Here is an 84,636-nt window from a genome sequence, read left to right on the forward strand (position 1 = left end):
TGTTGGCGGCGTTGTGACGATCCAAGGCGGGGCTGGTGGGGCCACTAGTGGTGCGGGTGGTGGCGTCCAAATCTTTGCTGGCTCGGCTACCTCCGGTCCAGGCAATGGCGGTAACATCGATATCACTGCCGGGACCGGTGCTGGTGCTGCAGCCGGTGGGACGATAACTTTAACCGGCGGTACCATCAGCAGCTTTAGTGGGGGCAAGATAACAATAAGTGGCGGTAATAACGGTGCAGGGTTTCTGACCCTACAGGGCGGCAATAGTACGGGCGCTGGGCTGCCCAACGGGGGTAACGTCTTAATTCAGGGCGGTACGAACGATGCTGGTCTCGGCACACCGGGTCGTGTCATCGTGCGCCCGCAAGCTAGCAATGATGCCGTATCGATCTTCGTGGTCGAAAACACCAACCAAGCTAACTTAATCAATGTTGATAGTTCAACCACGGCTAACCTGATCTTAAACCCCGATTTTGAGAATACTACCACCGGTTGGGCGCTCAAGGGTAGCGCAACCATTGCCAGGGATACTTCGAATCGGGTTCAGGGCAATTCCTCTTTAGCCATAACTACGACCGCCGCAGCTAATGACGGTGCCAAATACACTGGTTTTCAGTTGGCAGGTTCAACCACCTATACTTTCCACTTCTTTGCCAAACTCTCGACCGGCAGCATGACGACCTTTAAGGCTGGACGCTCTGATAATGGCTCGACGGATACAGATTGTTTAACCGCCCAAACCGTGACAACAACCTGGACGCGCTTTGAGTGCACCTTTACTACCGGTACCGTTTCCGGCACCCGCTATGTTTACGTCAAACAATCCGATGCTGTGGCCAGGACCATTTACATCGATGCCGTTCAGCTGGAGCAATCATCATCAGCTACGTCCTTTAGCCCCGGCGGCGCCTTGCAATTGCTTGGCCTGATCGATTCGCCGGTGCGCATCAAACCGTTGGAAGACAGCTCGCGGGTCTTCAACATCCAAAACTCGGCTGGAGCTAACATCTTTAACGTTGATACCACCAGCTCTATCGTCACTCTGGGCCAAAGTGCCAACAGCAATGCCGTCCAAGTGGGATCGAATAACTCCGGGAGCCTGCTTGTGACACCCAGCGCTAACGCTTCGGCCGGTGTGTCTATTACTGGGACCAGAGGCAAATTGGTGGTTGGCGATGGTACCCTGGATACTGGCGTAGCCCTAACGGTCGAGTTGGGTTCGAGCACCGCCGACGCCCTAGACATTCAAAATTCCTCGAACGTCAACTTCTTAACCGTTAGTAATACTGGAGCGGTCCTATCTAAAAACACTAGTAACTCAGCATCGGCCTTTGTGATCCAGAATTCGACTGGCACACCCCTCTTTACCGCTGACACTAGCGCCATGACTGTGACTGTCGCTGCCCTAACGGTTACTGGCGATATCACCGTCAACGGCCACATCGTTAGTGGTGGGACTGCGCCGACAGCTTCGGCTGGAGCGGCGGCTTGTACTTCGCCCGGTAGTCCTTCAGTTAGCGGCACTGACGTAGCTGGCACCGTTACCATTCAAGTTGGCACCAGCTGTTCCGGGGTGACGCTGCCAGGCACCGTTGTGACAGTCAACTTCCATACCACTTATGGCAGCGCTCCTCGAGTGGTCCTAACCCCGGCCAATACTGCCTCGGCTGCTATCCAGTACTTTAATGGCACAACTGGTGCCACTAGCTTCACAATCGATACTAATACTGCTCCAACTGATAGCGGCACCTACATCTATAACTATCTAGTGATTAAATAACCTCAACCTGATAACAGGAGCACCACCTTTTCTTACAGGAGTCAACAGGTTGACAAGAGGTGAACCATTAGCTTAATCTGGAGATATTAACTAAACAGGGAATAACACTGTGGCAGCATATCAACACACGAACTCGAAAGGTCAGCTGTATTACCTGCACATGCGCGACGTTACCCTAAAGGGTGGCCGCGTGCAGCGGATTTACTTCTTTGCTCGAGCTGAGGGCGAAGGTGCCTGCGAGGATCTACCGGCAGGTTACATGGTTATCGAGAACGCCAGAACCGGTCTGCCGATTCTGAAGAAGTCCGATCGCTAAAAGACAAACGGTATAAGCAAAAAACGCCCCTCGGGGCGTTTTTTGATTTTATTAATGATTTTCTACTAACTTCTCTCCCCAGCCCATTTTTTGTGTAAGCTCTCTCTTCTTACTCCCATTACGACTACTAACCTAGTCGATACAAAAAAATGGGCTGGGGAGTTTATCTTTTGTTTCAAATTGAGCAGATTGCTCAGTCTATATCTCCCCTTACTTAGTCCTTCGCAATCCGCTGCATAGAAAAAGATAATGGTCGTTCGGCCTAAGCAAACTGTCTCCCCAAGGTCTTACTAGATCTTTTAAGATCCAATTAACTAGCCAGTTTGAGAGGCCGAACGACAAAGACGCAGGGCAGGGGGTATGGGAGGAGGAAGAGTTGGAGCGGGAGAATTGAGTTGGTGAAATAGCATCCTTTAAATTACCCAGTTGACCGCCATAGGCCTGACGGGTAATAATAGTATCATCACATCAACCAAAAGAAGGGAAACCAAAGATATGGACGATATGCCCAAGACTGACGACGACGCGGCAACCACTGGTGCTCCAGCTGGCGACGACACTGCTAGCGATGACACTACTACCGCTGCACCTATGGGTGGCGACGACGCTGCTGGCGATGACGCTGGCGACGACGCTGAGAAGCCCGAAGCAGCCTAAGAAGGTTGACGTAAATAAAAAGGCCCTCATCCGTGAAGGTCTTTTTATTATGCCAAAAATATCCATTTATAAGTAAAGACCCCGCCGGCCCCCAGCTCGAATTGTCGGCTGAAGGCTAGCGGGGCTGGTGGGCTAACTAGTCCACGGGACACCGTTCTCGGCCTCCTCGGCGGCAGCTTCGCCGATTCGGTATCCCAATAGGTACTGGGGGTTATCGCCGATTTTCGGGCGGCCGCTGCGACCATCGTCGTTGCCGGCCTCCCAGGCCGTCATTGCGGCGGTGAAATCTGGGTCGTCGACCAAAAACGGGCACTTCGTGTCGTGCGCACCTTTGGTAAAGTGGCACAGTCGGCAACGGTCCATCACGCCTCCTTAGTGGCTATTCACCAACGCGATACCGAAGATGATCCCGATCGAGATCGCGGCGAGCATGAACAAGATGAACTGAGCCAGCGATTTCTTCTCGCTCTCGCCGTCGGACCAGTCGACTCCAAACAAGATCATTGCGCCTCCTAATGAGTCGACTCTGCCGGGACCGGCTCGAGCTTTATCTTGAGCTCCTCGGCCAACTTTCTGGCTCGGCGGGGGTGTTCCTTGGCGTAGACCCGCAGCTCCATAACCGCTTCTTCCAGCAGGAGCCTGTCCAGCTCAGGATCGACTCCCGGTCCGGACTGGAGCGATGCAACGTACTCATTCTGGCAAAGCGTGATGTAGCTGCGGATGCTGGCCTCAGTCTGCCTGAGCGCCCTTGGTCTATAGAGGAGCATTATGACCACCCCTTGAGTGTGTGGGAAGTTGCGGAACTAGATCGAACGCTTCAACGCTTACTCCAATGCGGAGCCGACCTCTGTCATCGGTGCAGCGCCACAGGTAGTTACCCGTGTCTGGATCCTTAACAGCCGATGTTGCCGCACCACCACAGCGCTGCAAAGATGCTGTGGTATCGTGTCGGTCCATGAACGAACACTGCATGAACAGCTTCGAGACCTCGATCAGCGGCAATCCGGTGACTAGGTCGATGCGAAGCTCCCGGCTGAGCCGCTGCGCCCACTCCGGGTTGTTTGCTATCACATCCCGACGTTCGGCCAAGGTTTTTTGGAGATGAAAGCGCTCGAACCCTTCGTCGGCTTCGGGTCGCTGACAATTTGCCACCCGTTCTCTGATTTCAGCTTCGGCGTCCGAGCGCCGGGCGATTTCCAGATCCGTGGCCATCTGCGTCCTTTCGCTAGATTGGTCAGGTGCGTCTTACGAATGTTTATCAAAATATAACAAAACTCATGATAAGTCAATTAATAATTGGCCAAAAAAGCAAGGCGCCCCTCGGACGCCTCGCTCCGGCAGCTGCCGGATTAGCAAGGCGCCCAAAGGGCGGTGGAGGTTTAGAGGGCCTCCTGTCCTCGTTCGGCATTGACCTCGTCGAGTAAGGCGAAGGCATCGGCCCTGACCACATCGTCGTCGATCAGCGCCGTCACGTAGCGCCGGAGGTTCATATAGACAGCACTCTTGACGACTGGAGGCATGCCGTTGCAATAGTCCTCGATGGCCAGCGCGACCATGTTGACAACCCCCATGCCATTGAGCTCACGACCGGCGCTCCTGAGAATGAGCGGGTAGAAACGTTCAACAGCGTGCGGATCGTCCATGACACCGGTGAGCCGCTGCAGCATGTCGTCGCGCTCGGGCAGTCGGATGGTTTTCAGGTCGGTTGGCACTTGGATCTCCTTTTTCGGGTCAGTGCGGTCTAGCACTTCAGCTCGCCTGCCGCGACCTCCAAGAGATTTCCTCAAGAATGAACGCGGCGATCAAACAAATGCACCAGACCAGTGTTATGACCTGGTTTTGAGGCGTCACGGTTCTGGCGGTTGGTGGAAGGTGAGCCATCGTCAGGTAGACGAAGGCTGCTCCCGTCCCCAAAGCGCTGACCAGAACCACCGACAAGTAAAGCACGTGGGTAATGCGATGCTGCATTAGTGCCATCCTTTCGTAGTTGCTCGAGAGTTACCCTCAGTTCTCTGAGCCCATCGATATCATGGCATCACCGATCCAGTACAAGCAACGCCACCACCAGTGGGTGGGTCGAGCGCCCTCGCGCAAGTAAACGGCCTCCGATCCGTTTGAGGGGGAACCATCGCGATTGAGAGCAGGCCCCAGAGTGACGTTGTCAGCGCCGTAGCGCCGGCAAAGTCGATGGATGAATTCGCCGCTCGAGCGCTCGGTGTCGAGTCGAACTATCGGGTAGTTACCCAAGAATTTGAATCCGGGGATGGCCCGAATGGCGTCGATGTCGGGGTGAGCAGGAGGGAGATCGTAATCCATTCTGTGTCCTTCTGTCGAAAGCGCGGACAAGGTGTGAATATTTCAAAGAATGAACAAAATAGTATCATAATTATTGCGGTAAGTCAATTACTTGGTGGACTTGGTCGAATCTCGATGGAACCATATCAAGAGCGAGCTAATCGAGTGGTATCGGGTTCTCAAGGACAGCCCTGGGCTGAGTACTACCAGCTTGGCAGTGAACTCCTAAAATGCGAACGCCCCTGAGCGCTCGCATTCTTAGTGCGAGCACCCAAAGGGCGTGAGGACCAGAGGGTTTTATGCCTCCAGAAGTGCTTCGATCAGTGTGCCTTCCTTGAATTCCCCGTCAGGGTATTCGTAGTGCACGGCGGTGTTCCAGTCTCCGACCACGCTTGCCAAACGGCGTTCGATCAGTCGGAAGTCATCGCCCCAGGTGTTGTCGGGCCACCAATTGGCTTCGACGTGGTAGCAACTGCGGAGGCTGTCCCAACCCACTTCGGGCTGGTAGCTACCGCCTGTCTGGCGGAGGGCTTGGACGACCCGAAGGTCAGGCGTTGTGTGGCCAAAGATGTCGACCACAATGGTGGCTCGGTCTGGGCCGAGGTCGGGAGTTGGGGTGAACTTGCCTTCGATCTTCATCATGGTGATTCGGCTTCCTGTTCGAGAGCAATGATTCAAATGATAGCATAATTAGTTGTATCTGTCAATACTTACGTTAACCTGTAGGTTCAAAATCAAGTTAGGCTCGAGGCAAAGTCATAAAGTTTTACAGGTTAGAAAACTCGTTTTATTTATGGTGGGCCCGGTTGGATTTGAACCAACGACCAATCGGTTATGAGCCGACTGCTCTGACCGCTGAGCTACGGGCCCGCACCCAAACTGTCCTTATGAGTATAACAAAACCAATAGATTGACTTGCCAGGTCAGTCTTGTAACCTTTATGGTAGCTTGACATTCTTTTACGACGCGGAGGCCGGAATGCCTAAACTAGAAATTCTCGGCAATCTGCTCCAACTCATGTTCCTATCTGCTCTTGGTCTAGCGATCTTTGCTATTCCAACTATCGTGGGATTTTCAAGTGGGCATGGGTTTTGGGGTCGAGTCGGAGGCGGGACTATCGGATTTGCGATCGGTGCCTTTCTCCTGGTCGTATACCTGGGCATGCTCGACGAAGCCGAGACCTGGTAGAAATGTTCGAACATCCACACGCCAGAACTAATTCTGGCCCGAACTTGAGGAGTATGTGATGGCCGATAGCAAGAAACAGGCCAAGCGGATTGCTAAAAAGGGCAAGGAGCTGGATTATGAGGCTATGGCCCTCGAAAGCCTCCAGCGCTCGTGGGAGCTCGACGACAAAGAATGCATGGCTCTAGCCCTGGCCGATGCCAATGCTTGGGCCACTTTGCATCTGGCTCGAGTCACCCGGAGAGCCGCCAAACGAGTTCATTAGGCCCACGGAAAGGATTCACGTCCAACCGTGGGTCTTTTTCGTAATTAATATATCAATCTGTATGACGAGCGGCCCGATGCGTAATCGAGCCGCTGAAGCGTTATTTATAAATGTGAGTTATGGGCCAGAGACACCTCCTGGGTTGATTCAGCCAGCCGTGATGGCCGGGTGGCTATCTTTAACCTGAAGCAGTTCTGCTTCCAGGGAGTAGGTTTCGATCGGGCAGTCGTAGCGGAAGATCAACTCGATCGCCTTTGCCTGGCTGAGACGATGCATATTGCTAGTGCCGCACTTGGAGCAACCAAAGCGGTAGCAGCAGGCCTTATTTCCATCGAGAAAGACGACGGTGACGTTCTCGGCAAATTCACTGGTTTGGCCGCACTTTCGGCAGTTGAGTCCGATGATGGTCTTCATCCCACACCTCATTTCAACGAGCGCTTGAGCTTATTATACTCCCGGAGGAGCCACGGTCAAACTTGATTTTCTCGGGTAAATGCTAGCTTTTTGATGTATATATAAATCAGGCAAAGCCCTAAACTGGCGCCGTAAAATAACCAAACGCCCCGAAACCAGCCAGTTTGCAGATTGGAGCCAAGTTTGAGACTGTGGATAAAAATTAGAATCATGGCGGCATCGGTGGCGAGCACGAATACCCACCAATAGGGCTTGGTTTTGAGCCAGCGCCTGAGTTCGTAGGCTAGCAGTATAGCCCAACCCGTCATACCCAAAATAACGGCAGTTTTTAGAGCCTTGCCAACGTATAAAAATTCGCTGCCGGGAGGCAGGCCCAAGCCATCACGCCACAAGGCCCAGCTGAGCAGGCCCGGGTGCAGTAATATTAGGGCCAGAACCACCAAACTGGTCAGATCAAAATAGCGTTTCAGTACCTGGTGATCGAGTTTTAAAACTTGTCGAGCCACACTAGCGACATAGTGCGACCACATCAGGCTAAAGGCCAGCAATCCAAACAGGGGGAACAGGCTGTAAGCGTTGATGGCAGTCAGATCCCAGCGCAAGCCACTGCCCCAGGCCACAAAGGCCAGAATGACTACAGACGCGCTCAGAGTCCAGGCGAAAGCAACGAGTTTCTGGCTTTTGTCTAGGGGCTGCATAACACTAGTATAATGCCCGGAGCAGAATTAAAGCATAAAAGTCTTGACAGGTGTGAATGGGGGAGCATAATTTAGGCATCGACTGGTTCGGTTTGTGATGAGGCAGATCACGCGAAGAGTTCAACTGCCTTAATCAGCATCAGACCGGGCTGGCGTGCAAGGGAGCTGCGAGCTCCGACCAGCAAGCGGCGCGCGAGAAGCGCCATGACGACACCGATGCGCTCGAACCCGAGGCATCAAGGCCCGATGGACGTCTGAAAGGACGGCTAGCCATGAGACGAGAACTTCAGCCCCACGGGGCCTTCATGCGCGAGATCGTCGACCCTCAAGCGACGAGCATCCATCCGCCGTCGACCACCGCCGGCCAGAAGAAGCCCGGCGGCGCCACGTAGGAGGCCCGGCGGGCCAAAACTACGTGGCATCCAGCTCATCCCGACCGGATCGGGGGTGCGCGGTTCGTCCCTGTTCGCGCGCACTCCCCTCCGGGAAACAGCGAGCAAAGCTCTCCGGGTGTGGGGTGGGACTCACGGGCTTACAAGCTTACGGGCCTGACGCCCGCCTCCTACCCCCCCCGGTCGCACCCAAAACCCGTTTGAGACAAAACTCAGGCGGGTTTTCGCTTTTTGTGGGTAAGCATTAAAGGGTTGACAAAAGGGGACAAGAGAGTATAATACTTACATCACTGGTTGGGGTGAGTAATCCAGGAGGTGCTACAACGTCCGTCACGGATTGGAGCTTCTACGCTCAAGCGCCCAAGCGACAAAACCCACGCCAGCGAAACCGATGCGCTCACCCAGGTGGGGCATCAGCGACCGTCGAACGTCTGAAAGGACACCCGTCACCATGACACGAATGCAGACGCCCTTCGGGGCAACCGAGGCCGCAAGGGCCACATTGGTTTCCAAGATGCGCGACGACATCCACCCGACGACGACGCGACCGGCCACCTCGACCGGCTGATCGGCGCCGCGATCGCGCAGTGAGCTAGCCCAGCTCAGTCTCACTGCCAAGTACTCCGGGCCCTCCTCGGAGTAACCAGGGTACGGGTGGGGAGCCACAAACTCCCCACCCGCCCAGGTCCACCCACTCAAACGGTTTTTACCAAACCCACTGAGTGGGTTTTCGATTTATAGGCTAAAATAGGGGTATGCGTAAGTACTTTACCCGCGCCAATCTTGGCATCGTCATCGGTATCCTAGCTAGCCTTTATTTATTAGTAATTCTAGTCGGCGTTATTAAACGTAACCACGACTTGCAGACCCAGATAAATGGTTTGAATACCCAAATTACTAAACTTAATGACGAAAAAGACCAGCTCAGCTACCAGATTCAGTATTATCAAACCGATGCTTTTAAAGAAAAGCAGGCTCGAGCCAAGTTGGGGCTGGCTAGCCCAGGGGAGAGCGTAATTATTTTGCCCAGAACCGACCAATCAGCCAGCGACCAAACAACACAAGCGGCTACTCAAAAGCCAAAATCACACATTGCCCAGTGGTTTGATTTCTTGTTTGGGTCCTAAACGCTACAGGTTGACAGCCAAACACTAATCTGTTAGATTGTTATTTACGCCGCGGGGTGGAGCAGTCTGGTAGCTCGTTGGGCTCATAACCCAAAGGTCGTTGGTTCAAATCCAACCCCCGCTACCAAGTGAAATCAACATTCCAACTTTCGTGACCCTCCACCGGTGGGTCACTTCAGTTTCCATGTGCTTTCACTTTTAGCTCGCGCAAACAGTCTGGTGACTTGGTTTGCACTCGCTTAATAGTTCCTAATTGGGCATTTTTGTTTTAACTTGCTTAAACCAGGGTTTACGCTTATGCTAAGCCAATGGATGCAAAATTGATCAGCAATGTCCGCCGCATGGTAATGATGCTAGTGGTGATGTTTGTGGCCGGTATGGCTCTAAACGTCCTCGGCGGTGCAGACAGCGACGTTGCCGGTTTCAAAAAAGTTGCGGTAATTGCGGTTGGGCTTATCCACGTGATTGTGGGCATTGGACTGGTTCTCGTTTCGATCCAGCTCTTTCGTGCCTCCGCCAAAATCAACGACAGCTATATTAAGGCCAAGCTCAAATACGGCATGTACGACATCATGTTTGCCTTTGGCTTCGGCATCCTGACAGTGGCCGTCACCAAATTGACCGATCTGTTCTCGTTCTTAATGGCCCTAAGTTTTCTGGCCGGTTTTATTACCTACGGTTCGCTTTATCTGAAACTTGGCACTAAAGAGCCCAACTAGTCTAGACCAACAGTTTAATACATCGTATAATTACTCGGCTAATCCCGCATTGGAAACCAGGCGCCAGCCGTTTACAATGCGGTAAGGAGCAGCGATGTGAAGGCTAGAGCTGTGCGAGAAATCGTCGCAGCGTCAGCCGGAAGTGCCGCTGCGACGCGGCTGCGTAGCTCAGTGGTAGAGCAGAGGACTCATAAGCCTTTGGTCGTAGGTTCAAATCCTACCGCAGCCACCAACAAATGCCGACTGCGAAAGTAGTCGGCATTTGTTGTCTATGATAGTTGGATTTGAACCGTGCGGCGACGGCCGAGGTTCAAAGACTATAACGACGAACACGCACAGAAGCTGGCTTCGAGCATGTGAGGAAGTTATACAAAGTACCGCAGCCACCAACAAACGCTGATCATCCAAGTGTTCGGCGTTTGTTATTTGATGATTGGATTTGAACCGACCCAAGTAGGTTCAGCTAGCTCGCCAACCTATATTCAAGCTTCGCTTAGTAATAAAAGGCGAGCAGGTGGCGAAGCCACCATCCTACCGCAGCCACCAAAGAATGGTCCCAACGATGTTAGGGCCATTCTTTATATTTACTGTTTTGAATTGACTGTTCTTAAGTTTTATGCTACAGTTGCTTTAATTCGCAAGAAGTTCCTTCACTAGTGCTCAGGAGGCATAAGTGATTTTGACAGACGAAATCGCAGCCAGATACGTCGGCGGCCAGATTGAGGTTCATAACCAAATAAAGGCCCGCCTCTATCGAGGCGAGATCGGCACTATCGCCGTAGAAGGTGAGGGCAGTTACGCCACGCTCAGCGTCAGACTCAACTGGATGGCCAAGGGCGAGGGCTTCCCGCCATTTCCCGCCCGTTGGGTGCCCGACGACCACACTACGTACGGCGCGAGCCTGATGACCTACTCCGTCTCCGACATCGGCGACGGATGCCTCGCACTCAACTCCGCCATCGTGGGGGAGATCGTGGTCTTGTTCCCGCCGGATGGCAGCAAGCTCGATCAGTCCAAGGTCGAGGGCCTGAACGCAGACGAGGTGCAAGAGCGCCGCATCCGCAACGCCGCCCTGGACTTGCTCTACAAGGACCGTGATCTCGACGACACGAAGTTCACGCCCCCGGGTGTCATAGGCCACGGTATTGCTCGGTGATTTCAGCTTTCTCAATACGCCCTTTGGGTGCTTCGCAGATGCGACGCACCCGAGGGGTTTTCTAATAACCGAAACGCAGCCACCAAATGCATTTATATTGCTACAATATAAGTATGAAGTCGGCACTTGCGGTCAAACTTCCCACCACCGGGCGCTACATTGTAGCCGTCTCGGGTGGACTTGATTCGGTAGCGTTATTACACTTATTAGTTAGTCAACCGGAAAGTGATCTGCAACTTCGGGTGGCACATGTAAATCATGGCCTAAGATCAACGGCCGAGCGCGATGAGCGCTTGGTGCGCGATCTAGCTCGCTTATATGGCTTGCCGATTGATGTCGCTCACTTAGAGCTGGGCCAAGCCAGCGAAGCCGAAGCTCGGAGCAAACGATACGACTTTTTGTTTGAGCAGGCCAAAAAGTATCGTGCTAAAGCCATTATTACCGCGCATCACGGCGATGATCAGATCGAAACCAGCTTGTTGAACACTTTACGGGGCAGCGGCCGAATAGGGCAGGCCGCCAGCCTGAATCGCGCTCGAGTCCTAAGACCTCTGATTGATTTATCCAAAAGTGAGCTGAGAGACTATGCCAAAAGTCGCGGTTTGGTTTGGCACGAAGACGAAACTAATCAAGACCGAGCCATCACTCGGAACTTCTTGCGTCATGAAATGCTAGCCGAACTGGATCAAGATCTGAGTCGCCAGCACACTCAACTATTGGCTGAACACGCCAAGTTAAACGCTCAGATTGATCAAAGACTGGCCAAACTGTATTACCAATTTAGAGTTCCTGCTGGCGTTGATCTGCCGCGGGCCTGGCTGGCGGCTCAATCCTGGGCCGAACTAGAGGCTTTCATTCACTTTGTATTGATCAAGCTGGCACCGGAGCGCGAATTTACTCGGCGACAAATCCAGTCTTTGGTCCAATTGGCGAAAATCGCGCCGGCTGGCAGTCAATTCCACGCCTCTGCGTCATTGATGCTACAGATCAGGTATGATACAGTTGCAATTGTCTTAGGTAGTGAGGCGGCCGCCCCGGTTTTGGCAGTCAGTCTAGCACCTGAGACCTCACAAGTATTCGGCCGTTTTCGCTTGAGTTTTGGGACGCAGCGAGCTCCCGACCAGTCATCAATCGATCTGCCACTAGGGCTCTACCGTGTCCGCAGTTATCAACCGGGAGATTGGATTAAACAGGCGACTGGCCGGCGTAAATTGCACGATATCTTCATCGATAAAAAAGTGCCTCGCGGTGAACGGTTAAGATGGCCCATTATTACGGATAGCGGCGGCCAAATCCTGTGGCTCCCCAAATTGGCCGTTGATCACCAAATCAGACCGAATGCAAATGCCGCCTACAATCTAATTGCCGAGGAAGTATGAAGAAAAACGCCCGCAAATTTTGGTTTTTAATGGTTGCACTCCTGGCAGTGGCGGTCTTGCTGGTAGTTTCAGTTTCGCCAGTTAAAACCGAAAATGTCTCGCTGTCTCAGGTTATTGATGAGGCCAACTCTGGCAAAGTCGACAAAATCGAAGTCGACGGCGATAAGCTGACTGTAGTTCTAAAAGATGCTGCCGCTCCCAAGCAGGTGGCTTATAAAGAAGATTCGGCCAACCTGACCGATTACGGCATTGATTATCACAAAGTCACAATCGACACCAAAAATCCGACTACCAGCGGCGGCCGGATTCTCGACCTGGCTGTAACCATACTGCCAGTGCTCTTAATCATTGGCTTTTTCTACTTCATGATGCGCCAAGCTCAAGGTTCCAGCAATCAGGCCATGAGCTTCGGTAAAAGTAAGGCCAGATTGTTTGGTAACGAAAAGACTAAGGTCTCGTTCAAAGACGTGGCTGGATCTGAGGAGGCCAAACAGGAATTAAGTGAAGTTGTTGAATTCTTGAAATACCCAGGTAAATTTGAGGCTTTGGGGGCCAAAATCCCCAAGGGCGTCCTGCTGTTTGGCCCGCCCGGAACCGGTAAAACTTTGCTGGCTCGAGCTGTAGCCGGTGAAGCTGGCGTACCATTCTTTAGCATATCTGGTTCCGAATTTGTCGAAATGTTCGTGGGTGTTGGCGCCAGCCGTGTCCGTGACCTCTTTATGAAGGCCAAAAAGAATGCCCCTTGCATCATCTTTATCGACGAAATTGACGCTGTTGGGCGCCAGCGCGGTACCGGCATGGGCGGCGGTCACGACGAGCGCGAGCAAACCCTGAATCAAATTTTGGTCGAGATGGACGGCTTCGAACAAGGCACCAATGTGATTGTAATGGCCGCCACCAACCGGCCCGACGTTCTGGATCCAGCCCTACTTCGACCCGGGCGCTTCGATCGCCGGGTCACGCTGGATGCGCCAGATTTGAAGAACCGCGAAGAAATCTTGGCCGTCCATTCGGTTGGCAAACCGTTCGAGAAAGAGGTCAACATGAATCAGATTGCCAAAAAGACTCCGGGTTTTTCAGGAGCTGATTTATCCAACGTCATGAATGAGGCCGCCATTTTGGCCGCCCGCCATAATCAAAAGAAAGTTACCCAAGCCGACCTCAATGCCGCGGTCGAGAAAGTCATGCTGGGACCAGAGCGGCGGGGCAAAGTTATGAGTGCTAGAGAAAAAGAAATCACCGCCTATCACGAGGCCGGGCATGCCATTGTGTCGCACGTTTTGCCGAATTGTCACCCGGTGCACAAGATTTCGATCGTCTCGCGGGGTCACGCCGGCGGCTTCACCTGGAGTTTGCCCGATGAAGAAAAGTCACTTAACAGTGTGGCCGATTTCAAGGATGATTTGGCCATGATGTTGGGCGGACGTATGGCCGAAAAAGTTATTTTTGACGAGGTCACCACCGGGGCCTCCAACGATCTCCAAAACGCCACCAATTTGGCTAGAAGGATGGTGATGGATTACGGCATGAGTACCAAATTAAAGAACCGTGTCTTTGGCACTCATACTGATGCCATTTTCTTAGGTCGCGAGTTGGGCGAAGGCAAGAATTACTCCGAAGAAGTTGCTAAGGTGATCGATGACGAAGTGGCACTGCTGATCGATGAGGCGGCTGCCCGCGCCGAAGAGGTTATCAAAACCCATCGCCCTGATATGGATAAAATTGCGGCCAGGTTGCTAGTGGAAGAAACCATCGAAGGCGAACAGTTCGAAGATCTAGTTGGGCCAAAGAAACGGGTTGAAGTCGAAAGTGTTTTACCAAAAGAAGATAAGTCGGCCAAAGGTGAGGCTGGGCAAGCGGCTGTCGGCGAGCCAGCCGGGGCTTAACTTCCAGCTGGGCAATACAGTAGATTGCGAGTCAGAGGTAGTGGGAGCCAAGTCGCTCGGCTACTGATATAATTACCAGAGCATGAAGCAACTGATTAGTAAGTTCAATCGCCGCAATAGCTTCAGTGGGGCAGCCACCCTGATCGGCTTTTTTTATTTGGCCAGCCGTTTTTTAGGTTTGGTCCGCGACCGATTGCTGGCTTCCCACTTTGGTATTGGCGCCATGCCCGACGCCTATGCCGCCGCCTTTCGTATACCTGACCTAATTTTTACCTTGATGGTCTCAGGTGCCTTTGCCGTGGCTTTCATCCCAATTTTTACCGAATTTTGGGTCAAAAAAGAACGCGAGCAGGCTTGGCATTTAACCAACTCGCTGCTTAATATTTTAGCTGTTGCCACTATTGTGATTTGTGCCTTAATTTTCATTTTCGTTGGTCCAATCTCTTCGGCCATTGCCCCGGGGTTTGACCCATATCGGCACCAGGTCCTGGTTAATCTGACCCGAATTATGCTCTGGACCCCAGTCTTCTTCGCCATCTCCAGTGTTATGGGCTCTGTCCAACAATCCTTTAACCGTTTCCTGTTTTTTGCCATTTCAGGCATTTTTTATAATCTGGGAATAATTTTCGGTATTATTTTCTTAAGTGAACGCTTCTCGATTTACGGCGTAGCTATCGGTGTCGTGATCGGGGCAGCCAGCCAAGCCTTAATTCAGATTTTGGGTATGTTCGGCCTAGGCTACCGCTATCATTGGCGTTTTCGCCTGCGCGATCTTGGTGTGGTCCGCGTCATTCGCCTGATGATTCCTAGAGCTTTGGATCAAGGCATCGATCAGATCAATTACACCGTCCAGACCATCATCGGTTCACAATTGGCCACTGGCTCTCTGACAGCTTTTTACTATGCCAACAACCTTCGGAATGTGCCGCTAGTTATTTTCGGAACCTCGATTGCAACGGCGGCTTTCCCAGATTTAGCAGCCCGGGCCGCCCGCAACGACATCAAAGGTCTAGTCGACAAGCTTGATGAAAACACCCGCTTGATCCTGTTCTTTGTAGTTCCAGCCGCGGCTGTCGCCATTCTGTTGCGTGGCTATATCGTGCGCTTGCTGTTCGGATTTGGTAACCAAACTACGGCCAATACCTTGGGCTGGTTTGCTGCCACCATTATTTTTCAATCGCTGTTTTTCCTGGTGGCTAGGTTTTATTACGCCCTTCAAGACACCAAGACTCCGCTTTATCTGAGTATTTTCACGATTGGCCTAAACATTGTTTTGAGTCTGATATTATCCCCGCACTATGGTGTGGTTGGTTTGGCCATGGCTCAATCGATCGTATCGGCTCTAGAAACCACCGTTCTCTACCTCTTACTAATGCGCAAATTACCCACAATTGGTCTGGGCCGAATCATGAATGGCGCCCTAAAAATCGGCGTGGCCAGTCTGATTATGGGCAGTTTAATTTATTTGTCGCTGAATTATTTGCTGCCGCTCAATGTGGGCGACCGTGGCCTATTTGTAGTGGCGCCTAAATTCTTGGCTCTATTGGCCATCGGTACGGTTGGCTACTTGCTGCCTTGTTATCTAATGCGACTGGAAGAAGCCCATGCCTTCACTAGTCGTTTCTTTAATTACTTGCGTCCGACCAACCAAATTGTGAATTAGACTGGTATACCTAGGTATCTGTGTGCAAACCTAACAGCCATCACAAAATAAGGCTATAATTAGGCGCATGTCGCAAACCCCTCTTACCAAAATCCGTAACTTTTGCATTATTGCTCACATTGATCACGGCAAATCAACTCTGGCCGATCGCCTGCTGGAACTAACCGGCACAGTTGAGGCGCGCCAAATGCAAGAGCAGCTGCTGGACTCAATGGAGCTCGAACGCGAAAAGGGGATTACCATCAAACTCCAGCCGGTTCAAATGAGTTGGCGGGATCAAATCCTGAACCTGATCGATACTCCCGGTCATGTTGATTTTAGCTATGAAGTTTCGCGCTCACTAGCAGCATGCGAGGGGGCCGTTTTGGTGGTTGATGCGGCCCAAGGGATCCAAGCCCAAACCCTGGCCAATGTCTATTTGGCCATTGAGGCTGGGCTTACTATTATCCCAGTTATTAACAAAATCGACTTGCCGGCGGCCGAACCGGATCGTGTGGCAGGGGAGTTGTCCAAACTACTGGGGATTGAACCGGACTCAGTTTTGAGAGTATCGGCCAAGCAGGGGACGGGTGTGGAGGCTTTGCTCGATCGAATCGTGGCTGAAGTGCCGCCACCCAAAGGGGAGATCGATCAACCGCTCAGAGCACTGATCTTCGATTCACTTTATGACCCCTATCGCGGCGTGGTGCTATATTTACGGGTGGTCGATGGCAGTCTTGATGCCAATACTTCAATTAGCCTGATGGGCTCTAAACAAGCCGGTTCAGCAATCGATGTGGGTATCTTTAAACCTCAACAAACCCCCGTAGCCAACTTGGGCACCGGCCAAATTGGTTACGCCGTAACCAATTTTCGTTCTGTTAGCGAGGCCAGAGTCGGGGACACTATGACCACGGCCTCTACCCCAGCCACCGATCCCCTACCTGGATATCGTCAGATCAAACCCTTCGTTTACGCTGGCATTTTTGCGAGTTCGCAAGAACAATATCCGGCCTTAAGAGACGCTTTAACTAAACTGCAACTCAACGACGCGGCGCTAAGTTTTACGCCCGAAAACTCGCAGATTCTAGGCTTTGGTTTTCGGGTTGGTTTTTTGGGGCTACTGCATTTGGAAATTGTGACCGAACGCTTGGAGCGCGAATACGGCCTAGAAATCGTGGCCACAAATCCCTCAACCGACTACCAAATCTTACTTAAAACTGGCAGCAAAAATACGGTTCGATCAGCCGCCGAATTACCCGATCCGTCGCAGATCGAAGCGATCCAAGAGCCTTGGATTAAGGGTGAAATTGTCGTGCCGGAAACCTACGTTGGTGGCATCATCGGTTTAATTAATCAGATCCGCGGGCACCAAACCAATTTGAACTATCTCGATCAAAGTCTGGCCGTAATCGATTTCGAAGCGCCGTTAGCCAACGTCTTAACCGATTTCTACGATTCGCTCAAAAGCCTGACCAGTGGCTATGGCTCCTTTAGTTATGAATTGTCTGATTATCGGATTGAAGATTTGGTCCGCTTAGATATTTTGGTTGGCGGCCAATTGGTTGATAGCTTGAGTGGTATCGTTCACCGCGATGAGTCTTATCGGATTGGTAAAGCCATGGTCGATAAGCTCAAAGAAGTCATTCCCCGCCAGCTCTTCGAAGTCAGCTTGCAGGCCGCCATCGGTGGTAAAATCATTGCTCGCGAAGACATCAAAGCTTTGGGTAAAAACGTCACTGCTAAACTTTATGGCGGCGACGTCACCCGCAAAAATAAACTCTTAGACAAACAAAAGGCTGGCAAGAAAAAGATGAAACGCATTGGTAAAGTCGATATTCCGGCCGAGGCCTTTATGGTGCTGGTCAAGCGGGGCTAGGACAATCGCTGTAAAATGGCTGATTCATCTATATCTGCCCGCCCAAGTTCCCTGGCCTGATCGGCAGATTTTTTGATTAGAAAATCGGTATCGTGCCATTCAAGCACGCTGCTACTTTCGGGATCATTGCTATCACGCAGACCGGCATCAAGTTTAATCAATTGGCAACGAAAATAGAGAGTAGTTTTTTCGATTTCGCGACCGTTTTCGCTAAATTTGGCAACGATCGGGCCTAGATATTCTGCAATATTAACTTCCGCACCCATTTCTTCCAAGCAACCACGTTGGACTGCGGCCTCGAGCGCTTCATTTGGTTCCACGGTTTCGCGCATTAATAAATACAGATCGTGGAAGACGGGGCCAAAATGTTTAGTTTCGAGGTGATGGTGACAGAGCACCTGGCCTTTGTCATTAACTATTATGGCGCCAACTGAAAGATGATGGTGGTTTTCGGCACTGTGTCGGTAAATATTTGTCATAATAGCCGCAGCTTATCCTGTGCGATGATAATTTCACCCTGGAAAAGTTTGCGGGCGCTGTCAGTAATAACCTCATCAGTTTCTGCCCCGTCATACAAGTGCGAGAACACCAGTTTTTTAACCCCAGCCTTAGCGGCTATTTGGGCGCCCTCTTGCGGTGCCATATGGCCTGGCACCAAGCCCTTTTCGGCGTATTGCTTGGTTGAGAATGAGGCTTCGATAATGGCAATATCGGCGTTCGTGGCCAATTCAACCAGGTTCTCGCTCAGACCAGAATCGCCTGAATACATAACAACTTGACCCTCAGCCTCTAACCTTACTGCGATGGCCTTCATAAACTGCTCCATGTGCGGCACCAACTTGGTCATCACTTTAACGCCGCTCAAATCAAATTCGTCGTCACCATGTTCGTGGACACTCAGCGGATAGGTGATGGCTCGATCGGGGTAAAACAGCTGCATTAAGGTATCAAAGTCGGCTTTTAAACCAGGGTAGCCGTGGATTTCAAAGGGGGCTTTACGTTCTGGGATTAGACCGCGCAGGCCGGCTTGGTGAACGGAAATCAAATTAGATATAAGATCTCCAATGTGATCTGGGTGCCGGTGGCTGATGATTAAAAAATCAATATCTGCCAACGTCAGTCCGAGTTCTTTTAGACGTAGCGAACTATGGATACCAATATCGAGTAGGAGTTTTTTATCGTCTGTCTCAACGAGATATGACGAGCCATATCGGTTGGGCGTTACCAAATTGGTGCCGGTACCTACGGCCGTTACCTTCATTTGGCGAGGGCCTCAAAGTCCTCTAGAATCTGCATGGCGTGTTGGTCTGGTTTGACTTTCTCGTAAGTTTTTACGATTTCGCCCTTGGGATTTATCAAATAAGTGTTGCGCAAAGTGCCTTCGAATTCGCGACCCATAAACTTCTTGAGACCCCAAGATTTGTAGGCTTTGATGGTCGTAAGCTCTGGGTCAGCTAGCAGGGTAAAGTTGAGCTGATACTTATCCACGAACTTTTTGTGGCTAGCGACTGTATCTTTACTAACGCCTGCGACTTCCAGCCCGGCCTCGACTAAAGCCTGTCGGCCATCACGAAAACTGCAAGCTTCTTTGGTGCACCCCGGTGTGTCATCCTTGGGGTAAAAATATAATACTAGCCACTTACCGCGGTAGTCGGCTAGAGAATGGTTTTTGCCGTCTTGGTCAGGTAGATTGAAATCGGGCGCTTTCATGAATCTATTATATTCGATGTTCTAGAATTGAGATAACGCGAAGCGAAAGACATCCGTCTGAACTATTTCGAAACCCATCTTCAGATAAAGTTGTGCGGCCTCCGGACGGGCTTTTGAGTTGCAGGTCAGCTCAATATAATCCGCCGATTCCGACTTGGCAAAATCCACTGCGGCTTGAACTAGTGCCATGGCTGCACCTTGGCCGCGATTATTAGAATCAACCACAACGTCATCAATAAACGCTCGTTTTCTAACCGGGTGGCGCCAAACATGGACAGTGGTTGTACCGATATAGTTTCCATCTTTTGCCATGGCCATGAATAGTGCAGTATGTTCCTCGGCAATTATTTGTCGCAACTCCTCTTGGCCCAAGTGCGGAAAGATAGCTGTTTTAGGAGCGGAGTTGGTGAGCTGTTTGCACAGGGACTGCATGGCAAGAGTCAGCCTCTCATTAACCTCATCGGCTTTGATGATCCGTTTTATTTCCATCCCACGCATTATAGCTTAACCTACCTACTTGCCTAAGCCTATCAGGAACGGTAGCATAAGGATAATATTAGGGGCGAAAAGTGGCAAACAAACCGACTAAATTCATTTTTGTGACAGGTGGTGTACTTTCCGGTTTGGGAAAGGGTATAACTGCCGCCTCAATCGGTAACATTCTCAAAGCCCGCGGTTTGAGCGTCAACATTCAGAAGTGCGATCCTTATCTAAATGTTGATGCCGGCACCTTAAACCCGCGCGAACATGGCGAGTGTTTTGTGACACATGATGGAGCTGAAACTGATTTGGATCTTGGCCACTACGAACGTTTTTTGGACCAGGAACTTAATCAGGCCAGTTCGCTAATGGCTGGACGAGTCCTTTTGCGGGTCATTCAGGACGAACGGGCGGGCAAATACGAGGGCGATGACGTTCAGATAATCCCCCATTTGACAGCAGCCATCCAGCGCTACATCCGCGAAGCTGGCGAGGGCTTTGATGTTCACATTGTCGAAATCGGCGGCACGGTTGGCGACTATGAAAGTTTAAGTTTTATTGAAGCGATTCGTGAACTTGGCATTGTGGTTGGCCAAGCCAACAGCCTTTACGTGCACGTAGTCTACCTGCCCTTCCTCGGCGCCAGCCAAGAAACCAAGACCAAGCCAGCCCAAAATTCAGTCCGAGAGTTGCGCGGTCTGGGCATTGCTCCGGATATCTTAGTCGCTCGCAGCGAAAAAACAGCTGCCAATGGCGCTAAACGTAAACTTAGCCTCTACAGCGGTGTGCCAGAGGACGCTATTGCCTTATTACCTAACGCATCATCGATCTATGAGGTCCCATTAACGCTCGAAGATACCGGTATTGCCAAAGTCATATGCCGACGCCTGGGGCTCGAGGTCAAAAAACCGAACTTGGACGCTTGGCGGGACGTGGTTGACCGGACTAAATCAGCTAAAAAGCAGCTTCTAAATGTTGGGGTTGTGGCAAAGTATATGGATAATCAGGACACCTATATGTCAGTTTTTGAGGCTTTGCGCTCAGCCGCCTACGCCGGTGATTTCGACATTCACATCAAATGGATTGATGCTGAGAAATTGGAAAAATCTCGAGACGTTGGCAAAGTCTTAGGCGGCGTCCAAGGTCTAGTTGTACCAGGAGGTTTTGGCGTCAGGGGGCTCGAGGGCAAAATTAAGGCTGCTCAATACGCCCTGACACACGATCTGCCCTACTTAGGGCTTTGCCTAGGACTCCAGATGGGCATTGTGGCGGCAGCTCGCAACGGGGGACTGGCTCTAGCGACGTCAAAAGAACTTGATCCGCACAGTCCCGATCTGGTTATCAGTACAATGTCGGATCAGGAAGGCAAAGAAAATACTGGTGGCACTATGCGGCTGGGGAACTACCCTTGCGTACTAACAAAAGGGACCAAGTCAGCCAAACTTTACGGAGTGGGTATGGTCGAGGAGCGCCATCGCCACCGTTATGAATGTAATAATGACTACCGGGATCAATATGAGTCCTGGGGAATTCGCGTAGCTGGAACTTCACCTGACGGAAAATTGGTCGAGATGATTGAGGCTAACAATCACCCTTTTTTTGTAGCCAGTCAGTTTCACCCCGAATTTAAATCCCGCCCTGGTCGTCCCCACCCATTATTTAAAGGCTTTATTGAAAGTTTGAAGTAATTACGCTCTTTTAGCACTCTTGACGTGAGAGTGCTAAATTATTACAATAATGGTATCTGGCACTTTACCCCTGCAAGTGCCAAAATAAGCCAATGACTCCAAGACAAGCCCAAATTTTAGCATCTATCGTCGAAACTTACGCCCAAACAGCCGAACCGGTTGGTTCGCTGGCACTCAGTCAACAAATGACTTATTCGCCAGCCACTATTCGAGCCGAGATGATGGCCTTGGAGCAAACCGGCCTGATAACCCATCCCCATACCTCGGCCGGTCGAGTGCCGACCGATCAGGGTTATCGGCATTACGTTAACAATTTAGGCACCCCAGCCACTAACCGGCGAATCGAATATGCTTTAACCAAGCGCATTTCTGGCGCCGGTCCGGCCGATGAAGCCATCAAAACGGCTGCCAGCTCGCTATCTGAGCTAACCCATAATCTGGGGCTAGCAACTCTCTCGCAAGGCGTCTTCACGGCCGGCCTGACCCAGCTATTTTCCCAGCCGGAATTCAGCGATCACTTGGCCGCTCGCCAAACCTATGAGGTCAGCCGCCTGCTAGACAGTTTGGATCAATGGTTGGTGGAAGCTGCTCCAACTGGGCGCGTTAGCGTCTACATTGGGGCCGAAAATCCGATTGGCAAATCCAGCGGCTGCTCACTGATCGTTTCCCGCTTTAGTTCACCTTACAGCGATCGTAGCTACATCGGTGTGCTGGGACCAACGCGGCAAAACTATAACCAAGTTATTGGGCTGGTTGATTACGCCAGCCGCATATTGGAGGAAGAATTAGTATGACGGCCGAAAAAAAGACAGCCAGAAAACCAAAACCGATCGGGTCCGATCAAGCTCTGGAGGAGCTCAAATCTGATTTGCAGCGGGTCCAGGCCGACTTTGTTAATTTTCGTCGTCGAATTGAAGGCGAGCGGGGAGAATTAATGGAATCCGCCAAGGTCATGGTGGTCGAGGAATTGCTACCTCTGTTCGATAACCTCGATCGCGCCCTCGCCCACGCTCCGGCTGAACTGGCGGGCAACGCTTGGGTGCAAGGCGTGGAACAAGTAGCTAAGCAGGTCACAGAAACTCTAGCGAACTTGGGTGTCGAGGTTTTTGGGGCGGTGGACGATCATTTTGACCCCAAACTGCACGAAGCCATTGCCCACGAGGGCGAGGGCGAAGCAATTATCGAAGTATTTCAAAAGGGCTATCGCAGCGGTGAGCGCGTTATCCGGCCGGCGATGGTCAAGGTCGGACACTTAAAGAAGGAAGGCAAGTCATGACTATAGAACGTAATGGTGGTGAACCAGAATCTGACCAACAAGCTGCCGAGCGCTTAGCAGCTGAACTGGACATGCATAGTGCTGACACCGGAGAGATTGCTGACATATCGAAGATTTCAAGAGCTACTTGGGAAGGTCGATCCGCGACTGACATCATCGCCGAGTATGGAGGGCTTGAGGGAGTTGAACGTCAGATTGGGTCGGATGCAGCTAGGGAGCTCGAAGAACGCGCTGTAAGAGAAGAAAAGGACGATATTGAAAGTCAAGAGAAAGGAGACAACTAATGGGTAAAATTATCGGAATCGATTTAGGTACAACTAACTCGGCCATGGCCGTTATGGAAGGCGGGCAACCGACCGTCGTTCCCAACGCCGAGGGTGGCCGCACTACGCCATCGGTGGTAGCAGTTAACAAAAATGGCGAACGCTTGGTGGGTCAAGTGGCTAAACGCCAAGCTGTTATCAATAGTGAAAACACCATCTTTAGCGTTAAGCGTCTAATCGGACGCAAGTTCGAAGACGATGAGGTTCAGCGCGATATCAAGCTGATGCCTTACAAGATTGAAAAGGGCAATGGTGGCGTCAAAGTCAAAATGGGAGATAAGAGCTACAGCCCAGAGGAAGTTTCGGCCATGATCCTAGCCAAGCTGAAGGCCGATGCCGAGGCTTTCACTGGCGGCCCAGTAACGGAAGCCGTTATCACTGTACCCGCCTACTTTAACGATGCTCAACGCCAGGCCACCAAAGACGCTGGCAAGATCGCTGGTCTTGAGGTCAAACGCATTATCAACGAGCCGACCGCGGCCGCTTTGGCCTACGGCCTCGATAAAAAGAAAGAAGAAAAGATTGTGGTTTACGATCTAGGTGGCGGTACCTTCGACGTATCCGTGTTGGAATTGGGCGATGGCGTCTTTGAAGTTAAAAGTACCAACGGTGACACCCATTTGGGTGGCGACGACTTTGACCTCGTCATCATGAACCACTTGGTGGATGAGCACAAGAAAGAGCAGGGCATTGATCTCAAAAATGACAAGGCCGCCCTGCAACGACTCAAAGAAGCCGCCGAGAAGGCCAAAATCGAACTGAGTTCCACCACCGAGAGCGAAATCAATCTACCGTTCATTACGGCCGATGCTTCCGGTCCTAAGCATTTTACCCACAACCTAACGCGAGCCAAATTGGAGCAACTGGTCGGTGATCTGATCGAAAAAACTGCTAAACCTTGCCAGTCAGCGCTAAAGGATGCCGGTCTTAAGGCTAGCGACATCAACGAAGTCATCTTGGTTGGCGGTATGACTCGCATGCCGGCGGTTCAGGCCAAGGTTCAAGAACTCTTCGGCAAGGAACCCCTCAAGGGTGTTAACCCGGATGAGGTGGTGGCCATTGGTGCGGCCGTGCAAGGCGGTGTGCTGGCTGGCGACGTCAAAGACGTGCTATTGCTGGATGTAACTCCTCTGTCATTGGGGCTAGAAACCCTGGGCGGTGTATCGACCAAGCTGATTGAGCGCAACACCACTATTCCGACTTCTAAGAGTCAGGTATTCTCAACCGCCGCCGATTCGCAAACGTCCGTTGAAATTAACGTATTGCAAGGTGAGCGCGAATTTGCCAAAGACAACAAAAGTCTAGGCCGCTTCATTCTGGATGGCATCCCCCCGGCACCACGCGGCATACCGCAGGTCGAAGTGACTTTCAATATTGACGCTAACGGCATCGTTAACGTCAGTGCTAAAGATAAAGGCACTGGCAAGGAGCAACACATTACCATTCAGCAAAGCGGCAACTTGAGCGAGGATGAAATTAAGCGCATGCAAGCTGAGGCTGAGGCTCACGCTGATGAAGACAAGCAAAAGAAAGAGCAAATTGAGGCCAAGAATCAGCTTGATGGCATGATCTACACAGCCGAAAAAACCCTCAAAGACGCCGGCGATAAAGCATCAGATGAAGATAAAAAGGCGCTGGAAGAAGCCATCACCGAGGCCAAGACCAAGCTGGAGAGCGAAGACAAGGACGAGCTGGACAAGGCTGCTAGCGACCTGAGCGAAAAGATGCAAAAAGTTGGCGCCGCTATGTATGCGGCTGACGCCCCTGGAACCGATGGTGCCCCGGAAGAAGTCGAAGCTACCGAGAAAGACGGTGAACCGGTTGAGGGTGAGGTGGTCGAGCCCGACGCTGCCTCCGGGCCAAGCGAAAGTGAAAATCCGAAAGAAGAAAAATAAGAGGTGAGGCATGACTAAGCTAAGCGACAAAATAAGAAAAGAACTTAGCTTAGTCGAGTCTCCGTCCGAGATGCCAATTAAGATTATTGCCGTCGATGGACATGGCGGTTCGGGAAAATCAACTTTGGCTGGACAACTATCTCAAGAACTAGGGGCGACAGTTGCGCAGGTGGATGACTTTGCATCATTCGACAACCCATCTGACTGGACAGAAAAATTCGTTGAATCTGTTATTAAGCCAATTAAAGCTGGAGCTAAGAGCCTAAGCTATTCTCGCAGCAAATGGTGGCCGGATCACGACCCTCAGCCAGTTGAAGGACAACTTGTTACCCCAATCATGATCCTTGATGGTGTTAGGTCAAACCGAAAAGAGCTTAGACCTTATTTAGCGTATTCTATTTGGGTTGAAACCCCCGAAGACCTATGTTTGGCGCGAGGCATAGAGCGAGACAAAAAACAGGGTACCGAGGAAGATATCAAAAAGATTTGGCAAGATTGGCTTAAAGATGAAAATGCCTATATTCAGCGAGATCAACCGAAAGAGAACTCAGATATAATTGTTGATGGTACAGAGGGTTACTAATGGCAACGACTAAAAAAGATTATTACGAAGTTCTGGGCGTGGCCAAAACGGCATCTGATGAGGAAATCAAAAAAGCCTATCGCAAGCTGGCCATGGAGCATCATCCGGATAAGCATGGCGGCAGCGATGCCAAGTTCAAAGAGGTGGGCGAGGCTTACGAAGTCCTAAAAGATCCGCAGAAGCGTCAGGCTTACGATCAGTTTGGACATGCCGATGCTCAGGGCAATCCTTTTGGTGGTGGCGCTGGCGGAGCTGGCTTTGACCCCAACAACTTTGACTTTAGTAACATGGGCGGCGTTGGCGATATCTTCGATATGTTCTTCCGCGGAGGCGCTGGCGGCCGAGCCCGCCCCCAAAGTGGCCGTGACCTTCAAGTTACCTTAACGCTCGATTTCAAAGAGGCCGTCTTTGGTGCCACTCGCGAAATCCAATTGGACCTAGACGACACCTGTGATCGTTGCGCCGGCAAAATGGCCGAACCGGGCAGCGGGCTTAAGCAATGCCCGACTTGCGATGGCAGTGGCGTGGTAACCAAAGTTCAAAGCACCATTTTGGGCAGTTTCCAACAGCAAAGCATTTGTGGCACCTGCGAGGGGCTGGGTGAAGTACCAGAAAAGCCCTGCACCAAATGCCATGGCAGTGGGGTGGTGCACAAGGCCAGAAAGATCACTATCAAAATCCCGGCTGGGGTCGATAATGATGCAACTATTCGCATGAGCGGCCAAGGTGCTGCCACTCGAGGCGGTCGCAAAGGTGATCTTTATGTTCAGATTTTAGTTCGCAGTAGCAATCAATTTACCCGCAGCGGCCACAATATTTTGAGCCAAGCTACCATCGGCATGGCTGATGCTGCTTTGGGCACCGAGGTGCCGGTGGAGACGGTTGATGGCCCAGTTAAATTGAAAGTTCCAGCCGGCACACAAAGCGGCAAAGTTATTAAATTGAGCGATCGGGGTGTGCCGCTAGTTAATAGCTCGCGCCGGGGCGATCACTTAGTGACGGTTAACGTCATAACGCCAACTAAGTTAACCCAGCATCAAAAACAGCTATTGGAAGAGTTCGCCAAAGATGACGGTAAAAAACATTTTTGGAATAAATAGATATTCTACTTCTATCATTTCTCTCCCCACCAATTTTTTATGTAAGCTCACTCTTCTTACCCCCATTACGACTACTAACTATGTCGATACAAAAAAATTGGTGGGGTGGGTTTCTTTTCTAGATCATCTAGAGCAGATTGCTCATGGGTATACTCCTACTATCTATTTCTTCGCAATCTGCTGTACGGAAAAAGATAATGGTCGTTCGGCCTAAGCAAACTGTCTCCCTAAGGTCTTACTAGACCTTTTATTAATCCAATCATCTAGCCAGTTTGAGAGGCCGAACGACAAAGACGCAGGGCAGAGGGTATGGGAGGAGAAGGAGTTGGAGCGAGTGAATGGGTTGGGATATTAAACTTCGTCGGGTTTGGTCTGGGCCGATTCCAGGGCTTCATGAGCCTGCATGATTTGATCAGCCAGGGTCTGCGGAGAGGGCACTTGTTTAAAAGAAAAATTCTCCTCTTCCCCCGCCGTCTCAATTTCGATATCACCGTAACTGAGCAGGTTAGCCAATATGCCTTTTTGGCGGCAGGAGACGTCTTGCAATTTGATCAGACTAAATTGCGAGACACTATGGTCGAACAGGCCCCGTCTGGTGTATTGCATTATATGGTGGTTAGTCAACACAATCCGATTTTGGCGATAAATCCAGATTGCCAGGAGTGCAATTCCGATGATTAAGACCCAGTAAATAAAAGTCAGCGCGCTAATGCCGGCAACTGGGATGTACTGGTTCACTGTGTCGGTGTGGCCCGCATAATAGCTGCTAGCCGCAACGAATACCAAGGCTAGAATCAAAGTCGAAAACATCACCGGCGCTACATTAATCCAATGTTTGTGCCGCTGGGCCAAGATTGTTTCAGTGACGGGCGCTGGTTGGTTTGGATTGGGCATGGCTAACCTCCGAATATGTTCTTATTATACGGCGTGCACCGACGTCACTCCAGAGCTGAACGAGGTTCATCCGACCTTCGGCTGTTGGTTGATCATTGTAAAAATGTGGGACGCCAGCTTTATCGTAATAAAGCTCGGGAATATCCCCCATTTTAAGCCAAGCATCTATGCTAGTCTGGGAAGTTTTTACGACTGCTGTTGTAATCAGCTTTTGGAGCTTGGCGGGCCACCCATCGCCCTTGGCCTTGTTAAGTTGACGCTGCAATCCAGCTATCGCTAGCGCTGTTTGCTTCGCCCAAATTACCCGACCGTGATACCCAAGCGTGGTGTAGCCATCGCCGGCACCGACAATAGTAGGACCAGAATCGGTGTAGAAATAATTGGGATCAAGTAGACGCAGGGCAAATGATTCAACTTGCGCGTGAGTCGGGACTCCATAGAACAAATCGTAGGCCTCGTCGAGGTGATTTACCTCCAAGCGTTGATAGCGCAGATTTGGGCCCGGCTGAACATCATATAAAGCCAAGGCGAAGGCAGTGGTACCATCTTGGTTTGAGAATCCATACCAACCACGGGGCCGCTGCCATTTAGTAATTAGCTCAGCTACCTGAGCACGATCTACACTCAGGGTTTTGGCGTGCTGGTGGATAAGGTCCAGCGCCTTGGGGTAGAGCACTACGTTGACATCATACGGAGCAATCGGGAATCCGACGCCTCTAAAGGCCTCACTACTATCGCGCCAATCGCCGACAATAAAGCGCTGATCGGTCCGCGGCTTGATTAAATTAGGGACTTTTTTAAAGGTAATTAAATCATTGCGCCTGGCCTGGTCAACAATGAAGCCGGCAACCCGTTTGAGTTTGGCCAGATCAGCTGGGCTAATCGTCTTTGCACCAAGACTACCTAGCGCCAAGAGGTAACGCGGTTCAATGTCGATCATATTGCGAGTGGTGTAGTTAGCCACAATTTTATCGACTGTTGCCCTCATTTGGTGGGTTACCAAGTTGGATTGGTTCAGCAGCATAGCTAGGTCATTAGAAACCTCTTTGGACTCATGCTCCTTTTGACTCTTAAATTCGCCGGTGATGTTTTCGTGCCAGCCCTCCCCCTTGGCATTAATGAATTCAAAAACCTGGTGATACATGTAGCTTAGGGCTTCTGGAGTTAAGTCGGCTTGGCCCAGCTCAGCCGATTCCATCCAATCGCGAGTAATGATAGTCCCAAAACCATAGCCACTGGTTTTGTTGTTCCGAACTAGGTGGGTGATCTCGAGGGCAGTGCGGTCGAGTAATTGGTCAACCTGGTGACTAAGAGATTCGCCCAAGAACTCCGTTTGGATAGGTGCACTTGCGACCACTTGGTTAATTTTTGGAACCGGTAAGCTATCGGTGATCGTTCTAAGCCGAAAACTGATTGCCGAGGCCGGGCTGTCCAAATAATAACCCCGCTTAGACTTGTGCCGATGGACTTCGGTGTTTGCGTCGAAGACAGTTTCAGTACCATACCAATGATCATCATAGCTACGCCGATACTCGATTTTGTAGCCCTCAGGCGTTAATTCAACACCAATGTAGTGGGGGGCCAGATCATTCGGAAAACGATTATAAACTTTGGCGTAGGTCGGCAACGGATGATGCTCACGTTCTGTAATATCACGCAACCGGCGAATGTGACCCATCACGGGGTCGTGCAAAAATAGTTTGGAAGCTAAAATTTCGCCTTCTATTACCAACTGACCATCGTCAACAAAAACACTTTTGATATTGAGTTGATCTCGGTAAAGATCCACGGAGCCGTAGTGTAAGTGGTTATTGGGACCGACAATTCGTAGTTGACCCAGGCTATCAAAATCAACGTAGTAGGCGCCCTCAATCCAGATGTTCGCCGCTAGTTTCATCACCTCTCCATTAGCTACAGCAACTTGGCTTGATCAGACCTTTCGATTGGGTCGGCGCCCATGTGCGTATAGGCTTTGGTGGTTACGCGCCGACCCCGGTTGGTCCGCTCCAGTAGCCCGATTTGCAAGAGATAGGGCTCGTAGACGTCTTCAATGGTCGAGCGTTCCTCTGAACAAATTGCTGCCAGCGTCTCAACTCCGACCGGCCCACCGCCGTAGTTTTCGATAATGGCCGCTAGCAAGCGGCGGTCGGCGTTATCCAAACCGAGTTCGTCGATTTCGAGCAAATCAAGGGCTTGGCGAGCAATGGGGGCTGAGATGGCGTCGACTTTTTTGACTTGAGAATAATCTCGAACTCGTTTGAGCAGACGATTAGCAATACGGGGCGTTAGGCGCGATCGCTCAGCAATTTCGGCTGCTGCTGCATCGTCCAATTTTACACCTAAGATACGAGCCGAGCGGCGCAAGATTTGAACAATTTCGTCCGGGGCGTAGTAATCCAAGCGATGAACCATACCGAAGCGATCACGCAGCGGTGCAGACAGCGATCCGGCCCGGGTGGTGGCACCAATGATGGTGAAGTTAGGCAAATCCAGGCGAATTGATTTAGCGCTGGGACCCTTGCCCAACATTATATCCAAGCCAAAATCTTCCATGGCCGGATACAGAATTTCTTCGACGTTGCGAGGCAAGCGATGAATTTCATCGATAAAGAGGACATCTCCATCGCTCAAATTGGTCAAAAGGGCTGCCAGATCCCCGGCCCTTTCGATGGCCGGACCTGAAGTCACCCGAATATTGGCCCCCAGTTCGCGCGCAATCACTCCAGCTAAGGTGGTTTTGCCCAACCCCGGCGGTCCGTAGAGTAAAATGTGGTCGACAGTTTCCCCTCGCCCTTTGGCGGCTGTAATTGCTACGTGCAAATTGTCCTTAATGCCACTTTGACCAACATATTCATCAAAAGCCCTCGGCCTCAGAGTCTCTTCGATCTGCTCGTCTTCCGGACTATTATCGTGGGCGCTTAAGCGTTCGATCATTTGGCCAACCCTTTCAAGGCCGCTTTGACGCGTTCAGCGGGGTCCACTACCTCGGTGGGAACTTTAGCAGCCGCTTCGGCCGACTGAGAACTAGAATAACCCAGACCCACCAGAGCTTGATAGGTTTCATCCTGAGCTTGAGCAGCTGGGGCATTAATTTTGCCTTTGAGTTCTAGGGTGATGCGTTGGGCCGTTTTGTTACCAATGCCACTGACGCCGCGTAATATATCCGGGTTGCCAGTAGCGATGGCCTGGTTAAGCTTGGTTGGGGTAGCGGCTTGCAAAACTGCCAAGGCAACTTTTGGCCCAATGCCGCTAATAGTTAGGAGTTTGCTAAAAAATTGGCGATCCTCGGCCTGGCCGAAACCATAGAGAGTTTGTTGATCCTCGCGAATGTATTGGTGGGTAATAAAGGTTACCTCGTCGCCGATTTTTTGGTTAGCGAGATCACGCGCTAGAGCCAATACTTCGTAGCCGACACCGCCAGCCTCGACGATGGCGCTATCAAAAGTCTTCTCGACTAGCTTCCCCCGAATGCGCGCGATCATATGGTAATTGTACAGGTTTAACCAGGTGAATCAAAACCGCCGTCGGATGATTTTAGGGCGTTTGGACGCTTTGGGCGGCCGCAATGGCGCAGGCCAATGCGTCGGCCGCATCATCTGGCCTTGGGAGTTCGGACAAGCTTAGCAGGGTCTGGACCATTTCTTGAATTTGGCGCTTGGTAGCTTTGCCATAGCCAGTGACAGCTTGCTTAACCTGCAAGGGCGTGAATTCAACCACCGGGATACTAGCCTCAGCGGCGGCCAGTAAGACCACCCCGCGAGCCTGACCGACGCTAATAGCGGTACTGGAATTGCGAGCAAAGTAGAGTAATTCGACGGCCATTTGATCGGGTTTGTATTCGCCCACCACTTGGCTGATTTCGCGCTTGATGGTTAGCAGGCGATCGGGCATATCGGCCGCCGCTGGGGTGGTGATGACACCCCCACCAATGAATTTAAGTTTTTGGCCTTGGCTATCAATGATGCCAAAGCCGGTTGTGGCTGTGCCCGGATCGATGCCCAAGATTCTCACTGCTCGGCCAGCTCAAGTTCGCCTGCCACCTCGAAGTTGGCGTAAGTTTCGGTAACGTCATCCAAATCATCCAACGTTTCCATGATGGCAATCAGCTGGTTCAAGATTTTACGGTCGCTGATAGTGACGCTGGTGCGCGGAATGTAGGCCAGCTCAGCCGAATCAATCGGTCGGTTCTGCGCCGCTAGAGCTGAGCGCACCTGATCAAGTTTGGCGGCTGGAGTGTAAACATAGAGCTTGCCATCTTCTTCGTTCATATCATCGGCGCCGGCATCGATGGCGGCTAGCTCAGCCTCATCGCCAGTTTGATTTAAGACGATTTGCCCCTTTTGCTCAAACTGAAAAGCCACCGCGCCAGCCTCGGCCAAGCGCCCGCCATGTTTGGTAAAAGCGCTGCGGACTTCGGAAGCGGCTCGATTACGATTATCGGTTGCGACCTCCACCAAAATGGCCACGGCTCCTGGGCCGTAACCTTCGTAGAGAATTTCCTCAACTTGGGCCCCACCTAATTCGCCGGTGCCTTTTTTGATGGCTCGCTCAATGTTGGCCTGAGGCATATTGGCCGAGCGGGCCTTGCCCATGACTAGTCGCAGCTTAAAGTTCACTACTGGATCGCCACCGCCTTGCTTGGCCGCAATAGTGATGGCATTGGCGAGCTTAGTAAAAGCCGCGCCCCGTTTGGCATCGGCCGCCGCTTTTTGGTGTTTTATACTATGCCATTTGCTGTGTCCGGACATGATCTGCTTCCCTGTTAATATCATTATACCAGGTTGGAGGTGTAGGACGCTTGGGCCAAATCGCAGCTAGCCAACCAATGATTAAGCCGTACCATGCAATCATGAAACCGATCGAAACTTGAACAGTGAGCGGGTGTAATTTTGATCCAGTTTCAATCACTCCAACGATGAAGCGCAAAAGCAAGATGGCGGGCCAAGCCAACCAGCCGCCCACCAGTGGCACGGCCAGGCCTGCCAACCCAGCCACGAAGCTGGCTAGCATGGCAATTGGTACCAACGGCATGACGATCAGATTGGTCAGTGGTGCAATTGGCGTAAAAGTCCCGAAACTATGTAAAATCAGGGGCAAAGTTAAAAGATAGGCAGCTAGAGCTTCCAACGCAATCATGCCTAGGGGGTGATTAGATAGGCCTAAGCGTTCCCCCAATATCGGGGCCACGATCAAAATGCCAGCAAAAGCCGCGAATGATAGCTGCCAGCCTAGATCACTATAGAGGGCATGCGGATTCAGGCCAGCCGTCAAGGCTGCCACTAAGGCGATAAGTAAAACGGGTTTGATGGTCCGGCCATAGTATCCGGCTGCTAGTACCAGAATTGAAACGGCTCCGGCGCGGACGATTGAGGCACTGGCGCCAGCTACGGCCACAAAGCCGCCAATTAGCCATAAGCTCAAGGCTAATACAAAGAATTTACTGGAATTTCGAAAAACTCGCCGCACACCATCAACCAAAATCGTCAGATTGTAGCCGCTAACCGCCACTAGGTGACTAAGGCCCACAGCCGCTAATTGGGCTTGCAAAGTTTTGGGGATTAAAGCTCGAGCACCGATTAATAAACCGAGGGCGAATGAGGCCAGAGGCTCAGGAATCATGGCCCGCTCGGCGGCAAAAAACCTTAGTCGCCAACGTTCTAACCAGCTGATATGGTCACTAATAATTTGGGTTTGAGGGAAGCTAAACTCAGCTTGATTGGCACCGATTGAAGGTTTTAATTTTCCAACCAAGGCAATTTGATAGCCACGTCGGATGGGCAAGCGGTGAGTAAAAACAGCGATGTTCGTGCGATAGGGCCGATCGTCCAGCCGGCTGGTCGCCAGACTGAAGCTCAATTGGTTCTGATCATTCAGGGCCGGATCGTCTCTGACTACACCTTCGAGGCGAACACTTTGACCAAAATGGCTGGCGAGTATTTGATCGCTCCAGCGCACCTGCCCAGCCCGCCACAGACCCAGCGTTAGCGCCATAATGATTATTGCCAGATTACGCCAACGACTACGCCCGAGTACCAAGGTGATTGCAAAAAGGCCAACCACAAGTGCACCCGAGACAAACATCGGACGCCCAATCACCAACCCAATTAAGAAGGCTAAGCTGGCTGCAGTTATGAGAGTAGTTTGATGAATAGTCGTTTTCATGGAGGCTAGTTTTTACCCTCCGATTGAGATTATTTTAGCAGACAAGTATTAAAGTGAAAGGGCCGACCACCTAAGTGATCGGCCCGAGGCTTGCTAGAGCCGTTGGCGGCTGCCAAATTGTCGCCCGACTGTGGCTTCGACGTAAATCTGGCGGTTGGGGTAGCGGCGTTTGGCCCAGGCCAGACAGTTTTGCAAGTACTGCGCTCTCCTGTCTTTGGCCGCCTCATTGTCGTCTCGTCCCCAGTCTCTGTCATCGTCCGCCGGCAAGCACTCGACGATGTTGATGACAATTTGGTAATGGTAGACCATTAGGGGCTCTCGGCGTTTCATGGCATGACTCCTTGGTTAGAATGTCATGCCCCTTACTCCGTTCGCTCGCTTCCAGTGGCCCGTGAAGGATTCGAACCTCCGGCCTCACGCTTTTCAAGCGCGCGATCTCACCAACTGATCTAACGGGCCGAGTTTTTAACGACTTCGTCGAGATTGATCTTGCCGCTCAAAATGTCCAATAGGACCTGCGGATACAGCTCGCGCTCTTGGACTTTGATTCGCTCCCAGAGCGTCTCAACGTCGTCGCCGTCTTCGACTGGGACTCTAACCTGCCCCAGTATATAGCTTTCGTCGTCGAGCACTTCAGTAGCGATGTGGACGGTCGAGCCGGTTTCGCTGACTCGAGCAGCCAGAGCATCGCGAACAGCATATTCGCCTTTGAACGCTGGTAGGAGGGCCGGGTGGATGTTCAAAATCCGCTTGTCGTAGTCCTCGAATATGACGTCGTGGAGGATGGTAAAAAACCCAGCCATAGCCACAAGCTTGATGCCGTTCTCCTGTAAGGCTGCGGCGACCGCGCGGGTAAAGCCCTCGCGGTCCCAACCCTCACCGATTTTGGGCTTGTAGCCAAACTCCCTACGATCAATCAGCACTGCTGGGATACCGGCAGCTTGGGCGATTTCCAGCGCCTTGCACTGCTTATCGGCTAGCACCAGACTGATCGGGACTTTGTGCTCAATCATCGATGCCAAGATGGTGCCACTACCTGAAGCTAGGACTGCAATCTTCATCACGCGTACTCCTCTTTCGCCCTCATTCAAGCGAACGGGCTTAATTATCAAACAGAACATACTTTCTGGCAACCGTAAGTAAAAAGACCCCTTTGAGGTATTTTGTGTTGATGCGTTTAGTTTCTTAAACCGATAAATATCAACAACACAGCCATAACCATGAACAGCCAACGAATTATTGAGCCAAGCCCATTGAAACCAATCTCATAAGGAAATATCGTCAAATCCCACAACTTCCAACCATAATCGGGGTCGCCAGATGCATATCTGATTAAGTCGTGAATAGTAATTGCAAAGATAATAATAATTCCGATTACTACCATTGCTTAAGTATACAATAGAGTTATGAGCGAAGAATCAATCTTGACTCTCCACCCCCAGGGCAAGAGCGGGCGCAATATTAGTAAGTCTAAATACGATACTATGAAGGCGGCCATAACTTCCGTGCTCCACGATCAGCGTCTAACTCAAAACCAACTCATGGCAAGAGTCGAGCTAAAGCTGAGGGGTACGTTTGAAGGCAATATTTCTTGGTACGCCGAAACGGTCAAGCTTGATCTGGAGGCGCGGAATGTTATTAAACGCACCAGCGACCAGCCGCAAAAGTATTATTTAGCTAACTAGGTTTCCAATCTAATAAATCTAATGCAGGGCCCAGAGGGACATCGTCCGCCAGCTGGCGGACTCATCCTTCGTCGCTTACTCGGTGCAAGCACCTGCGTGAGCTCCTCGTAATCGAACCCAGCCCTACGGGCTACCTGGGTTCTCGTCTCACGCCCCAACGAAAAAGCCCCAGCTTACGCTGAGGCACTTTCGTTGGAGGGCCCAGTGGGACTCGAACCCACGACGCAGAGCTTAAAAGGCTCTCGCTCTGACCAACTGAGCTATGGGCCCACGTCCAAATTGTACTTCAGCTTCCGCGAGTCAATAAACTCACTCCAGCTTTCGAACAATTTCTCCTTTTGCCTTATCAAACAGCTTCGCTTGGTTTGATTTCGGCTTTTTAGGTGTGGGATCAGGTCTAGAACCAACAAACTATACCCCGAATCTGTTGATTGGTCAATCTAGCGACGTTTGGCTTGGCGAGATTTTTGGTAGGCCAAAATAACCCAAGCCACCACACTCAGTGCTGTTACGGCCGCCGAAAGTGGCAGATTCAAACTAACATCAGTGACAACAAAGATAATTAAAATGACAATGGTCACTAGGCTAGTAATTAGCGCCGGTTTTTGACGACCCCGGATGGTGGGGATTAGTGATAGAGAAAGTATGGTGATACCCGCTACGAAAATTAAATCTTGCCACTTCATTAATGCTTCTCGCCCCGACTTTGAGCGATAAAGGCCTCGGCAATAATGAAGATTGGTACGATTGCCACCAGCCACAGTCGGTAAGTGTAGAGTTCAAAAGCTAGAGTCGAATTATCGGTGATGTGAGCAAGTGTGGCGCCCTCGAGCTGACCAAGGCCCATACTGATGATTAGCCCGGCCGTTAAGACCGCTAGAATCACGGTTACACTCATGCCAGCATGAGCCCCGCGGCTGCGGTGGCGGCGACTGACTTCCAGGAGCACAATTGGAGCAATAAAGAGAGCCAGGCGAATAGCGCCGATGTTAATGTTATCGTGCCCGTGCTTCGATAAATAATCTTGGATTCCGCTGCCAAGCTGGCTGGCTAGCACAATGCCAACGTAAGTACTCATGGCCAAATTGCGGACTTTGGCGTGCCCGGCCATTAGGCCATATACCACCACCGCTGCGATGATCAAAATAATTACCAGCGTGGCACTAAAATCAATTGCGGGGATATTCATAGCCATGGTTTTCAGGTTTAAGTATAGCGCTTATGGTGCCTGATTTCGAGCCTCCTACTCGTTTAACAAATCAATTACTAGAGCCGCCGTCCACGAAAAGCCCTCAATGCCGTAGGGTTTGCCATCCAGCGGGGAGAAATATTCGCTAAAACCGGATTTCTCGACCAAGGCGAGAGTTTTGGCTCGCAGTTCGCTGGCCAAATCGTCATAGCCGTAGCGCCTGAGCCCCTGAATGATCAGCCAGTTAGTGTTGACCCACGTCGGCCCCTGCCAATAGCGCTTCTGGCTAAACCCTGGCCAATCCAGGGCGGCCGTTGGCACTGGAAATTGTGGCCAATAACGTTTGGGATCCTGGAGAAGTTCGACCAACTTTGCTGCTTGTGCCTTGGTCGCCACACCAGCAATCAGAGGGAAGAAAGTGTTGATAGAGGGTGATTTAATCAGCTGGCCAGTGGTGTAGTCGCGAGAATAAAACTCCTGGCCGTCCCAGAGTTGCTGGATGGCTCGCTTGGTCCGAGTGGCAGCGGTTGCTAGTTCGTGAGGCAATTTAGCATCAATTAATCCGGCTAAGCGGCCGAGTGATTCGTTCGATACAACCAGCAGACAATTGGTGGTCAAACTCTCCACTGCGATGGTCGGGTGTTTAAGAATTTTTTTGCCATCATAGCCTTTGCGCCGCAGTTTGGCTGCCAGCACGACGGAACGGGCGGCATCATGGAGATCAAGCCGCTCTTCGGTCGGCACAATTCGGGTATCAGGCCTCAGGCGATTGACGACCGATTTTAAACCTAGCTTTAGGCCAATATTAAGATACAGAGGCAGACGCACTCGTTGAAGCATTTCGGTCCAGGGGGGTGTATTATCCAGCCCGTTTTCCCACAAGTGTACTAGTACCACCAAGCCCGTGCCTTTAGGATCGCGCTCCCGATACCACCACTGGTGATAGGCCACTAGCGCCGGATAAACTTGGCGGATGAACTCCTCGCGCAGGGCCGAACCCAAATGTTCCGCCACGATTTCGGCTGCCATGGCAATGACTGGTGGTTGGGTGATGCCCGATGTCAAAACCTGGCGGGGGGCAAATTTGGAGCGATTGGAGCGCCAGAATTTTTGATCCAACCAGTAATCTTCGCTAGCGCCAAAAACCACATGTGGAATCATGCCGTTACCCCACTGGCTACGCAACAGTGTTTGAATTTCTTGGGCCGCCCGTACCGGATCGTAATGGGCCAAGCCAATGGCGATGAAGGCCGAATCCCACAGCCATTGGTGGGGGTAGAGTTTAGTCGAAGGCACCGTATAGTCACCTTGATCGTTGGCCGCCAACACTCGTTTGGCAGCTTGTTCGAGTTGGATTAGCTTCACCTACCTATTATAGTGCTTATGGCAAACTTCAAATAAATCTTCTTCCATCAACCGATTTTACCCAGCCCATTTTTTGTGTAAGCTCACTCTTATTACTCCCACAACTAGTACTAACTAAGTCGATACAAAAAAATGGGCTGGGGAGCCTATCTTTTGGATCATCTTGAGCAGATTGCTCATCGGTATACTCCCACTATCTATTTCTTCGCAATCTGCTGTCTAGAAAAAGGTAATAGTCGTTCGAGCCGAAAGACTGTACGTCCTATTAGCGAGCGACATAAACTGGCGAGCCAGTCTTAAGGCCGAACGACAAAATTCGCAGGGCAGGGGATATGGGGGTAAGAAGAGTGAGCTTACACAAAAAATTGGTGGGGAAAAGCGTATTAAAAACCTGTTGAGGGAGTTTTTTAAGGCGAGAAGGGATCGCTTTTACCGATATTGGTAAGATCAATCGGTGGGTTGAGCTGCTGGAGGTGATTGATAGTATCGATGGTCTTTTTATCAAAATTGATCTTGGTTTGATCGAGCTTAGCCCGCTGGTCTGCCAGATAAGCTTGATCTGGCTCTAGAGACACCAACCGACTAATCAAGAGCCCAGCATAGCCAACCAGCACAATTACAGCTGCCACTATGAAGAGGCCTTTAAATTTCAGCGCTATGGCAGAGACTTTTTTGATTACGGCTTTAAAATTAATTTTTAGTTTCATGGCTTGACGTAAACATTTAGCGTAATGCTAAAGGTTAATCCTTTGTTATTGTCGGCTCGGGTAATTGATAGGGCCGAAACGTTACTGTAGCGGCCGAGGTTTTCGACTGAGGCCAAGAAGGCTTGGAGTTGATCGTAACTACCGGATAGCTGGAAGTTTATCGGCAGCGCTAGGACATCGCCGCTGCGAACGGTTTGACTGGTAGAAGTCGGTAAGCCATTGTTGGCTTGGAAACTGGCGCTCGGCAATTTCATGCCGGCGTTGGCGGCTAATTGTTGGATTTGCAAAACCACCTCGGACTGGTTCTTGTCCGTTGGTAGAGCGACATTGAGTTTAGCCAGCGCCGGTTGTAATTCTTGGAACTGCTTCTTCAAATCACTGAGTTGATCAAGGTGTTCTTGAGCCAGCGTGGCATCAGCCGCGGTTCGGGCTAGAGCACCGGTTTGGGTGCGGATCTTTTTGATACCCATATAAAAGCCGCCACCCAGAACTATGGTCAGTACCAAGCACAGACCTAGCAGGATAAAGAAGAACTTCTTGGGTTTCACCTGGACGCTCCTGGTTTGAAGGCCACTGTCACGTTAACTTTATAGACCCCATCTGCTGGATTCGAGATATCGTCAATCGAGGCATCTTTGATCCGGCTCGACGTTACCAAGGCATCACGAAAGCTGACGGCCGAAGAGTAAGAATTGGCAGTGGCGGCAATTTTAACAGCCTGCTTGGAATCCCCCGTCAAACTAATCGAATTGATGAAGACGCCCCGCGGCGTGTGGGCCGCCAAGTCAGCTAGCAGACTGGAAAAGCGAGCCTGATCTCCCACCAAAGTTTTAAAGGCCTTCAAGCGGCTGTTGGCCGCTTGAGCCTGCGATTCTAGATCTTTATAGCCATTAATTTGGCTTTGCTTAGCCGCAATGTCTTTTTCGTAAGACTGTTTTTGATGGCTAATATAGACTTCAGCCCCGGCGAATTCGGCTCCGACTATCAGAATCACCAAGCTTAGCAACCAAACGTAGCGGACCACAGTGCGGTTGCGTTTGGCGTAGCTGGTTTCGGCTTTGACTGTTGGCGGCAGCAGGTTGATCATGGCATGACCTCGAGTAAAGCCAGGCCGATGGCAGTGGCGTACATGGGCGCTTCCAGGGGATCTGGGCTTTTGACGTGTTTAATGCCCAGATTTTGCCAGGGGTTCGCTACCGTTAGTGGGACACCCAGGCTTTTGGTTAAATAATCAGTTAGACCCGGCATGTTAGCACTACCGCCGCTGACGACCACCGAGCTAATTTGCTGCTTGCCGGTGGTGCGATCTTGGTAGTACTTCATGGCTTTCTTCATTTCGCTGATCAAACTTTTTAACAATGGATCCAAAGCTTCCATGACCTTGGATTGCAACCCACTCGTGCCAATGCCAAACTTGTATTTGATTTCATTAGCTTGTTCGGTGGTTATGCCCAAGTTTTTGACTAGAGCGGCCGTGACTTGATCGCCACCAACCGGAATCGTCCCAGTAAAGCGAATAACTTGATCGTAAACCGCCAGATCAGCCGAGATCGAGCCAAAGTCCAAAATCAAACTAGGGCCTTGAGCGTTGCTGGCCGCCATGACCGAGCGCGTGATCGACATTAAACTAATTTCGACAGCGGCAATACCCAGACCTAGGGCCGTAATCAGTTTGACGTAGGAATCAACAATGGCTCTGGGCGCTGCCACCATCAAAATATCGGTGTGGGGTTCGCCTTTTTCGGGCTTATTAATGCCAATAATCTCATAATCCATGTACAAATCGGTTGGCGGCACCGGAATCGACTGCTCGGCTTCCAGGCGAATGGCCTCTTCCAAGTCCTTCTTGTCCATGATCGGTAGTTGCAGGGTCCTAGTAAAAACTTTGGCCACTGGCAGGGCCGTGGCCACTTTTTTGGCACTAAACTTCGATCCGCTGCTGGTAAGCACAGGGGCGATTTGTTTGGCCAAACTTTCGGGATCAACCACAATGCCCTCCACGACTGATTCGGCCGTGAAGTTGACATGACCATAGGCCACCACATCAACACCCTTGTTGCCATGGCGAACCTGAACTAACTTGGCATTATGACTACCAATGTCGAGACCCATTAGGGAGCTCTTGCGGTAGACCAGGGGAGTTTGCAACCTCACCTCTCTCGTAGCATTAGCAGTTTAATTATAGCACGAGCGCTTTGACTTTCTAGGGTAATAAATATTGACAATATACTAGTAAAAAGGTTTAATTAATCGGTAATTTGACACCGCCGCAGTTAGTCGGTAAAACCCTGGCAATCAGCCAAAAAGGGTACACTGGCGGCCCAACGAAAGGCAGACCAATGCCTGGTTCCATTCACTCCATGTCGGTCGGCAAGCTCGAAAGGTTCCTTGAAACCTTAGATGCCGCCGGTGTGGCCGAAGATGATGTCGACAATCTTCTGGCTGGCAACCGTGTCGGTCGCAAACTGACCAACTGGTGGGTGGATCAGTTAAAGAAGCGGCGAGCCGACGAACCAATCGCTGCGTTGAAAATCAACTATAGTCAGTCCTTGGCCAAGATGATCGCGGCGGGTGAATTCGATCGCGTTTCTCCGGGGATTACCGAAGAGAGCTTCCCCATTGCGCCAGGTCCTGAGCGAGTTGAAGCCACTCGGCTGCAGTTCGAGACTTCCTGTACAACAGGCTACGTCTTGACCGAGATGGAGCGTAGGCTACTGCGGCCAGCGACATTGCCGGAGCTGCTGGCCTTTGCGAGGTCGGGTCATCAAAGCGTACTGCCGACCATCGCTCTTGGGGCAGCACACAGACCAAATCCAGTTAGCTACAGCTTCGTCTGCAGCCTGATGTTCGACGAGACAGGCAGTCATCTCCTGCTTGAGGCGGACAAAAATGACTGGGATCCCGGAGTGTTGTTTCTGGCCATTCGTAAGTACTCGTAGAAGGAATACACTGTGCCCGCTCATTCGTGAGCGGGCACTTTACTTTTATAACCAAAAAACGGCCCTCGGGCCGTTTTTTGTGAGTCAAACTAAACTAGTTGGTGCTGGTGACTTCGTAGGTGTTGGTCGTACCAGCTTTAATCTGCGAGTCCTTGGTGTTTTCCAAGGTTGCATCGAGGACGTAGCTAGTACAAGCGCCAGCGGCACAACCCGATGGGACCGGGGTGTAAACGTAGGCGGGGTTACCGGACTTAGGATCTGCCGGCATACTGGGGATATAGGCCGTCACCAAATGGGCGCTTAGACCAGCGTAGTCTCCAGCTGGATAGGCATTGTTGTCATTGTAGTAGGTTTCGAGGGCGTTTTTGACCGCGCGCATATCACTCTTACGCTGAGCGTCGCGGGCTCGCTTCGGACCACTGGCCAGACCTGGCACGATGATCAACGCCAAAATACCAATAATGACGATTACGATCAGAAGTTCGAGCAGGGTGAAACCTTGCTGCCTTCTTAACAATTTACGCATGTGAGTGCTCACCTCCTTTATATTATGGCGATTCAGCAGTTAAGCTGTAATCACAGTAATAATAAAGCGCCTATGCTTAGAAGTCAATCACTAAACTTGGTTATTCAGCTGCGAAATTGGGCCGAAGACCGATAGCACGATGAAGCCGATCATGACGCCTAGGGCGATAATTAAAACTGGTTCGATGATGGAAGCAATGCTTGAGATGACGGTATCAACTTCGCGTTCGTAAAAATCGGCCACTTTAACTAAAATTTCATCTAATTTACCGGTTTCTTCGCCAACCAGCGTCATTTGCGCCACAATCGGGGGAAAGAGTTCCGAGTTTTTGAGCGGCTCGGAAATTGATTTACCGTTGCGGATGGCCCGGGCCATTTCATCCAAGGCATCACTGAAAAGGCTGTTTTTGAGGGCCGATTTGGTGGCGGTTAGAGCTTCCATGACATTAATTCCGGAAGACAGTAGCGAACCAAAGGTTCGAGCGAACCTGGCCACGTTGACTTTAATAATAATGGGCCCAACGATCGGCGCTTTGGTTAGGACCCGATCGACAATGCGTTTGCCCCGAGCAGTCGCATGAAAGCGGATGAAGGTTACCACTATGGCCACCATTATGATAATTAATATGTACCAGAAGTGAGTCATAAAGTTGCTTATTCCCAACAAGATTCGGGTGTAAATTGGCAACTGGCCGCCTAAGTCTTTGAAGATGACCGACAGTTTCGGAACGATGACGGTCATCAAAAAGAAGAAGGCAAATACGGCCACGGTCGAAATAACACCAGGATAAATCATGGCGCCGCGGACTTTGCCGACGATTTCGGCGTCTTTTTCTTGCTGCGTGGCTAAGCGCTCGAGGACCTCATCCAAAATACCACCAGTTTCGCCGGCCCGGACCATGTTGATGTAAACGTAGCTAAAAACGTCGGGGTGCTGGGCCAGGGCATCAGCTAGAGTCCCGCCGCTTTCCACCCGCTTAGTGGCATCGCGCAAAGCCTCTTGCAGGCGTTTGGATTCGGAAGCCTCCTCGCTCAATATCGTCAGCGCCTTGACGATCGGGACACCGGCATTGACCATGGTGGCCAACTGGCGCGAAAAGATGACTTTGTCTTTGAGCTTGACCTTGCGGCCTTTTTTAAACAGGCCAAAGCCGCCGCCCTCCTTTTGCTCTTTGACTAAGACCGGCACCAAGTTTTGTTGCGACAGGCTAGCGAGCGCCGCCGCTCGGTCGGTGGCTGTAAGAGTCCCTTGTTGCATGGAGCCAGTTTTAGTCCTGGCAGTGTAGCTAAACTGTGCCATTATTCTTTGGTGACCCTTAGGATCTCCTCGATTGTAGTTAGCCCGCGAACGGCTTTGGTAAAGCCATCTTGCTGCATCGTTTTCATACCAGCCTTGATGCCAGCGGTTTGAATATCTTCGCTGGTTGCGCGCGTCACAATCATTTTTTGGACTATGGCATCAATTTCTAGGACTTCGTAGATGCCGATGCGGCCGTTATAACCTGTCGGGCCGCACTGATCACAGCCAGGTCCCGGTTTGAAGAGAATAAATTGATCTTTGCTGAGCGTTTTGGGATCGATTTTGGGTGCGGCTTGGGCTACAGCCGCCGGTTTATTAACATCCGAAGGGCGGTTAATAATGTTGGGGTCGGTCGTAATTTTATCGAGAATTGAATCGTCTTTGGTGATTTTATGTAAGGGTTTTACGACTCGCTCATTCATACCGGCTTTGGCAGGTTCTACGGTTGCCGGTTTTGGTTCCGGTGCCGCCGGCGCTGCCTGGGGTAAGACGGCCGCGGCCAGAGCTTGATCGACCTGAAAAGTCTTGCGGATATCGGTCATCTCCTCGGCCGAGGGCAAATACTGAACGCGACAAACATTACACAACCGGCGCACCAGACGCTGGCCAATAACGGTGTTAACGGTGGAGGCGATTAGGAATGGTTCAATCCCCATATCGAGCAAGCGCGGCAGGGTGGTGGCGGCATTGTTGGTGTGCAGGGTTGAGAGCACAATGTGGCCGGTTAGGGCAGCCTGCACCGCCAAATCGGCTGTTTCTTTATCGCGAATCTCGCCGACCATGATGATATTGGGGTCTTGGCGCAGCAGGGCTCTAAGCCCATTGGCAAAAGTCATGCCGGCTTTGGGGTTAACTTGGGTTTGATTAACGCCTTGGATGCGATATTCCACCGGATCTTCGACCGTTGAAATGTTGATGCCAGGTGTATTAAGCAAGCTCAAAATACTATACAGCGTCGTCGATTTACCCGAACCGGTCGGGCCGGTCACTAGGGTCATGCCATGGGGTTTCTTCAGGTTGCGGTTAATGACTTCCAGCGATCGCCCCTCGAAGCCTAATTCTTCCAGCGTTTGGGCCTTGGTTGATTCATCGAGCAAGCGCATGACGACTTTTTCGCCATCCATTACCGGTAGGGTCGAAACTCTAAGGGCCACTGATTTGGAACCCAAGGAAAATTTGAAACGACCATCCTGGGGGATACGATGTTCGTCAATTTTAAGGTTAGCTAGAATTTTGATACGAGAAACCACGGCGTTCAAAATCGGTTTGGGAAGGGTCATACTTTCTTGCAAAACCCCATCGATGCGGTAGCGGACTTGGACCAAATTTTCGCGCGGTTCGATGTGAACATCCGAGGCCCGAGCTTTGATGCCGTATTCCAAAATGATGTTCACGGTTTTGGCAATTGGCGCATCCTCGGCTAAATCCTTGGCACTAACCTCTTGATCCTTGCTTTCCTCTTCCGATGAATCGTGAATGGCTTTGGTAATTTCGCTATCGATGTTGCCCTTGTACTGATCGATCAAGGCCAAAATGTCGGAGCTAGCGGCGGCGTGCACTTTGACGGGGTGACCGAGCTGCTTTTCGATGAAATCAATGGCTTGGAAATCTTCCGGGTCGGCCATGGCCAAATCCAGCTCACCCTTTTTATCGCCAAACAAGACGACCTGATATTTGCGGGCAATCCGTTCAGGGATTTTGGTCAGAGTGCTTTTGGGCAGCTTGACGTTGGCCAGATCCACGAACGGTACATCGATGCTAGTGGCATAGAGCTTTACCAAGTCTTTTTCGCTAATAATTTTGCGCTTCAAGACGGTTTGAAGCAGGGTTTCGCCCGATTCTTCGGTGAATTTTTCGGCGTCTTTGAGCGAGACCGGCTTGACCTTATCGGAAGCCAGCAGCAGTTTCTTGAGCTCCTTATCCGCGATCTGCATATACCGAAATTATAGCATAAGGGTAATCCCGGATTGAAAATGTAACGACCCCGTCTGACGACGAGGTCGCAAGAGTCGTCTTACTCGACAACCACTTGATCAAGCAGGGTCACTCTGGTCCAGCAGCCGCTGCCATCGAACTCGATTTTGATTCTGCCTTGCCGCTGCATTTCCGACAATCGGTAACGCAAGTCGTCGGCCGGGATATCGACGAGCGGTTCGAGTTCTTTGACCAGCACGTCACCTTCGGGCACAAACTGGTGGCCTGGGCAGCTCGCCAGGAATTCGGCGATATCCTTTTGCTTCTGCTCGTTCCGGACCCGTGTTTCGAACGAATTCGGCCAGGTCGAAGGCTTGCGCGGGGCGGCGGGTTCGGCTTTGGCAGGCTCTGGCTTTGGTGGAGGGAAAACTAAATCCGGCATCAAGGTGTAGATCCCAAGACGGTGTCGACCCCCGGATGTTAGTCGGTACCAAGAGTGTCTGCCGTTTGGCACACCTTGGATTAGATCGACCTCGACTAGGTAGTCAATCGACCTATTTACGTCCACTAGGTCCAAGCCAAGTCTCTGATGGGCGAAGGTGGCAAATGGCATAGGCGGGATTTCCAGCTCATCCATCTGTGAGTCTTTGATCAAAAACAAAACCAGATTCTGGGTCCGGCTGAGTTGCATTAAAAACTCCTGCGGTAAGGTAGGTGCGAAGTGGCCTGATTCTAGCCCAGAGGGATTTAAAAAACAAGGTCTTGACGTTCGGTTTCTGTTTGGCTAATGTTGAATTGAGGGTACAAATAGGTAAGGGGGATTTTATGAAACGTATCAGTGCCCTTTCGGCCGCCGTAATTGTTTGCCTGAGCATTAGCCAGTTTGTGCGGGCTGAAGCGACCAATCACATTGTTATTAGCGAACTTCAAACTGGCTCGTCCGCCAGCGCTAGCCAAGAATTTATTGAACTCTACAATCCGACCAATCAAGCCATCTCGGTTGAAGGCTGGCAGTTGCAATATCGTCCAGCTGGAGCCACCAGCAGTTGGACTAATCGGACCAGCAGCGGGCTTCACGGCTCGATTGCAGCCAACGGCTATTATCTAATTGCGGCCACAACTTATCTCGCCAGTGCCGATGCGGCTTTTTCGTCCGGGATGGCCCAAAGCGGTGGTTCAGTTAGGATCGTCGATGGCACCGGACAAGTTATCGACGTTCTCGGTTGGGGGACGGCTGTTGAATTTGAAGGATCGCCAGCGGCAGCCCCGGCGGCTGGCCAAAGTTTGGAACGCCAGCCGGGTGAGGCCAACCCCAGCGGCGGAAATGGGATTGATAGTGATAACAACCAGGCTGATTTCGCCATTCGGCAAAACCCCGAGCCACAGTCAACTGTTAGTGCTATCGAAGTCCCGGGCGATCCAATAACAACACCGGTTACAAACCCGGGATCATCAACCGATACTGGCTCGACCCCAGCCAGCTCGCCTAGCTCGGTTCTGGGCCAACCCAAAATCAATGAGCTCTTCATCGATCCAGCCGCACCTTTGACAGACCTGCACGATGAATTCATTGAGCTCTATAATCCCACCCCTAGTCCAATTGATTTAACGGGCTACGTCCTCAAAACCGGGGCAGATTTTCATGACACCTACACTATCCCCAGTGGCAGTTTGGCGGTCGGCGGATATATAGCGCTCTATTCGACCCAAACCCACTTGAGTCTAACCAATACTGGCGGGGCAGCCGAATTGCTCGATGCGAGTGGCGGTGTGGTTGACCAAACTGATGTTTATGATGGTTCATTGACCGGCCTGAGCTTTTCAAGATTTGGCGATGATTGGCGCTGGAGCACCGCACTTACGCCTGGTGCTGCTAACATTTACGCGGCCGTGCCCAATGCCACCTTGGCTTCGGCCTCTAGCTCAGCTCGAACTTCCAGTCGGCGAGCGGCTAGTTCGAGATCGGCGGCTTCCAAAGTTAAGGCCGTTAAAGCCACCAAAGCTCCCAAGGTCGCTGGGCTGTTGGCCGACCAACACACTGCCGGGTTGGCCAGTCGGTGGTTGATCATTGGGCTGGCTACCCTTACTATTGGGTACGCAATCTATGAATTCCGCTACGACTTACAAAACCACTACACACGGGCCAAGCGAAACTATCGCACTTGGCGAGAAGCTCGGCGCCCGCCTTCAGGGCGGTGAGGTTATTGAGTTAGCTAGTGATCTGGGCGGTGGCAAAACCACCATGGCTCAGGGCATTGCGAAAGGTTTGGGGTATGACGGTGATATCGTCAGTCCAACCTTTACTATTAGCCGCGTTTATCAATTGTCCCATGGTCGCGAGTTACAGCACTATGATTTCTACCGATTGGAACCAGATGACATCACTGCCCAAGAACTGGCCGAAGCTGCGGGTGATGAATCTAAAATTGTCATGATCGAATGGGCCGGACATGTTGGAGCCAATCTGCCAAAAGATCGGCTCAGCGTCAGCCTAATTGCGCTCAGCGAAACCGATCGCGAAATTACTTTTTCTGGCAGTGGCCGCTATGCCAAAATCATCAAGGACTTGAAGGCATGATCTTAATTCTCAAAACGGCCGGTATGGAATGCGAAATTGGTTTGCTTGATGAAACTGGCCAAAAAATCACTGGCGAAATTTGGCAATCGGGCCGCGAATTATCCGAAGGATTACTGACGCACATTCTAGAGATCATTAAACAAAACCAGGCCAGCATTGATGACCTCAGCGGCATCATAGTTTTCGAAGGCCCCGGGTCATTCACCAGCCTTCGCATCGGCCTAAGTGTTGCTAACACCATGGCTTATTCGCAAAACCTTCCGATCGTCGGATCAACTGGGAAGAATTGGATTACGGCTGGTTTCACCAAACTCAAATCAGCCAAACCAGGCGATTACGTTATGCCAGCCTACGGCGCCGAGGCGAATATTACAAAGCCGAGGAAGTGAGTTCAATGCACCTATTTTCGCTCGACAAAAAATCGGAACTTCCGGATAATTAAATCATGAGTCCGGAAGCAGAAAATCCTGGAGATGAAAGGAGATCATCTGCCTGGCAGCAGGTTGGTCGGGAGTTTTATCGTCAAAACCAAGAATTGCTATCAACCCAGCAAACTCGCCCTCTTGTTGGGAATGATGAACCAGGGGTAGCTGAAGCTATCTATGAAGACCCAAAACTAAGGGAATATACCAAATACCCAGGTACTATCGCCGAATTTAGTAATCGGCTGGGTCAACCCTGCTCCGTAGAAAAACGTCAAGCGGTCTCCCCAGATTTAATCGATGCATTAGAGTTTAGTGTCTATAGCGATTCCGATGCAGAAGGCGCTGGTGATTGGATCGATGCCTATTTGATCAGTCCAAGCGGCCAAATCCTTGCCGCCGAACACCGTCTAGCAACGTCTGATAATGCCGATTATGAATTTAGCCCAATTCCAATTCATCTTGAAGAACTACTTTTTAAAATCCAAACTGAGTTTAGGCCGTCGCCGGAATCAACAGCCCAAAAAGACGATTGACCCACTTGAAAGTTTGGACGTAAACTAGAGCTACAGTCACACGTTGATTAATTCCTTATCGGTCCGCTGTTAGTATCATTTGGCTGTTCAACTACGGTATTTCAACTTTATCTCAATCATTCCCCTAATGGCGGTCTATTTCGGAACGGAAAGCAGGTTAATATATGCTACCCCTATTTGTGGTAGCGGCGCTGGCTGCTGGTGGAGCAACCGGCTACGCTACGAATATCGCTATCAATAAAAACAAAAGCAATACGGCTGATAGCAAAGCCAAAAAAATTCTAGACGAAGCTCAGGCCAAAGCCAAAGAAACCACCCTCGAGGCCAAGACCGATGCTATTAAAATTGCCGAAGCCGCCAAGCGGGAAGAAAGCGAACGTCGCAAGCAATTGATCGAAACTGAAAATCGGTTGAGCTCGCGCGAAACCACGTTAGATAAAAAGCTGGAGGAACTCGACCGCCGGGCCGAAGGCTTGCGCCAACGCGAAACCGACATCGAGGAACTCAAAGATGAGATCCGGACGATTCGGACTAAACAGCAGGAGAATTTGGAAAAAATTGCCAAACTCAAGCGCGAAGAGGCTAGAGACAAGTTGATGCAGATGACGGAGCGCGATATCAAGGCCGACTTGGTTGGCTTGGTCGATAAATTAAGAGGCGAAGCACAGGCTGAAGCCGATGATAACGCTCGGGTCATCGTGACCACCGCCATGGAGCGCATTGCTGGTGATCTGACTTCGGAGCGGACGGTGACGGCCGTGGAACTTCCCAGCGAGGAAATGAAGGGCCGCGTTATTGGCAAAGAGGGCCGCAACATTCAGGCCTTTGAGCGAGCCACTGGCGTTGATGTCATCATCGATGAAACGCCCGGTGCCATTATTCTTTCTAGCTTTGATCCGCTGCGCCGCCAAGTTGCGCGCATTGCGCTGGAAAAATTGCTCCAAGATGGGCGGATCCATCCGGCTCGGATCGAAGAAGTCGTTCAAAAGGCCGAAGCCGAAGTCGATAAGATAGTCAAAGAGGCCGGCGAAAAGGCTTTGAAGGAAACCGGTGTAGTCGGTGTACCGCCAGAACTAGTTCAATTACTCGGTCAGCTCAAATTTAGAACTTCGTTTAGCCAAAATGTCCTGCAACATTCTATCGAGATGTCGCAACTGGCTGGCATTATTGCCACAGAAGTTGGAGCCGATGTGCGTATAACCAAAACAGCCGCCCTGTTGCACGATATCGGCAAGGCTTTGACGCATGAAATTGAAGGCAAGCATCACCACATCTCTGGCACCATGATCCGCAAATACGGAATGGATGAAGTTATTGCCCACGCCGCCGAGGCCCACCATGATGATATCGATGCCACTACGCCCGAGGCCATGATTGTCCGGGTGGTTGATGCCATTTCGGCTGGTCGCCCCGGTGCCCGCGGCGATACGCTCGAAAACTATGCCAAGCGTATGACGGAGCTGGAAAACTTGGCCAATACCTTCCCTGGCATCAACAAAAGCTATGCCGTTTCGGCTGGGCGCGAAATCCGCATTATCGTGACCCCTGAGGAAATCGACGATCTCCAAGCTATCAAACTAGCTCGCGACATCGCCACCAAGATCGAAGCCACTCTGAAGTATCCTGGTACCATCAAAGTCAATGTCATCCGTGAAACTAGAGCCACCGAGTTCGCCAAATAAGAGCTTGGATATTTGTGCATTCGGCTAGAATCGGCCTGAGATAGCAGTTTTTTATGTATTTTCAAGGCTTGTATTAAAACCAGCTCGGGATTACACTACAAAATCGTAATAGGAGCACAATAAAGCTATGACAAAGCACGAATTGATTGATAACCTCTCACGCGAAACTGGTATGACTAAGCGTCAGGTAGAGGATGTGGTCGCCAAGTTAACAGGCATTATTAGCCGGACTATCAAGGGTGGCGAAAAGGTCTCCATTACTGGTTTTGGTACCTTTGATTTAGGCAAACGGGCCGCACGCCGAGGTGTTAATCCGCAGACTGGGGGCGAAATTCGCATTCCGGAGATGCCAATGCCTCGCTTTCGGGCTGGCAAACGTCTAAAAGAAATAGTGCGTTAAGACTAAACAACTCTCACAAAAACACCCGTCAAATCCGGCGGGTTTTTTGTATTGTCAAACAATTATGTTAGGCGTAAGCTAGCGATGAGCACTTTGAGTGGGGAAAAAGAATAGCCAGTAAGTTGCTTCAAAGTTCAACGTCTGACTCTAGTGAGTTGGAGGTGCCCTATGTGGCAGGACCGAAATCGCAAGCCAATCTGGCAAATGTCTCCTGAGGAGCGCCGGGCTGAGGCCCATCGACGCGAGGAAGTCAGGTCAAGCCCGGCGACCGCTCATCGATTCACTTCAGTCGTTTTGAGTGACATCGATGCCGCACTGAGCGAATCGAAGGTGGTGACTGCGCTCGAGTTCTAATCACCCCGAGTCATAATCAGCCGGCAGGCCAAACAACGAAACAGGGCGAGGACTTGATTGTCCTCGCCCTTAAGCGTTCTCGTTTTTGTTTTCGGCGCCGTTAGTTCGATTCGTGTCTGGTTGCTTGCACCATCGGAAGAACCGCTCGGCCTGGAATGACTCGGTAGAACCTGGTTAGCTCGGAGATACTCACCCACCGCCCGAGCCCAGATTGACCAAGCTCAAGCAGTACAATGGTGTGATCTTTCTCGCGCCGGAAATCCGCCAGTCGGTAGACCCTGCTGTCGTGGAGTCTCTGAACCAAGCAATTGATCCCGAAGCCCAGTCCAGCAGCTTCAGTAACTGGCATTTCACGCACGTCGAAGACGGTGCGTCGATCTAGCCAATCCCGATCGTGGAGTAGTGGGTCGTGCACGAGCAACGAGATTGTCATTGCTTGCTCCAGTCATTGATGAGAACTTGAAACCGCTTATGCAGTCTCATAACTCCACTATCCCACTAATTATTTATTTGTCAATACATAAAGCTATTTTAGCTAGCTGGCCCAGCCACAAAGGTTAGGGCATGGCCGCGGTGGCCAGCTCGGCCAGTCCGGCCGATGCGATGAATGTAGTCCTCATAGGTGGTTGGTTGATCGAAGTTGATAACGTGGCTGACTTGTGGGATATCGAGCCCCCGCGCGGCCACATCCGTTGCCACTAAGATAGAGGTGCGACCATCCTTAAAGGCCTGTAAGGCTCGTTGGCGCTGAGGCTGAGATTTATTACCGTGAATGGCTTCAGCCTTAAAGCCCTGCCCGGCCAGATTATCAGCTAGACGTTGAACGCTCCATTTGGTTTGGCCAAATATCAAGACTTTATCGAAATCTGGTTGGGCCAAAAGGCCTTGTAGAATCCGAATCTTTTCGTCCTTAGACCCAGCCCGAATAATATTTTGCTCCACGTGGTCACTTGTTTCGCTGGTGCGAACCGAAATAACCACTGGATCAACCAGCATCTGATCGATCAAACGGCGGATGTCGGCTGGAATAGTAGCGCTAAAGCAATACGACTGCCGTTTGGCTGGCAAGCGGTCCAGCAAGAATCGAATATCATGGATAAAGCCCATATCGAGCATCCTATCGGCTTCATCCAGCACCAAGATGCCCACGCTACCCAGCTTTAGGGCGTGCTGATTGTAGAGATCCTTTAAGCGGCCGGGCGTACCAACCACGACTTGCGGCCCCTGCCTCAATTGGCTAACTTGCCGATTGATACCTGCACCACCAACTATCAAGGCCGAATAGAGCCTGAGTCCCCGAGCAAAGGCCCTAAATTCCTCATCGATTTGAATGGCTAGTTCACGGGTTGGCGCAATAATCAAAGCGGTTTGGTTCGGTTGATGCTTGAGGGCCTGGATAATTGGCAACACAAAGGCCGCCGTTTTGCCGGTACCGGTGTTGGCAATGCCAATAATATCGCGCCCGGCTAGCGCCGGTTTGATGGCACCGTCTTGAATTGGGGTTGGGATGCTAAAACCGCGTTCGGCAATGGTGCGCTCAAGCTCTGGCATTAAACCAAAGTCATTAAAGGTGTGGGTGGGCACAAACTCCGCTTGGTCGGCCGGCTGGGCGGCTTGGTTGATAAAGCGTTGGGGGTCAATATATTGTCCGGCGCGTTGAGGCCGGTTGTTGCCGCCATGGCGGGAGTTGCGAAAAACCTTGTTGCCCCGCTGGCTAACGGGTTTAGCGAATGAACTTTTGCTCATGAATACCTTTCTATTAGATCTAGCTGATGAACGGCGAGATCTAGTAGATATACTCGGTATTCACCCAAAGTTGCTATACAAGAATTAACTATAACATACAAGATCATCTTTGTCTATAAGTCTTTTAGTGTGATGTGCCTACTTTTTGACCTAACCCAGTGCTAAACTACTAATTATGACTCAAGTAAAGCTATATTCTTGGAACGTTAATGGTATAAGAGCGGTTATTCGCAAAGAATCGCTGACCGAGTTCTTTGCCCGTCACCAACCTGATATTTTATGCTTGCAGGAAACAAAGGTTGGCAAGGATGCGGTTGAAGTTGAAACCCCTGGTTATGAGCAATACTGGAACTCAGCCGCCAAACCCGGTTATTCTGGCACCGCTATCTTTTCTAAAACCAAGCCCCTCAAAGTTACCAATGGATTCCCCGAAGGTTTTGCTAGCAAATACAACTTTGTCGATCATGAGACCCGTGATGCGGCCGGTGAAGGTCGAGTAATCGCGGCCGAATTTGATAAATTTTACGTCGTCACCGTCTACACCCCGAATGCCAAGGACGATTTGAGTCGAATCCCCCTGCGCCATGAGCATTGGGACCCAGCCTTTTTGGCCTACTGCCAAGAGCTCGAAAAAACCAAGCCGGTGGTTTTTTGCGGTGACCTGAACGTCGCTCATACCCCCGATGACTTAGCTAGACCCAAGGAAAACGAGGGCAAAAAAGGCTTTACGGCTGAGGAGCGTGAGGGTTTTGACAAGTTTGAAGCAGCGGGCTTTATTGATACCTTTCGGCTCTTTACACAGGGCAACGGTTTCTACACCTGGTGGAGCGCCTGGGGTGGTGCCCGTGAACGTAATGTCGGCTGGCGGATCGATTACTTTATGGCTTCCAAACAACTCAAAGACAAAGTGATAGAAGCCGATATCCACCCCGACATTATGGGATCCGACCATTGCCCGATCAGCGTAACCCTGGATCTTTAAGGAGGAAATCATGAAACTCAAAGGCGCATCCGGCTATTCCTACTACGTTAGTGATCTGGATAAGACGGCGGACTTTTACACTAAGCTTGGGTTACAAATTAAGGAACGCACCGATAATCGCATCGTCATCTACCTCAACTGGTATCGCATCGACTTAGTCAAAGCTGGTCCCGAAGATTACGCCGAATTTCGTGACGAGGCTGATAAGGGCGACAAGGGCGCCGGAGTCTTCCTCTACTTTAATGTTGATGACGTTGATGCAACTTATAAGGAGCTGGCCGATGCCGGTATCAAACCGGCCACCGAACCGGCCGACCAGCCCTGGGGTAACCGCGAATTCGTGATATTGGATCCGGATGGTTATAAACTTGTCATATTCAAACGCAAAGCCGCTAAGAATCCGTTGAATTAATAAGCAAACGCCCGCCGACCTCATAGATCGACATGGCGTCTACTAAAGTCAGCGGGCTACCCCTTAATCGGCTTCCAGTGTGAGGGAGCTCTCCCATCGATCATGCTGAGAGCTTCTTTGAGCACCTTTTGATCATCGATGAGCACTCGCAAGTATTTCTTAACCCCCAGCTTTTTTACCCGTCTCATTGGAGTGATGCCGAATGGGTTGAGAAACCCGGAGCATGCCAGACCCAGGGCAAATGCGATCTCCTGTCCATTGAACTCTCGTCCGGCCCACCCGAGAACGACTGGGTAGAGACGCTCGACTCGTGCACTGTCGTCTGAGACACTCAGCAATCGCTCGAGCATTTCATCGCGATCAGGAAGCGTAACCTTTTGATCGGACATTATTCCTCCAGAGCAGGGGATGAACGCCGCAACCTTACCATATGTAGCCAACTTAGTCAATCTGGTCCAACACGTAATCGTTCTTGAGTTAAAATGATTTCAGTGCTCGAATTTAGAAACCTAGGTAAAGATGTTCCTATAGCCCCCTTTACGACTTATCAAATTGGTGGGCCAGCTGACTATTTCATCACCGCAAATTCGAAATCTGAGTTGGCTGAAGCCGTTTCATCCGCTCGCAATGAAAATATGCCGTATTTTATCCTCGGAACGGGAGCTAACATCCTGGTTGGAGATAAAGGCTTTCGTGGGCTGGTTATTCACAATCAGGCTAAGTCTTTTCATTTTGATGATAACTTGCTGATTGCCGAAAGCGGCTGCGTTATAACCGATTTGATAACGGAATCGGTTAAAAAAGGACTTTCCGGTTTGGAACATTTTGCGGGAATTCCGAGTAGCGTTGGTGGGGCAATTTGGCAAAATCTTCATTTTCTGGCGCCTGACCGCAAGAGCACTATCTTTATTGGTCAGTTTATTAAATCTGCTGATATTCTTGACCGAACAGGCGAAGTCCATACAGTCGGCAACGATTTCTTTCAGTTTGGGTATGATGACAGCATTCTTCACCACCAAGAAATCGCGGTGCTTGATGTAACTTTTGCCCTGGACTCAAAACCCTCCACACAAATCGAAGAACGGGTTATAGCCAACTTAGCTTGGCGAAGCAAAAAACAGCCTCAACTAAGCGAATATCCGTCATGCGGTTCAGTTTTCAAAAAAATCGAAGGCGTAGGGGCCGGGCGGTTAATTGATAAGGCCGGACTTAAGAACAAACAAATCGGTGGGGCCGCAGTCTCTAGTAAACACACCAATTACATAGTCAATAAAGCCAATGCCACAGCCGCTGATGTTCGCAAATTAATCTCGATCGTCCAAAGTGAAGTGAAGCGGGATAGCGGTTATAACCTGGAGCCGGAGATTAGCTTCATAGGCGAATTTTAGTACTTATAAATTTGGGGCGAGTGATGGGGCTCCCGCCAGCCGGCGGATAAACTTCTCGCCCCCTTCTTTACATCAAAAAATGCCGATGACACTGGGTCACCAGCATTTTTTGGGGCGAGTGATGGGGCTCGAACCCACGACCTACTGGACCACAACCAGTCGCTCTAACCTACTGAGCTACACCCGCCGCACGAAAACAAATTATAACAGAAATTATGGCGGATGGCGAATAATATATGAGGTTAAATGCTTGACAAATTGTATATATAATCCTATGATTCGCCAATCACCACTCGGTGAGGAAATCGTGGGGTACTCGACAAGTAGAGGGGGTCAGCTATGAATCAAAAAGCGCGGCTGGCTTCGTACATCGAGGCCGCCATCATCATGACGAACATCGTCGATCCGGTGGGTGAGTGCGGCAGCTGTGGCGAAAGGGTTGATGCTTGGATGCGCCAACACGTCAACTTGTACGGACAGCCGATTCCAACGATTTGCGTGGTCGAGTTCAAGTACTTGGCAGCATTCTTTGGTCCTGGTGTTCTGGAGGGAAGCAAGGAAGCCGCCAGAACTCTCAGCTGCACCTATGGCTTGCCCTTTGTTGGCTGGGTTACTGGGAACGTCCCGAATCGACGTGGTTCGCCACATTGTCGACAGATCTACAGGCCGTGGGGTCCAGCTGAATGGGACTAGGCCCCAACTGTGCGCAGCCGCTAACGTGGCTGCGCACAAACTTTTTTAAATCGCTTGAGCACAAATTGGGCAGACCTCGGTTTCTTCAAAACCGGATTCCCAAGTCCGAAAAGCTTTGCCCATCGGCATGAATTGCAAAAATAGTCTAAGATCGGCTAATCGCCGTAAAACCCACCCTAGGTAACCGTAGATGCTGAGTTTACCCCATTGAACAGCCGCCCAATTTGGCCCGACCGGTATGGCGCTGATCGGTTTTTTGGCTTGGTAAGGCTGCGTATGGCCCTTAGTTATGAGTTCGGTCACATAATTGGCATCGTGGAGGGCAGTTTGGGCTATCCCGCAGTAGGGCGTATCGGCGTTATCGCCGATGACGTAAACGTGGGGCAGCGCCATCAAATGCTCATCGACTGCCACCCGCCCACCCTTACCAAATTTAAAGGTTTGGCCTTGAGAAGCGAAAAACGGATTATTAGTAACACCGGCTGTCCAAGCCACGATGTGCGAGCTGATGTGCCCGCGGGGCAAGTCGAGTTGATCAACTTCCTCGCTCATGACCCGAGTATTTAGATGTACGTCGATTCCCAAGTGTTTCAAGTGGGCACTTACTCGGCGGGCATAGGCTTCGGGTAATGCCGGCAACAGTCTGGGGCCAGCTTCAATCACATCGATGGCATAGGCTTTGTTTAAGTGATGGGACTTGCGAATATGCTTGATGTAGGCCGAGAGTTCACCAGCCAGTTCAACCCCCGTCGGTCCGCCGCCGATAACAACATAATTATGCTCGGCCCTTTGGCCACTGACTAAATCTTCATGAAGCTTGCGTTTAAATTCTAAGGCCTCTTGAATACTCTTAATGCCGTATGAATATTCAGCTAAACCTTTGATACCCATATAGTTAGTTACGCTACCCAGAGCCAAAATCATCTCATCGTAGGGGTAGACCGAACCACTGGCGCCGATAACTTTTTGGCCCGAAATATCTAGTTCAGTGACCTCATCACAAACTACCTCGATGTTTTGGTCTGACTCAAAAAAGTCGGCTAGAGAAATAGCTGATTCAAACGGCGATCGGCCGGTGGCTGCGCGATACAGAGCCGGGTGGTATTCGAAGTAGTTGTTTTTAGAGATTAACTTAACGCTGTAGTCGGCCTGGCCAGCCAGATTAATAGCGGCCCGCACACCCCCAAAGCCACCCCCAACAATTACGATCCGCTTCACGCTCTGGCTTTAACGAAGGCCAGCAATGCCAGTAGCAGCATGACGCCGGCTCCAATCAAAGCCACACAGGCGGCATAGGCCGAAACCATTCCAAAGACGGAGAAGGCATAGGCTGTTAGTAAGCTGGAGCGGAGCATATCACCTTGGAAGAGGACGTTTTTTAAGGCAGCCAGTTTGGCATCGGTCGGGGCGGCTTGAGCGGCCGAGGAAACCTCGGCATAGGTTTTACCGCCGCTAGCTTTCATCATGTGTTCCCAAATGAATTCATCGGCGTAGGCTTTGGCCTTGGGTCCGGTATCAACGGCCTGGCCACCGTAGCGTTGCAAACCAGGGAATTCACTGGCACTTAAACCGGCACTGCCTGCCGCTGGGAAGGTAATTTTTTCTTGGACCAACTGTGAGCGGACTCTGGAAGTAGCGAAGTTATAACCCAAGCGAGCGAATCCGGCGCCAACCACCAACACCAGAGCTAAGACAACCCCGATTGAACCAAGGACGCTATAAAACTCTTTTTGCGAAATATTTTTTGCCATGACTAAGCCTTTTGATTAAATCCTAACATCATTTTAACATAAGCTCTATCCGCTAGTTCCCCATTTGGCTGCCAGTATCGAAAGATCGAGAATATTCACAACGCCATCACCGTTCAAATCGCCTTGAGCAGCAGTCGCACCAGTCCGGCCATAATTCGCCGCAAAGATCGAAAGATCAAGAATGTTTACAATACCGTCATGATTAATGTCAGCCGGACCACCCCCGCCCCCGCTAGAGGTAAAGTTGGGACCTTTGGCGTTGCCGGTGTTGAGGTAATCGTGACCAAACATGTTCCAAGAGTTGCTGGTGCTCGATACACCAGGAATCTCCCACATGAATAGATGCAAATTCCTGGGCACTCCATACCCATCAGGCTGCCAGTCGCCGACGCCTAACTCTACTTTGCCGTTGTTATCCAGGTCGTTGACTGCTAACGGCGCTTCAAAGTCGTTAATGATGGCACCATTGGCGGAATCAATAAAGGATCGCTGCCATAGGACGCTCGATAAATCACCGACATTGATAATGCCTTGGTAAGGTGCAGCAAAGACCACCTTACCACTAGTACCAACACCAGCCACCGAGACGTTAGGTCTGGATTGTAGATCCGTGGTGATGGGGTAGAGTTGTCCGGCACCATTAATGATACTGACATTGCGCAAGCCAACTGCTACATCGTCCTTACCGTCGCCATTATAGTCAAAGACGATCGGAGAGGTTTGGACAGGCTGGGATTGATTGATGAGGTTGTGGTTAATTGCAAGGGCTGGCGGCCAACCAGGTATCAAAGTACCGTCTTTTTTAACAGCGTAAACCGCAGCCAAATAAGTACTGTTGGAATTTGATTGGCCGACCGCAACCACATCTTTTACACCATCACTATTTAAATCACCGATTGCGACTGCGGAGTAAAACTGCATGGCTTGGCCGTTAAACAGCGGCGGGGTAAAAGGCCAACCGGGTAGTACAGTGCCAGTATTATCAAAGGCATATAACTGGCCTTTGAAGCCAAAGATTATTTCGGGCTTACCATCACCATCCAGGTCAACCACTGTTGGCCGGGGCGAACTGATGGGAACGTCGGGAGTACTAAATGGCAGAACCTTGGGGAACCCAGGAGCGGAAGTGCCATCAAGGTGCTTGGCGTAGATATAGTTGTAACCGTCAAGAGTTGTGAAAGAGATGAGTTCCTTTTTACCGTCACCATCAAGATCTGCCACCACTGGCGTCATATCGCTAAGATCAGCATCGGCAATCCTAACGTAAGGCGTAAAACCAGGATAGGCCGTGCCGTCATTTTTATAGACTCGGGTCACAGCGCAGGGGTAGCAAATGTCTTGATCGAAGTTGGTTTCAGTGGTAATTATTTCTGGTTTGCCATCACCATCGATATCAACAATTGACGGCGCTTGGGTAGTATAATTGTAGTCCGGTCCGATAGTTATCGGGAACCCGGGCAAGCTGGTGCCATCACGGTGAAAGGCGTAAAGTTTATTACTCGAACTGGTAACAACTACATCCAGCACCCCATCGCCATCGACATCACTATAAGTAACAGTCGAAATACAGTTGGCACAGTCGGGCGATGCCGGCAGCGCTTTGGGCCAACCGACAACCACATCATTATCGGTGTCCAGTTGGCTGACTGTACTGGTTGTAGCTCCGTTGCTAGCATTAACAGTTAGCCTGAGCAGATATTTTTGCCCTAGCACAAGCGTCGAGGTATTCCAGGTCCCGAGCTGGCCATTGGTAACAGCTAGGGTACCACTATTGGTTAAAGTAATGCCGCTAATGGACCAGGCAGTTGGATTGCTAACTGGAGCCCATTCGAGTTTATAGTTGGCAAATTGCAAACCGTTTTTGGTTACAGCCGTACCGGTTATTGGCGCCACCGTGGCTGGTTTTACCAAGGTAAAGGGCGAATCAATCGCAATATCAAAGTTATCAATCGTGACATCAAAAATTTGGGCATAATCAATTTTGCCAGCCGAGTTTGTGGCTGCCAGTCGAAAAGTATAGGCGCCATCTGGTATATGGGTACTATCAAAAGTGGCTAGCGTGGTTGTAGCGGTCGGCTGGGTAGTCGAGGTCACAAGCGTAGACCAGGAGGATGGTTCACGACCTAAGCCGTATTCGATTTTGTAGTTACTAAAGCCGCTACCCCCGACAGATCCTGTGATGGTGGCAGCGCTGCCAAAAATAGTGGCCCGGCTAGAAGGGGTGGCAATAATCGGAGTCAGTGGGTGGGTGGTTGCCAGCGCCATGGAGCCGGCGGCGTTAATGCGGCCATAACCGAACGAATCATCCTTGCCCGCCGTGCCGATGTCGTCAGCCCCCTGGCGGATAATTTGCTTAAGTTCATCAACATTTAGAGCCGGATTCTTAGCTAGCAGCAGGGCTGCTTGTCCTGCCACGTGGGGTGAGGCCATGGAAGTACCACGAGCAATGGCGTAATTACCGCTAGGGTCACTGGCTAGTGGCGGGAAAACGCTACCAGACTGAGACGATCGCGTGGACAATATAAAGTCATCGGTGCCGCCCCAGGCCGCCGCATCACCACCTGGGGCTGCCACGTCGATCTTGGCTCCCTTGTTGGAAAAACCAGCCTTTTGGTCGTTGGCACCACTGGCGGCTACGGCTACAGCATAATCGGCGCTGGCTGGGTTAAAGTCCAGTGAATCGGTGTTGGAGTTGCCAGCAGCCGCTACGAACAAAGTGCCTTTGTCGTGTTCGTACTTGACGGCATCGTCCATCATTTGGGAGGTGCCACCACCACCGTAGCTATTGTTGGTCACGCGGGCGCCCATGTCGGCCGCATACTGGATACCCGTTGCAATCACGTCAGCATAACCACTCCCAGTTGCATCAAGAATTTTAACGGCCATGATTTTGCTTCTCCAGTTGACGCCGACGACGCCAATACCGTTGTTACCAGCAGCACCAATGGTGCCGGCCGTGTGGGTGCCGTGGCCGTGGTCGTCCATGGGGTCGCCATCGTTATTAATAAAGTCCCAGCCGTAATAATCGTCAACATAGCCGTTACCATCGTCATCAATGCCGTTACCAGGGATTTCGGCGGTATTAACCCACATATTGCTAGCCAAGTCGGGGTTATTGCGATCCACACCAGTATCAATGCTGGCCACCACGATGCCAGTTGAGCCAGTGGTTTGGTCCCAGGCGCTAGCGGCATTAATTTTCTTAAGCCCCCATAAATCACTGGGCGTGCCCCATAAACTACTGGAACTGTAATAGGGATCGTTGGGGATTAGTTGGGCGTGATTAACAAAATTGGGTTCAGCTACCTCAATTGCGCCACTGGCCTCAAGCTGCTTTTTGGCAATTACAAACCTTTGCTTGCCCCGGTCCTTACTGTTACCGCCGGCATTATAGGTCCGGCCAGGGCTAGTTGGATCGCTGGCTAGAGTAATTTTATACCAACGAAATAATGGACTAGCCGGATTGGAGTTTTTAGAGGGGCTAGCCACTCGGCTAAATTTGGTGGCCTTTAGTTTCCGATTGACGGCGTTCAAACCAGCGTTGCCGGTGTCATTGGGATTGCCAGTATGTTTGGCTCTGGCTGCCGCGGCTGGGGTAAGTCGCACCAAGACCTCATTACTGGCGGCATCAACTTCGGCACCACTAGTGGCTGCCGGTGGTCCGGGGCGCCCACTACCGCGCGAAAACAAGACCCAAAAAATTCCACCAACCGCTAAAATGCCCGCAATAACAAAGACAGTCGATCGGGAAAACTTTGGTCTACGGAGCTTGTTTACCAATTTAATAAGTTTTTTCCGCCTCATAAAGCTTGCGCTTATATTATGGGTACATAATCAGGTTCGGTCAATCTGTGGCTTGGGTTGGCTAAAATCCGTGGCGAATGTGGGCTAGGGAATAATCCCACTTGGCATCAACTTTTTTGTGGGGATTGAAGATATCGTCGGGATCAAAGATTTTTTTTGCCTCGCGGAAGATATTCATCATCTCGGGACCATACATTTCTTCCAAGAATGGTCCTCGAACCAGGCCATCGTTGTGCTCGCCCGACAGGGATCCACCGAAACCTAGCACCAAATGATTAACTTGTTTCATTAACTCCGGAATTTTAGCCCGCTCGCGAGGATCGGCTAGGTCCATTAGCGGGATTATGTGAAAGTTGCCGTCACCAACATGGCCGGCGATGGTGTAGACGATGTCGGCAGCATCAAGCAGTTTTTGAAGTTTAGGTAAAAACTCTGGTAATTTGGCTGGCGGCACCACTAAATCATCGATGAAGGGCGCGGTGTGCTTGTCTTTGACGTTATGGCGCAATAAGTTGAAACTTTCTCGCCTAATTAGCCAGTAACGCTTGGCTTTGCCGGCCGTTTCGGCTCGCTCGGTTAAGACATTTAATTCGGCTTGATGTAAGCGTTGTTCCAGATCAACCACTTTGGCCCGAACTTCATCTTCGCTATCGCCTTCGAACTCGGCTAACGCTACCAACTTAGGTATTCCTCGTCGCAGCATCCACAGATCCGGGATAAATTGGAATGCCAGCTTGATGGTGGCGGCAATTCCCAGGATTTTCCAAAAGCTGAAAAAGAACCGGATGGCTAGTATCAAAGAATGATCATCAAAGACTTCGAAACTATCGGGTTTGGTTGGAAGCGTGGTGGTAATTAATGAACCCAGTGGTTCTAGATCTTTCAAATAAATAATCAACATGCCGCTGAAAGGTTTGGCCTCAACCAGGCCAAATTCAATTTCGGTAATTAGACCCAAAGTTCCTTGCGAGCCTACAAACAGTTTAGACAGATCAAAAGTCTCTTTATCCCAAACATCCCAGAGGTTGTAGCCGGTCGAATTTTTACTAACTTTAGGTTTGGCAGCCTTAATTTGATCGTAATTTTTTTCAATTAGTTTATAAACCTTGTGGTAAACTTCACCTTCGAAATCACGCTGTTGGAGCTTTTGATTTAGCTCCGCTTGATTCAGGGGCTTCAGAGTGTAGGACTGACCATCAGACAATATGACTTTAAGTCGACGTATATAATCAATAGTTTTGCCATAACGTAAAGTCTTTTCGCCGCCGGCATTATTAGCCGCCATACCGCCAACTGTGCAAATTTCGCGGCTGGCTGGGTAGGATGGCATCAGCAGACCGTGGGCCAGAGTGCGTTTTTCGAACTTGCGATAAAAAACACCTGGTTGGGTCGAGATGTGATGACCGTCAATTTTGCCCAGGTGGTGCATGTATTTGTTGACGTCCAATATAATCGAATCATTGATGGCGCCACCACTCATATCGGTGCCGCCGCTGCGGGCCGTGATTGATAAAAAGGGCAGATCGGCCTTGCGTTGCCGAACAAAATTCACGACCTTCGAGATATCATGTTCGTTTTTGGGGAAAACGACTAACTGCGGTCGAAGTTCAAACATACTGGCATCATGAGAGTACTTTTTCAAAGTCCGAGCCGAAGATGATACCTTTCCTTGTTTTCGGCCCCGCAGTTCTCGTTGTAATTCTTTGGTCCACCTCATTTGGCTGGCTCACCAAAATTCGGTGGTGGCACCACTAAGTAAGAAATTAAGAGCCCAAAAATAGCTGAAACCACAATAGCACCGGTCCACATATGCACGCTCCACCAAACGGATTTGGTGGCAAAGATAACTATGAAGTAAGTTGCCGCAAAAACGGCGCCAAGAGTAGTCGCGTAGATTCGTAATCCTAAGATGCTGCGGCCGCTGCTTTGCCATCGTTCCAATAGAACATCGGCTGCTAGCCCAGTCAGTAAGGCTGCCGGTACCACCTCAAAGCTACCTCGCATCAAGGCCAAAACCAAAGCGTTTAAAGTCAAAGCCACCGTAAACAAGCCAGAGCGAGCAATGCCGCGCCGCATTACTAGAAGGGCCAGCCCGACCAAAATTGAAACCTGCAACATAAAACCCAGAATACCTAGGGCCTGGCCTTGGTTAACATCCAACGGAGCCACGGTCAGAACCTGTTCGACGTAGGGGTGAGCCCATTGGGTCACTAGCGTAAAAGCCGACAGCAGATAGGTAAAACCCAGGATGCCCGGCCAAGCACGAGCCTGTTCAACATCAAGTTCGATACCCCGGCGCCAAGCCGACATAAACGGGGCGCTAACCAATATGGTCAGGCCAATCATGATACCAATGTGGGTCGGGCTAAAGGCGGCTTCCAGCTGGTGTTCGATGCCAAAGAGGGTGTGCCAAATAGCATCGCCAGCTCCAGCGATTAAAAACAAAATCGTCGCCCAAAAGGCCGTTTGGTAGCCAGCTGGCATACAGCGCTTAAAACTAAAACCAGCTCGGTGATTGCGCCAAGCGGTAAAAAAGACCAGGGCCGCTAAACCCATAAATCCGGAATAGAGAACCCCGTGCGGTACGTTAATGAATGACTCTAGTTCGGGATGATGAGTGTGGCTCCAAGCATCAAAGTAGAGACCGCCCAAAAACCAGGCGCACAATAAGACATAAACCCCCTCAAAAAACGGCGTCACGGCTGGGACTTTAGAACTGGCGGCCATTAAGCCATATTATAACACTAATGCTTAGCTCCAACTCTGGCCAAGGTGTTAGAATAGTGCTAAAGCTTTACAAATATGCAAAAGGAAGGTTAATATGAGTCATTCCCACAACCCTGAACAGGAGCCGACCGTGAGCACCGGATTTTCTGGTAACCATCTGGAAGGTGAGCTCGCTCAGGCGAGCTCGGTTGACATCTACAGCGATGATCTACTTCGACCAATTCCGGTCGATCAAGGCGAAAAAGTGTCCGGCTGGAAGGAAGTTCCTCTTCACGAAAACCACGAGCCGCTGGTCCCGCTGGGACCGTTCACCGATCGTGACGACATCTTCACCAGTTCGGTCTACTACGGCGAACACAGCAATTCACCCTATGCCCACCCTGACAATCAGCTGGAAGGCGCCTTGGTGACGATGTTCGCCCGCGCCGAAGTGGCAGACAGGCTCCGCAGCGCTCAGCAGCTGCTGCCGGAGGGCCACCACTTGATCGTGCTGGATAGCTATCGGACGCTAGATGTTCAGCAGGCCCTCTACGACCACTACTTCAATGCCCTCAAGGCCATTCACCCAGATTGGGACGAACAGTCTTTGAGCGCTGAGACCCAGCGCTATGTGTCGCTGCCTTCGCAGGACCAGACTAGGCCGTCGCCACACAACACTGGGGGCTCTGTTGACTTGGCCATTTACAGGCTGCCGGCTGAGGCCGACCAGCGGGTAGCGGATATCGATCTGCGTTTGTTGGAACTGCGCGAGCAGGCTCCCAAGGATCCCAGCCCGGCGGAAGAAGCCAGCGACCCCATCTTGCGCGAACTCTATTTGCTCGAGATGGAAAAGATTGGACTAGTTCGCCGGCAGGCCGAGTTCCTGAACTTTGGCACTCAGTTCGACCACGGTGGCATCGAAGCCCAGCTTGACTACTTCGAATGGTTGGCGGGCGGCCGAGCTCTGCGTCCCAGCGAAGTTGAAAGCTTGGCCGAGGGCAAGCTCAGCCAAGAGATGGCCGACTTCATACAGAGCGGATTAGCTCGACCGCTGACCGCCCAGGAAACCGAAGCCAGAGACAACCGGCGGATGCTCTACAATGCCATGATCGGCGCGGGCATGCAGCCATATCTCGATGAGTGGTGGCACTACAATTCCCCCAAGTCGCAGATGGGCGCCAAAGTTGCTGGGCTAGATCACGCCGAATACGGTGGCGTCGAGCTGGACGAGCCCCAACTCAAGCATGAAAAGATGCGGGCAGCTCATCGCTCGGGCTTGGTTCGGATCCAAGAGCGCATGCTTCAGGGGTTGGACAACTACCACTTGGCTGGCAAACTCGATCTGACGGACCCGACCTACCAAGAACTGATCCGCCTCAACGAGCGGGCTTTGAGTCAAACTGGTGATCCCCGTCTGACTTATCTGCCCAAGGCCGTCATCATCGAGCCCCAGTCCGAGGCTGCTTAACTAGAGCCGTTTGTTTAGCGATCCATAAGAGTCGCATGCAAGCGGCTCTTATGCTTTTTGTAAACGCCTTTGATAAACTGATCGCCCGATTGCAAAGAGGATGCTAGCCAAAACAACCAAGAAACCCAAGCCTCCGCTAGCGGTTTTGCCAATCAGAATTGCAAGTCCCAAGGTCGGCACCAGCCAGATAAAGAAGCTCCTGGCCCGAATGTGCAATCGGAGATATTCCGCACCAAGATAGTAGTAGGGGAAGACGGTTAGAACTAGGAAGGTGCTGGAGAGCAGGCCGAAAATTAATACCACGGCCAAGCCTTGCCAAAATGGACTAGCTAGCGCCAAAGGAATTAACGATACTACAGCCGTTAAACTGGTGGCAATCAGCGGGCGGAAGCGCTCTTCCAGGGCGGCCACAGCCGCATCAATCGGATGCATGCCACTGCGTTTGGCTTGGTTCGCAAAATCCGTCAGCAAAATGGTGTTTTTAATACTTAAACCGAGTAAGGCGAAGAAACCCAGCAAGGCGAAGAAGCTGATGGCATTATTAGTTAGGTTGAGTCCAAACATGATGCCAAAGAGACTAAAGGGTATGGCCATAAAGATCAGCAGTGGTTGCAAGAACGATTGGAACTGGAAGGCCAGCAAAACGTAGATAACCATCAATAGGATTGGGAAGGCGAGTAGCAGCGTGTTAAATGAATTTTGGTTTTCCGATTCTTGACCCAGATCAAAGCTTAGAGCATCGGACGACAGGCCAAATTGCTGTAATTTAGCGCTATTAAATTCGTTTTTCACAGCCGTTTGAGCCAAATTGACTAGGGTGGTAGTGTCACTACCATCAAAGCTGGTCGAAACCGTAATGACTGGCTTGCCTTGGTTGCGCAAAAACTGGTTGGGGTTTGAAACTGTCACATTGGTAAAGTGAGCGGTTTTGCCGCTGGGGCGTTTCAACTCGGCCGAATTCAGGTAGGCGGCTAATTTCGCGGCTGCGGCAAAGGCCGCTGGGCGGTTGGTGGCATCAAGCTGGACCACAAAAGCCGCTGAGGGCGGGCCCAAATCGATTTGGGCCACGGCGACTTTGGCGCCCTTGAACTCAGTATCAAAGCGATCTTGCAAAGCTTTAACAATTTGGGGTGAGGTAATAGCCCGCTTATTGTAAGAAATAATTTGAACTTGCAGGCTGGCCATCTGGGGGCTGCCGCTATTGTAGTAGGAGGCATTCACAAAATTAGGCCCAATTACATCGGCTGCCAATTTATCGGCCTGATCGGCGATGGCCGCGGCTTGCTCGATGCTAGTATCGGTCGGGTAGTTCAGACTCAGAGCCACGCCATTAGTATCTTTGGTCGGTGGGAAAATGTTAAAGACGACGTTTTTGGCAATGAAAATGCCAGCCGCAATAAACAAAAAGCCAACCACAATGGCCGTAATACCGACGAAGAAGAGGCGCTTGATCGAACGCCTAGCCCATAGCATCGGCCGAGCAATGAAAGCAGCAAAGCGAGCCTCAAAACCAGCTGCCACTTCCTTTACGCCATGTGACCCCATTTGTTTTTTACCGAGCAAAAGGAATCGGGCAAAGAAGGGGATAAAGATTAGCGCTACGATCAAACTAATAATCAGTGAGGCAATAATGGTGACAGGGATGGCTTTGATAAAGCTTCCCAAAATACCGCCGACGAATAGCAGGGGCGCGAAGCTTAGTGCAGCCGTGGCGGTTGCTGCCACCATGGCTCGGCTAATTTTGCCGGTAGCTTGTTTGACGGCTTCTCGTCGATCGGTCATTTTGCGCCTAGCCGCATCGATGGCCTCAACCATAATAATGGTGTCATCAACAATTAGGGCCAGGCCCAAAATCAGGGCAAACAAAGTGATGACGTTTAGAGTGTAGCCAATCACATAGAGGAAACCGAGCGAGGCTAGGACCACCGTGACCATCGAAATAACAGTGATAATCGAGGCTCGAATGGCAATCACGATCGAACCAACCACCAGTACTGCAATCAGACCTTCCAGTAAAACTCGCTGCAATTCGCTTAAATTATCGCGGATGCTGGGTGCTAGGCTGGCGCTAACTTCGGCCGAGTAACCCTGAAATTGAGGTTGTTTTTGGAGTTCAACCACAGCTGCTCGAACTTGTTTATCAAGTTTTAGAACGTCGACATGATCGGCTCCGGCCACGCCAATGATGACAGAGTTATAGAACTTGGTGTCTCCACCGGTGCGGATCCCAAAGCGATCAAAACTGTGTTGAACCGAAACGGCTTGGCCGGTGGCTGGATCTTGAACATTCTCAAACGGGCTTTTTACGAACACCGTTTTGACATTTGAAAGCTTGCGGTCGTTTAGCCACTGAGCGGCGGCCTCAGCCTTGGCCGCTAAATCGGCTGTGCTAGTCGAACTATTGGTGGCGTAGAAAGAAATAGCTTCATCAATTTGTTGCGTATCGCCGCCGGTGGCTCCAAAGAATGGCACGTCGTAGCGAATTTGAGCGCTGGGCGGCAAGTTAGCATTGCTTTTAACGGCTTGTTCTAAGTCTTTGGCGGCCTTTTTGGCATCAACATTTTCTTTATACTGGATGACGACGTTAAAGAAATTGTCGGAACTCTGGGATTGGACTTTATCGACATCGGCTTGCTTGGTGGCAATATCGGTGATCGGTTTAGTAACCTGATTATCGACAGCCGCCGGATCGTTGGCAAAATAGGTGCCAGAGACGATTGCCAGTGGGATATTAACACTTGGGAAACCTTCGCGCCTCAGCAGCGTCGTGTAACTAGTTGCACCAAAAATAATTAAGACCAACCACAGCAGGCCCGTAATTTTGGGTCGGTCGAAGAAAAAGGTTGTCAGCCTGGGTAGTAACTTTGTTTTAGAGGGGTCAGACGATTGTTTCGGCATTGGGTGATTGATCCTTAATCATTCCATCGTAACAAAACAAGCTACTTGCTGGAATGATATTTTTGCTATTTCGACTTGGATGGCTGCCGGTAGGCTAAAAAGTAATAAATTAAAGCCCCGATAAAATGGGTTAGGACGATAACTATGACCCAAACTAGTTTGTTCGGATCATCGCTTTGGATGACATGAATCAGCATCCAGATCCAAAAGACCCAGACGGTAATAACCAAGGCCAGAATAATTAAAGGGATAAAAATTAATAGTAGCGCCATATGACAATTGTAACCCATTGGCGCCCTCGGTAGGATTCGAACCTACAACCTAAGGGTTAGAACTCCTTTGCTCTATCCATTGAGCTACGAGGGCTTGGAGCGGGCAGCGGGGATCGAACCCGCGTCTCCAGCTTGGAAGGCTAGCATAATAGCCACTATACGATGCCCGCACGTCGCAGCGACACTTCCAGCTTTCGCTCCGACGTGTCGTCGGAGTTTCAGCCTTCACATCGCTGCTCCTTACCGCATTGTAAACAGCTAACGCTTGGTTTCCAATGCGGGTTTTTTCATACCAATTCATTGGTCGGGGTGAAAGGACTCGAACCTTCGACCTCCTGCTCCCAAAGCAGGCGCGCTACCAGCTGCGCCACACCCCGCCTTCGTTGCACTACGGCGGGCAAGCCCGCAGCGCCATACTAAGGACCAACCCATTCTACAGGGTGTTGACATTTTTTTCAAATAAGGTCTACCTATTGGTTGACTAATCTGAAGTTTAAGTCGTACCTCTCTAGTCAGTTCGGCAACGTCAGACCCCGGAGGCCATCGGCCTCCGGGGATTTTAATTTAGGTCAAATTAAATTTGGCACCGACGCTGGCTAATTTATCAAACAGATTTTCGTAACCGCGCATCAAATGCCCCAAGCCGGTAATCTCCGAAGTGCCGCTAGCCACTAGGGCTGCGATGACGTGGGCCATGCCAGCGCGCAAATCGGGGATAACTATTTTAGTTGAATGCAGCGGCGTTGGACCAGTAATAATAGCTGAATGCTTAAAGCCCTTACCTTTATAACGACAGGGCAAATTGCCCAAGCAATCGGTCGTGACTTGAATGTTGGCACCCATTTCGATCAAAGTTTCAACGTAACCAAAGCGTGATTCGTGAACCGTTTCGTGGACTGTGGAGCGACCGTTGGCCTGAGTTAATAGCACCACCATCGGTTGCTGCCAATCAGTCGCAAAACCGGGGTGGGGATCGGTTTCGATTTCGACCCCGACTAACGGTCCCCCATTACGCTTAAATCGAATGGCGTCATCTTCAATAATGTAATCGGCGCCAATGCGGCGTAGTGTGTTCAAGAAAGTGATCATATCGTCTTGGCGAGCGCCGTGGACCAAAATATCGCCACCGCTGGCAATGGCCAATAGGGCGTACGAAGCGGCTTCCAGGCGATCGGGCATGACGGAATATTCGATGCCGCGGAGCTTATTAACCCCATCGATAATAATCATCCGGTTGGCCCTAAATTCGATAATTGCGCCCATTTGCTGGAGCATTTTGATCAGATCAACAATTTCCGGTTCGATCGCGGCATTGGTGATAGTGGTTCGGCCGTCGGCTAGTACGCCGGCCAGCAGAGCGTTTTCAGTAGCCATCACGCTGGGGTAGGGTAAATTAACGCTAACACCTTTGAGCCGCCCGGCTTTAGCCGCATAGCGCCCGTCCGATTCTGTGATGTCAGCGCCCATTTTGCGCAGTAGCTGAAGGTGGAAATCAACCGGCCGGGGCCCAATTTTATCACCAGTCACAGTCGGCAAATCGGCTTGGCCAAGGCGGTGGAGCAGAGGCGAAAGGGCCAGCACCGATAGCCGGTTGGGGATGGTGGGCTTGGCCACCGGGGCAAAAACCAGATTAGCCGCGTTTATGCGAACGCTGTGATCACCGAATTCGACTTTGCCACCAACGGCTTCGATCATTTCGCCAGCAACGATGACGTCATCGATCATCGGGCAGTTGGTCAAAATAACCTCTTCTCTAGTCAGAAGAGCCGCTATCATCATTTTGGTAGCGGCGTTTTTGGCACCACTAACAACAACCTCGCCAACCAGCGGTTGGCCGCCGGTGACGATCAATTTAGTCTGTTGGTTAACCTTTAGAGCGGTAGGCATCGATGAAGTAGTATAGCCAATTTGCGATCAAGTGGCTAGTAGCTACGACGGCGCCGAAACTGTCTCAACCTCGATAATTTTACTGACTTTGCCTAGCTCTGTCTCAGAGAATGGCGCAATAAAGACCAAAACGAAACCATCAGGATCGCGCAGAGCTACCTCTATGGAATTCCAATAATAATGCCGAACTGGAAATTTAATACGGTCCCGGTATTCTTGAATCACAGGGACTATCGATTCTACTTTGATCATGGCCGAGATTTTGCCTGATGTGATTTTCTCTTGGAAAACATTGGGCTTAGCGGCAATGTGGCCGTCAGCAATCTCAAGCTCAGCTCCATTGGCCAAACGATACGTCACACCTTGATACTTTTCTGGGGCGGATGGACAGCCTTTTGGCAAAGTCTTTCGGAAATCGTCTGAGCCGTAACCAAAAATTGGTGAAAAGCCAAGTGCTTCATAAAATTTTCTAGATGCTGTAATGTCTTTAACTTTGATGTGAATGCCGATCCCGGTGAACTTGAGCATAGTGTGGTTCCTTTAAAACCATTCTAACAGAGTAGGGTACAATTTGAACGGGCGCCTGTAGCTCAGTGGATAGAGCACCAGCTTCCGGAGCTGGGTGTCGGGGGTTCGAATCCCTTCAGGCGCGCCATGGTTCGACCAGCTCACCATTGGCGTGAGCTTGGCGGACCAAGTTCGACCAGGTGGGATGAGAACCCTAGGTTCGGTGGAGCAAAGCGCGCAGACAGATCAAACTTGTTTGAATTTGGCGAGCACTTTGCGGAGGTGGCTGTAAGCCACCATCCCTTCAGGCGCGCCAGTTCGTTTAGACAATTCTAAACCGGACACTTAACCATATATAAAATTGACAAAATGAAAGAGTAATGTTAATGTTTCCGTCAGTCAACGCTCAAGTACCACGGAGGTGGTCAGATGTTGAAGGACAAGACAAAAGGGTTCCCGGATGGATCAGTCAAGGACTGTGTCCGTTACGACGGCCCTCTCAAGGATTGGATCGCTGCTGAGGAGGACTTCCTTGCCAGCGTCCAACGTGATTTCCAGCTCTATGGCTTCGACCACGAGTCGATGTTCGTACCTGCGATCTTCCCGATGATCGGCGCCGTGCAGACGAAGTTCATCCACGGCCCCGACTTCTTCGGACCCAGCATCTTCGTCGAGTATGACAACCCGGAAGGCACGGAGTACAGCCACCACAGTGGATGGCGTCTGCTCAAAGACGCTGACCGGCCCGGTGGCATCGTGATCCTGTCCGTCTCCAACCCGAACACCAGAGGCATCGACATCCTCATCGAGGGTGAGCCAGGCGAGGAGTGGATCCAGGAAGTCATCAAGACCTACTACACAGCTCGTCGAACGGCCGCGGTCGTGCAATCCCGCGTTCGAGCTTCGGCACAATCCGGCTGCGCTCTCCGCTGAGATTGCACCCAACCCCCGGTGGCTTCGCTCCATTATCATGATGGGTGTGGAGCTACCGGGGGCTTTGCATTTATCAATCATAAGTTTAGACGTTTACTTTTGCCCTTGGCAAGGCTACTATAACAGCATAAGCAAAGGCATTATGATGGATTTGAGTCCGTTCGGTGAACTGTTTCGCAAAAGCTGGGAATTATATCAAAAGAAATTTAAGACCCTGGCCATGCTATTGGCTCTGCCCTTTATCGCCAATGTGCTCTCGATTATTGGCCAACATGGCCACAAATCATCTTTCGCGGGCTTTAGTACCTCCATGTTTGTCGCCGCCGGCGCCGCGGCCCTAATCATTGGCCTGATCTTTGTAGCAATTTCGCTCTGGATCCAAGTGGCCGTTATTTATGCGGTTGACGGTAGCGAAGACCAACCCGATGTCTCCAAACTCCTAGTGCGCAGTTGGCCGATGGTTTTGCCCATGCTGCTGGTCGCCATCCTAGCTGGGCTGGCTGTGTTGGGTGGACTGATTTTGCTAATCGTTCCTGGCATTATTTTTGGGGTCTGGTTCGCCTTTTCTAGTTATACTCTCGTGCTCGAAAACCAACGCGGTACCGAAGCGCTAAAGGCCAGCAAGGCTTTGGTCAGTGGGCGTTGGGGCACCGTCTTTGGTCGGCTGGTATTACTGTTCTTGGTCCTAATCGGTATCAGTATTGTAACTAGTATTGTCCTGGTATTTTTGCCAGCCACCCTACGCAGTATTGCTTCAGCCGCCGTTTCAAACTTTGTCATTAGCCCACTGGGCGTCGTCTTTACCTACTTGTTCTACAAAGAACTCAAGGGCTCAAGTGCCGGGCTGGCCCAAGCTGAAGTCAGCGTCTAATTTGACCTGGCAGTTCTCTGGTGAGACCATAGTGATGCAATTAATTTAGAAAGAGGCAATCATTATGTTTGCAACTACCCTTCTAGGTTTCACTCTCAATACGGTTTGGGATATCATCATACTAGTAATCTGGATAGCCATCGCTTTCTGGCCGGCTCGCGTGGCCGCTCGCAAAGGCCACAGCTTTTTGGGCTATTTCTTACTAAGTTTGCTGTTCTTCCCGTTGTCACTAATCCTGGCCTACGTCGTCAGTGATCGCAGTCGACAATCAGGGAGTGCAACACCTCCCCCCGCCGCAGAGTAGTTTTGAAGCGAAATAAAAAAACGGCCCACGGGCCGTTTTTTTATTTCGTCTAAGTTTTGTTAGCGCGCGCCGGCTGCGGTCCAAGTGCCGGTGGTGGCCAACGGAACGTAGGTTTCGGTGGCTGCGCCTTTGCCTTTGGCGTAGTAAAACAGGTTAGCCTTGCAGGTAGCTGAGCCGCCTCGAGTTAACCATTTAGAGCTGCTGCCGCCTAAGATGAAGCCTGGGAAGCCGCTAATTTGTTTCTGGTAAGTTTGATTGGCTGATCCGCCTTCACCATAAACTAGATCTGGGCTCAATGCATCGGTTGAGGTGACCATACCATCACCATTAACGTCCTGGAAACACAGGACTTCGACTCGGGGGTATTTTGCCGTGTTGTCGGTTAGTCTGGGGTAAGTTGATGTAAAGGTGGCTAGACCACCCAAGTAAGGACCTGTTTGGTCGAGTTTGATACTAGATGAGCCACCACCGGGGGAGGCGGCATGGCCGCTGGCGATGAAATAACCAAGGACAACAGCGCCAATAATAATTAACGCGAGACTAAGGGGATTAAGACTTAAATTTTTAAGAGCGGCTTTTTTGGCCATCTATTTATTTTCCCTATCCTATTAATAAAATACTTATGCTAATACTTATACAGGCAAATCACGGTCCAGTCAATAAACATAACCGCAATCCGGGTGCGAAAATTAGGCTTTTTCGATAGCTTTTAAGCGTACATTCAAAATCTGCTTAATGAGCTTTTCTGGAATCGGGTTTGCCAAAGTGAAACGAATCGTGCCCTTGGATAAATCATAAGCTTTTAGTTGATCTTTCAGTGCTTCAATCGGAGCGGCGCCGGGGAAAAGGCTCAGATGATCTTTCATCGCCGCAAAGCTAACCAAGTATTTGCCGCGGTACTTAAAGCCGGGCATACCGTAGGTCATGACTTCGTCGGCTTCGGGTACGGTTTGGTGAACGATACGGCGAATCCGCTCGAGTTCCGCTCGCTCAGCCTCCGGCACCTTTTCTAATAATTCATCGATAACGGACATGGCATGATTATACCAGAGCGCTTCTGGTTAAAATGGCCTAAATATGTTATATTTTGCCAGTTAAGCGCCCTTAGCTCAGCGGATTAGAGCGTCTGGCTTCGGACCAGAAGGTCGGGGGTTCGAATCCCTCAGGGCGCGCCATTTAAAGGATTTTGCCGTGCGGATAATTTGTCCTTATACAGCCAATCGGCTCAGACAGCAAACTCGAAGTGCTCTGCCGCTTACGGCTGAGTTTGTAGAAATGACAGCCTTCGATAGCTATCAACAGCTGCTGCTTTCACTTTGGCAGCGCAGCGATTCATTTATTATCATCGAACATGATGTGGTGCCATATCCGTCTATATTTGCAGAACTTTCGGCCTGCAAACGGGAATGGTGTTCTAGTCCCTACGGATCAGGTGCGGCTTCACTAGGTTGCGTCAAAATAACTAAATCGCTGATTTCTAAACTGCCTGGCTTATGGGAGAAAATGCCGCTGCGGCACTGGCAATACTGTGATAGCTGGTTTAATGAAAACGCCGAAAGAGTTTCGTCGGTACACTATCACCAACCAGTTTTGGCCCATTTGCACGCTGATAACCCGATCACTGCCAAAGGGCCGCTAATTACTCGCGTCCGACGCCAAAATGATCAAGAGGTTGAGGTAGCTTTTTATGACCCCAAGATTGAGTACGAATTTGCTTCGATGACGCTACCCCGGACCAAATTGTCTAACGAACAGATTGAAGATCGCGTCGCGAGCGAACTAAATAAACTAAACCAACTCTACTTCCTAACGGCCAACGACAATTCCGGGCCGGCAACCTAAGGATATTATGCTAGACTTTTTTTGAGGGGTGTTTTATAGTTTTTAGTCGCATCAAGCCGATAAAACGCTTTGACGTGGGCCGTTAGCTCAATTGGCAGAGCAGTTGCCTCTTAAGCAATTGGTTGAGGGTTCGAGTCCCTCACGGCCCCCCAGATGATATGAAAAAGACAAAACGAACATCTGCAATTATTGCGACGTTGGCTGGCATCTTTGCCTTGCGAACCCTGAAGCTAGCCTACCAGCGCTCAAGGTTTGGCCACATGATCGAAAACGTCCTGGGTGGCTCCGATCAAACCGTCAAATTGAATCAAGACCTAGCTGATTCATTGCCCAAGACTAGTTTGAGTTTCCGCGGTAAGCCAGCCGATCCGATCAACCTAATGATTTTAGGTAGTACTAGCCACATCGAAGGTGCCTTTAATAGAGCCGGCTGGCAGCAGGCGGTACCGGTGAGTGCCTCCAACTGGTTCAAAGCATTTTGGTCCGGCTTGCTCAATCAACGCTATGCCGATGGCCCGATGACGCCATTTTATATTGCAACCACCCCGAATGATCTGCAGTTCCAAAAAGAATCGCCTAGCCAAGGTTTCCGTCAGCGTCATCACATTCGGCTCTGGCAAACTAACATGCGCTTGGTCGGCGGCACCGAAATTTGGTTGGCCACGGCCAGCTTTGATAAATCGCTGCGTTTTTACCGGGGCTTAGGCATGCCCTATCATCACATCGATCCAGACTTGGATGCCGAACGAGATTTTATCACTAGCGAGCTCGTGGCGGCTGGGGGCAAAGAGAGAGCTCGTTTTGCGATGACTGATAAATTGGATGGCCGTAACGTCTTCCACGACAAATACTTTACCGATGGCAAGATAGTCGTAGTTGATGTCGAGCAGGCTGCAGCGTGAAGCTGACCACCAGCGATCTAGATACCTACGTCAAAGAACGCCACCGGCGGCAAATCCAGTCTTTAGCAATTAAACCAATTTTGGCCGTAGCTATGGCCGGTGCAGATGCGGCTAGTGCCAGCTTTGTCCGGGCTAAAGAACACTATGGAGACGATATTGGTGTAACACTGCAAATCAAATCAACTCAAAAGCCGGTTGAATTAATGAAGCAAATTGAGACTTGGAACCAGCAAAAAGACATTTCTGGCATTATTATCCAATTACCCTTGCCCAGCGCCTTTGATACTGAAGCGGCCATTAAGTTAATCGCCGCCGCCAAAGACGTTGATGGGCTGAAGGCAGATAGCCCTTTTGATTCTCCTGCCGCCAAAGGGATTATGTGGTTGTTGGGCTCGTTGCCAATCTCGATCAAGTCTGCTTATGTCGCCGTGGTCGGTCAAGGCCGTTTGGTCGGTGCACCGATTAGTACCATGCTGGAGTCGAGCGGAGCCAAGGTTGAGCGCCTAGACGATGCTACTAAAAATCTAGCGGCCAAAACTAGAGCCTGCGATATTATTATCTCTGCCACCGGTCAGCCTGGATTAATAAATCGCTCGATGCTAAAAAGTGGCGTAATTGTTATTGATGCCGGTACGGCTGAGGCTAGCGGTAGCATCACTGGGGATGCCGACCCAGCCCTTTATGACGATCCGGATATCCAAGTTACCCCAGTACCTGGCGGGGTTGGACCGCTGACGGTGGCGGCTCTGTTTGATAATTTATTGATTGCCAGCCAGCTTTAAACAATCTGGGCAGAGACCGCTGATTTCAACGTGGTGCTCCAGCGGCCGAAAGCCCGCCACTTCAGCCACGCCAGCCAGTTGATATTCCAAGTTTGGGCTATGAATAACCTGGCTATAACCACAGCGGCTGCAAACCAAATGATGATGATGGGGCGAAAAGTCCTCGCCCAATTCTAGCCAGTCACCGCCCGGGCGATGGACGGTTTTGATGATACCAAGGTGGTTAAAGAGCTTAATAGTCCGATAAATACTGGCTCGATCGGCCCAGTTACCACTCAGAGCCACAATTTGATGGATTTGGACCGGTTCAGCCGCATTAACCAGAAAATCCAGTACCAACTTGCGGGGTTGGGTCAGGCGTAGTCCCCGCGAAAGTAACAATTTTTGCAATTTTTGACTAGGATCCATTGCAATAAGTATAGGCTATTGCGACTAAGTTGCAATAGCCTATGATGTATGCTAGGTTTGTGACCATGAAATCATCTGGAATTCGACCTTGCTAGTAGTCTTGTTGGCCTTTGCCACCTTTATTTCAACCATGTTGGGTGGCTATACGGCCCTTAAAAATCAGGATCGCCTGCACCGAATCTTGGGCTTTACGGCCGGGGTTTTATTAGGGGTGGTAGCTTTTGATCTGTTGCCGGAAATATTTAAATTGGTCGGTTCAACCGGTACTAATGAAACGGTGCCAATGGTGGCGCTAGTTATCGGCTTTTTGGGCTTTCATGTCGTCGAAAAATTTATCATTATGCATCATGCCCACGACGAGGAATATGAGCACAATGTTCATCCCCACGTCGGAGTGGCTTCAGCCAGCGCTTTGATTGGTCATAGTTTTTTGGATGGTGTTGGCATTGGGTTGGCTTTTCAGGTCAGTACGGCTGTGGGCCTATCAGTGGCCATTGCCGTGATTGCTCACGACTTTGCTGATGGCCTTAATACCGTTAGCGTCATGCTCAGGCATAAGAACAGCCAGGTCCAGGCCCGACGCTTTCTACTGGCCGATGCCATAGCCCCGGTTTTGGGAGCTGCTTCAACTTTGGTTTTTCATCTGTCCGACCCACTCCTGTTGATTTACCTAGGCGCCTTCACTGGCTTTTTACTCTACGTTGGGGCTTCCGATATTTTGCCCGAAGCCCATGCCAAACATTCGTCCATCGGTACGGTTGGCCTGACGGTCCTTGGAACGCTGTTCATTTTTATAGTCACGCGTTTTACCTAGACATTTAGCCAAAATTAGGTTAAAATGATCGAGTTCATTCCCATTCGGGACCCCAGAGTGTTAGGTGGTTCGCGTTGTCCGAACAAGGTCATTCTCATGTGGCCCAGTTCGGCTGGGCCACTTTAGGACTATCGCTCTTTGCAGTATTCGAATTTGCGGCAGGCTTCATCAGCCACAACCCGGCCATGGTGGCCGACGCTGGCCACAACCTCTCAGACAGTGTTTTGACTGGTGCCGGTGGCGTCGTCGAATTCATCACCGGTCGGGCCAAAAGCCACACAGCTAGGTGCACGGTTCCAAAGCTGGTCGGCGTTGGCGTTTGCTTGCTGACTATAGTACTGGTCGGCATCTTCACCTTTGCCGAAGCTGGCCGAATGACCAGCCTACTAAATCCCTGGTTGATTGTGCCGGTTGGATTGGCCAGCTTTCTGCTCAATCGCTTCTATAGCCAGCGGCTGCATCATGAGCATAATCGGCACGCCAGAGCCTGGTCCAAGCACCTGGAGGTCGATGCATACTTGTCGCTAGCGTTGATCCCCGGCGGTCTACTGACGTACTGGACTGGCAGCGTTGGCTGGAACATCGCTGCCGCGTTTGGCATTTTCGGCTTCGCAGCCTGGCACAACGGCAAGGAGGCCATTGGGACAATTAGGTCGGTCCATCGCCAAGCCAACCACGAGCCTGACCATTCGCACTAATCCTGCGGATGGCCGGGCTCGGAAACTTTTAAGCTAATAATTTCTTTATTTTTTCGGAGACTTCTTTGGGCGTCATATCGGCTTTAACGATATAGTCGGAGGCCTTCATTTTATAAACTTTACTGGCGGTTTCGGCATCACCCATATTAGTCAACACCACAACTTTGAGGTCTTTCATTTTAGGGTCTTTGCGGATGTGACCAAGTACATCCAACCCATTCATGCCTGGCATCATAAGATCGAGCAGCACAATATCGGGGTTAAATTCTTGAATCAACTTGAGCCCAACCATGCCATCACCGGCCGTTTTAACGGTGTAGCCCTCTTGCTCAAACTTCAGCCGATACATTTGAACGATCGCCAAATCATCTTCAATGATCGCAACCTTCGGATTAGTCTTCTCAGCCATAGGATAACTTTAATGCTTTAAGATAGGTGAAGCAACGTCTACTTCTTAAAAGGGTTGAACTTGCGATCCCAGGGGCTCGACTTGTAAACTGCGCAAACGAGTGCACTAACTGGTTCTTGTGTGCAGGTGATCCCAACTATTTCCATTGTTATCTCACCAAAAGTTTCGTCTTTACGTCCATCCATAAGTGACTCAAGAGTAGCTCGAATATCGCGTTCTACAGTCTTTTTATTGCTCCCGACGTGTTCAACAAAAAGACCCTTTCTATTCTCTTCATTTTGCACCCACCCAATACCAGCCCATGCTTCCTCGTTTGGGGTATCGACGCGTTTATTCGCAATGACAACATAGAGTCGATCACCCCAATTTCCAATTTCTTGAGTTTTCGGAATTGACTTAACTACCTCAATTTTCGATTGTGGGGGAATAATTGAACTCAGAGGTATGATATTGAAATTAGCAATTCCCGCAGCACGAAGCGATGCATCGAAAGCTGCCAAAGTAGTTGGTCCTGTGCCTACACCCTCTACAAGAAATATTTCCATATCAAATAGTTTACTTGATAATATACCGACTGCAAAATTGCCTCACTTACTTTACAAATCAAAGTGTTTATGGTAGAATACTAAACAGTTCGCGAGTGTTGTCTAAAAACACTACGGGCAGCACATTGTCAGGTATTTCTATTTAGGGAGGAACAATGTCCGCAAAAACTCGTGGGTGGATTGGTTTTACGCTAGTCTTCGCCGCGATCATTGCGGCGATCCTTGTTCTCAATTGGAGCGCTTGGTCGGATGACCCTTCACGGGCTTTGATCTGGTGCGTTGAAGTTGGTCTCCTGATCGGCCTGTCCCTGTTGTTTGCCCCTCTGATCTTCCGAATCGTGAAGGTCGTCATGTGGTGCTACATCAAGTTTGGGACTTTTCTGGCAAGGCTGATTCTTGGTAACCGGGCGGCGCAAGCCGCCGAGCAGGGAGTTTCTCTCGACGATTTTCTTCATAAGCCCTTGTTCAGGGTCTACCTGAGATGGATGCGCTTTGGAGACGATCGTGAAAAGGTTGACAACTATCTCGCCCCCGCGCAAGTCAGTACGTGGATCATCTTCGGGTGGCCTCTTGCTGTCTTGCCGCTAATCTTCGAGGAGACCTTGCCGATCTTTCTGATCGTGCTTGGCCTCGCCCCATTCGCCGCACGCCACTACGCGCGCAGAAGAGGAGAAGTCGAAAGTGTCATTCACAATGCATTTGAGGCCAAGAATTTCGATTCGTCGAGCACGACTGAGTGACGTACCTCAGCTCATCGAGGTCGAACATGCGTCCTGGGAAGCAGCCTGCGACCCAGAAGACATGTTTACCACTGAGCAATTCGAAGCGCACATCCGCAATGTCGGTGACTACTTCTTCGTCGCAGAAGAACGACAAACTGGCCGACTCGTCGGCTACGTGTCTGCATTGCGGGTTGATATCCCGGTGAGCGAGGTCGAGGAGCGCGTGACTACCTGGTACGCACTCACCGGCGACGGCGAGTACACGGGGCACCAGCCAAACGGCCAGTGTCTTTTCGGGGGGTCCCTGGGAGTCATCCCTGAGTCTCAACGATCAGGTATTGGTGACAGGTTGATTGAGAGGGAATTCCGTGAGATTGTTCGACACGGCATGACCTTCGGAGCTCTCGGGGGTCGTCTGCCAGGAATGGCGGCGTATCTCGCGGAGCATCCCGAGTCCAACCCCGAGCATTACTTCCAGCTCACGCGCGAAGACGGCAAACCTTACGACCCTGAGCTTCGGTTCTATGCCGATGACTTCGAGGTCAGGAAGCTTCTCCCGGAGTATTTCAAGGACCGGGAAAGCTGCAACAACGGCGTGCTGCTTGTCTGGAGGAATCCCTTCCTTGGCAGCAAGCTGCTGAAACCACTGATTGCAGCGCAAGTTTTCAAGGCGATCTGCGCCTACTATCGCGCGAGAGCGCGAACATAGGCAAGTTCTCCAACTGAGCCGCCCCCATTCGGGGGCGGCTCGATTACTTTTAGTGGTACAATTAAAGCGCTTATGTCATTACAGTTGGTGGTATTTATCCTTATTCTTGTGGCCAATATAGTATTGGGTGCGGTTACTTTTATTAGAAATCCAAAAAGTGTCCCAAATCGACTGTTTCTTTTTATGGTCATTTGCTTGACATTGTGGATGACCGCAAGCTTTTTTGAAGACGCTGTCCACAGTAATGAATTGGCCACCTTCTTGCTCCGCTTTGACTATGCATTTGGGCCGATCGTTGCCCTATCATTTTATGAATTTAGCAACAACTTAATTAACCGACCGATTATAAAAAATCGATTCTTCAATTTATTCCTGATATTTTCAAGTGTCGCAGCAGCATTATTGGGATGGGTGTGGGTTGTAAGTCTTCCGACGGTAAAAGCAACTCTGCAGGGTGTCGAATACCAGACGACAGGTTTCGAATATATTTATGATGCAATCTTGCTATTGCTGTTTGGTAGCGGCATCATTTCATTAATTATTAGAAGTAGAAAATCAAAAGGACGCGAGAAGACTCAGACGCAAATAGTAGTTACAGGGTTATCCATATGGATATTTCTTGCACTTCTAGCAAATTTATTACTCCCCCAACTATTTGGAATCCCAACCCTTTCTAGGATTGGGTTGTACGCAACGAGTATATATATTGGCTTTACTTCCTATGCAATTATCAAACACCACTTATTTGATATCCGCGCCGTTGTTGCACGTTCGCTATCCTACCTACTTCTTCTTACGACTATGGGTGGCATTTACAGCCTAGGAATTTTCTGGATATCAAATCTTCTTTTAGGCTCCAATACATTTAGCTATGCGCAGGTTGGCATTAATATGATCTTGGCGCTGATCCTCGTTTTTACCTTCCAACCCCTGCGGCGCTTCTTTGAACGCCTGACGGACCGCATCTTTTACCGCGATAAGTACGATTCGCAAGAACTATTGAACCAGATCACCCAAACCCTGGCATCTGAAATTAACTTGGAGGTTATCCTCGAAAAAACTCTGGCCATGATTGCCCAAGCCGTTAGAGTCAACTTTGGCCAGTACATTGTCTTCGAAAAGGGTGAGGTTTATAAAATCGAACATTACGGCCGCATGCCCGAGCAGGTTATTACCAAATCCGAGATGAAACTGCTGGATCGCAGCATGCTAGTGGCCGATGAAATTGAAGCTGGCCGGCGCAAAGAGATCATGGATAAACACCATATCCGCCTGAGTCTAGTCTTGCGCACCAAAGATGAGTTTGTTGGCTTCCTGCTGTTGGGCGATAAGTTGAGCGGCGATATTTATAGCACCCAAGATCTGGAGCTATTTGAGATCTTGGCTAATGAGCTGGCTGTAGCCATCGTTAACGCCAAAGCTTATGAGGAAATTTCTCAATTTAACGTCACTTTGCAGGATAAAGTCGACGAAGCCACCAAACGCTTGCGAGTGGCTAATAATCATTTAAAAGAGCTCGATCAAGCTAAAGACGAATTCATAAGCATGGCCTCCCACCAACTGCGGACGCCGCTGACTACCATCAAAGGCTACATTTCGATGCTGCAAGAGGGCGATGCCGGCAAATTGACTAAAGAGCAATTGGAATTTTTAGAATACGCCTACAGTGGTTCCGAGCGCATGGTCAGCTTGATTTCGGATTTACTCAACGTCAGCCGAATGAGTTCTGGTAAATTCATGATCGATCGCCAGCCCATCGATATGGTGGCCTTGGTTAGCGAAGAGGTGCGTCAGTTAGTCAGCCACGCTGAGGCCAAACAGCTCAAACTTATTTGGGAGCCGCCCGCGGGCAAATGGCCGCCGGCTGAGCTGGACGAGAACAAAACCCGTCAAGTTGTCATGAACTTTATTGATAATGCTATTTATTATACGAAGCAGGGGAGTGTGACGGTAACGCTGAAGCAGGTTGGCGACCAAATTGAGCTGCGAGTGACAGACACCGGCATAGGGGTGCCACAGGCGGCTCGGAGTAAATTGTTTAGCAAATTCTTCCGGGCCGGTAACGCTCAGCAAGTCCGCCCCGACGGCACTGGCCTAGGCCTGTATTTGGCTAAGCGCGTCATCGAAGACCAAGGTGGCAAAATCATTTTTGAAAGCACGGAGGGCAAAGGTTCGACCTTTGGCTTCCTCCTACCCATGCATGCCCCGACGGCTACCAAAACCAAGCCAGCTGCCACCAAGCCCGCCGAGGTACGGACTAAAATCGCCGTTACGACATGAACGCCTCTGGCATCGAAGCCTTCTTCTACATCCCCAGCATGGTGGGAATAGTCGTGCTGGTGAGCTTTGTTTTAAGCAATAATCGTAGATCTTTGCCCAACCGCGTCTTTGGGCTGTGGGGTCTGGGAATTTTGCTCTACTTATTCTTTTCGATGCTGGGCGGCCGCACCTCAGATTTGAATGAAGTTTATTTGTGGTCCAAATTATCCACCAGCGTGGCCGCCCTCCTACCAGGCTTGCTCATTTGGCTGGCTTGGATTTTCCCAACCCGCCAAAAGGTGCCCCCAATTGGCCGTTTGCTAGCAATACCCCCGTTATTTTTTGCCATTGCACCCTGGCTGCCGGGCTACTTCGGCCAAGTTAGTTTTGATAGCGCGGGCTATCACTTTTCTCCCGGACCACTCTC

Annotated in this window: 97 protein-coding genes and 12 tRNA genes; 50 read left to right on the forward strand and 59 right to left on the reverse strand. The window is 50.7% G+C overall.

All coding sequences use genetic code 11. The annotated features are described in order from the left end of the window. The 3 genes from VLE72_02760 to VLE72_02770 form a co-directional block, all read left to right on the forward strand. Positions 1-1,780 (forward strand): carbohydrate binding domain-containing protein (locus VLE72_02760; GenBank protein HSX14808.1); only part of this gene is annotated, 1,780 nt, incomplete at its 5' end. A gap of 160 nt (positions 1,781-1,940) precedes the next feature. Next, positions 1,941-2,096: a hypothetical protein gene (locus tag VLE72_02765; GenBank protein HSX14809.1), complete on the forward strand. Its 156-nt coding sequence runs from the start codon at positions 1,941-1,943 to the stop codon at positions 2,094-2,096. Between the two features lie 426 nt (positions 2,097-2,522). Then, positions 2,523-2,753, forward strand: a complete 231-nt coding sequence (locus tag VLE72_02770; GenBank protein HSX14810.1) for a hypothetical protein — start codon at positions 2,523-2,525, stop codon at positions 2,751-2,753. A 132-nt stretch (positions 2,754-2,885) separates the two neighbouring features. Here VLE72_02770 and VLE72_02775 read toward each other — a convergent pair whose 3' ends face one another. The 9 genes from VLE72_02775 to VLE72_02815 form a co-directional block, all read right to left on the reverse strand. Further along, the gene (locus tag VLE72_02775) at positions 2,886-3,119 is read right to left on the reverse strand and encodes a hypothetical protein (GenBank protein HSX14811.1); all 234 of its coding nucleotides are present in this window, start codon (positions 3,117-3,119) and stop codon (positions 2,886-2,888) included. A 6-nt stretch (positions 3,120-3,125) separates the two neighbouring features. After that, positions 3,126-3,257 (reverse strand): hypothetical protein, encoded by a 132-nt coding sequence (locus tag VLE72_02780; GenBank protein ID HSX14812.1) that lies wholly within the window; start codon positions 3,255-3,257, stop codon positions 3,126-3,128. Positions 3,258-3,265: 8 nt separating this feature from the next. Next, a complete protein-coding gene (locus VLE72_02785; protein ID HSX14813.1) occupies positions 3,266-3,520 on the reverse strand; it encodes a hypothetical protein in 255 nt (84 codons plus the stop codon). After that, the gene (locus tag VLE72_02790; protein HSX14814.1) at positions 3,507-3,965 is read right to left on the reverse strand and encodes a hypothetical protein; all 459 of its coding nucleotides are present in this window, start codon (positions 3,963-3,965) and stop codon (positions 3,507-3,509) included. The genes VLE72_02785 and VLE72_02790 overlap by 14 nt, the downstream gene beginning before the upstream one ends. Before the next feature lie 167 nt (positions 3,966-4,132). Beyond that, positions 4,133-4,465 carry a hypothetical protein gene (locus VLE72_02795; GenBank protein ID HSX14815.1) on the reverse strand — a complete coding sequence of 111 codons (333 nt, stop codon included), beginning with the start codon at positions 4,463-4,465 and terminating at the stop codon, positions 4,133-4,135. A gap of 37 nt (positions 4,466-4,502) precedes the next feature. After that, on the reverse strand, positions 4,503-4,721 hold the full coding sequence (locus VLE72_02800; GenBank protein ID HSX14816.1) for a hypothetical protein: 219 nt from the start codon (positions 4,719-4,721) through the stop codon (positions 4,503-4,505). A 36-nt stretch (positions 4,722-4,757) separates the two neighbouring features. After that, positions 4,758-5,069, reverse strand: coding sequence for a hypothetical protein (locus VLE72_02805; GenBank protein HSX14817.1), 312 nt, complete (start codon positions 5,067-5,069; stop codon positions 4,758-4,760). A 276-nt stretch (positions 5,070-5,345) separates the two neighbouring features. Then, positions 5,346-5,690: a hypothetical protein gene (locus VLE72_02810; GenBank protein HSX14818.1), complete on the reverse strand. Its 345-nt coding sequence runs from the start codon at positions 5,688-5,690 to the stop codon at positions 5,346-5,348. Positions 5,691-5,842: 152 nt separating this feature from the next. After that, positions 5,843-5,918: transfer RNA gene (locus VLE72_02815), tRNA-Ile, on the reverse strand. 108 nt (positions 5,919-6,026) lie between these two features. Between VLE72_02815 and VLE72_02820 the strand changes: the two genes are divergently transcribed. Further along, complete coding sequence (locus VLE72_02820) at positions 6,027-6,236, forward strand: hypothetical protein (protein HSX14819.1); 210 nt, start codon at positions 6,027-6,029, stop codon at positions 6,234-6,236. Positions 6,237-6,294: 58 nt separating this feature from the next. Further along, positions 6,295-6,498: a hypothetical protein gene (locus VLE72_02825; GenBank protein ID HSX14820.1), complete on the forward strand. Its 204-nt coding sequence runs from the start codon at positions 6,295-6,297 to the stop codon at positions 6,496-6,498. Positions 6,499-6,645: 147 nt separating this feature from the next. Here VLE72_02825 and VLE72_02830 read toward each other — a convergent pair whose 3' ends face one another. The 3 genes from VLE72_02830 to VLE72_02840 form a co-directional block, all read right to left on the reverse strand. Beyond that, positions 6,646-6,912, reverse strand: a complete 267-nt coding sequence (locus VLE72_02830; protein ID HSX14821.1) for a hypothetical protein — start codon at positions 6,910-6,912, stop codon at positions 6,646-6,648. Positions 6,913-6,968: 56 nt separating this feature from the next. Then, entirely contained in the window at positions 6,969-7,610 is a 642-nt protein-coding gene (locus VLE72_02835) for a hypothetical protein (GenBank protein ID HSX14822.1), read from the reverse strand. A gap of 722 nt (positions 7,611-8,332) precedes the next feature. Next, a complete protein-coding gene (locus VLE72_02840) occupies positions 8,333-8,701 on the reverse strand; it encodes a hypothetical protein (protein HSX14823.1) in 369 nt (122 codons plus the stop codon). 56 nt (positions 8,702-8,757) lie between these two features. Here VLE72_02840 and VLE72_02845 point away from each other — a divergent pair, with 56 nt between their 5' ends. The 9 genes from VLE72_02845 (at position 8,758) to lepA (ending at position 17,790) form a co-directional block, all read left to right on the forward strand. Next, positions 8,758-9,129 carry a septum formation initiator family protein gene (locus tag VLE72_02845; protein HSX14824.1) on the forward strand — a complete coding sequence of 124 codons (372 nt, stop codon included), beginning with the start codon at positions 8,758-8,760 and terminating at the stop codon, positions 9,127-9,129. A gap of 50 nt (positions 9,130-9,179) precedes the next feature. Further along, positions 9,180-9,256: transfer RNA gene (locus VLE72_02850), tRNA-Met, on the forward strand. Between the two features lie 181 nt (positions 9,257-9,437). Continuing rightward, positions 9,438-9,848: a hypothetical protein gene (locus VLE72_02855; GenBank protein ID HSX14825.1), complete on the forward strand. Its 411-nt coding sequence runs from the start codon at positions 9,438-9,440 to the stop codon at positions 9,846-9,848. Between the two features lie 157 nt (positions 9,849-10,005). Further along, a tRNA-Met gene (locus VLE72_02860) sits at positions 10,006-10,080 on the forward strand. A gap of 441 nt (positions 10,081-10,521) precedes the next feature. Further along, positions 10,522-11,004: a hypothetical protein gene (locus VLE72_02865; protein HSX14826.1), complete on the forward strand. Its 483-nt coding sequence runs from the start codon at positions 10,522-10,524 to the stop codon at positions 11,002-11,004. 113 nt (positions 11,005-11,117) lie between these two features. Then, positions 11,118-12,383 (forward strand): tRNA lysidine(34) synthetase TilS, encoded by a 1,266-nt coding sequence (gene tilS, locus VLE72_02870; GenBank protein ID HSX14827.1) that lies wholly within the window; start codon positions 11,118-11,120, stop codon positions 12,381-12,383. Beyond that, positions 12,380-14,269 carry an ATP-dependent zinc metalloprotease FtsH gene (gene ftsH, locus VLE72_02875; GenBank protein ID HSX14828.1) on the forward strand — a complete coding sequence of 630 codons (1,890 nt, stop codon included), beginning with the start codon at positions 12,380-12,382 and terminating at the stop codon, positions 14,267-14,269. Before tilS ends, ftsH begins: the two co-directional genes overlap by 4 nt. 82 nt (positions 14,270-14,351) lie before the next feature. Continuing rightward, positions 14,352-15,932 (forward strand): murein biosynthesis integral membrane protein MurJ, encoded by a 1,581-nt coding sequence (murJ, locus tag VLE72_02880; GenBank protein HSX14829.1) that lies wholly within the window; start codon positions 14,352-14,354, stop codon positions 15,930-15,932. 67 nt (positions 15,933-15,999) lie between these two features. Continuing rightward, a complete protein-coding gene (gene lepA / locus VLE72_02885) occupies positions 16,000-17,790 on the forward strand; it encodes a translation elongation factor 4 (protein HSX14830.1) in 1,791 nt (596 codons plus the stop codon). Here the strand turns inward: lepA and VLE72_02890 are convergent. Genes VLE72_02890 through VLE72_02905 form a run of 4 tightly spaced genes read right to left on the reverse strand, consistent with a single transcriptional unit; the run spans position 17,787 to position 19,989 of the window. After that, positions 17,787-18,269, reverse strand: coding sequence for an NUDIX hydrolase (locus VLE72_02890; protein HSX14831.1), 483 nt, complete (start codon positions 18,267-18,269; stop codon positions 17,787-17,789). The genes lepA and VLE72_02890 overlap by 4 nt on opposite strands. Then, on the reverse strand, positions 18,266-19,051 hold the full coding sequence (locus VLE72_02895; GenBank protein HSX14832.1) for an MBL fold metallo-hydrolase: 786 nt from the start codon (positions 19,049-19,051) through the stop codon (positions 18,266-18,268). The genes VLE72_02890 and VLE72_02895 overlap by 4 nt, the downstream gene beginning before the upstream one ends. Further along, complete coding sequence (gene bcp / locus VLE72_02900) at positions 19,048-19,500, reverse strand: thioredoxin-dependent thiol peroxidase (protein ID HSX14833.1); 453 nt, start codon at positions 19,498-19,500, stop codon at positions 19,048-19,050. The genes VLE72_02895 and bcp overlap by 4 nt, the downstream gene beginning before the upstream one ends. Positions 19,501-19,521: 21 nt before the next feature. After that, positions 19,522-19,989 (reverse strand): GNAT family N-acetyltransferase, encoded by a 468-nt coding sequence (locus VLE72_02905; protein ID HSX14834.1) that lies wholly within the window; start codon positions 19,987-19,989, stop codon positions 19,522-19,524. 80 nt (positions 19,990-20,069) lie between these two features. Here VLE72_02905 and VLE72_02910 point away from each other — a divergent pair, with 80 nt between their 5' ends. The 7 genes from VLE72_02910 (at position 20,070) to dnaJ (ending at position 26,845) form a co-directional block, all read left to right on the forward strand. After that, the gene (locus tag VLE72_02910; GenBank protein ID HSX14835.1) at positions 20,070-21,668 is read left to right on the forward strand and encodes a CTP synthase; all 1,599 of its coding nucleotides are present in this window, start codon (positions 20,070-20,072) and stop codon (positions 21,666-21,668) included. Between the two features lie 92 nt (positions 21,669-21,760). Further along, on the forward strand, positions 21,761-22,462 hold the full coding sequence (locus VLE72_02915; protein HSX14836.1) for a transcriptional regulator: 702 nt from the start codon (positions 21,761-21,763) through the stop codon (positions 22,460-22,462). After that, positions 22,459-22,944 carry a nucleotide exchange factor GrpE gene (locus VLE72_02920; protein HSX14837.1) on the forward strand — a complete coding sequence of 162 codons (486 nt, stop codon included), beginning with the start codon at positions 22,459-22,461 and terminating at the stop codon, positions 22,942-22,944. The genes VLE72_02915 and VLE72_02920 overlap by 4 nt, the downstream gene beginning before the upstream one ends. After that, positions 22,941-23,228, forward strand: a complete 288-nt coding sequence (locus VLE72_02925) for a hypothetical protein (GenBank protein ID HSX14838.1) — start codon at positions 22,941-22,943, stop codon at positions 23,226-23,228. Before VLE72_02920 ends, VLE72_02925 begins: the two co-directional genes overlap by 4 nt. Next, the gene (gene dnaK, locus VLE72_02930) at positions 23,228-25,162 is read left to right on the forward strand and encodes a molecular chaperone DnaK (protein ID HSX14839.1); all 1,935 of its coding nucleotides are present in this window, start codon (positions 23,228-23,230) and stop codon (positions 25,160-25,162) included. Before VLE72_02925 ends, dnaK begins: the two co-directional genes overlap by 1 nt. Positions 25,163-25,172: 10 nt before the next feature. Next, a complete protein-coding gene (locus tag VLE72_02935; protein ID HSX14840.1) occupies positions 25,173-25,745 on the forward strand; it encodes a hypothetical protein in 573 nt (190 codons plus the stop codon). Then, complete coding sequence (gene dnaJ, locus VLE72_02940) at positions 25,745-26,845, forward strand: molecular chaperone DnaJ (protein HSX14841.1); 1,101 nt, start codon at positions 25,745-25,747, stop codon at positions 26,843-26,845. The genes VLE72_02935 and dnaJ overlap by 1 nt, the downstream gene beginning before the upstream one ends. A gap of 351 nt (positions 26,846-27,196) precedes the next feature. Here dnaJ and VLE72_02945 read toward each other — a convergent pair whose 3' ends face one another. The 11 genes from VLE72_02945 to VLE72_02995 form a co-directional block, all read right to left on the reverse strand. Then, entirely contained in the window at positions 27,197-27,739 is a 543-nt protein-coding gene (locus VLE72_02945; protein HSX14842.1) for a PH domain-containing protein, read from the reverse strand. After that, entirely contained in the window at positions 27,705-29,636 is a 1,932-nt protein-coding gene (locus VLE72_02950; protein HSX14843.1) for a hypothetical protein, read from the reverse strand. The genes VLE72_02945 and VLE72_02950 overlap by 35 nt, the downstream gene beginning before the upstream one ends. A 14-nt stretch (positions 29,637-29,650) precedes the next feature. Beyond that, positions 29,651-30,673: a Holliday junction branch migration DNA helicase RuvB gene (ruvB, locus tag VLE72_02955; GenBank protein ID HSX14844.1), complete on the reverse strand. Its 1,023-nt coding sequence runs from the start codon at positions 30,671-30,673 to the stop codon at positions 29,651-29,653. Further along, positions 30,670-31,221, reverse strand: a complete 552-nt coding sequence (gene ruvA, locus VLE72_02960; protein ID HSX14845.1) for a Holliday junction branch migration protein RuvA — start codon at positions 31,219-31,221, stop codon at positions 30,670-30,672. Before ruvA ends, ruvB begins: the two co-directional genes overlap by 4 nt. Positions 31,222-31,273: 52 nt before the next feature. Next, positions 31,274-31,750: a crossover junction endodeoxyribonuclease RuvC gene (gene ruvC / locus VLE72_02965; protein HSX14846.1), complete on the reverse strand. Its 477-nt coding sequence runs from the start codon at positions 31,748-31,750 to the stop codon at positions 31,274-31,276. After that, positions 31,747-32,511, reverse strand: coding sequence for a YebC/PmpR family DNA-binding transcriptional regulator (locus tag VLE72_02970; GenBank protein ID HSX14847.1), 765 nt, complete (start codon positions 32,509-32,511; stop codon positions 31,747-31,749). Before VLE72_02970 ends, ruvC begins: the two co-directional genes overlap by 4 nt. Then, the gene (locus VLE72_02975; protein ID HSX14848.1) at positions 32,462-33,901 is read right to left on the reverse strand and encodes a ComEC/Rec2 family competence protein; all 1,440 of its coding nucleotides are present in this window, start codon (positions 33,899-33,901) and stop codon (positions 32,462-32,464) included. Before VLE72_02975 ends, VLE72_02970 begins: the two co-directional genes overlap by 50 nt. A 93-nt stretch (positions 33,902-33,994) precedes the next feature. After that, positions 33,995-34,231 (reverse strand): hypothetical protein, encoded by a 237-nt coding sequence (locus tag VLE72_02980; GenBank protein ID HSX14849.1) that lies wholly within the window; start codon positions 34,229-34,231, stop codon positions 33,995-33,997. Positions 34,232-34,286: 55 nt separating this feature from the next. Continuing rightward, positions 34,287-34,360 (reverse strand) — tRNA-Phe (locus VLE72_02985). Then, positions 34,351-34,962 (reverse strand): formyltransferase family protein, encoded by a 612-nt coding sequence (locus VLE72_02990; GenBank protein HSX14850.1) that lies wholly within the window; start codon positions 34,960-34,962, stop codon positions 34,351-34,353. Before VLE72_02990 ends, VLE72_02985 begins: the two co-directional genes overlap by 10 nt. Positions 34,963-35,078: 116 nt before the next feature. Further along, entirely contained in the window at positions 35,079-35,285 is a 207-nt protein-coding gene (locus VLE72_02995; GenBank protein ID HSX14851.1) for a hypothetical protein, read from the reverse strand. A gap of 22 nt (positions 35,286-35,307) precedes the next feature. Between VLE72_02995 and VLE72_03000 the strand changes: the two genes are divergently transcribed. Continuing rightward, positions 35,308-35,586: a hypothetical protein gene (locus VLE72_03000; GenBank protein ID HSX14852.1), complete on the forward strand. Its 279-nt coding sequence runs from the start codon at positions 35,308-35,310 to the stop codon at positions 35,584-35,586. A 193-nt stretch (positions 35,587-35,779) separates the two neighbouring features. On the opposite strand, the gene VLE72_03005 is transcribed toward VLE72_03000, so the two are convergent. From VLE72_03005 to pilM, 8 genes are all read right to left on the reverse strand, one after another. After that, positions 35,780-35,856, reverse strand: a tRNA-Lys gene (locus VLE72_03005). Between the two features lie 170 nt (positions 35,857-36,026). Next, positions 36,027-36,272, reverse strand: coding sequence for a hypothetical protein (locus VLE72_03010; protein ID HSX14853.1), 246 nt, complete (start codon positions 36,270-36,272; stop codon positions 36,027-36,029). Further along, positions 36,272-36,781 carry a hypothetical protein gene (locus VLE72_03015; GenBank protein ID HSX14854.1) on the reverse strand — a complete coding sequence of 170 codons (510 nt, stop codon included), beginning with the start codon at positions 36,779-36,781 and terminating at the stop codon, positions 36,272-36,274. The genes VLE72_03010 and VLE72_03015 overlap by 1 nt, the downstream gene beginning before the upstream one ends. Positions 36,782-36,829: 48 nt before the next feature. Then, a complete protein-coding gene (locus VLE72_03020) occupies positions 36,830-38,140 on the reverse strand; it encodes a trehalase family glycosidase (protein ID HSX14855.1) in 1,311 nt (436 codons plus the stop codon). A gap of 407 nt (positions 38,141-38,547) precedes the next feature. Continuing rightward, the gene (locus VLE72_03025; GenBank protein ID HSX14856.1) at positions 38,548-38,847 is read right to left on the reverse strand and encodes a hypothetical protein; all 300 of its coding nucleotides are present in this window, start codon (positions 38,845-38,847) and stop codon (positions 38,548-38,550) included. After that, positions 38,844-39,395: a type 4a pilus biogenesis protein PilO gene (pilO, locus tag VLE72_03030; protein ID HSX14857.1), complete on the reverse strand. Its 552-nt coding sequence runs from the start codon at positions 39,393-39,395 to the stop codon at positions 38,844-38,846. The genes VLE72_03025 and pilO overlap by 4 nt, the downstream gene beginning before the upstream one ends. Then, on the reverse strand, positions 39,392-39,934 hold the full coding sequence (locus VLE72_03035) for a PilN domain-containing protein (GenBank protein HSX14858.1): 543 nt from the start codon (positions 39,932-39,934) through the stop codon (positions 39,392-39,394). The genes pilO and VLE72_03035 overlap by 4 nt, the downstream gene beginning before the upstream one ends. Then, a complete protein-coding gene (gene pilM, locus VLE72_03040; protein HSX14859.1) occupies positions 39,931-41,001 on the reverse strand; it encodes a type IV pilus assembly protein PilM in 1,071 nt (356 codons plus the stop codon). Before pilM ends, VLE72_03035 begins: the two co-directional genes overlap by 4 nt. Before the next feature lie 185 nt (positions 41,002-41,186). On the opposite strand from pilM, the gene VLE72_03045 reads away from it, so the two are divergent. Then, a complete protein-coding gene (locus VLE72_03045; GenBank protein ID HSX14860.1) occupies positions 41,187-41,786 on the forward strand; it encodes a hypothetical protein in 600 nt (199 codons plus the stop codon). 94 nt (positions 41,787-41,880) lie between these two features. Here VLE72_03045 and VLE72_03050 read toward each other — a convergent pair whose 3' ends face one another. The 4 genes from VLE72_03050 to VLE72_03065 all read right to left on the reverse strand — a co-directional run bounded on the left by VLE72_03050 (position 41,881) and on the right by VLE72_03065 (position 46,216). Next, positions 41,881-42,312, reverse strand: a complete 432-nt coding sequence (locus VLE72_03050; GenBank protein HSX14861.1) for a prepilin-type N-terminal cleavage/methylation domain-containing protein — start codon at positions 42,310-42,312, stop codon at positions 41,881-41,883. A gap of 90 nt (positions 42,313-42,402) precedes the next feature. Then, a complete protein-coding gene (locus tag VLE72_03055; GenBank protein ID HSX14862.1) occupies positions 42,403-43,611 on the reverse strand; it encodes a type II secretion system F family protein in 1,209 nt (402 codons plus the stop codon). Next, the gene (locus VLE72_03060) at positions 43,611-45,545 is read right to left on the reverse strand and encodes a GspE/PulE family protein (GenBank protein HSX14863.1); all 1,935 of its coding nucleotides are present in this window, start codon (positions 45,543-45,545) and stop codon (positions 43,611-43,613) included. The genes VLE72_03055 and VLE72_03060 overlap by 1 nt, the downstream gene beginning before the upstream one ends. 80 nt (positions 45,546-45,625) lie before the next feature. Continuing rightward, positions 45,626-46,216, reverse strand: a complete 591-nt coding sequence (locus tag VLE72_03065; GenBank protein ID HSX14864.1) for a hypothetical protein — start codon at positions 46,214-46,216, stop codon at positions 45,626-45,628. 134 nt (positions 46,217-46,350) lie between these two features. On the opposite strand from VLE72_03065, the gene VLE72_03070 reads away from it, so the two are divergent. From VLE72_03070 to VLE72_03100, 7 genes are all read left to right on the forward strand, one after another. Beyond that, complete coding sequence (locus VLE72_03070; protein ID HSX14865.1) at positions 46,351-47,724, forward strand: lamin tail domain-containing protein; 1,374 nt, start codon at positions 46,351-46,353, stop codon at positions 47,722-47,724. Beyond that, positions 47,630-48,103 carry a tRNA (adenosine(37)-N6)-threonylcarbamoyltransferase complex ATPase subunit type 1 TsaE gene (tsaE, locus tag VLE72_03075; protein HSX14866.1) on the forward strand — a complete coding sequence of 158 codons (474 nt, stop codon included), beginning with the start codon at positions 47,630-47,632 and terminating at the stop codon, positions 48,101-48,103. The genes VLE72_03070 and tsaE overlap by 95 nt, the downstream gene beginning before the upstream one ends. Continuing rightward, positions 48,100-48,492 carry a tRNA (adenosine(37)-N6)-threonylcarbamoyltransferase complex dimerization subunit type 1 TsaB gene (gene tsaB / locus VLE72_03080; protein HSX14867.1) on the forward strand — a complete coding sequence of 131 codons (393 nt, stop codon included), beginning with the start codon at positions 48,100-48,102 and terminating at the stop codon, positions 48,490-48,492. Before tsaE ends, tsaB begins: the two co-directional genes overlap by 4 nt. A 56-nt stretch (positions 48,493-48,548) precedes the next feature. Continuing rightward, positions 48,549-49,061 (forward strand): hypothetical protein, encoded by a 513-nt coding sequence (locus VLE72_03085; GenBank protein ID HSX14868.1) that lies wholly within the window; start codon positions 48,549-48,551, stop codon positions 49,059-49,061. A gap of 164 nt (positions 49,062-49,225) precedes the next feature. After that, positions 49,226-50,743, forward strand: a complete 1,518-nt coding sequence (gene rny / locus VLE72_03090) for a ribonuclease Y (protein HSX14869.1) — start codon at positions 49,226-49,228, stop codon at positions 50,741-50,743. A gap of 127 nt (positions 50,744-50,870) precedes the next feature. Then, entirely contained in the window at positions 50,871-51,143 is a 273-nt protein-coding gene (locus VLE72_03095) for an HU family DNA-binding protein (GenBank protein HSX14870.1), read from the forward strand. Positions 51,144-51,311: 168 nt separating this feature from the next. Beyond that, entirely contained in the window at positions 51,312-51,497 is a 186-nt protein-coding gene (locus VLE72_03100; protein ID HSX14871.1) for a hypothetical protein, read from the forward strand. Between the two features lie 531 nt (positions 51,498-52,028). Here VLE72_03100 and VLE72_03105 read toward each other — a convergent pair. After that, complete coding sequence (locus VLE72_03105; protein HSX14872.1) at positions 52,029-53,243, reverse strand: DEAD/DEAH box helicase; 1,215 nt, start codon at positions 53,241-53,243, stop codon at positions 52,029-52,031. 175 nt (positions 53,244-53,418) lie between these two features. Here VLE72_03105 and VLE72_03110 point away from each other — a divergent pair, with 175 nt between their 5' ends. Beyond that, the gene (locus VLE72_03110; protein HSX14873.1) at positions 53,419-54,225 is read left to right on the forward strand and encodes an exodeoxyribonuclease III; all 807 of its coding nucleotides are present in this window, start codon (positions 53,419-53,421) and stop codon (positions 54,223-54,225) included. A 10-nt stretch (positions 54,226-54,235) separates the two neighbouring features. Beyond that, positions 54,236-54,637 (forward strand): VOC family protein, encoded by a 402-nt coding sequence (locus VLE72_03115; protein HSX14874.1) that lies wholly within the window; start codon positions 54,236-54,238, stop codon positions 54,635-54,637. A gap of 56 nt (positions 54,638-54,693) precedes the next feature. Here the strand turns inward: VLE72_03115 and VLE72_03120 are convergent, their stop codons facing one another. Next, positions 54,694-55,026, reverse strand: a complete 333-nt coding sequence (locus VLE72_03120; GenBank protein HSX14875.1) for a hypothetical protein — start codon at positions 55,024-55,026, stop codon at positions 54,694-54,696. Positions 55,027-55,128: 102 nt separating this feature from the next. Between VLE72_03120 and murB the strand changes: the two genes are divergently transcribed. Next, positions 55,129-56,025: a UDP-N-acetylmuramate dehydrogenase gene (gene murB, locus VLE72_03125; protein ID HSX14876.1), complete on the forward strand. Its 897-nt coding sequence runs from the start codon at positions 55,129-55,131 to the stop codon at positions 56,023-56,025. Between the two features lie 110 nt (positions 56,026-56,135). Here the strand turns inward: murB and VLE72_03130 are convergent. Next, a tRNA-His gene (locus VLE72_03130) sits at positions 56,136-56,212 on the reverse strand. A gap of 152 nt (positions 56,213-56,364) precedes the next feature. On the opposite strand from VLE72_03130, the gene VLE72_03135 reads away from it, so the two are divergent. Further along, positions 56,365-56,718: a hypothetical protein gene (locus tag VLE72_03135; protein ID HSX14877.1), complete on the forward strand. Its 354-nt coding sequence runs from the start codon at positions 56,365-56,367 to the stop codon at positions 56,716-56,718. Positions 56,719-56,763: 45 nt separating this feature from the next. Here VLE72_03135 and VLE72_03140 read toward each other — a convergent pair whose 3' ends face one another. The 5 genes from VLE72_03140 to VLE72_03160 all read right to left on the reverse strand — a co-directional run bounded on the left by VLE72_03140 (position 56,764) and on the right by VLE72_03160 (position 65,000). Further along, positions 56,764-57,936: an FAD-dependent oxidoreductase gene (locus VLE72_03140; GenBank protein ID HSX14878.1), complete on the reverse strand. Its 1,173-nt coding sequence runs from the start codon at positions 57,934-57,936 to the stop codon at positions 56,764-56,766. Then, positions 57,933-58,469 carry a hypothetical protein gene (locus VLE72_03145; GenBank protein ID HSX14879.1) on the reverse strand — a complete coding sequence of 179 codons (537 nt, stop codon included), beginning with the start codon at positions 58,467-58,469 and terminating at the stop codon, positions 57,933-57,935. The genes VLE72_03140 and VLE72_03145 overlap by 4 nt, the downstream gene beginning before the upstream one ends. Positions 58,470-58,514: 45 nt before the next feature. Next, positions 58,515-62,273, reverse strand: a complete 3,759-nt coding sequence (locus tag VLE72_03150) for a S8 family serine peptidase (GenBank protein HSX14880.1) — start codon at positions 62,271-62,273, stop codon at positions 58,515-58,517. A 61-nt stretch (positions 62,274-62,334) separates the two neighbouring features. Beyond that, a complete protein-coding gene (locus VLE72_03155; GenBank protein HSX14881.1) occupies positions 62,335-63,990 on the reverse strand; it encodes an FAD-binding oxidoreductase in 1,656 nt (551 codons plus the stop codon). Then, positions 63,987-65,000, reverse strand: a complete 1,014-nt coding sequence (locus tag VLE72_03160) for a hypothetical protein (GenBank protein HSX14882.1) — start codon at positions 64,998-65,000, stop codon at positions 63,987-63,989. Before VLE72_03160 ends, VLE72_03155 begins: the two co-directional genes overlap by 4 nt. Before the next feature lie 94 nt (positions 65,001-65,094). On the opposite strand from VLE72_03160, the gene VLE72_03165 reads away from it, so the two are divergent. Further along, positions 65,095-66,447, forward strand: a complete 1,353-nt coding sequence (locus tag VLE72_03165; GenBank protein HSX14883.1) for a M15 family metallopeptidase — start codon at positions 65,095-65,097, stop codon at positions 66,445-66,447. Positions 66,448-66,495: 48 nt separating this feature from the next. Here the strand turns inward: VLE72_03165 and VLE72_03170 are convergent, their stop codons facing one another. The 7 genes from VLE72_03170 to VLE72_03200 form a co-directional block, all read right to left on the reverse strand. Further along, on the reverse strand, positions 66,496-69,345 hold the full coding sequence (locus tag VLE72_03170; GenBank protein ID HSX14884.1) for an efflux RND transporter permease subunit: 2,850 nt from the start codon (positions 69,343-69,345) through the stop codon (positions 66,496-66,498). A 65-nt stretch (positions 69,346-69,410) separates the two neighbouring features. Then, positions 69,411-69,617 (reverse strand): PLDc N-terminal domain-containing protein, encoded by a 207-nt coding sequence (locus VLE72_03175; GenBank protein HSX14885.1) that lies wholly within the window; start codon positions 69,615-69,617, stop codon positions 69,411-69,413. Between the two features lie 18 nt (positions 69,618-69,635). Beyond that, positions 69,636-69,711: transfer RNA gene (locus VLE72_03180), tRNA-Arg, on the reverse strand. Position 69,712: 1 nt separating this feature from the next. Next, positions 69,713-69,787: transfer RNA gene (locus VLE72_03185), tRNA-Gly, on the reverse strand. Positions 69,788-69,918: 131 nt separating this feature from the next. Then, positions 69,919-69,994, reverse strand: a tRNA-Pro gene (locus VLE72_03190). A 187-nt stretch (positions 69,995-70,181) separates the two neighbouring features. Further along, a complete protein-coding gene (murA, locus tag VLE72_03195; GenBank protein ID HSX14886.1) occupies positions 70,182-71,504 on the reverse strand; it encodes a UDP-N-acetylglucosamine 1-carboxyvinyltransferase in 1,323 nt (440 codons plus the stop codon). A gap of 42 nt (positions 71,505-71,546) precedes the next feature. Beyond that, positions 71,547-72,032, reverse strand: a complete 486-nt coding sequence (locus tag VLE72_03200) for a VOC family protein (protein HSX14887.1) — start codon at positions 72,030-72,032, stop codon at positions 71,547-71,549. 51 nt (positions 72,033-72,083) lie between these two features. Between VLE72_03200 and VLE72_03205 the strand changes: the two genes are divergently transcribed. The 4 genes from VLE72_03205 (at position 72,084) to VLE72_03220 (ending at position 74,119) form a co-directional block, all read left to right on the forward strand. Further along, a tRNA-Arg gene (locus VLE72_03205) sits at positions 72,084-72,159 on the forward strand. Positions 72,160-72,440: 281 nt separating this feature from the next. Beyond that, positions 72,441-72,944, forward strand: a complete 504-nt coding sequence (locus VLE72_03210) for a hypothetical protein (GenBank protein ID HSX14888.1) — start codon at positions 72,441-72,443, stop codon at positions 72,942-72,944. A gap of 46 nt (positions 72,945-72,990) precedes the next feature. Next, positions 72,991-73,815 (forward strand): hypothetical protein, encoded by an 825-nt coding sequence (locus VLE72_03215; protein ID HSX14889.1) that lies wholly within the window; start codon positions 72,991-72,993, stop codon positions 73,813-73,815. 64 nt (positions 73,816-73,879) lie between these two features. Continuing rightward, the gene (locus VLE72_03220) at positions 73,880-74,119 is read left to right on the forward strand and encodes a hypothetical protein (GenBank protein HSX14890.1); all 240 of its coding nucleotides are present in this window, start codon (positions 73,880-73,882) and stop codon (positions 74,117-74,119) included. A gap of 59 nt (positions 74,120-74,178) precedes the next feature. On the opposite strand, the gene VLE72_03225 is transcribed toward VLE72_03220, so the two are convergent. Continuing rightward, positions 74,179-74,706 (reverse strand): hypothetical protein, encoded by a 528-nt coding sequence (locus VLE72_03225; protein ID HSX14891.1) that lies wholly within the window; start codon positions 74,704-74,706, stop codon positions 74,179-74,181. Positions 74,707-74,808: 102 nt separating this feature from the next. Then, a complete protein-coding gene (locus tag VLE72_03230; protein HSX14892.1) occupies positions 74,809-75,153 on the reverse strand; it encodes a DUF1801 domain-containing protein in 345 nt (114 codons plus the stop codon). A 64-nt stretch (positions 75,154-75,217) separates the two neighbouring features. Between VLE72_03230 and VLE72_03235 the strand changes: the two genes are divergently transcribed. The 5 genes from VLE72_03235 (at position 75,218) to VLE72_03255 (ending at position 77,645) form a co-directional block, all read left to right on the forward strand. After that, a tRNA-Arg gene (locus VLE72_03235) sits at positions 75,218-75,294 on the forward strand. Positions 75,295-75,394: 100 nt separating this feature from the next. Beyond that, positions 75,395-75,961: a hypothetical protein gene (locus VLE72_03240; GenBank protein HSX14893.1), complete on the forward strand. Its 567-nt coding sequence runs from the start codon at positions 75,395-75,397 to the stop codon at positions 75,959-75,961. A gap of 76 nt (positions 75,962-76,037) precedes the next feature. Further along, positions 76,038-76,113: transfer RNA gene (locus tag VLE72_03245), tRNA-Lys, on the forward strand. Between the two features lie 6 nt (positions 76,114-76,119). Beyond that, positions 76,120-76,863, forward strand: coding sequence for an LssY C-terminal domain-containing protein (locus VLE72_03250; protein HSX14894.1), 744 nt, complete (start codon positions 76,120-76,122; stop codon positions 76,861-76,863). Then, on the forward strand, positions 76,860-77,645 hold the full coding sequence (locus VLE72_03255) for a bifunctional 5,10-methylenetetrahydrofolate dehydrogenase/5,10-methenyltetrahydrofolate cyclohydrolase (protein HSX14895.1): 786 nt from the start codon (positions 76,860-76,862) through the stop codon (positions 77,643-77,645). Before VLE72_03250 ends, VLE72_03255 begins: the two co-directional genes overlap by 4 nt. On the opposite strand, the gene VLE72_03260 is transcribed toward VLE72_03255, so the two are convergent. Then, on the reverse strand, positions 77,622-78,053 hold the full coding sequence (locus VLE72_03260) for a transcriptional repressor (GenBank protein ID HSX14896.1): 432 nt from the start codon (positions 78,051-78,053) through the stop codon (positions 77,622-77,624). The genes VLE72_03255 and VLE72_03260 overlap by 24 nt on opposite strands. Before the next feature lie 88 nt (positions 78,054-78,141). On the opposite strand from VLE72_03260, the gene VLE72_03265 reads away from it, so the two are divergent. Together VLE72_03265 and VLE72_03270 are read left to right on the forward strand one after the other, a co-directional pair. Continuing rightward, entirely contained in the window at positions 78,142-78,867 is a 726-nt protein-coding gene (locus VLE72_03265) for a ZIP family metal transporter (protein HSX14897.1), read from the forward strand. A 74-nt stretch (positions 78,868-78,941) separates the two neighbouring features. Next, the gene (locus VLE72_03270; protein HSX14898.1) at positions 78,942-79,565 is read left to right on the forward strand and encodes a cation transporter; all 624 of its coding nucleotides are present in this window, start codon (positions 78,942-78,944) and stop codon (positions 79,563-79,565) included. A 28-nt stretch (positions 79,566-79,593) separates the two neighbouring features. Here the strand turns inward: VLE72_03270 and VLE72_03275 are convergent, their stop codons facing one another. Both VLE72_03275 and VLE72_03280 read right to left on the reverse strand, forming a co-directional pair. After that, on the reverse strand, positions 79,594-79,974 hold the full coding sequence (locus VLE72_03275; protein HSX14899.1) for a response regulator: 381 nt from the start codon (positions 79,972-79,974) through the stop codon (positions 79,594-79,596). Positions 79,975-80,012: 38 nt separating this feature from the next. Then, positions 80,013-80,519 carry a pyruvoyl-dependent arginine decarboxylase gene (locus tag VLE72_03280; GenBank protein ID HSX14900.1) on the reverse strand — a complete coding sequence of 169 codons (507 nt, stop codon included), beginning with the start codon at positions 80,517-80,519 and terminating at the stop codon, positions 80,013-80,015. Positions 80,520-80,674: 155 nt separating this feature from the next. Between VLE72_03280 and VLE72_03285 the strand changes: the two genes are divergently transcribed. From VLE72_03285 to VLE72_03300, 4 genes are all read left to right on the forward strand, one after another. Next, positions 80,675-81,259: a hypothetical protein gene (locus tag VLE72_03285; GenBank protein HSX14901.1), complete on the forward strand. Its 585-nt coding sequence runs from the start codon at positions 80,675-80,677 to the stop codon at positions 81,257-81,259. Further along, a complete protein-coding gene (locus VLE72_03290) occupies positions 81,213-81,950 on the forward strand; it encodes a GNAT family N-acetyltransferase (protein HSX14902.1) in 738 nt (245 codons plus the stop codon). Before VLE72_03285 ends, VLE72_03290 begins: the two co-directional genes overlap by 47 nt. Before the next feature lie 891 nt (positions 81,951-82,841). Next, positions 82,842-84,230, forward strand: coding sequence for a GAF domain-containing sensor histidine kinase (locus VLE72_03295; GenBank protein ID HSX14903.1), 1,389 nt, complete (start codon positions 82,842-82,844; stop codon positions 84,228-84,230). Next, positions 84,227-84,636 (forward strand): hypothetical protein (locus VLE72_03300; GenBank protein HSX14904.1); only part of this gene is annotated, 410 nt, incomplete at its 3' end. The genes VLE72_03295 and VLE72_03300, both read left to right, overlap by 4 nt.

The organism is Candidatus Saccharimonadales bacterium, from assembly GCA_035480635.1.
GTDB lineage: Bacteria > Patescibacteriota > Saccharimonadia > UBA4664 > DATIHN01 > DATIHN01.

Coding starts and splice junctions, on each gene's coding strand:
- VLE72_02765 (HSX14809.1), top strand. CDS start 1,941: ATGCGCGACGTTACCCTAAAGGGTGGCCGCGTGCAGCGGATTTACTTC.
- VLE72_02780 (HSX14812.1), bottom strand. CDS start 3,257: ATGATCTTGTTTGGAGTCGACTGGTCCGACGGCGAGAGCGAGAAGAAA.
- VLE72_02785 (HSX14813.1), bottom strand. CDS start 3,520: ATGCTCCTCTATAGACCAAGGGCGCTCAGGCAGACTGAGGCCAGCATC.
- VLE72_02790 (HSX14814.1), bottom strand. CDS start 3,965: ATGGCCACGGATCTGGAAATCGCCCGGCGCTCGGACGCCGAAGCTGAA.
- VLE72_02800 (HSX14816.1), bottom strand. CDS start 4,721: ATGCAGCATCGCATTACCCACGTGCTTTACTTGTCGGTGGTTCTGGTC.
- VLE72_02805 (HSX14817.1), bottom strand. CDS start 5,069: ATGGATTACGATCTCCCTCCTGCTCACCCCGACATCGACGCCATTCGG.
- VLE72_02810 (HSX14818.1), bottom strand. CDS start 5,690: ATGATGAAGATCGAAGGCAAGTTCACCCCAACTCCCGACCTCGGCCCA.
- VLE72_02820 (HSX14819.1), top strand. CDS start 6,027: ATGCCTAAACTAGAAATTCTCGGCAATCTGCTCCAACTCATGTTCCTA.
- VLE72_02825 (HSX14820.1), top strand. CDS start 6,295: ATGGCCGATAGCAAGAAACAGGCCAAGCGGATTGCTAAAAAGGGCAAG.
- VLE72_02830 (HSX14821.1), bottom strand. CDS start 6,912: ATGAAGACCATCATCGGACTCAACTGCCGAAAGTGCGGCCAAACCAGT.
- VLE72_02835 (HSX14822.1), bottom strand. CDS start 7,610: ATGCAGCCCCTAGACAAAAGCCAGAAACTCGTTGCTTTCGCCTGGACT.
- VLE72_02845 (HSX14824.1), top strand. CDS start 8,758: ATGCGTAAGTACTTTACCCGCGCCAATCTTGGCATCGTCATCGGTATC.
- VLE72_02855 (HSX14825.1), top strand. CDS start 9,438: ATGGATGCAAAATTGATCAGCAATGTCCGCCGCATGGTAATGATGCTA.
- tilS (HSX14827.1), top strand. CDS start 11,118: ATGAAGTCGGCACTTGCGGTCAAACTTCCCACCACCGGGCGCTACATT.
- ftsH (HSX14828.1), top strand. CDS start 12,380: ATGAAGAAAAACGCCCGCAAATTTTGGTTTTTAATGGTTGCACTCCTG.
- murJ (HSX14829.1), top strand. CDS start 14,352: ATGAAGCAACTGATTAGTAAGTTCAATCGCCGCAATAGCTTCAGTGGG.
- lepA (HSX14830.1), top strand. CDS start 16,000: ATGTCGCAAACCCCTCTTACCAAAATCCGTAACTTTTGCATTATTGCT.
- VLE72_02890 (HSX14831.1), bottom strand. CDS start 18,269: ATGACAAATATTTACCGACACAGTGCCGAAAACCACCATCATCTTTCA.
- VLE72_02895 (HSX14832.1), bottom strand. CDS start 19,051: ATGAAGGTAACGGCCGTAGGTACCGGCACCAATTTGGTAACGCCCAAC.
- bcp (HSX14833.1), bottom strand. CDS start 19,500: ATGAAAGCGCCCGATTTCAATCTACCTGACCAAGACGGCAAAAACCAT.
- VLE72_02905 (HSX14834.1), bottom strand. CDS start 19,989: ATGGAAATAAAACGGATCATCAAAGCCGATGAGGTTAATGAGAGGCTG.
- VLE72_02915 (HSX14836.1), top strand. CDS start 21,761: ATGACTCCAAGACAAGCCCAAATTTTAGCATCTATCGTCGAAACTTAC.
- VLE72_02920 (HSX14837.1), top strand. CDS start 22,459: ATGACGGCCGAAAAAAAGACAGCCAGAAAACCAAAACCGATCGGGTCC.
- VLE72_02925 (HSX14838.1), top strand. CDS start 22,941: ATGACTATAGAACGTAATGGTGGTGAACCAGAATCTGACCAACAAGCT.
- dnaK (HSX14839.1), top strand. CDS start 23,228: ATGGGTAAAATTATCGGAATCGATTTAGGTACAACTAACTCGGCCATG.
- VLE72_02935 (HSX14840.1), top strand. CDS start 25,173: ATGACTAAGCTAAGCGACAAAATAAGAAAAGAACTTAGCTTAGTCGAG.
- dnaJ (HSX14841.1), top strand. CDS start 25,745: ATGGCAACGACTAAAAAAGATTATTACGAAGTTCTGGGCGTGGCCAAA.
- VLE72_02945 (HSX14842.1), bottom strand. CDS start 27,739: ATGCCCAATCCAAACCAACCAGCGCCCGTCACTGAAACAATCTTGGCC.
- VLE72_02950 (HSX14843.1), bottom strand. CDS start 29,636: ATGAAACTAGCGGCGAACATCTGGATTGAGGGCGCCTACTACGTTGAT.
- ruvB (HSX14844.1), bottom strand. CDS start 30,673: ATGATCGAACGCTTAAGCGCCCACGATAATAGTCCGGAAGACGAGCAG.
- ruvA (HSX14845.1), bottom strand. CDS start 31,221: ATGATCGCGCGCATTCGGGGGAAGCTAGTCGAGAAGACTTTTGATAGC.
- VLE72_02970 (HSX14847.1), bottom strand. CDS start 32,511: ATGATATTAACAGGGAAGCAGATCATGTCCGGACACAGCAAATGGCAT.
- VLE72_02975 (HSX14848.1), bottom strand. CDS start 33,901: ATGAAAACGACTATTCATCAAACTACTCTCATAACTGCAGCCAGCTTA.
- VLE72_02980 (HSX14849.1), bottom strand. CDS start 34,231: ATGAAACGCCGAGAGCCCCTAATGGTCTACCATTACCAAATTGTCATC.
- VLE72_02990 (HSX14850.1), bottom strand. CDS start 34,962: ATGAAGATTGCAGTCCTAGCTTCAGGTAGTGGCACCATCTTGGCATCG.
- VLE72_02995 (HSX14851.1), bottom strand. CDS start 35,285: ATGGTAGTAATCGGAATTATTATTATCTTTGCAATTACTATTCACGAC.
- VLE72_03000 (HSX14852.1), top strand. CDS start 35,308: ATGAGCGAAGAATCAATCTTGACTCTCCACCCCCAGGGCAAGAGCGGG.
- VLE72_03010 (HSX14853.1), bottom strand. CDS start 36,272: ATGAAGTGGCAAGATTTAATTTTCGTAGCGGGTATCACCATACTTTCT.
- VLE72_03015 (HSX14854.1), bottom strand. CDS start 36,781: ATGGCTATGAATATCCCCGCAATTGATTTTAGTGCCACGCTGGTAATT.
- VLE72_03025 (HSX14856.1), bottom strand. CDS start 38,847: ATGAAACTAAAAATTAATTTTAAAGCCGTAATCAAAAAAGTCTCTGCC.
- VLE72_03035 (HSX14858.1), bottom strand. CDS start 39,934: ATGATCAACCTGCTGCCGCCAACAGTCAAAGCCGAAACCAGCTACGCC.
- VLE72_03045 (HSX14860.1), top strand. CDS start 41,187: ATGCCTGGTTCCATTCACTCCATGTCGGTCGGCAAGCTCGAAAGGTTC.
- VLE72_03050 (HSX14861.1), bottom strand. CDS start 42,312: ATGCGTAAATTGTTAAGAAGGCAGCAAGGTTTCACCCTGCTCGAACTT.
- VLE72_03055 (HSX14862.1), bottom strand. CDS start 43,611: ATGGCACAGTTTAGCTACACTGCCAGGACTAAAACTGGCTCCATGCAA.
- VLE72_03060 (HSX14863.1), bottom strand. CDS start 45,545: ATGCAGATCGCGGATAAGGAGCTCAAGAAACTGCTGCTGGCTTCCGAT.
- VLE72_03065 (HSX14864.1), bottom strand. CDS start 46,216: ATGCAACTCAGCCGGACCCAGAATCTGGTTTTGTTTTTGATCAAAGAC.
- VLE72_03070 (HSX14865.1), top strand. CDS start 46,351: ATGAAACGTATCAGTGCCCTTTCGGCCGCCGTAATTGTTTGCCTGAGC.
- tsaE (HSX14866.1), top strand. CDS start 47,630: ATGAATTCCGCTACGACTTACAAAACCACTACACACGGGCCAAGCGAA.
- tsaB (HSX14867.1), top strand. CDS start 48,100: ATGATCTTAATTCTCAAAACGGCCGGTATGGAATGCGAAATTGGTTTG.
- VLE72_03085 (HSX14868.1), top strand. CDS start 48,549: ATGAGTCCGGAAGCAGAAAATCCTGGAGATGAAAGGAGATCATCTGCC.
- rny (HSX14869.1), top strand. CDS start 49,226: ATGCTACCCCTATTTGTGGTAGCGGCGCTGGCTGCTGGTGGAGCAACC.
- VLE72_03095 (HSX14870.1), top strand. CDS start 50,871: ATGACAAAGCACGAATTGATTGATAACCTCTCACGCGAAACTGGTATG.
- VLE72_03100 (HSX14871.1), top strand. CDS start 51,312: ATGTGGCAGGACCGAAATCGCAAGCCAATCTGGCAAATGTCTCCTGAG.
- VLE72_03105 (HSX14872.1), bottom strand. CDS start 53,243: ATGAGCAAAAGTTCATTCGCTAAACCCGTTAGCCAGCGGGGCAACAAG.
- VLE72_03110 (HSX14873.1), top strand. CDS start 53,419: ATGACTCAAGTAAAGCTATATTCTTGGAACGTTAATGGTATAAGAGCG.
- VLE72_03115 (HSX14874.1), top strand. CDS start 54,236: ATGAAACTCAAAGGCGCATCCGGCTATTCCTACTACGTTAGTGATCTG.
- VLE72_03120 (HSX14875.1), bottom strand. CDS start 55,026: ATGTCCGATCAAAAGGTTACGCTTCCTGATCGCGATGAAATGCTCGAG.
- VLE72_03135 (HSX14877.1), top strand. CDS start 56,365: ATGAATCAAAAAGCGCGGCTGGCTTCGTACATCGAGGCCGCCATCATC.
- VLE72_03145 (HSX14879.1), bottom strand. CDS start 58,469: ATGGCAAAAAATATTTCGCAAAAAGAGTTTTATAGCGTCCTTGGTTCA.
- VLE72_03150 (HSX14880.1), bottom strand. CDS start 62,273: ATGAGGCGGAAAAAACTTATTAAATTGGTAAACAAGCTCCGTAGACCA.
- VLE72_03155 (HSX14881.1), bottom strand. CDS start 63,990: ATGAGGTGGACCAAAGAATTACAACGAGAACTGCGGGGCCGAAAACAA.
- VLE72_03160 (HSX14882.1), bottom strand. CDS start 65,000: ATGGCCGCCAGTTCTAAAGTCCCAGCCGTGACGCCGTTTTTTGAGGGG.
- VLE72_03165 (HSX14883.1), top strand. CDS start 65,095: ATGAGTCATTCCCACAACCCTGAACAGGAGCCGACCGTGAGCACCGGA.
- VLE72_03170 (HSX14884.1), bottom strand. CDS start 69,345: ATGCCGAAACAATCGTCTGACCCCTCTAAAACAAAGTTACTACCCAGG.
- VLE72_03175 (HSX14885.1), bottom strand. CDS start 69,617: ATGGCGCTACTATTAATTTTTATCCCTTTAATTATTCTGGCCTTGGTT.
- murA (HSX14886.1), bottom strand. CDS start 71,504: ATGCCTACCGCTCTAAAGGTTAACCAACAGACTAAATTGATCGTCACC.
- VLE72_03200 (HSX14887.1), bottom strand. CDS start 72,032: ATGCTCAAGTTCACCGGGATCGGCATTCACATCAAAGTTAAAGACATT.
- VLE72_03210 (HSX14888.1), top strand. CDS start 72,441: ATGTTGAAGGACAAGACAAAAGGGTTCCCGGATGGATCAGTCAAGGAC.
- VLE72_03220 (HSX14890.1), top strand. CDS start 73,880: ATGTTTGCAACTACCCTTCTAGGTTTCACTCTCAATACGGTTTGGGAT.
- VLE72_03225 (HSX14891.1), bottom strand. CDS start 74,706: ATGGCCAAAAAAGCCGCTCTTAAAAATTTAAGTCTTAATCCCCTTAGT.
- VLE72_03230 (HSX14892.1), bottom strand. CDS start 75,153: ATGTCCGTTATCGATGAATTATTAGAAAAGGTGCCGGAGGCTGAGCGA.
- VLE72_03240 (HSX14893.1), top strand. CDS start 75,395: ATGACAGCCTTCGATAGCTATCAACAGCTGCTGCTTTCACTTTGGCAG.
- VLE72_03250 (HSX14894.1), top strand. CDS start 76,120: ATGAAAAAGACAAAACGAACATCTGCAATTATTGCGACGTTGGCTGGC.
- VLE72_03260 (HSX14896.1), bottom strand. CDS start 78,053: ATGGATCCTAGTCAAAAATTGCAAAAATTGTTACTTTCGCGGGGACTA.
- VLE72_03275 (HSX14899.1), bottom strand. CDS start 79,974: ATGGCTGAGAAGACTAATCCGAAGGTTGCGATCATTGAAGATGATTTG.
- VLE72_03280 (HSX14900.1), bottom strand. CDS start 80,519: ATGGAAATATTTCTTGTAGAGGGTGTAGGCACAGGACCAACTACTTTG.
- VLE72_03285 (HSX14901.1), top strand. CDS start 80,675: ATGTCCGCAAAAACTCGTGGGTGGATTGGTTTTACGCTAGTCTTCGCC.
- VLE72_03290 (HSX14902.1), top strand. CDS start 81,213: ATGCATTTGAGGCCAAGAATTTCGATTCGTCGAGCACGACTGAGTGAC.
- VLE72_03295 (HSX14903.1), top strand. CDS start 82,842: ATGATCTTGGCGCTGATCCTCGTTTTTACCTTCCAACCCCTGCGGCGC.